This window comes from Kitasatospora sp. NPDC093679 (genome assembly GCF_040683455.1).
Taxonomy (GTDB): Bacteria; Actinomycetota; Actinomycetes; order Streptomycetales; family Streptomycetaceae; genus Kitasatospora; species Kitasatospora arboriphila.
Genome location: NZ_JBFBDW010000003.1, coordinates 226,639 through 315,462, shown reverse-complemented (window position 1 = coordinate 315,462; position 88,824 = coordinate 226,639). Strand labels below are relative to the sequence as shown.

The following is an 88,824-nucleotide window of genomic DNA, read 5'->3' as shown; positions in this document are numbered from 1 at the left end:
CGGCGACACCTGGGGCGCGGGCACCCGCGCGAGTCGGAAGGGCACCGCGTGTGCCGTCCCGCCGCGCGGATCCCCGCGCCCCTCGTCGTCCCCCGGGTCAGCCCCGGTCGCAGGCCTGCGCCCGCAGGGCCCGGGCCAGGTCGTCGCGGCACTCGACCACCAGGCGCCGCAGCGCCGGCGCCGCCCCCTCGTGCTCGGACAGCCAGGCGTCCGCCGCGTCCAGGGTCCCCTGCTCGGTCTGGTACTTCGGGAAGAAGCCGCCGACGATCCGCATCGCGATCTCGATCGACCGCTGCTTCCAGACGTCCTCCAGCATCGCGAAGTACGGCTCGGTGTACGGCGCCGTCAGCTCCCGCTGACCGGCCTGCGCGAAGCCCGCGATCTGGGCCTCCACCAGGGCGTTCGGCAGCTCGTCGGAGTCCACGACGGCCGTCCAGGCGGCGGCCTTGGCGCCGGGCGTGGGCAGCGCGGCGAGGCACTGGGTGAGCTGGCGGCGGCCGCTCGCGGTGTTGTCCCGCTGCAGCTCCTGCTCCATCTCCTCGCCGGTCGCGGCGCCGGCCGCGGCGAGCGCCAACCAGAGCGACCACCGCAGCTCCTGGTCGACGTCCAGACCGTCGATCCGGGCGGTGCCCTCCAGCAGGCCGCGGACCAGCCGCAGCTGCTCGGGGCCGTGCGCCGCCGCGGCGGTGAAGCGCGCCCAGGCCAGCTGGTGGTCGCTGCCCGGCACGGCCGCGCGCAGCTCGCGGACGGCGCACTCGGCGAGCAGCCGGCCGCCCTCCTCGCGCCACTCGGGGTCGGCGTACAGGTCGAGCGCGGTCTGCGCCTGCAGGTGCAGCGACTGCAGCACCCCGATCTCGGACTCCCGGCCGGCGAAGTCCAGCACCAGCGCCAGGTAGTCGCGGGCCGGCATCAGCCCGTCGCGGGTCAGGTTCCACACCGCGGACCAGGCCAGCGCCCGGGCCAGGTCGTCCCGGACGTCACCGAGGGCGGCGCGCAGCGTCTCCAGCGAGCCCTCGTCGAAGCGGACCTTGCAGTACGTCAGGTCGTCGTCGTTGACCAGCACCAGGGCCGGCCGGTGCAGCCCGACGGCGTCGGCGACCACCGTGCGGCCGCCGGTCACGTCGAGTTCGATCCGCGCGGTGCGCACCAGCGCCCCCGTCTCGTCCCGGTCGTAGAGGCCGACGGCGATCCGGTGCGGGCGCAGCACGCCGCCGTCCTGGACGACGGCGAGCTCGGTGATCCGGCCGTCGGCGTCCACGGTGAGCTGCGGGGCCAGGGTGTTCACCCCGGAGGTCTGCAGCCAGGCGGCCGACCAGGCGGTCAGGTCGCGGCCGCTGGTCTCCTCCAGGGCGTCCAGCAGGTCGGTGAGCACGGTGTTGCCGTACGCGTGCCGCTTGAAGTAGGTGCGGGCGCCGGCCAGGAAGGGCTCGCGGCCGACGTACGCCACCAGCTGCTTGAGCACCGAGGCGCCCTTGGCGTAGGTGATGCCGTCGAAGTTGAGCTTGGCGTCCTCAAGGTCCCGGATGTCCGCCGTGATCGGGTGGGTCGTCGGGAACTGGTCCTGCCGGTACGCCCAGGCCTTGCGGCGGTTCGCGAAGGTGATCCACACCGCCCGGTACCGGGTCGCCTCGACCTGCGAGAACGAACCCATGAAGTCCGCGAAGGACTCCTTCAGCCACAGGTCGTCCCACCACTTCATGGTGACCAGGTCGCCGAACCACATGTGGGCCATCTCGTGCAGCACCACGTTGGCCCGGCCCTCGTACGCCGCCTCGGTCACCTTCGAGCGGAAGACGAACTCCTCGCGGAAGGTCACGCAGCCCGGGTTCTCCATCGCGCCGATGTTGTACTCCGGGACGAAGCACTGGTCGTACTTGCCGAAGGGGTACGGGTAGTCGAACTCGTCGTGGAAGAAGTCCAGGCCCTGCTTGGTGACGGTGAAGATCTCGTCCGAGTCGAAGTACGGCGCCAGCGAGCGGCGGCAGGTCGCGGCGAGCGGGATCTCCAGCCGGGTGCCGTCCGGCAGGGTGCGGCCGTAGTGGTCGCGGGCCACGTGGTACGGCCCGGCGACCACCGCCGTGAGGTACGTCGAGATCGGCTTCGTCGGGACGAACCGCCACGTCCGGCTGCCGCTGCCGTCCGCGGTGACCTCCTCGTGCACCGCGTTGGCGTACACGTCCCAGGCCGCCGGCGCGGTCACGGTGAAGGAGAACGGGGCCTTGAGGTCCGGCTGCTCGAAGTTCGCGAACACCCGGCGGGCGTCGGCCGGCTCGAAGTGGGTGTACAGGTAGGTCTCGCCGTCCGCCGGGTCGACGAACCGGTGCAGGCCCTCGCCGGTGCGGCTGTACGCGCAGTCCGCCTCCACGACCAGCTCGTTCTGCGCGGCCAGGCCCGGCAGCGCCACCCGGGCGCCGTCGAACACCTCGGCCGGGTCCAGCGCCCGGCCGTTCAGCACCACCGAGCGGACGGCCGGCGCCAGCAGGTCCACGAAGGTGTCCGAGCCCGGCGCGGAGCAGCGGAACACCAGGGTCGTGGTGGAGCGGAAGACGTCGACCGCCGGGTCGGGCGCGGAGGTGACGTCCAGATGGACGCGGTAGCCCTCCACCTGGATCAACTCGGCCCGCTGCTGGGCTTCTTCGCGGCTCAGGTTCTTGCCCGGCACGGCGGTACTCCTTTGTCCGGATCGCACGCTGTGAGGAAAACTGCACGGCCGCGCCGGTGGGCCCGGCCGGGGGCATCCTTTCACGCGCCGCCCGCGCCGCCCCGGCACAGCACCGGGTGGTGCGCACGGAATCAACCGGGCCGCCGCGCGGTTGGCACCGCGGGACACACCCATGCACCCGAACGCCGACCGAAGGACGCCGTCCGTGACGACTGCCGACTCCCGCAAGATCGCCGACTTCTGGTTCGACCCGATCTGCCCCTGGGCCTGGATGACCTCCCGCTGGATGCTGGAGGTCGAGCAGCTGCGCCCGGTGGACACCCGCTGGCACGTGATGAGCCTGTCCGTGCTCAACGAGGGCCGGGACGAGCTGCCCGAGAAGTACAAGGAACTGCTCGCGAAGGGCTGGGGCCCGGTGCGCGTGCTGATCGCCGCCGCCCAGGCGCACGGCGACAAGGTGCTCGGCCCGCTCTACACCGAGCTCGGCCTGCGCTTCCACAACCAGGGCCTGCCGAACGAGCGGGCCACCATCGAGGCCGCCCTGGAGGCCGCCGGCCTGCCGGTCGAGCTCGCCGACGCCGCCGACACCGACGCCCACGACGACGCCCTGCGCGCCTCGCACCGCGAGGGCATCTCGCTGGTCGGCGAGGACGTCGGCACCCCGGTGATCGCCGTCGACGGACCGGACGGCGACCGGATCGCCTTCTTCGGCCCGGTGGTCACCCCCACCCCGCGCGGCGAGGCCGCCGCCCGCCTGTGGGACGGCACCCTGCTCGTCGCCGCCACCCCGGGCTTCTACGAGATCAAGCGCACCCGCACCGCCGGCCCGTCCTTCGAGTAAGGACCCCGGCGGAAAGCACGACGGAGGGGCGCGGGTTCTCCCGCGCCCCTCCGTCGTACCCGTGCACTAGGCCGTCACGGCCCGCTTCTGCTTCAGCCAGCCGGCCACGGCCAGCACGACCGCCAGACCGCCGGTGAAGTACAGCTGGATCCGGTTGCTCTCGTCCAGCAGCATCAGCGCCAGCACGCCCAGGATGCCGGCCAGCGCCACCCAGGTCAGGTACGGGAAGGCCCACATCCGCACCGACAGCTGCTCCGGCGCCTCACGCTCCAGCCGCCGCCGCATCCGCAGCTGCGCCACCGCGATGAACGCCCAGACCACCAGCACCGAGGCGCCGACCATGTTCAGCAGCCAGGTGAAGACGGTCTCCGGCCACCAGTAGCTCAGCAGCACCGCCAGGAAGCCGAAGCCGGAGGAGGCCAGCACGGCCCGGCGCGGCACCCCGCCGCCGATCTTCGCCAGCGCCTTCGGGCCCTGGCCGCGCTGCACCAGCGAGTACGCCATGCGGGAGGAGCCGTAGATGTTGGCGTTCATCGCGGACAGCAGCGCGATCAGCACGACGACGTTCATGACCTGGCCGGCGCCCGGGATGCCCAGGCTGTTCAGCACCGCCACGTACGGGCCGGGGCTCAGCATCGAGGAGTCGTTCCACGGGACGAGGGTGACGATCACGACCATCGACCCGACGTAGAACAGCGCGATCCGCCACATCGCGGTGCGCACCGCGCCCGCCACGCTGCGCCGGGGGTCCTTGGACTCGGCGGCGGCGATGGTCACGGTCTCCAGGCCGCCGTACGCGAAGACGGAGGCCAGCAGGCCGGTGACCAGGCCGGTGGTACCGTTCGGCAGGAAGCCGCCGTGGCCGGTCAGGTTGGCGGCGCCGGGGGAGTCGGTGCCGGGCAGCACACCGGCGATGGCCAGGACGCCGATCACCAGGAACGCGGCGATCGCGGTGACCTTGATCGCGGCGAACCAGAACTCGAACTCGCCGAAGTTCTTCACCGCCGCCAGGTTGCTGGCGCAGAAGAAGGCCATGAAGACGGCCACCCACACCCACAGCGGCACCCCGGGGAACCAGCCCTGCATCACGTGCGAGGCGCCGATCGCCTCCGCCGCGACACCGACGCACAGCAGCGTCCAGAACATCCAGCCGACGGTCAGGCCGGCCCACGGCCCGATCTCCCGTTCCGCGTGCACCGAGAAGGAACCGCTGGAGGGGCGGGCGGCGGACATCTCGCCGAGCATCCGCATCACCAGCATGACGAGGACACCGGAGATGGCGAACGCCAGGATGATCGCCGGGCCGGCGGCCGCGATGCCGGCGCCGGAGCCGACGAAGAGGCCGGCACCGATCACGCCGCCGAGCGCGATCATGGACAGATGGCGAGGCTTGAGGCCCGCGGCCAGCGTGCCCTCGGCGGCGGGCTCGGTGGCCGGCCGCTCCAGGGTGGGCGTGGGGGTGGTCGTCATCGGCGCATCCAGAGTTCGTCGGATATCGGAACGAGTTGTCCACTATTCGGCAGGCCGGATGGACACGCCAAGAAATCCCGGCGAGAGACCGCAATTCGGACACTCCCGTGACGCTGCGTGCCCGACGTCTCACCGTGGCACCGGAGCGCCGGCGCAGTGCCGCAGGCAGGACCCCACAAAACCCGGGCCTGACGCTTTGTCGGGGACGGCGCCGTCGGTTCGCACACCTGCGCGTAGGTTCACAACTGTTCACTGATCATCGAGCAGATGCGGAGCCCTCCCGATGGCCACGGCCGCGCCGATCACCGGCACCCCCGTTCTCGCCGACCTGCTGCCCCGCGCCACCACCCGCCTCGGCGGCCAGGTGCGCGAACTCGCCCTCGTCGCCGGCGGCGCCGCCCTCACCGGCCTCGCCGCCCAGCTGTCCGTCCCGGTGCCCGGCTCGCCCGTCCCCGTCACCGGCCAGACCTTCGCCGCCCTGCTCGTCGGCACCGCCCTCGGCGCCCGCCGCGGCACGGCCTCCCTCGGCCTCTACCTGCTCGCCGGCACGGCCGGCCTGCCCTGGTTCGCCGAGGGCACCTCCGGTTGGACGACGCCCAGCCTCGGCTACGTCCTCGGATTCGTCCTCGCCGCCGGCCTCACCGGCGCGCTCGCCCGCCGCGGCGCCGACCGCAGCCCGCTGCGCACCGCCGGCGCCATGGTCCTCGGCAACCTCGCGATCTACGCCGTCGGCGTGCCCTACCTCGCCGCCGCCCTGCACGTCCCGCTCGCGAAGGCGGCCGACCTCGGCCTCTACCCCTACCTGGTCGGCGACGCCCTCAAGGCCGTCCTCGCCATGGGCGCCCTGCCGCTCGCCTGGAAGCTGCTCGGCCGCACCCGCTGACCGGGGCGCGGGGGCCCGCGCCCGCCCCCTCCCGCGGGCCGGTGCACGCGCATGCCACACTCATGGTCATGCGCGTGTACCTGGGCTCCGACCATGCCGGATACGAACTGAAGAACCACCTCGTCGAGTGGCTGAAGGGGGCCGGCCACGAGCCGGTCGACTGCGGCCCGCACATCTACGACGCCGAGGACGACTACCCGCCGTTCTGCCTGCGCGCCGCCGAGCGCACCGCCGCCGACCCCGAGGCCCTCGGCGTCGTCATCGGCGGCTCCGGCAACGGCGAGGCGATCGCCGCCAACAAGGTCAAGGGCGTCCGCGCCGCGCTCGCCTGGAGCGAGCAGACCGCCGCCCTCGGCCGCGAGCACAACAACGCCAACGTCATCTCCGTCGGCGGCCGCATGCACACCCTCGACGAGGCCACCAAGTTCGTCGAGATCTTCCTCAACACCCCGTACAGCGGCGAGGCCCGGCACACCCGCCGGATCGAGATGCTGAGCGAGTACGAGACCACCGGCGAGCTCCCGCCGATCCCGGCCCACCACCCCCAGGGCTGACCGACCCCTCCGAGACGCCTGGGCCGCACGGGCCGTCAGAACCCGTGCGGCAGCCAGGGCGCCACGTCCGAGGCGAACGCCCGCGACGCCTGCGCCAGCGCCCCCTCCCGCAGCTCGGTGACCAGACCCGCCCGGGCCAGCGCCGCCAGCGTCTCCCCGCCGAGGTAGGCGCACCCCAGCTCCCGGACGTCCAGCACCAGATCGGCCGGCGCCCCGGTGCGGACACAGCTCGTCGCCCGGCCCGGACCGGCACTGCGCAGCCGCCAGCGGCCCGCGTTCCACGGACAGAAACCGTCCGCCACCTCCAGCACCACGTCCAGCGGCTGCGCGTAGCCCCGCGACTCCAGCGCCGCCCCGACGTCCACCAACCGCAGGTGCAGCGCGTCGCTCAGCCGCGGCTCCAGCCGGCGCACGTCCGACACCAGGTGCAGCAGCGGATCGTCCACCGGCAGGTTCCCGGCCTCCACCGTGTCCACCAGGTCCAGGTCCAGCAGGAAGCGCCACAGCCGCGCGTACACCGCCGGCGTCAGCGCCTCGACGTCCCGCACCTTCACCCGGCCCACCGCGTTGTCCGCCGCCGACCAGTCCACCTTCGCCGAGTAACGGGCGTAGCCGAGCAGCCGGCCGCTCCCGGCGTCCTCCGCGAGCACGCACTGCCGTGGTGAGAAGCCGCCCCGCGAGGACGGCACGTCCAGCAGCGGGTGCCGCTCCCAGCCGGGGCTCCGCTCCAGCCGGCCCGGACGCCCCGGCACCAGCGCGGCGTACAGCTCCTCGCAGGCCGGCGAGGCCTCCACCGGGTCGGCCAGCCGCAACCGCAGCGCCGGGTTCTCCGCCACCGGCAGCGACACCCGGTGGCAGGGCACCTTCACCGCCATCCGCCAGGTGGCCCGTCCGAACCCGAACCGGCCGTAGATGCCCGGCTCCGAGGCGGTCAGCGCCGCCAGCGGCTCCCGTGCGGCCCGCACGTCGTCCAGCAGCCTCCGCATCAGCGCCGTCAGCCCGCCCCGGCGGCGGTGGGTGGGCAGCACGCCGACCATGGTGACGCCCGCCACCGGCAGCACCGCCCCGCCGGGCACCGCCATCCGGAAGCTGAACGCACCGCCGCCACCGACCGGCTCCGCACCGTCGCACACCACCAGGGAACGCCCGACCTCGGTCAGCGAGCGGTACAGCTCCCGCTCCTCGGCCGACTCCTCCTCACCGCCGAACGCGACCTCCAGCCGGCGGTACCAGTCGTCCCACTCCTCCGCGGCGAGCGGACGGACCGTCAGCGCGCCGGTGTCACCTGTCGTCATGCCGCCCACCCTCGCACCCGGCGCCGGCCGTGTGCGACCGACTTACCGCCGCGCCGTCACCACCGGCGCCCGGACGACGGAACGCGCCCCCGGAGCGCGGACGACGGCGCACTCCCGCCACCCGGCCGAAACCCGCCGCAGAACACCCGGGCGCCCGCGCAGCCCCGGCGCAGGCGTCGACGCCGACCCGCAACCGTGGATAAGGTCGGACCCCATGGCTGGCAGCACGCAGGGCACCCCGCCCCGGACGACTGCGACGGGCCCCACCGCGCGCGCGGCCAGGGAGCCCGTGACGGCCCGGTTGCGCACGAGGCTCCGCCGGGCCCGACGCACCGTGCGCCGAACCGGCGTCGACTACTTCCGCGGCGCCGCCCCCGACTGGCTCGCCTTCGCGCTCTTCCTCGCCGCCGTCCCACTGCTCGTCGTCCTCAACATCTGGATCCCGGCCTGGGTGCCGCCCACCTCCCTGGTGCTCCCCGTCCTCGCCGGCTCCCTGCTGCTGCGCCCCGGCACCCTCGTCCTGCTCTACGCCGCCGCCGCGGTCGGCCTCTCCACCGAATCGCTCATCCACACCGGCGAACGCGTCGCCAGCGACAACCCCGACGCCTACGTCTACGGCGTCACCCCCGGCGCCGCCCTGGTCGTCGGCGCGGTCGGCGTCGCCGGCCTGCTGCTCGCCCAGTTCCGCAGCCGGGTCGGCGTGCCCTGGCGCGGCGGCGGCACCATGCTCTTCGACCTCCGCGAACGGCTCCGGGTGCAGAGCCAGCTGCCCCGGCTGCCCGAGGGCTGGTCCGCGGACATGGCGCTGCGTCCCGCTGGCGGCCAGTCCTTCTCCGGCGACTTCGTGGTCGCCGCCCGCACCGGCCCCGGCGGCCGCACCCTGGAGGTCGTCCTCGCCGACGTCTCCGGCAAGGGCATGGACGCCGGCAGCCGCGCCCTGCTGCTCTCCGGCGCCTTCGGCGGACTGCTCGGCTCGCTGCCCGCGCACGACTTCCTGCCCGCCGCCAACGGCTACCTGCTGCGCCAGGAGTGGGAGGAGGGCTTCGCCACCGCCGTCCACCTGGTGCTCGACCTCGACACCGGCCAGTACGAACTGCTCTCCGCCGGCCACCTGCCCGGCATGCAGCGGCACGGCGGCACCGGTGCCTGGGAGGCCAAGGAGTCCGAGGAGGGCCCGCTGCTCGGCATCTACGACGGCGCCAAGTTCGAGGGCCTGCGCGGCCGGCTCGACAGCGGGGACGTGCTGATGCTGTGCACCGACGGCATGGTCGAGATCCCCGGCCGCGACCTCGCCGAGGGCATGGACCGGCTGATGGGGGAGGCCGACCGACTCGTCGTCAACGGCTTCCGCGGCGCCGCGGGCCGCCTCATCGAGACCGTCGCCAAGGACGTCAACGACGACCGCGCCGTGCTGCTGGTGTGGCGGCAGTAGCCCCTGTCAACCCCCGGGAGTGATCTTCGGCCAATCCCGACAACCTCTTCACCTGCGGACCGCAGGCCCCGAGCCTGCCGATCGGCCGTTGCGGCGCGTTCCACCCCGCCCCCGCCGACGGTTCGTCAGGAGACATCGGCTATCGTCTCGGTCGGCGGAAATTCGTCTCACATGGCAGGATCTTCGCTCCGGGCTCCCGGCTAGTCCTTTACGCAGGCAGCACGAACGACCACACTGAGTCCGGGTGGGCTGGTCGATGCTCGGGGGACGGGGGGCGAGAGGTGCGGCAGACAGCAGGCGTCACCGGCGCCGCGGACGCCTCCACGGCGGCGGGATCGGTCGACTCGTGCCAGGGACGGTCGGCGCAGGCCGCGGTCCGGTTCCGACACGGGGTTCCAGCACGAACCCCCGCCACAGATTGAGGAAGTGAGTCCGGGTGGCCTTCTCCGTCTCCGCGCTGTTCCTGTTCGGCGTCATCGTCGTCATCTTCATCCGCAACAAGCAGCTGAAGACCAGCCACGCCATCATCGCGGCACTCTTCGGCTTCATGGTGAGCCAGTCCACGGCGGCCCGGCCGATCCAGGACTTCCTCAACCAGCTGGCGAAGACCATCTCCTCCGTCGCGAGCTGACCCCTCCCGCGGGCCGGACTCCGCCCCGGCGGGCGAACGCCGCTCCAGTGGTCCGTTCCGATGGGCCGAAGTCCCCTTCGCGGGACGGACTCCGCCCTCGCGGGCCGGGTTCCGACTCCGGTCCGGCCGTGTCGTCCGAGCCGGTCGTGCCCGTCCGCCCCAAGGTGTCGCCCGACCCGGGCCGACCGCCGTCGTGAGCCGTCCGGCCGTCCGGACCTACCGCCCGGCCCTGGCCCGCCGCCAGCGGGCCAGCACCCCCGGCCGCGCGGCGGGCACAGTGTTCCCCACGGCCCCGGCGGGCCGGGCGCCGCCGGCGTCCACGGGGGCGGAGCGAACTGCCGCGGGGGCCTCCCCGACGGGCCGGCCCTCCGGCACCATCAGCACGAACAGCCGTGCCCAGCACAGCCGTTCGCCGCGCGGCCAGCCGAGCGCACGCAGCGCCGCCGAGGCCGACCCGGACACCGCGCCGTTGACCCGGACCTCGGCGACGTCCTCGCCCGCCCGACCGCCCAGGAACAGCTTCACACCCGTCACGGCCGGCTCCGCACCGTCCGGAGCCAGCTCCGGGGCCAGCACCCCGGCGAGCTCCGGCAGCAACCGGTGGCCGGCGAGCCACTCCGACAGCCGCTCGCTGTCGAAGCCGAAGACGGCGGCCGGCCCCTGCACGGCCCGCCAGCCCGGCAACCGCGCCGCGCGGACGTGGTCGCCGTGCACCCCGTGGCCCTCCTGCAGCTCGACCACCGCGGCCGCGGTGGTGGTCGCCCACATCCGCACCGCGCTCTCCAGTCGCTCCTCCTCCGTCCGGCCGAGGCCCGCCGTGCAGTCCCACACCACCAGGCCGTCCGCCCGCCCCACGTCGAAGGCGAAACCGAGGTCGACGTGCCCCGCGCCGCCGCCCTCGCCCGGGTGCTCCCGCACCGCCACGGCCGTCGTCCCGGGCCCGCGGACCACACTGCCCTCGACCGTGAACCGCTGACCGAACCGGGCCATCTCCCGGACGACGCTGCGCTGGATCACATCCAGCCGGGACTGCGCGCGCACCCGGGGCTCCTCGCTCGAAAAGGGGTCGAACACCGCTCGGGAGCGAGGCTATCGGCCCCCCGGGTGACCAGCGTCACCGGGCGGGCCATGATCCGTGCCGGGCCGCGAGCGGGCAGCCACGGGGGGTGTCCGATTTGCCTGACTGCTGATGATCCGGACACGTACGGTCACTGCAGCGACTGCGCTCCGCCCACCGGCAGCGGGCGGAGAGTGACCCCCGCGAGGCCCCCGGGGGGCCGCCGGGGACGGGGAGCTTGCCTCCGGAGGGGCCCATCGGTTTTCCTCGGAGCCTGCCCGGCCACACCGGCCGGGCGGGCCACCGGGCGGAACGCCGAGTCCTGCCGCCGTCCGGGGTCACGCACCCTTCCGTGCACGGCAGGAGCGGGGGACCCAAGGTAAGTGCCGCACCCGGTGATCCGGGACGGCTTGGGGTGAAGTCGCGTCATTTCCGCGACCGGGCGAACTCCCCGCCCGAACCCGACAGCTCACCTCGCAGGCGTCGGAGAGGAACACCCCCATGTCCGTTCTGGGCACCCGTCTGTCCCGCGTCGCCGTCGCCACCGGTGTGGCCGCCGCCGCCATCGCCATCCCCGTCACCGCCGCCTCCGCCGCGAGCGCCCACGGCGCCGCCCCGGCCGTCGCTCCGGCCGCCGCCGCCCCGGCCGCCGCGCACGCCGAGGCCCCCGCCGCTGCTCCGGCCGCCGCCCCGGCCGCCGACGCCAGCTACAAGGTCGTCCGTGGCGACACCCTGTCCAAGATCGCCAACGCGCAGCACGTCGACGGCGGCTGGAAGAAGCTCTACCAGGACAACCGCCAGGTCATCGGCGGCAACCCGAACCTGATCTTCCCGGGCCAGAAGCTGACCGTCGGCGGCCACGCCGTTCAGGCCGCCGCCCCGCAGGCCGCCGCCCCGCAGGCCGAGACGAAGAAGTCCGACGCCGCCGCCTCGCGTTCCGAGAAGCGCACCCCGGTCCAGGCCGCGCCGAAGCCGGCCGCCCCGAAGACCGAGGCCGCCAAGCCCGCCGCGCCGAAGACCGAGGCCGCCAAGCCCGCCGCCCCGAAGACCGAGGCCGCCAAGCCCGCCGCCGCCTCCGGCTACGTCGCGCCGGTCGCCGCCTCCCTGGGCACCCCCTACCACAAGGCCGGCTCCAACTGGTCCAGCGGCTACCACACCGGTGTCGACTTCGCCGTCAGCACCGGCACCTCGATCCACGCGATCGCCGCCGGCACCGTCGTCGAGGCCGGCTGGGGCGGCGCCTACGGCAACAACGTCGTCATCAAGCACGCCGACGGCAAGTACTCGCAGTACGCCCACTTCTCGGCCCTGAAGGTCTCGGTCGGCCAGACCGTCACCGCCGGCCAGATCATCGGCCTCTCCGGCGCGACCGGCAACGTCACCGGCCCGCACCTGCACTTCGAGGTCCGCACCACCCCGTCGTACGGCTCCGACATCGACCCGGTGGCGTACCTCGCCGCCCACGGTGTCCGCGTCTGACGCACACCGCTGACGCACACCGCTGACGCGAACCCTGCCGAGGCAGCGCCGCCGAGGCACACCGCGCCGCATCCGAAGGCCCGGCCCGGGGATCCCGTGATCCCGGGCCGGGCCTCGGCCGTTCCCAACCCCCCGTGCCGCACGGGCACTTCACCGCTCCCGCGCCGTGTCGGCGCGGCTCCCCGGTACGGCGGGCAACACGCCCCCGACCGGCCGAACGTTCCCGAACAGCCGACCGGGGCGAAGCGCGCCGCCGTCCTGCTCGCCGTCGCCACCGCCGTCACCCGCCACCACCTGGGCTGACCGGCCAAACCCCATCGACGACGACCCCGGAGACCGGCGCCACGAACGCCACCCGGGTCGTCCTCGCGACGTCCGGTTCCGCGGACCCGGTGCGAAGAGCGTCTTCGCGGCTGTGCGTACGACCCGCCCCTGACACGTGCCCGTCGGCAGGTTGCCGCGGAGTGCGGCAACCGTTGCACCACCTTGCGCACCTCGTGCGCCGAGACCTCTCCTGTGGATCCATGCACGTTCGCCGAACGGGAGGTCGGGTCCTCTTCGTGCGGTCACTGCCCGTGGCGCCGAATGAGCTGCGCGCCGGGGAGCAGTCCGCGCGGTGCGGCAGCCGCGTCGCCTTCGAGCCATGGAACCGAGCCCGCGGCGCGGTGCTCCGGGAGTGCCGCGGACGACAAAGGCCCCAGCTTCGCGATCATGTCGCTGAGCTGGGGCCTTGACGTTGGAGCGGGCGACGGGAATCGAACCCGCGTGGCCAGTTTGGAAGACGACGGCACCGAATCTGGGCTGAGCTGGCGCCTCGCTGACCTGCGGGGAGCCGGGCGTCTCGCCGGTTTTCCCCGCGACTCCCCGCCGTCTCCTGGCCGAACGGGCACGCAAGGGGCACGGAGCAGGCACAGCGGCTCGCAACAGCTTGAACGACCAATGCTCGGTGTCTCACGAGCCCGACGCCATTCGAGGGCCTCAGAAGCCCGCAGAACGGCCATTGAGCGCTCCTCGGCCCACCTGACCGTCACCCGGCATCAGGAAGAGCGGCAGATCCAGTGTGAAGACGGTGCGGCCCAGTGCCGCCGTCGTCGACATCCGCACCCGCTGCCGAACAACCGACCCCCACGGATAGGACCGCTGACGTGCCTCGTCGGGCATAGCGTTCCCCGGCACGTTTGTCTCTGGTTCGGTCACCTGGACCGGGGAGAACGTGTATCAATACCGAGTCGACGCAGTACATCGGCCCCTTGGGAAGAGCAAAGGCAGACACGCAACCAGCCCTTGTCGGCTTCAGTTTCGGAACCGACCTCGTGGCCACTCGGTCACCCGATAACCTCTCGGCAGCGTTCAGCGTCGAGGAGGGGGCGGGCCGTGGCGGAGCAAGCATTCGGGATCGACAAGATCCAGCTGGTCAAACTGCTGCGGCGGGTGGCCGAGGGCGAAGCGCAGCTGCCGGAGTTCCAACGCGGCTGGGTGTGGCCGGACCACAACATCATCGGCCTGCTCGCCTCGATCTCCCGTGGATACCCGGTCGGTACCCTCATGTTGCTGCAAACTGGCGGTGACGTCCGTTTCAAGTGCCGCCCGGTTGAGGGCGCCACCCCGCCCCCGGGCACTGAACCGGACACCCTGATTCTCGACGGCCAGCAGCGGATGACCTCGCTCTTCCAGTCGCTCATGCTTGGCAAGCCGGTCGAGACACAGAACCAGCGCAAGCAGCGGATCTCTGGCTGGTTCTACGTCGACATGGTCAAAGCCCTCGACCCCCAGTTGGACCGTGAGGATGCCATCCGCCTGCTGCCGGCGGACCGGGTGGTCCGCAGCTTCCGGGGCGATCCCGTCGAGGACTGCTCGACCCCGGAGAAGGAGTATGCGTCCCGGCTCTTCCCGCTCTCTCAGCTCTTCACCAACCGCGACTGGAGCTATGGCTACGAGGACTACTGGAAGGCACGGGGCGAGGACGGCCGTAAGTGGTGGCGGGACTTCGAGGAGGCGTTCGTCCGCCCCTTCGAGCTCTACCAGGTGCCGGTGATCGAGCTCGGGAAGCAGACCGAGCGCCAGGCTGTCTGCCAGGTCTTCGAGAAGGTCAACACCGGCGGTGTCACCCTCACTGTCTTCGAGCTGCTCACCGCCACCTACGCCGCCGACGAGTTCGACCTGCGCGACCACTGGGACAACGTGGTCCGGGCCGCGTGGAAAGCACCGGAATACCGCGTCCTCAAAGAGGTTTCCAACACCGACTTCCTCCAGACCGTCACCCTGATGGCGACGGCCGCCCGGCGAGCCGAGGCGGCTACCGTCGGGGTCGACGAAGAACGTCTGCCCCGGATCGGCTGCAAGCGCAAGGACATGCTGGAACTAGGTCTGGACGAGTACCGCCGCTTCGCGCCACTGGTCGTCCGGGGCTTCAAGGACGCCGCCAAGTTCCTCCGCCAGCAGTACCTCTTCGACACCAAGTTCCTGCCCTACGGTACTCAGTTGATCCCGCTCGCCGCGATCCTCAGTGTGCTCGGCGAGCATGCCGAACCGGCTGGTGCACAGCAGAAGCTGGCCCGTTGGTACTGGTGTGGTGTGTTCGGCGAGCTGTACGGCGGCTCGACAGAGACCAGGTTCAGCCACGACCTCCCCGAGACCGTGGGATGGGTACGCGGCACGGGGGCCGAACCTCGGACCATCCGTGACGCGCGGTTCAGCGAGAGCCGCCTGCTGACATTGCGTACCCGTAACAGCGCCGCCTACAAGGGGATCTACGCGCTGCTGATGAAGGAAGGCGCCGTCGACTGGCGGACTGGTGAGAAGACCGAGATCACCGAGTACTTCGCGGAGGCCGTGGACATCCATCACATCTTCCCGCAAGCGTGGTGCGAACGGGAGAACATCCCCCGGGGAAGCTACAACTCAATTGTCAACAAGACCCCGCTGACCGGACGCACTAACCGCATCATCGGCGGGGCAGCGCCCTCCTCCTACCTCCCCAGGCTCGCCAAGAACGCCGAGGTGGAGGCGGACACTTTGGCCAACCACATTCGCACCCACCTGGCTGATCCTGCGCTGCTCGCCAAGGATGACTTCGCGGGCTTTTTCGAAGCCCGACAGCGGGCCCTGGTCGAGGCGATTGAGAAGGCCACGGGCAAGGCGGTCGTCACCGAGGACGGGTACGCCACTACCGATCCGGTGGACGAAGGCGACGAAGACTGACCACCAGCCAAGCGCCCTGGCAGCATCCCGCTCGAGTCCGGCCAGCTACTCGCTGGGCTCCTTGCCGTCAGCCGCGGCCGACGCGCGCACAGAGCCGGCGCCGCTGACGCCAGCGCCGACAACACTTCAGAAGCCCTGCGATTCGGCGAAGTGGCCTCGTGAGCCTTGGGTGGGCGCTGGGGGGCAATCTTTTACGTTACGTGGACTGTCTAGGACGGTGTTTCTTGGCCCCGGGTGACGGCTCGAAGCCGACCCAGTTGAGCAGGAGCATCCTCAGCGCGGTGATCCGGATGCCCGTGAGCATCATGCTGGCCATGATGTACGACCAGGGAAGGTGAATATGCCGGCTTTAGGAGAACGGGCGTTGCACTCACTCTCTGACCTGCACGCTCGCCGTGCTGCGCGATTGGCGGCGTCTCTTCCGCTGCCACCCGGGAGTCCCCGGGACTCCCTGCCCAACATGGCACGGCTGTGGTATGGCCGTCAGCCCATGAAGAGCTTCGGGCAAGGGCAGACCTCTAGCGGATCGTCCGGCCAGCCCGATCACTTCCACCAGACGTGTCCCCAATCGCAACCCCACACGCCTCGGCACACGCGCTGCCCATCCTCCTCACGACAGCTGAGTGCCATCGCTCATTAATAGGGGGCTGACCGCAGTCTGGACAGCGCGGACGGTTCCCGTCGGATGCCTGATGCGCACCGTATCGCGGGACCCGCCGACCTCGATCGGTTTCAGCAGCTGGCCCAGATACCTACCCGAGGCCCGCCCCCAGAACCAGAGACTTCGCCTGGCGCATCACCCGTCCGCTGCAGGACCCTAAGCCTCAATGACTTTTTGACTGAATAGCTCCCGCAAGACTCAATGACTCTGTATGCTCCCTCCATGGATAGCGTCGAAGCGAGTTTTGCACGCACTCCCTACTTGATTCCGGGCGACACGGCCACAGTCAGTAGATTTATGAGCGTTCGCCAGAAGGCTGAAACATCGCGCGATAAATCATTGGCCGTCCAAGCAAGAATCGCAGCAGAGAGCGAGGAGCTATTCGAGCCGTACACTCGCGCTATTCGCTCAAGGATCGTTTCCGAAAGCAACAGGATCGAGGGCTATGATTGGTCTTATTCGGAGGTAAATGAGGTCGTTGTCACCTATCGAGAACTTCTAGATGCGCCCCTCGGATCCCTCATGCGGGCCGTTCGTCAAGACCCGCGAGTATACCAAGCTCTTGGCCTGTATAAAGCCCATGAGATTGCAGATGAATGGGCCAAATCGTCAAGCCGGCCTCGCGAATTTGAAATTCGCGCCCTTCACGACCTGATTACGTCCGGCGAAGAGTATGCTGGGAGGTACAAGCAGGCAGAAAACAGCATTGGCGGCACCAGCCTTCGAACGGCTTCGCCCTGGGATGTTCCTCTGAAAATGCAGGAGTTGTGCGATTGGTGGCAGGAAAGCGCGGTTGATCCCGCCCTGGAGTCAACTATCGTGCATGCGTGGCTAACCCACATCCACCCCTTTGATGATGGAAATGGGCGCATGGCCAGGATTCTGGCCAATATGGCGCTCGCCAGGAACGGATTCCCTCCACTCTTGGTTCAGTCACAGGTGGATAGAGGTCAGTACTATGACGCCTTGGCAGCCAGCGATGAGGGTGACATCCTGCCGCTCTATGATCTTTTCGTTGCCATCCTGAATCGCACCGTTCGCCTAATGGCAAAGCCCGACTATGTTCGCGACATCATCCAGGATCGTCTACTCACAAGCTCAAAGGCAAGGCATGAGCTTTGGCTGACGCAACTTAATGAATTCATTTCACATCTCGATGGAGAGCTTGAAAGGGCTGGATGGTCCACTCTTCCGCAAGGGAAGCCGGACCTAACCTCATTCGCCCTACTGGAAGAGAGGAATGCGGACGGGAACTCCTGGTGCCTTAAGGTGATTGACCCTTCTGGCATTTCGCAGTGGCTCATTTGGTACGGATTCAACAGCGACAAGATGTGTGATCTTTCGGGTGGTGCTACTCAATTCCCATCACTCTTCTTTTCTGTTCGCGAGACAAGCCCGGAGCGAATCCACCCTTACCGGCACGTGGAATATGGGGGGACGTTTCCTGATGAAATTGTCCTGCGCCCCTTGGAGAGGAAGCCCGTATTCTGGCGATCTCGATATGAGCTCGACGAGCTTGAGATGACTCAAGCCGCCAGGCTAGTTGCAGAGGCACTAATCTCGTAGGGCGGCGTAGTGGTTTTGGCCGGTGTCCTGTCCGGTCTGGGGGCGAGCATGATCGGGGGGCCGTAAGCTTGCCCGCGATCTCGGGCAGGTCTTGGACCTGGCCGCAATGTGGCCGAGTGGCCCCCCGTTCTTGCTCGACGCGGGTCCCAGTCCGGGCAGGTGGGTAAAACCGCGGAGCCGCCCGCCCCGGCCCCGACGGGCCTGGTTCTGAGTCCTGCCTTCTGTGCCGTCCTCCGCCCGTGCGGGGGTGGAAGTTTGGACCTGTCCGTCTCTGCCCCGGCCTTAGCTCTTCGCCCCTTGTGGGCGCGGCCGGCCGACGGCGAGTGCCCCAGCCGGGGCGAAGACAGGAGGCGGGGCGCGCGCCGGAGGACGGCCGGCGCCGCCGCGCCGCAGGCGCGGCACCCCGAACATTGTGAGGCTACGTCCAGTAGTTCCAGGAGGCCGGGAATCTCGCCGGTGATCTCCGATCCCGCCGTGATGTGCCTTCCCCGTGGGCTCCGCCCGCCCCGCCCGCCGAGCGAAGCGAGGCGCCTTGAACCCGTAGAGAAGGTTTTTACGCATCCCCTCCTGCCTACCGACCAATGGCCGAAGGCGGTCTTGGCTCCTGCTGGCTGGCATGTTGAGCTGGAGCGTTGAGTGATCGTTGCCTCGGGGGTGGGGATGGACGGCGAGTTCACTGTTCGGCGCTGGCGCCGGTATGGGCATGACCGGCTGTACGTGAACCGGCAGGGCGCTGAGCAGACCGTTGGCTGGTACGACTTCGCCACCGGAAGGATCGAGGTCCCAGACGAACGGGACCGCGCTGCCGTGGTGCGGGTGCTGACCCCACGTCTGGCCGGTCTGACGCCGGAGGTCAAGACACCCCCGCAGGCCATGCCGGAACCACCGTCGGCCGCGGAGGGCGGCAGCCTGGACCTGGCGCTCAACAAGCCCGGGGATGCCTTACGGCGGAAGATCGCCGAAGAGGAGCCGTCCTGGTGGAAGCGCCGCTTTGCCTATTGGCTCAGTCGGGAGACGACGTCGGCGCATTCGTGGGCGGTCGGCCTGCGAGGTGAACGGCTCGTCGGTGGCCGACTCGACCGGCTCCGTCGGGACGGCTGGAAGGTGCTGCACTCGGTTCAGCCGCCGAGCGGAGGCGCCGACATTGATCACCTGGTCATCGGCCTGCCTGGTGTGTTCGTCGTCAACACCAAGCATCATCGCGGCGCCGCGGTATGGCAGGGCGACCATGCCGTCACAGTGAACCGGGCCTCGACGCAGTACGTCCCGATCAGCCAGCGTGAAGGCGCTCGGGTCAGCCGGCTCTTATCGGGACGGTGCGGCTTCCAGGTGCCCGTGCAACCCGTGATCGCCGTGCTCGGGGCAGCCTCGATTACGGTGACATCCGAGCTGGCGCCCGTGCTCCTCCTGGATGGGAAGGAGGCGGATCGCCGGCTCTCGGGCCGCACACCTCGGATGTCCGCCGAGCAGGTGGAGAGAGTCTTCACTGTCGCCCGAGACAGTCGGACCTGGGCACGGTGAAGCTCAGCTCGCGGCGGCCACCAGGGTGCGACCGTCGTGGGCGCGGACGTGGGGGGCCTCGTCTTCAAGCGCGTCGATGATCCGGACCGCGTACACCTCGCCCATGGACGCGCGCACCTCGTCCGGGGTTAGCCAGTCGACCGCGGTCGACTCCTCGGAGAGTTGCTCTTGCCCACCCTCGGGCCGGCACCGGAAGACCAGGGCGACCACACCCCGGGTCATGTTCTTGTAGACCCCGGTGAGCCGTTCCACGTGGACCCTGATCCCGGTCTCCTCGAAGACCTCGCGGCAGACACCTTCCTCGACGGTCTCGCCGAGTTCGAGCACGCCGCCCGGCGGCTCCCACGTTCCGTTGTCGGCGCGCCGGATGGCGAGGATTCGGCCGTCCGCGCGGACGACAACGCCAGCGACCGACACGGAGTGGAGCGGCGTTGACGGTTGAACTGGGGGGCTGCTACTCATGTACAGGAGAATAGGAGCACCCTAAGGACTATGGCGAGCGGCGAAGCGGCCTCGACGGCCAAGGCGAAGTATTTGCAGATCGCGGATGACCTTGCCGCGCAGATCCGTTCGGGAGTCCTGGCTCCGGGGGCAGCCGTCCCCAGCGAATCCGAGCTGATGGAGCGCTACGGCGTGGCGTCCGGCACCGTTCGGAAGGCCGTCGCCGAGCTGCGGACGACCCAGCTTATCGAGACCCACCACGGGCGAGGGTCCTTCGTCCGTTCTCGGCCACCGGTGCAGCGCAAGTCGTCCGACCGCTTCCGCCGGGCTCACCGCCTGGCAGGCAAGGCCGCCTATCTGGCTGAGGCCGAGCAGTCCGGCGGCACCCCGTCGGTGAATGTCCTCTTCGTGGGGCCTGTGGAGGCGCCGGGGGAGATCGCTGAGCGTCTGGAGGTCCCGGCTGGCACGAAGGTGCTTGCTCGGAAGCGGCGCTACTTCCGCGACGGTACGCCCACTGAGGAAGCCACCTCCTATCTGCCGTGGGACGTGGTGAAGGACATCCCGGAGATGTTCGCCGAGAACCCCGGGGGCGGCGGGATCTATGCCCGCCTGGAGGAGCACGGACATGCCCTCGCCGAGTTCACTGAGACCGTCCGAGCCCGGCTCGCTACCAAGGCGGAGACCTCGGCACTGGCGCTGAGCCCCGGCTCGCCGGTGATCCATCTGGTGCGGAACGCCACAACGGCGGCCGGCCGTGTGGTCGAGGTCTGCGACACCGTGATGGCAGCTGACCAGTTCGTTCTCGACTACAGGTTCGCCGCGCGCGACTGACGGACGATCAACTTCCGCAACCCGCTGCAGGATTCTTCCCGTAGCGGGTTGACTCATGTACAGGAGTCGTGCACTCTTCTATTCATCAACTCATGTACATGAGTGCATGAGATTACCTCTTCTAGAGGAGAGTTGCCGCATGGCTACGTTCAAGATCGACACTTCGACGGCCGTGGTCTTCGTGGTCGTCCCGCCGGCGCCGAAGGTCGTAAACAAGCAGACCAGGGAGATCGCGATCGACCGGGAGACCGGTGCGCGGATGCTGACGGTGGGCCTGACCATCGCGGATGACGGTGAGGCGAACCTGTACACCGTGTCGGTGCCGGAGACCGGGATCAGCGAGGGGCTGACGGTGGGCACGATGGTCGCGGTGACCGGGCTCAAGGCGCGGGACTGGGAGAACGAGTTCAACGGTCAGAAGCGGCACGGCATCTCCTTTCGCGCGACGGCGATCACCTCGCTCGTCCCGGCGCCGGCCCGGGGCTGATCACGATGTCCGAGCTGCTGACGCTCGCCGAGCTGGGCGCCCCCGCGGCGGCCCTCGCCGGTGGAGCGGCGTACGCCCGGGTCAAGGCGCCGGCCGTGTTCTGGTCGGCGGTGGGTCTGCCGGTCGCGGCGGTGCGGTTCTCCGCCACCTACGGCAGCACGATGGACGCCTGCGGGCTGACGGTGGAGCCGTCCCGGCTGCGGGTCCTGCTGATGCGGGCGACCACCCGGCGGGAGATCCGGCCGGTGCCGCCGCGGATCCTGATGGTCCGGCCGACCTCGACCGGCCTGCGGGTGCGGCTGCGGCTGGCCCCGGGTCAGGAACCGGCGGACGTGCAGGCGTCGGCCGAACGCCTCCGTCACGCCTGGGGCGTGCACTCCGTCCACGTGGCGGTGCTCAAGCCTGGTGTGGTGGAACTACGGATGACCGGCTTCGACGTGCTCCGCACCGTGCGGATGCCGCGCCGGCTGCCGTCCGGTGACCTGGTGGTGCCGGTGGCGCTGCGGGAGGACGGGACGGCGTTCGTCCGGGACTACCGGGCCGTGCCGCACGGCCTGAACCTCGGCGCAACCCTGTCCGGCAAGTCGGTTTACATGCGGAACCTGATCGCCGGTCTCGCCCGGCGCCCGGTCGCCCTGGCGGGGATCGACTGCAAGCGTGGTGTCGAACAGGCGCCATTCGCCCCGCGCCTGTCGGCGCTTGCCACCGACCCGGAGCAGGCATCCCTGCTGCTGGATGCGCTGGTCGCCGAGATGGAAGACCGGTACGAGCTGATCCGCCGCCAGCAGGGCATCCCCGGCTCGGTGCCGGCCGAGGACATCACCTCGGACATCTGGGGTCTGCCGGCCGAGCTGCGGCCGGTGCCGCTGGTCCTGCTGGTGGACGAAGTTGCCGAGCTGTTCCTCGTCGCCACTCGCAAGGAGGAGGAACGGCGCGACCACATGGTCACCCAGCTGATCCGCCTCGCTCAGATCGGCCGCGCGGCGGGGATGTTCCTGGAGGTGTGCGGGCAGCGGTTCGGTTCCGAGTTGGGCAAGGGCGCCACCATGCTCCGTGCCCAGCTCACCGGCCGGGTCGTGCACCGGGTCAACGACCGGCAGACCGCCGACATGGGACTCGGCGACATCTCACCCGATGCCGTCCTCGCCTCGACGCAGATCGCCCCCGAGACCCCGGGCCTGGCCGTGGCCGGCGACACCTCCGGCGGCTGGTCCCGCATCCGCACCCCCGACCTGTCGTTGGCCGACGCGGCCCGGATCTGCCGCGAGCACGCCCACCTGGTCCCCGACCTGCCCGCCCTTGCCGCCTTCCGCCCCGCGATCCCGGCCCCGCAGACCGTGGTGGTCCCGCCGAAGCCCGCGGCGCCGCCCCGGCTCGTCCCGAAGCCCGCCACCGACTAACCCCCCCTGCCCACCGGTCGGCGCGACCGCCCCGCGCCAGGTCCCTACCCCCGCCATGCCCGACGCCGGAAGGAACGGTCATGCCCGCCAGGAAGACCAGCACCAAGCAGGCCCCGCCCCCGTGCACCGGCTGCGCCGGTGAGGGCTGGGTGCGCGAGACCCACACCGTCGGCCGCGGCAAGAAGTCCCGCCCCGCCGGAGAGGTCGAGGTCCTGTGCCCCACCTGCCTCGGCAGCGGCACCACCGCCCAGTAACCGTCCCGCCAAGAACGGAGAACCCGCCGATGTTCCGGACACCCGACCCCTACGAGGACCACGAAGCCGCCGACGCCGAAGCCAACTCCGCCGACGGATGGAGCCCGTCCGTGCGCGCCGGTGCCGGTGACCCGGTGCACGGCGGCTGCTTCCAGCCGCACCTGAACTCCCGCGGCGACTACGTCGACTGCGACGGCCGCCCGCTCTGACACCCAAGGAAGGAACGGACCATGCGCCTGCCGCGCCCGGACGCCGTCCTCATCCAGGCCGCCATCGCCGGTGCCCTGTCCTTCGCCCACCTCCACGACATCGCCGAAGCCGCCGGCCAGCACGACTGGAAGGCCTGGGCCTACCCGGTCTCCGTCGACCTGCTCCTCGTCGCCGCCTGGCGCCGGATGCGCACCCTGCGCGCCGCCAGCCGCCCGGCGGGCTCGGCCTGGACCTGGTTCGGCATCGCCCTGGCAGCCTCCCTCGGCGCGAACGTCGCCACCGCCGGACTCCTCGACCTGGTCCACGTCCCCGCCTGGCTGCGCATCCTCGTCGCCGGTTGGCCCGCCCTCGCCTTCTTCGGCGGCACCCTCCTCGCCCACAGCCCCAACGGCCACGCCGAACCGGACGCCCCGGCTGTCGACGCCGATCCCGAACTCCCGCTCTACGAAGCCGAACCGGCGCCGCCCGCCGCACCGGCCGAACCCGAACCCGAAGCCGTCACGGCCCCGGAACCGCTGCACGCGCTGCCGGCCGCCCCGGCACCCGCTCCGCCGCTCGCGGTTCCGGCCGCCCTGGTTGACCACGCCCGGAAGGTCGCCGACGACCACCGCGCGCGAACCGGAGAGCCGATCGACACCGACACCCTCCGCGCCCGCCTCGGCGTCCCGTCGCACTTCGCCGACGCCATCGCCGCCCAACTCGCCTGACAGGAGAGAACGTCATGCCCCGCCCGATCCGCCCGCGCAACGTGATCCGCATCGGTCCGGTGCAGGTCGCCACCTACTACGACGGCCGCGGCCGCGAACGGCACACCGCCGCCTGCACCGCCCCGCGCTGCGGCTTCTCCGCCGACTACGACTCCCGCGCCGCCGCCGAGATCGCCGCCCGCACCCACCACTGCCCCGTCCGCTGACAGGAGACACCCGCCATGAACGTCACCCTGCCCCTGGTCGTCGTCCTCGGCGCCCTCGCCTGGACCGCCGTCAAGCTCCTCGGCATCCGCCTGTGGGTCGCCGCCCTGATCGCCCTCTTCGGCTTCTACGTCGCCGGCACGTTCCTCGCCCCGGCCATCGACCAGACCACCCGCTCCGGCGTCACCGCCGTCACCGGCAAGTAGCGGGCCCGCCATGACCGCCGCGCTCCTGCTGTCCGCCTCGCTCGCCCTCAGTCCGGAGGGCGCCGCCCTCGTCGCCGAGATCGAGACCTACCTCGCCACCCTCCCCGCCGCCGCCCGGCCGGCCGTCCCGTACGTCTGCCCGCTCGGCTCCACCCTCCGCCCCTGGAACGCGGGCTTCCCGGCCCCGGCCGCGACGCTCCTCGACCGGCTCACCCGCCGCCCGGCCCGCCCGGTGCCGGTGACCGTGGCCGATCACCTGGCGCTCGCCAGCCGCTACATGACCGCATTCGGCTGGACGCAGGGCCGCCTGTGGGACTCCGCCGGCCGGGTCTGCCTGCTCGGTGCTCAGGCTGCCGTCCTCGCCCACGGCTACGGCACCCCGACCACCGTGCTCCGCGGCCGGGTCCAGCTGATGGAAGTCCTGCACGCCACCGGCCGGCCGCACGCCTCGCCGGACCGGTTCAACGACGCGCCCGGCACCCGCCAGGCCGATGTGCACCACCTGCTCGACCGGGCGTCTGCCCGCGCACTGTCCCTCGGCATCTGACCGGGCCTCGGGGCGGCAAAGCCGCCAAGCATCCCGCCCCGCGGTTCCGCACCCCTTCGAGAGGAACTGCCCCGATGGACCTCGCCCCGATCCTCGCCGCCGCCGGCGTCCCGCTGCTCGGCTGGACGACCCACGGCGCTTGGCTCGCCCGCCGCCTGGCCACCGCCCGCCGCGACCCGCTGACCGGTCTGCTCACCCGGGACGGCTTCACTACCCGCGCCGAACGCCTCATCCGCAGCCACCCAGACCGGACCACGGTGCTGCTGGTCGACCTGGACGACTTCAAGACGGTCAACGACACCCACGGCCACGCCGCCGGAGACGCCGTCCTCACCGCCACCGCCCACCGGCTCAACGCCTGGTGCGGACCCAACGGCCTGGCCGCTCGCCTCGGCGGGGACGAATTCGCCGCCGTCGCCCTCGACTCCGCCGACCGACTCCCGCAGCTGCACACCGCACTCCGCCAACCGGTCGACATCGGCGGCCTGGTCCTCGACGTCAGTGCGTCCGTCGGGGCCTCCCGCCCCGCGGCCCTGCTCCTGACCGAGGCGCTGTCCGCGGCCGACCGCGACATGTACGCCCACAAGCCCGGCGGCCGGACCTCCCGCCGCCGCTAGCAAGACCGGTCCCCGGGACGGCAAAGCCGCCAAGCATCCCGTCCCGGGGACCGCACCCCTCCATGAACCCAAGGCCCACGAAGGAGACCTTCATCATGCCCCAGCACAGCCACGCCAACGCCCCGCTCTGCCCCGCCTGCGACGGCTTCGCCAAGGCGGCCATCGCCACCGGCACCCGCCGCCCGGACGGCACCCGCGTGACGATCACCGCCGACTGCCGCACCTGCCAGGGCACGGGCCACCTCCCCGCCCGCAGCCTCACCGCCGCCGCCAGGGCCTGAGTCGTGGGCGCGCTCCTCGACTGGCGCGACTCCCGCCACTGGGACAGCAAGCCGGCCCCCTGCGGCGTCTGCGAGCGGCCGACCAACCTGCGCTCGGATCGCGGCAAGCCCGTCCACAAGGTCTGCGCCGAGTCCTGGACCGACCAGCACACCAAGCCCGCCCCCGACCCGTCCTGACCCGCCCGGCCCCGAAGCCACCCACCCGACTTCGGGGCCCGGCCCTCACCGGAGGTGAACCTTGACCGCCACCGCCTTACCCCCGGTCGCCGATCTCCTCGACCTCGCCCGACTCGGCACCATGCCCGCCCTGATGCGCCAGCTCTCCGGGCTCGCCGGCTGCACCACCCCGATCCGCCTTACCGGCTGGCGCACCGAGACCAACACCGCCGGTGAGGTGCTGCACCACCTGGAATCGTCCGACCTGCCCGCCGGGAGCCTGCTGCTGCGCTGCGGCAACCGCCGCACCACCCGGTGCGCGTCTTGCGCCGAGACCTACCGCCGCGACACCTTCCACCTGATCACCGCCGGACTGACCGGCGGCAAGGGCACCCCTCAGACCGTGGCCGCGCACCCGCGGGTGTTCGCCACCTTTACCGCCCCCAGCTTCGGCCCGGTCCACAACCGGCCCACCGCCGGCCGCTGCCGCTGCGGCACCGAGCATCCGGCGGGCGACCCGGCCCTTGGTTCACCCCTCGACCCGGACCGCTACGACTACCAGGCCGCGGTGCTGTGGAACGCGCACGCCGGGAAGCTCTGGGCCCGCTTCTCCATCCACTTGCGCCGCGAGGTCGCCAAGCGCGCCGGCCTCACCCAACGCGAATTCCGCGACTTCGCCCGGATCTCCTTCGGGAAGGTCGCCGAGTACCAAAAGCGCGGCGCGATCCACTTCCACGCCGTGATCCGCCTCGACGGCCCCGACGGCGGCGACACCCCACCCCCGGACTGGGCCACCCCCGAGCTGCTGACCGACGCGATCCGGGCCGCCGCCCGCCGCACCGACATCCCCGGCCCGCTCCTCGACGGCCGCGAGCACCGCTTCGCCTTCGGCACCCAGCTCGACATCCGCACCATCCGCAGCGCCGACTTCACCGGCCCGGTCCAGATCACCGAACGCGCCGTCGCCGCCTACATCGCCAAATACGCCACCAAGGGCGCCGAGACCGCCACCGGCACCCTTGACCGGCCCGTGCGCCTGATCGCCGAGATCACCCACCTCGACATCCCCGACCACGCCCGCCGCCTCATCCGCACCTGCTGGACCCTCGGCAACCGCCCCGAACTCGCCGACCTCCGCCTCCGCGCCTGGGCCCACATGCTCGGCTTCCGCGGCCACTTCTCCACCAAAACCCGCCGCTACTCCACCACCCTCGGCGCGCTCCGCGACGCCCGCGCCGCCTGGCGCCGCGCCCAAGCCCTCGAACACCTCCACGGCCCCAACACCCCGGATGCCCCGGACAGCGAGGAGACCACCCTCGTCCTCTCCCACTGGGCCTTCGCCGGCACCGGCCTCACCCGCGGCGAAGCCTGGCTCGCCCAAGCACTGCAACCCGCCCCCGGAACGGAAGGAGAACCGACCCATGGCTGACCGGCTGCTGAGCGTCGAGGAGGTGGCCGACGTCCTCGGGACCACGGTGCGCTTCCCGCGGCGCCTGATCGAGGAGCGGCGCATCGAGTACGTGAAGGTCGGCCGGCACGTCCGGATCCGGGCATCGGTTCTGGCGGCCTTTATCGAAGCGGGCACCGTCCGCCTTGCCGTCCGTCGCGCCCGGCTGGGGGTGGCTGCCTGATGGCCGGCCGCCGTGCCTTCGGCCGGGTCCGCAAGCTGCCCTCCGGGCGCTGGCAGGCTCGCTACATCGGACCGGATGGCATCCTCCGTGCTGCCCCGGAGACCTTCGACACCAAGCGGAAGGCCGATGACTGGCTCGCCGCCACACAGACCGAGCTGCGGGCGGGGGAGTGGTCCGACCCTGATGCCGGGAAGATCGCCTTCGGTGCGTTCGCCCAAGCCTGGATCGCCGAGCGGGGCCTCGGGGTGCGCACGGTTCAGCTGTACGAGACGCTGCTCCGCCTTCATCTGGCGCCGACTTTCGGACTGACTCCCGTCGCCGACATCACCCCGGCCGCCATCCGGGCCTGGCGCGCCGCCCGGCTGTCCGCCGGCGTCGGGGCCTCGACGGTGGCCAAGTCGTACGCCCTGCTGCGGGCCGTGCTGAACACCGCCGTCGCCGACCGGTTGATCCGGCGCAACCCGTGCCAGATCAAGGGAGGCAGTAAGGAGGAGACCCCGGAGCGGCCGATCGCCACGGTTGCCGAGGTCTATGCCGTGGCCGGGCAGATCGGTGAGCGGTACCGGGTGCTCGTGCTGCTCGCCGCCTTCTGCGGGCTGCGGTGGGGCGAGCTACTGGGGCTGAGCCGGCGGGACGTCGACCCGGGTCTCGGCACGCTCCGGGTCCGTCAGTCCGTGGCCGAGCTGCCGAACGGGGAGCGGATCACCAAGCTGCCCAAGACTGCAGCCGGCGTCCGGACGGTGGCGATCCCCGAGGTGATCCTCGCCGAGGTGAGGCGACACCTGGACCTTTTCGCCGAGCAGGGGAGCGACGGGAAGGTGTTCGTCGGGCCCACGGGCGTCATGCCGCGGCGCAACCACTTCAACCGGCTCTGGCGGAGGGCGTGCGCCGGGGCAGGTGTCACCGGTCTTCGCTTCCACGATCTCCGGCACACGGGAAACACCCTCGCCGCCTCGACCGGGGCCAGTACCCGGGAGCTCATGGCGAGGATGGGCCACAGCACCGCGCGGGCCGCGTTGATCTACCAGCACGCCACCGCGGAGCGCGAGCGCTCGATCGCCCGGGCGGTCAGCGAACTCGTGAGCAAGGCCCGTCCGAGGGCACGAAAGGGCACGACCGATCCGAAGGGGCACACGAGGGGCACGAAGCCCTGAAATACCCTCAGACGACGAAGGCCCCAGCTCCGCGATCATGTCGCTGAGCTGGGGCCTTAACATTGGAGCGGGCGACGGGAATCGAACCCGCGTGGCCAGTTTGGAAGACTGGGGCTCTACCATTGAGCTACGCCCGCGTACGTGCGTTGACGGCACGTCGCCCCTCGGCCGGTGCGGGCCTCGGGGACGGGGGTCAGCCTACCTGGTCGGGTCGGCCGAATGCACACCGCTTTCGCTCCGGTGCCTGCTGATATTACGGCGAGGGGGCCCGGACCGGCGTGTACTCTCTCTTTCGGCACTACGGGGTGTGGCGCAGTTTGGTAGCGCGTCCGCTTTGGGAGCGGAAGGCCGTCGGTTCGAATCCGGTCACCCCGACGCTTTCGGCAGGGTCTCGTCAGGCGGGCGGGGCCCTGTTGCTTTCGTGGTACCGGTAGGATGGGCCGATGGCGGTGGTACCTGTGGCATGCACACAGGCGGCAGCCGCCCGAGGGCGAGGAGTCACGCTCACCGTCCACCCCCGTACGGGAGATGCAGCCCCAATCGCCCATCGCCCGTCTCGCCCGACCGACCGGCCGTTCCGGCCGCGGACGTCTGGCGGAGACAACCTGACCGCAAGCCCATAGGAGACCAAACCGTGAAGAGCGCCGTCGAGACTCTGAACCCGACCCGGGTTCGACTCACCGTCGAGGTGCCCTTCGAGGAGCTCAAGCCCAGCCTCGACGCGGCGTACAAGAAGATCAACCAGCAGGTCACGGTTCCGGGCTTCCGCAAGGGCAAGATCCCGGCTCGCGTCATCGACCAGCGCTTCGGCCGTGCCGCGGTGCTGGAGGAGGCCGTCAACGACGCCCTGCCGCGCTTCTACACGCAGGCCGTCGACGAGGGCAAGATCGAGGTCCTCGGCCAGCCCGAGATCACCGACATCGAGGGCGTGGAGCGGATCGCCGACGGCGGCGACCTGAAGTTCACCGCCGAGGTGGACGTCCGCCCGGAGATCGCCCTTCCGGACTTCTCGGAGATCTCGGTCACCGTCGACGCCGTCTCGGTCGCCGACGAGGACGTCGAGAAGTCGCTGGAGCAGCTCCGCGAGCGCTTCTCCTCCGTGAAGGACGTCGAGCGCGCCGCCGCGGCCGGCGACGTCGTGGTCGTGGACCTCGAGGCCAAGGTCGACGGCGAGGTGCCGGAGGACGGCACCGCCGCCGGCGTCAGCTACGAGATCGGCTCCGGCCGCCTGCTGGACGGCATCGACGACGCCGTGATCGGCCTGTCCGCCGGTGAGTCCAAGACCTTCACCACCGAGCTCAAGGGCGGCACCCAGGCCGGCAAGAGCTCCGAGGTCACCGTCACCGTGACCGCCGTCCAGGAGAAGGAGCTCCCCGAGCTCGACGACGAGTTCGCCCAGCTGGCGAGCGAGTTCGACACCCTGGACGAGCTGAAGGACGACTCCCGCAAGCGCCTCGAGCGCATGAAGGAGTTCGACCAGGCCACCCAGGCCCAGGAGAAGGTCCTGGACGAGCTGCTGACCCGGGTCGAGATGGAGTACCCGGAGAAGCTCCTCAAGGACGAGGTCGAGACCCGCAAGCACAACCTCGAGCACCACCAGCTCGAGCCGATGGGCATGAACCTCGAGACCTACCTCGCGACCCAGGACAAGTCCGTCGAGGACTACGAGAAGGAGACCGAGGAGCAGGCGAAGAAGGGCATCAAGACCCAGTTCGTCCTGGACGAGATCGTCGCGAAGGAGGAGCTCAACGTCAGCCAGGAGGAGCTGACCGAGCACCTCATCCGTCGCGCCGCCGGCTCGGGCCTCACCCCGGACCAGTTCGCCCAGCAGATCGTCCAGGGCGGCCAGGTTCCGCTGCTGGTCGGCGAGGTCGCCCGCGGCAAGGCGCTGGCCCTGGTCGTCGAGGCCGCCACCGTCACCGACAGCAACGGTGAGACCGTCTCCTTCGAGGACGACGAGGACGAGACCGAGGCCACCGACGCGGTCGAGACCGTCGAGGTCGAGGACGAGGCCACCGAGGCCTGATCCTCACACCCGTACGACCCCGGCCCGGACACCCCAGGTGTCCGGGCCGGGGTCGTGTCGTGAGGGTTCCCGCCCGCCGCCCGCCCCGTCCGGTGTCCACCCGCCCGGTCGCCGCCCGCCTCCCGCCCGGTCCGCACCCGCCCTCCCGCCCGGTCGCCACCCTCCCACCCACCCGGTCCCCCGTATTTCCGCGCGCACCCTGCGCTCACAGCGAACAGTTCTGCGTGGGGGATTCTGAGCCGCGGCCTGCGCGTTAGGGTCGGTGGACAGCGACACACACGCAGATCGACTGAGCAGGTGGCTAAGTGACGTTCCCGCAGATGCAGATGGATGGCCTGACGGCGCCGCGCGCCGCCGCCGGTGACGTGCTCGGCGGCCTGGGCGACCAGGTCTACAACCGGCTGCTCAACGAGCGCATCATCTTCCTCGGCCAGCAGGTCGACGACGACATCGCCAACAAGATCACCGCGCAGCTCCTCCTCCTGGCGGCCGACCCGGAGAAGGACATCTTCCTGTACATCAACTCCCCGGGCGGTTCGATCTCGGCGGGCATGGCGATCTACGACACCATGCAGTACATCAAGAACGACGTGGTGACCATCGCGATGGGCATGGCGGCCTCGATGGGCCAGTTCCTGCTCACCGCGGGCGCCAAGGGCAAGCGCTTCTCGCTGCCCAACGCCAACATCCTGATGCACCAGCCCTCCGCCGGTCTGGGCGGTTCCGCCTCCGACATCCGGATCCAGGCCGAGCAGCTGCTGCGCACCAAGAAGCGCATGTCCGAGCTGATCGCCTTCCACAGCGGCCAGAGCTTCGACCAGATCACCGCTGACTCCGACCGCGACCGCTGGTTCACCCCGGAGGAGGCCAAGGCGTACGGCCTCATCGACGAGATCATGCACAGCGCCGCGGACGTCCCCGGTGGCGGCGGCACCGGCGCAGGCTTCACCGCCTGACGGCCGGCCCCAGACTTCCAGACCGCACGCTTCGGAGGACCGAACACCCCATGAACACTCCCTACACGCCGCGCGGCGAGTTCCAGGGCCCCCGCGCCGAGGGCCGCTACATCGTGCCGCGCTTCGTCGAGCGCACCTCCCAGGGCATCCGCGAGTACGACCCGTACGCCAAGCTGTTCGAGGAGCGCATCATCTTCCTCGGCTCGCAGGTGGACGACGTCTCGGCCAACGACATCATGGCCCAGCTGCTGTGCCTGGAGTCGATGGACCCGGACCGCGAGATCCAGATGTACATCAACTCGCCCGGCGGCTCGTTCACGGCCCTCACGGCCATCTACGACACCATGCAGTACGTGAAGCCGGACATCACCACCGTCTGCATGGGCCAGGCGGCCTCCGCCGCGGCCGTGCTGCTGGCGGCCGGCACCCCGGGCAAGCGGATGGCGCTGCCGAACGCCCGCATCCTGATCCACCAGCCGTACACCGAGACCGGCCGCGGCCAGGTGTCCGACCTGGAGATCCAGGCCAAGGAGATCTTCCGGATGCGCGAGCAGCTGGAGGAGATGCTGGCCAAGCACTCCAACAAGCCGGTCGAGACGGTGCGCGACGACATCGAGCGCGACAAGATCCTGACCGCCGAGGAGGCGCTGGAGTACGGGCTGATCGACCAGATCATCTCGACCCGCAAGTCCTCGCTGACGGGCTGAGCCCTTCGCGGCTTCGGGGGCGGGGCCGTGCGCGGCTGTCGGTTCCTCACGAACCACCGGTGCAGGAGCGCCGGACGGTACGGGGGCGCGCGACAGTGACGTACGCCCCGCCCCGATCCGTTCCGGTCGAGGCGCTCGGACGGGCACAATGCAGTATGGGCGCATGCCCGTGAGACGGCTTCTGTTCGGTATCAATTCGCCCAGGGCGTAGGGCAGAGCTGTCGAAGTCGGCGGAATCACCGGCTCGGCAGAGTACCGTCGGATAGCGAGACCGACCGCCGACGGCGCAGCCGGTCCACAGCACCAGGCCCCGGAGAGCTGCGGGGCCCCTGGCGAAGGGGAAGCACCTCGTGGCACGCATCGGAGACGGTGGCGACCTGCTCAAGTGCTCGTTCTGCGGCAAGTCGCAGAAGCAGGTGAAGAAGCTGATCGCCGGGCCTGGCGTCTACATCTGCGACGAGTGCATCGACCTCTGCAACGAGATCATCGAGGAGGAGCTCGCGGAGTCCTCGGAGGTCCGTTTCGAGGAGCTGCCGAAGCCCCGCGAGATCTACGAGTTCCTCGACCAGTACGTGGTCGGCCAGGACCTCGCGAAGAAGGCGCTGTCCGTCGCGGTCTACAACCACTACAAGCGCGTCCAGGCCGGTGAGAACGGCCGCGCCGGCAACGGCCGCGAGGACGCCATCGAGCTGGCGAAGTCGAACATCCTGCTGCTCGGCCCGACCGGTTCCGGCAAGACGCTGCTGGCGCAGACGCTGGCCCGGATGCTGAACGTGCCGTTCGCCATCGCGGACGCCACCGCGCTGACCGAGGCCGGCTACGTCGGCGAGGACGTCGAGAACATCCTGCTCAAGCTGATCCAGGCGGCGGACTACGACGTCAAGAAGGCCGAGACCGGGATCATCTACATCGACGAGATCGACAAGGTCGCCCGCAAGAGCGAGAACCCGTCGATCACCCGCGACGTCTCCGGCGAGGGCGTGCAGCAGGCGCTGCTGAAGATCCTGGAGGGCACCACCGCCTCGGTGCCGCCGCAGGGCGGGCGCAAGCACCCGCACCAGGAGTTCATCCAGATCGACACCACCAACGTGCTGTTCATCGTGGGCGGTGCCTTCGCGGGCCTGGAGCGGATCATCGAGGGCCGGGCCGGCGCCAAGGGCATCGGCTTCGGCGCGACCATCCGCTCCAAGCGGGAGTCGGACGCGAGCGACCACTTCCGCCAGGTCATGCCGGAGGACCTGGTGAAGTTCGGCATGATCCCCGAGTTCATCGGCCGTCTGCCCGTGATCACCAGCGTGCACAACCTGGACCGTGAGGCGCTGCTGCAGATCCTCACCGAGCCGAAGAACGCGCTGGTCAAGCAGTACCGCAAGCTCTTCGAGCTGGACGGCGTGGAGCTGGAGTTCACCCGGGACGCGCTGGAGGCCATCGCCGACCAGGCGATCCTGCGCGGCACCGGCGCCCGCGGCCTGCGCGCGATCATGGAGGAGGTGCTGATGTCCGTGATGTACGAGGTCCCCTCCCGCCAGGACGTCGCCCGCGTGGTCGTGACCGGGGACGTCGTCTCCAAGCACGCCATCCCCACCCTCGTGCCGCGCGACATGATCAAGCGCGAGCGCCGGGAGAAGAGCGCCTGACGTTCGGCCCCACGACACACGGCGAAGGCCCTGCACCCGGAAGCGGTGCAGGGCCTTCGCCGTGCCGGTCTTCGCCGTCCCCGGCCCCGGCGGGGCCGGGCGGGTGCTACTTCGGCACCTCGGCGATCTGCCGCAGCTCGCGGGCGGCGGCCGCGGCGACGTCCAGGTCCACCTCGGAGTCCTGGTCGACCTCGCCGGTGAGCACGGCGACGAAGGTGGAGCCGTCCGCCCAGGCGCACAGGCTGTCGTCCTCGGTCGGGGCGTGCATGACCTCGCAGCTCAGCCGGCCGCCGAGCGGGCCCGGGTCGAAGTCCCGGCGGCCGCTGAAGGTGGTGCCCTGGCTGCTCGCGCCCTTCTCGAAGTTGGTGTAGAAGTCGTCGACCTGGCTGCGGGGGGAGAGGACGGTGCCGTAGCCGCCGAAGACCGCGACCACCTTCTTCCGGTCGGTGTACACGGTGCTGACCGGGGTCGGCGACCAGGCGTTGTCGCCCTTGCCGAGCGAGTCGTCGAGCCCGGACTCCAGCTTCTGCGCGAGCGGGTTGGAGTCCTCCCGCGGCAGGCCCTGGAAGGTGCCCGGCAGCGAGATCCGGTAGTTGTCGGTCTTTGAGGTCACGTCATAGACGAAGTAGCCGGCCAGGCCGCCGCCGAGCAGGATGGCACCGCCGACGCAGCCGAGCACCACCCACAGCGTCTTGCGGGACTTCGGCGGCTGCGGGACGACGCCGCCGCCCCACGGCTGCTGGGCCGGCACCCCGTAGCCGCCCGGCTGTCCGTACGGCGGTGCGGGCTGCTGCGGGTAGCCGTAGCCGGGCTGCGGCGGCGGGCCGAAACCGGGCTGGGCGGGCGGGGGAGGGGCCCCGTACGGCTGGGGGGACGGCGGCGGGCCGCCGTACGGATTCTGCTCGGACACCGGAGGTCCTTTCGACGGGTCGGCCCTGGCTGCTCCCCGACCGGCCGGTCCTGCCGGCCGGTCGGGACCGGCTGCTGCCGGCCGGTGCTCCCGGTCGGCCGCCTCGCCGGATGCTTCGGCTACTTCTTCACTTCGACGGCGCCGCGGACGGCGGCGGCCTTCACCGCGGCCTCGGCGGGCGTGATCGGCGCCTTGCCGGTGAAGCTCAGGTCGGCGAAGACCACCTCGGCAGCCGTCCAGCGGTCCGCCCAGAAGCAGACGGTGTTGCCGGCGGCGGTCTTGGTGGCGTTGGTGGTCAGCACCCCGCACTTGAGCTTGGCGCCGGGCGCGCCCGCGCTGCCCGCCGGGTACTCGGTCGGCCGGGTCTTCCAGGTGCTGGTGACGGTCGTGCCGGCGAAGGTCTTCGGCTTGACCGCCTCGGCCTCCAGCGCGAGCAGCACGAGCTCGGGGGTCGCCACCGAGCCGTAGCAGCCGATGACCTGCACCATGTCCGTCTGTCCCTTGGTGTAGTTGCCGGCCACGGCGGTGCCGTCCGAGCAGGCCGGCTTCTGGCCGTCCGGGCCGGGCGTGGCCGGGGCGGAGGTGGCCTTCTGCTGGGTGTGGCCGTCCGGCAGGGACATCGGCAGGTCGAGCTTGTACGCGGCGGAGGCGACCGTGCCGCCGCCGCCCGTGCTGCCGGTACCGCCCGTACCGCCGGTGCCGCCGCCGCCGGACAGGCCCCAGATCGCGAGGCCGCCGCCGATCAGCACCACGGCGCCGATCACCAGGCCGATCACCAGGCCGGTGTTGCTCTTCGGCGGGGGCGGCGGGTAGCCGCCCGGTGCGCCGTAGGGCTGCGGCTGGCCGGGCACGGGGGCCTGCGGGTAGCCGGGCTGGGCGCCGTACGGCGGGGCCGGAGGCTGCTGCGGGTAGCCGTAGGACGGCGGCTGCGGCGCGCCGTACGCCGGCTGCTGCGGGGCGCCCCCGTACTGCGGCGGCTGGCCGTACGGCTGCTGCGGCTGCCCCTGCGGATACTGCTGACCCTGGCCGTACATCGAAAATCGATCTCCCCCGCCACGGCGCTCCGCGGCCTGAACTTGGCGTACTCCCCGTCAGTGCCCGCACGGTCGCCCGCGCGAGTATCCGGGCACGCTACCGCACGGCCGTCCGAACCCGCCGGGGTGGTCCGGGCGGCGGGCGGCGACGGCCGTCCCCCCTCGTCCTCCCCCTACCCAGGGGACGGCCGGGCCACCCTCGGAGGCCCCGGGCGGCCGGTCCGTGTCGGTCCGCGCCCCGCCCGTACGCGGCGCGGACCGGCGCGGAATCCGCCATTCGGTATATCTCCGGCCGTTCTTGATAGTCCGTTCGGCGGTATTTCATCGTGCGCGTCCGGCATTCGGTCGATGATTCCCGTCGACCGTTTGAACCGCGCATTCTCTCCGTTTGTGCGTGCGCGCGTTCCACCGGTGTTCGGAGTTGGGATGTGTACGGTGTGCAGACGTCCCCATGCGGGTTTGCGACTGACGGGAGGGCACGTCATGGCGGCGACCACGGAGTTGGCCGACGAACTGCCGCAGTGCGAGGTCGAGACGGCGAAGGCCCGGGCGGCGTCCTTGCTGCTGGCATTCCGGCACGGGAACCAGCTGTCCTTCGACGCGCAATTGGACCGGCTCCTCGCCGACCACGTGGAGCGCGAGGTGACCACCCTGCTGGTGTGGATCGCGGCCGAGGCGGTCCGCAAGGCGTACGCGCCCGAGGCCGCCGACCGGGTGCTGCGCTCGCTCGCCCGCCGCGCCCCCGCCGACACCTCCGGCGTGCTGCTCGACGAGGACGCCGCCGACCCCGCCCGGCTGGTCGAGGCCGTCGACGCCGGGGACGTCGCGGCCGTCCGCGCACTGGTCGCCGCCACCCCGGACAGCACCTACCTGCTCGGCGGCCTGCTGCAGGCCGTCGCCATGATGCTGCCGCTGCTGCCGGAGGGCGAGGGCGCCGAGATCGCGGCCGAGCTGCGCCGCCGGCACGGCGGCCGGGCCGTGCAGGTGCCGGAGGCCCGGCACGGCTGATCCGGCCACCGCCGGTCCGTCCCCGTCAAGGGCGGGCAGAGCCGCACGCCCACAGGCTGGTGCCGCGTCAGGCGACCTTCGCCCCGTCGCGACGCCCGGCACGCACTCTCGCCGCACCGGACGGAAGTCCGAGTACGGTCCAGTACGAGGACTTCCGGCCGGCACGCCGACAGCACGCACCGGACGCCGCTCCTTGACGGGCAAAGGTTGCCTGACGCGGCACCAGTTGTGGCATGCACGCTACTAGGCAGAATGTCAGCAAGGCCCCTACCGTCGAGTACCGCAACGCATCCGCAACTCGACCGAGGAGCCGGTATGCAACGACGCCCCCACCCGCGCAGATTCGCCGCCGCCACCCTCGCAGCGGCCCTGCTGGCCGTATTCGCCCCCACCGCGTCCCCCACCGCCGCGGCAGCCGCCGGAGAAACCCCGGTCGCCGCCGGCGACTACTGCGCAGGGAAATGCCTCGACATCCTGCCGCCCGGCGAGAACGGCAACGCCACCCTCGCAGAGATCCTGCTCAACAAGGTCTTCGGCTCCCGCCCCGCCCACACCGACGACCAGCTCGGCCCCTACGCCAACCTCGCCGGCGCCTACCCGCAACTGACCGAGGCCCAGCTGCGCAGCTTCTTCAACGACGCCTCCTTCGGCGTCCCCGCCGAGCAGGTCGCCTCCACCACCCGCCCGCGCAGCGACGTCGCCATCGTCCGCGACAAGGCCACCGGCGTCCCGCACATCACCGGCACCACCCGCTACGGCACCGAGTTCGGCGCCGGCTACGCCGCGGCCCAGGACCGGCTCTGGGTGATGGACCTCTTCCGACACGTCGGCCGCGGCCAGCTCTCCGGCTTCGCCGGCGGCGCCGCCGCCAACCGGCAGCTGGAACAGAGCTTCTGGCAGGCCGCCCCCTACACCGAGGACGAGCTCCAGCAGCAGATCGACGCCATCGCGAACGAGGGCGACCGCGCCCGGCAGGCCCTCGCCGACGCCGGCGCCTACCTCGACGGCATCAACCAGTACGTCCGCGAGTCCTACGACGGCCGCTACTTCCCCGGCGAGTACGACCTCACCGGCCACATCGACGCGATGACCAACGCCGGCGGCATCGAACCCTTCAAGCTCACCGACCTGGTCGCGCTCGCCTCCGTGGTCGGCGCCCTGTTCGGCTCCGGCGGCGGCGGGGAACTCGCCTCCGCCCAGGTCAAGCTCGCCGCCGAGGCCCGCTACGGCACCGCCGAGGGCGACCGCCTCTGGTCCTCGCTCCGCGAGGCCGACGACCCCGAGGCCGTGCTCACCCTGCACGACGGCCGGCGCTTCCCGTACGCCCTGCCGCCCGACTCCCCGCAGGGCGCCGCGCTGCCCGACCCGGGATCGGTCGTCCCCGAGAAGACGGTCCACGACGCCACCGGCACCGGCACCCAGGGCGCCACCACCGCCCCCGGCCTGCTGCCCGGCAACCTGCTCACCGCCAAGCACGGCATGTCCAACGCCCTGCTGGTCTCCGGCGCCCACACCGACGACGGCCACCCCGTCGCCGTGTTCGGCCCGCAGACCGGCTACTTCGCCCCCCAGCTGCTCATGCTGGAGGAGATCCAGGGCCCCGGCATCAGCGCCCGCGGCGCCGCCTTCGCCGGGCTGAGCTTCTACGTGCAGCTCGGCCGCGGCCAGGACTACGCCTGGAGCGCCACCTCCGCCGGACAGGACATCACCGACACCTACGCCGTCCCGCTCTGCACCACCGACGGCAGTCCGGTCGGGCTGACGGCCGACCACTACCGGTGGCACGGCCAGTGCCTGCCGATGGAACGGCTGGAGCGGAAGAACTCCTGGAAGCCCACCACCGCGGACCCCACCGCGGCCGGCTCCTACACCCTGGTGATGAACCGTACGAACTACGGCCTGGTCACCGCCCGCGGCACGGTCGGCGGCGCACCCGTCGCCTTCACCTCGCTGCGCTCCACCTACCGCCACGAGGCCGACTCCATCATCGGCTTCCAGATGCTCAACGACCCCGGTGCGGTGCACGACGCGGCGGGCTTCCAGCAGGCCGCGCAGAACATCAACTACACCTTCAACTGGTTCTACGCGGACTCCCGGGACATCGCGTACTACAACTCCGGCAACAACCCGGTGCGCGCCCCGGGCGTCGACGCCGGCCTGCCCGTCCGCGCCGAGCCCGCCTACGAGTGGCGCGACTTCGACCCCGCCGCGAACACCGCCCGGTACACGCCGCCCGCCGAGCACCCGAACTCCGTCGACCAGGACTACTACGTCTCCTGGAACAACAAGCAGGCCGCCGGCTTCGCCGCCGCGGGCTTCGGCAACGGCTCCGTGCACCGCGGCAACCTGCTCGACGACCGGGTGAAGGCGCTGCTCGCCGGCGGCGGGAAGGCGAGCCGGGTCTCGCTCACCAAGGCCATGGAGTCCGCCGCCCTCGCCGACCTGCGCGCCGAGGACGTGCTGCCCGAACTGCTCCGGGTCGTCCGCAGCGCCCCCGTCACCGACCCGTCCCTCGCCGCCGCCGTGCAGAAGCTGGAGACCTGGCGGGCGGCCGGCGGGCAGCGCCGGGAGACCTCCCCGGGCAGCCACGCCTACGCCGACGCCGAGGCGATCCGCACCCTGGACGCCTGGTGGCCGCTGCTCGCCGACGCGGTCTTCCGCCCCGGCCTCGGCGACGCCCTGTTCGGCGCCCTGACCGGAGCCGTCCAGATCAACGAGTCGCCCTCCGGCGGGCAGAGCGGGCCCACCAGCGGCACCGCCAGCGCCAACGAGTCCATCCCGCACAAGGGCTCGGCCTTCCAGTACGGCTGGTGGAGCTACGTCGACAAGGACCTGCGGGGCGTCCTCGGCGACCCGGTGGCCGGGCCGCTGGCCCGCCCGTTCTGCGGCGGTGGCGACCTCGCGGCCTGCCGCACCGTCCTGCTCGACAGCCTGAGGAAGGCCGTGGCGCAGACCCCGGCCCAGGTCTACCCGGCCGACGCGGACTGCCCGGCCGGCGACCAGTGGTGCGCCGACTCGATCGTCCAGCGCCCGCTCGGCGGCGTCACCGACCCCAAGTCCACCTGGCAGAACCGCCCGACCTACCAGCAGGTCGTCCAGTTCCCGGCGCACCGCTGAGCACCCCGACGCACGGCTCCCCGGCCCCGCCCCACCGGGCCGGGGAGCCTGCGCCGGGCGGGCCCCGGACGCTACGTAGACTGGGCCCGTGAGCGACAAGGCCGAGCAGAACCCGTACACCACCCGCCCCTCCGACGCCGGGGCCTCCGGTCCCGAGGCCGAGCTGCGGGCCGTGGAGACCGAGCTCTCCGGCCGCTGGCCGGAGAACAAGCTGGAGCCCTCGCTCGACCGCATCGCGGCGCTGATGGACATCCTCGGCCAGCCGCAGCGCTCCTACCCCTCGATCCACATCACCGGCACCAACGGCAAGACCTCCACCGCCCGGATGATCGAGCAGCTGCTCGGCACCTTCGAGCTGCGCACCGGCCGCTACACCAGCCCGCACGTGGAGTCGGTCACCGAGCGGATCAGCCTGGACGGCGCCCCGATCAGCACCGAGAAGTTCGTCGAGACCTACCGCGACATCGAGCCCTACGTGCGGATGGTCGACGGGACGCAGCCGGTCGCGATGTCCTTCTTCGAGGTGCTGACCGGCATGGCGTACGCCGCATTCGCCGACGCCCCGGTGGACGTCGCTGTGGTCGAGGTCGGCATGGGCGGCTCCTGGGACGCCACCAACGTCATCGACGCCGCCGTCGCCGTGATCACCCCGATCGGCCTGGACCACACCGACAAGCTCGGCGGCACGACCGGCGAGATCGCGGTGGAGAAGTCCGGCATCATCAAGCCCGGCGCGCTCGCCGTCGTCGCCCAGCAGCAGCTGGACGCCGCGCAGACCATCCTCAAGCGGGCCGTCGAGGTGGACGCCACCGTCGCCCGGGAGGGCATGGAGTTCGGCGTGATCCGCCGCGAGGTCGCGATCGGCGGCCAGCTCGTCACCCTGCGCGGCCTCGGCGGCGCGGAGTATGAGGACGTGTTCATCCCGCTGCACGGTGCCCACCAGGCGCACAACGCCGCCCTCGCGCTGGCCGCCGTCGAGGCGTTCTTCGGCGTCGGCGCGGCCGCCGGCGGCCAGCTGGACACCGAGAAGGTCCGCCGGGCGTTCTCCGGCGTCTCCTCGCCGGGCCGTCTGGAGATCGTCCGCCGCAGCCCCACCGTCATCCTGGACGCCGCGCACAACCCGCACGGCGCCGAGGCCACCGTCGCCGCGATCGGCGAGGCCTTCGGCTTCACCAAGCTGGTCGGCGTGATCGGCACCAGCGGCGACAAGGACGTCTCCGGCCTGCTGGAGGTCTTCGAGCCGGTCCTCGCCGAGGTCGTCATCACCCAGAACTCCACCCACCGGGCGATGCCCGTCGACGAGCTGGCCGCGCTCGCCGTGGAGATCTTCGGTGAGGATCGTGTGCAGGTCGAACCCCGGCTGGACGACGCCATCGACGCGGCCGTCACGCTCGCCGAGGAGGAGGACCTCGGCGGCGCCGGCGTCCTGGTCACCGGCTCGGTCATCACGGTGGGCGAGGCGCGCCTGCTGTTCGGAAGGAAGTAGCACCCGATGCGGACCCTCTGCTCCTCGACCCTCATCGGCGAGGCCCTGCTCATCATGTTCGCCGGCCTGGTCGCCATGCCGCTGTCGGACGTGCCGACCGGCACGATCTGGGCCGTCAGCGGCACCGCCATGGTGCTGTGCGTGCTGCTCTGCGGCATGATCGAGCGCCCCGGCGCGGTGGCGGTCGGCTGGGTGCTGCAGATCGGCCTGATCGCCAGCGGCCTGGTGCTGCCGACCATGTTCGGGCTCGGCGCCGTCTTCGCCGCCCTGTGGTGGTGCTCGGTGCACTACGGCCGCAAGATCGACGTGATCAGGGCGGCCCGCGCCGCCGAGGCCCCGCAGACCGCCTGAACCCCCGCTGAGCGGCCCGTTCGCGTCGGCGGGCCGCACCCGCAGGGTAGTGTCTGCGGTGGCCGAACCCACCGTGCCGAACCCGATCCCCTGGAGCTGCACCGTGTCCCAGCGCACTCTCGTCCTGCTCAAGCCCGACGCCGTCAAGCGCGGCCTGGCCGGCGAGATCATCAGCCGCATCGAGCGCAAGGCGAACTGGCGGCTCGCCGCCCTCGAACTGCGCACCTTCGACCGGGCGACGCTGGAGCTGCACTACGCCGAGCACGTCGGCCGCCCGTTCTACGAGCCGCTGCTGGAGTTCATGACCTCCGGCCCGTCGATCGCGCTGATCGTCGAGGGCGAGAACGTCATCCCCGGCATCCGCGCGCTGGCCGGCGCCACCGACCCGCTGCAGGCCGGCCCGGGCACCATCCGCGGCGACTACGCCACGATCACCCGTGAGAACCTGATCCACGCCTCGGACTCGGAGGTCTCCGCCGAGCGCGAGATCAAGATCTTCTTCCCCGCCCACGCCTGACCCCGTCTCGCCTGACGAAGGCCTGACACAGCCTGACGTACGCCCAGGTCGGGCCGGGTGCAACCGCCCCGGTCCGACCGGGTGCAACCGCCGGAACCCGCCCCGAAAAGGCGGAACCCCGAGCGCCGACACGGCGTCCCAATCCCGGGAAGAGCACATCGGCCGCCGGAGAATGGCCAGCATGCCGTACCTCGCCGTACGCGGTGAACGGGCCTGGCTACGATGGACGCAACTCATGGGCCCGGTACGGCTGCTCAGCTGATGTCAGCCCTGTCGTGGGCGCGCGCGATCGGCCCACTCCCCGCACATGCACACCGAGCTCGGGAAGGCACTGCACACCCCATGGCCAACAATCTGTCGTTCATCGGCCGTGACATGGCGATCGACCTCGGCACTGCCAACACGCTGGTGTACGTCAGGGGCAAGGGGATCGTCCTCAACGAGCCGTCGGTCGTCGCCGTGAACACCAACACCGGCGGCATCCTCGCGGTCGGCGCCGAGGCGAAGAAGATGATCGGGCGCACGCCCGGCAACATCGTCGCCATCCGCCCGCTCAAGGACGGCGTGATCGCCGACTTCGAGATCACCGAGCGGATGCTCCGCTACTTCATCCTCAAGATCCACCGCCGCCGCTACCTGGCCCGCCCGCGCGTCGTGGTCTGCGTGCCCTCCGGCATCACCGGGGTCGAGCGCCGCGCCGTCATCGAGGCCAGCGCCCAGGCCGGCGCACGCCAGGTGCACATCATCGAGGAGCCGATGGCCGCGGCGATCGGCGCCGGCCTGCCGGTGCACGAGCCCACCGGCAACATGGTCGTCGACATCGGCGGCGGCACCACCGAGGTCGCCGTCATCTCCCTCGGAGGGATCGTCACCGCGCAGTCCCTGCGGGTCGCCGGCGACGAGCTGGACAACGCCATCGTCCAGCACATCAAGAAGGAGTACAGCCTCCTCCTCGGCGAGCGCAGCGCCGAGCAGATCAAGATGTCGATCGGCTCCGCCTTCGCGCTCGAGGGCGAGAAGGACGAGCACGCCGAGATCCGCGGCCGCGACCTCGTCAGCGGCCTGCCCAAGACCGTCGTCATCTCCGCCGCCGAGGTCCGCGAGGCCATCGACGAGCCGGTGAACTCCATCATCGACTCGGTCAAGACCACCCTCGACCAGTGCCCGCCCGAGCTCGCCGGCGACGTCATGGACCGCGGCATCGTGCTCACCGGCGGCGGCGCGCTGCTGCGCGGCCTCGACGAGCGGCTCCGCCGGGAGACCGGCATGCCCATCCACATCGCGGAGAACCCGCTGGACTCGGTCGCCCTCGGCGCCGGCAAGTGCGTCGAGGAGTTCGAGGCGCTCCAGCAGGTCCTGGACGCCCAGCCGCGCCGCTGACCCTCCCCGCGGGGGCAGCACGGCGCACACGGCGTCACATCTCCAACTGAACAACCGGTACCAGGGAACGAAGGGGCGCTCCAGCACCGTGAGGGACACACGAGAGAGCCGACTACTGCTCATCCTGCTGGTCGCGGTCGCCTTCGCCCTGATCACCGTCGACATCAAGGGCGGCGAGGACTCCCCGCTCGGCGGGGCCCGCCGGGCGGCCGCCGGCCTGCTCGGCCCGGTCGAGCGCGGCGCCTCCGGCCTCGTCGACCCGGTGGCCGGCACCATCCGCGCCGTCCGCGACGCCTCCACCCACCAGCAGCGCCTCGACCAGATCACCCGGGAGAACACCGAGCTGCGCCAGCGGCTCGCCTCCTCCGACACCGCGGCCGGCCGCACCAAGCAGCTCGACGACCTGCTGCGGACGGCCGGCAACGGCGGATACACCATCAAGGCCGCCCAGGTCATCGCGATCGGCGCCGCCCAGGGCTTTTCCTGGACGATCACCATCGACGCCGGCAGCGACGACGGCCTCACCCGCGACATGACCGTCATCAACGGCCAGGGCCTGGTCGGCCGGGTCACCACCGTCGCCCCGACTACCGCCACCGTGCTGCTCGCCTCCGACCCCGGCTTCACCGCCGGCACCCGGCTGGAGGGCAGCGACGAGATCGGCTTCGCCGCCGGCCAGGGCAGCAGCCCGATGCGGGTCCAGCTGCTCAACGGCCGCGCCCAGGTCAAGGCCGGCGACCGGGTCGTCACCTTCGGCTCGCAGAGCGGCCGCCCGTTCGTCCCCGGCGTTCCCGTCGGCCGGGTGGTCGAGGTCCAGGCCACCCCGGGCGAGCTCACCAAGACCGTCCTGGTCGAGCCCTACGTCCAGTTCACCCGCCTCGACCTGATCGGCGTCGTCGTCGTCCCGCCGCGCAGCGACCCGCGCGACGGCGTCCTGCCGCCCAAGCCGACCGCCGCCGCGGCGAACCCGCCGGCCGCCGCACCCTCGAAGCCGACCGCCGCCTCCACACCCGCAGGGGGGAACTGACCGTGCGTCCGAACCGCATCCTGCTCTCCGCCGTCCTGCTGATGCTCGGCCTGGTCGTCCAGGTCAGCGTGCTCGGCCGGCTCCAGTTGCCCGGGGCCACCCCCGACCTGCTGATGCTCGTCGTCGTCGGCCTCGCCCTGGTGTACGGCCCGACCGGCGGCTGCCTGGCCGGCTTCGCCGCCGGCCTGCTCGCCGACCTCGCGCCGCCCTCCGACCACGCCATCGGCCGCTACGCCCTGGTGCTCTGCCTGGTCGGCTACGCCGCAGGCCTGCTCCGCCCCGAGGCCGGCCGGCAGCGCTCCGCGATCAGCGCCCTGATGGTCGTCGCCGTCGCGGCCGTCGTCTCCACCGGCCTGTACGCCTCCGTCGGCGCCCTGGTCGGCGACACCGCCGCCCGCCACGTCGGCCTCGCCGGCCTGGTGTTCAGCGCCCTGCTGTACGACGTGCTGCTCGCGCCGTTCGTGGTGCCCGCCGTCATGCTGCTCGCCCGCCGCTTCGACGGCGGCCGCTCCGGCGCCGAGACCGAGGACCCGGGCGGCTCCGGCCTCGGCAGCCTCGCCCGCTACAAGACCACCCGGGAGTCCTCGCCGATGCCGACGAGCCCGCGCAAGAAGCGGTCGCTCGGCCTCGCCCGCCGTCCCTGACGCCCCGCAGAACCCCCAGGAGGAGTCCCCCCAGTGAGCAACATCCCGGAGACCGGACGCACCCAACGGGTGACGATCCGTCTGGTGGTGCTGCAGATCCTGGTGCTGTCGCTGCTCGCCACCCTCGGCGGGCGGCTGTGGTACCTGCAGATCCGGACCGGCAGCCAGTACGCCGCCCAGGCGCAAGGGAACCACATCCGGGAGGTCGTGGAGCCCGCCGTCCGCGGCGAGATCCTCGACGCCTCCGGGCGGGTGCTCGTCGGCAACGAGACCAAGCTCGTCGTCTCCGTCAGCCGCACCTCCCTGCTCCAGCAGAAGGACCGCGGCAAGGCCGTGCTGACCCGCCTCGCCGGCGTCCTCGGGCTGCAGCCCAAGGACGTCCAGGACAAGGTGCGGCTCTGCGACGCCAAGACGCCCAAGCCCTGCTGGAACGGCTCGCCCTACCAGCCGATCCCGGTCACCCAGCAGGCCACCACCCAGCAGGCCATGCAGATCATGGAACGCCGCGAGGACTTCCCCGGCGTCACCGCCCAGCCCACCGCCGTCCGCCGCTACACCGGCGTCGAGGGCGCCAGTGCCGCCCAGGTGCTCGGCTACCTCTCCCCGGTGACGGACGACGAGGTCACCAAGACCGCCGACAAGACCGGCCGCGAACGCCGCCTGCCGAGCGACCAGATCGGCCGCGCCGGCCTGGAGTCCGTCTACGACGACGACCTGCGCGGCACCACCGGCGTCGACAAGCTGGAGGTCGACAACCTCGGCAAGGTCATCGGCAGCGCCGGCACCGTGCCCGCGCAGTCCGGCAACAACCTCGTCACCAGCATCGACGCCCGGGTCCAGAAGGTCGTCGAGGACCAGCTGGCGCAGGCCATGACCGACGCCCGCAAGGTCTACGACAAGGAGACCCACAAGAACTACGAGGCGGACTCCGGCGCCGCCGTCGTCATGGACGTGCACACCGGTCGGATCATCGCCATGGCCAGCGCCCCCACCTTCGACCCCAACCTGTGGGTCGGCGGCATCACCGCCAAGGACTACCAGGCGCTGACCGACAAGGGCTCCAACTACCCGCTGATCAACCGGGCCATCCAGGGCCTGTCCGCCCCCGGCTCCACCTTCAAGGTCATCTCCACCACCGCCGCCGTCCAGGCCGGCTACTCCCTCGACGGCCACTACCCGTGCCCGCCGAGCATGACCATCGGCGGCCGCGAGTTCAAGAACTTCGAGGGCGAGAGCTTCGGCGACATCTCGCTGGAGAAGGCCCTGGAGATCTCCTGCGACACCGTCTTCTACTATCTGTCCTACGACCAGTGGCTGAAGGACGGCGGCATCAAGCCGAAGAACCCCGCCGACTGGTTCACCAAGACCGCCCACCAGTACGGCCTCGGCGCCAAGACCGGCGTCGACCTCCCCAGCGAGGTCGCCGGCCGGGTGCCGGACCGCCAGTGGAAGCAGTCCTTCTACGACGCCAACAAGGACGCCTGGTGCGCCCAGGCGGCCAAGGGCGGCCACGAGTACGCCGACGAGATCGCCCGCGAGAACTGCCAGGACGGCAACGTCATGCGCGCCGGTGACGCCGTCAACTTCGCCATCGGCCAGGGCGACACCCTCGTCACCCCGCTCCAGATGGCCCGGATCTACTCCGCGCTGGCCAACGGCGGCACCCTCTACCGCCCCACCATCGGCAAGGCGGTCATGAGCCCGGACGGCAAGCTCGTCCGCGACATCGCCCCCCACGAGGACGGCAAGATCCCCGCCCAGGGCAAGCTGCTCGACTACATCGACCAGGCCACCGCGGGCGTCGTCACCAGCGGCACCGCCGCCTGGAAGTTCGTCGGCGCCGGCTGGCCCCAGGGCAAGATCGAACTGCACGCCAAGACCGGCACCGCGGAGGTCGCCGGCAAGCAGACCACCTCGTGGCTGACCACCTACAGCGGCGACTACGCGGTCGTGATGACGATAAGCCAGGGCGGCACCGGCTCCGGCGGTTCCGGTGACTCGGTACGCCGCATCTACCAGGCGCTCTACGGCGTCGACGACAAGGGCGCCATCGACAACGGCAAGGCCCTGCTGCCCAAGCCGCAGAGCGAACTGCCCAAGTTCAACCCCGACGGCACCGCCATCATCAAGCAGGCCTCCTACGACGCCCCCGGCGACCGCGCCTTCCTCGACCCGGTGCCCGCCACCGGCACCGGCGCCCCCGCGGTCCTCGCGCTCGCCGCCCTGGAGCCCGCCCGCGCCACCGGAAGGAGCCGCGGATGACCTCCTACGGCTCGTACCGCACCGTCCGGCTCGCCCCGCAGCGCGGCTCCATCGCCAGGGCCCTGGCCAAGGACTCGCCGCTGCGCCGGATGGACTGGATCATGATCCTCTCCGCGCTGGCGCTCTCCCTCGGCAGCTCGCTGCTCGTCTGGTCCGCCACCCGCGGCCGCGACAACCTCACCCACGGCGACCCGCAGTACTTCCTGTACCGGCACCTCACCAACACCCTGGTCGGCGTGGTGCTCTGCGCGGTCACCGTCGGGATAGGGACACGCCGGCTGCGCACCGCGGTGCCGTTCGTCTACCTCGGCGTCCTGCTGCTGCTCGCCGCCACCCTCACCCCGCTCGGCTCCACCATCAACGGCCAGCACTCCTGGATCCAGTTCGGCGGCGGATTCTCGCTGCAGCCCGCCGAGTTCGCCAAGCTCTCCATCGTGATGGGCATGGCCGTGGTGCTCTCCGCCCGGGTCGACGCCGGCGAACGGGAGTTCCCCTCCTCACGCAGCGTCATCCAGGCACTGGTGATCGCCGCGGTGCCGATGGGCGTCATCATGCTGATGCCCGACCTCGGCTCGGTCATGGTGATGGGCATCGTCATCATGGGCGTCCTGCTCGCCTCCGGCGCCGCCCGCCGCTGGGTGTTCGGCCTCATCGGCGCCGGCACCGTCGGCGCGCTGGCCATCTGGAAGCTCGGCGTGCTGAGCAAGTACCAGATCGACCGCTTCGCCGCCTTCGCCAACCCCTCGCTCGACCCGGCCGGCGTCGGCTACAACACCGCCCAGGCCCGGATCGCCATCGGCTCCGGCGGCCTCACCGGCATGGGCCTGTTCCACGGCTTCCAGACCACCGGCCAGTTCGTCCCCGAGCAGCAGACCGACTTCGTGTTCAGCGTGGCCGGCGAGGAACTCGGCTTCGTGGGCGGCCTCGGCCTGATCGCCCTGCTCGGCGTCATCCTCTGGCGGGCCTGCAAGATCGCCCGCCAGGCCACCGACCTGTACGGCACCGTCCTCGCCGCCGGCGTGATCACCTGGCTCGCCTTCCAGGCCTTCGAGAACATCGGGATGAACCTCGGCATCATGCCGGTCGCCGGCATCCCGCTGCCGTTCGTCTCCTACGGCGGCTCCTCGATGTTCGCGGTCTGGGTCGCCGTCGGACTGCTCCAGTCCGTCCGCTCCCAGCGGCCGATAGGGATCTGACCGGGCGGCCGCCGCCGCCCACCGGACCGGCGCCCCGACGGCCACCGCCGTCGCGGGCGCCGACCCGTTCCACGGCCGCGGAGCCGGTGCGTTCCGGCCGGGAAGGAGGGGCGGCCGGGTCCGGTAACCTTGAGGGTCGTCCCCGTCCACGACCCAAAGGGCTCACCGCATGCCAGTCGAATCGGTCTTCCCACGCCTGGAGGCCCTCCTCCCGCACGTCCAGAAGCCGATCCAGTACGTCGGCGGCGAGCTCAACTCGACCGTCAAGGACTGGGACGCCTGCGACGTGCGCTGGGCCCTGATGTACCCCGACGCCTACGAGGTCGGCCTGCCCAACCAGGGCGTCATGATCCTCTACGAGGTGCTCAACGAGCGCGAGGGCGTGCTCGCCGAGCGCACCTACAGCGTCTGGCCCGACCTGGAGGCGCTGATGCGGGAGCACGGCGTCCCGCAGTTCACCGTCGACGCGCACCGCCCGGTGAAGGACTTCGACCTCTTCGGTCTCTCCTTCTCCACCGAGCTCGGCTACACCAACATGCTGACCGCGCTCGACCTCGCCGGCATCCCGCTGGAGTCCAAGGACCGCGGCCTCGACGACCCGATCGTGCTCGCCGGCGGCCACGCCGCCTTCAACCCCGAGCCGATCGCCGACTTCCTCGACTGCGCCGTCGTCGGCGACGGCGAGCAGGCCGTCCTCGACATGACCGAGATCGTCCGCGCCTGGAAGGCCGAGGGCCGCCCCGGCGGCCGCGACGAGGTGCTGCTGCGGCTCGCGAAGACCGGCGGCGTGTACGTGCCGCGCTTCTACGACGTCGAGTACCTGCCGGACGGCCGGATCGGCCGCGTCGTGCCGAACCGCCCCGGCGTGCCGTGGCGGGTCTCCAAGCACACCGTCATGGACCTCGACGAGTGGCCCTACCCCAAGCAGCCGCTCGTCCCGCTCGCCGAGACCGTCCACGAGCGGATGTCGGTGGAGATCTTCCGCGGCTGCACCCGCGGCTGCCGCTTCTGCCAGGCCGGCATGATCACGCGCCCCGTGCGGGAGCGAAGCATCACCGGCATCGGCGAGATGGTCGACCGCGGCCTCAAGGCGACCGGCTTCGAGGAGGTCGGCCTGCTCTCGCTGTCCAGCGCCGACCACTCCGAGATCGCCGACGTCACCAAGGGCCTCGCCGACCGCTACGCCGAGGACAAGATCGGCCTGTCGCTGCCGTCCACCCGGGTCGACGCGTTCAACATCGACCTGGCCAACGAGCTCTCCCGCAACGGCCGCCGCTCCGGTCTGACCTTCGCCCCCGAGGGCGGCAGCGAGCGCATCCGCAAGGTGATCAACAAGATGGTGTCCGAGGAGGACCTCATCAACACGGTCGCCACCGCGTACGGCAACGGCTGGCGCCAGGTGAAGCTGTACTTCATGTGCGGCCTGCCCACCGAGACCGACGAGGACGTCCTGCAGATCGGCGAGATGGCGAAGAACGTCATCGCCAAGGGCCGCGAGGTCACCGGCGGCAACGACATCCGCTGCACCGTCTCCATCGGCGGCTTCGTGCCCAAGCCGCACACCCCCTTCCAGTGGGCCCCGCAGCTGTCCGCCGAGGACACCGACGCCCGCCTCGCCAAGCTGCGCGACTCCATCCGGCACGACCGCAAGTTCGGCAAGAACATCGGCTTCCGCTACCACGACGGCAAGCCCGGCATCGTCGAGGGCCTGCTCTCCCGCGGCGACCGCCGGATCGGCGCCGTCATCCGCGCCGTCTACGACGACGGCGGCCGCTTCGACGGCTGGCGCGAGCACTTCTCCTACGACCGCTGGATGGCCTGCGCCGAGAAGGGCCTCGCCGGCACCGGCGTCGACGTCGACTGGTACACCACCCGCGAGCGCGGCTACGAGGAGGTGCTGCCCTGGGACCACCTGGACAGCGGCCTCGACAAGGACTGGCTCTGGGAGGACTGGCAGGACGCCCTCGAAGAGGTCGAGGTCGAGGACTGCCGCTGGACCCCGTGCTTCGACTGCGGCGTGTGTCCGCAGATGGACACGCACATCCAGGTCGGCCCGACGGGCAAGAAGCTGCTGCCGCTGACCGTGGTCAAGTCGTAGGACCGCAGCGCAACCCGACGGCCCTCCCCGGCGTACCTGCCGGGGAGGGCCGTCGTACGCGTCGTACGGAAGGGGGGGCGGATGGCCGAGGAACGGGCCGCCGAGGGGTGCCTGGTGGCGTTCGTGCGGGTGCCGGCACGGATCTTCGCGCTGCTGGTGGTGGTGCCGCTGCGCTTCCTGTGGGAGCTGCTGCTGGCTGCCGTGTTGCGACCGTGTGGCCGGGCGCTCGGGTGGCTCGTGGTGCAGGTCTGCCGACTCCTGTACTGGACGGTCGGCTGGCCGCTCGTTCGGCTGTACCGGTACGTCCTCGTGCCGTGCGGGCACGCCCTGGCCCGGATCGGCCGCACCCTGCTGCGGGCCCCGCTGGCCTGGCTGGGACGGCAGGTGCTGGCCCCCGCCGGGCGGGTGCTGTGGACCGTGCTGGCCCGGCTGGGCCACTACCTGGTGGTGGTCCCGCTCGCGGCGCTGTGGCGGTACGTGCTGGAGCCGTGCGCCCGTGCACTGCTGTGGTTGCTCACCGCCGTCGCGCGGGGGGCGGGGTGGGTGCTGCGCGTCCTGGTGGCGGTGCCGCTGGTGCGGCTGTGGCGGGTGCTGCTGTACCCGGTGCTCCGCGAGCTGGGGAGGGCGATCGCCCGGGCCTGGCGGATCGGCGGGCGGATCTGGCGCTTCCTGGTGGTGCGGCCCTGGCGCTGGGTGCGGCGAGAGGTGTGGTGGCCCGCGAAGGCCGAGATCGGGCGGGTGCTGCGGGAGGTCCGGCGGGCCCTGGTGGGGTGACCCGGTCCGGGCGGCGGGCCCGGGCGCGTACCCTTGTCCTGACAAGCGACCGGCCGGTACGGCCGGACGGGACACCGATCTAAGGACTGAGCAGCCCTGGCACGCCGCACGCCCGACGGTCCGCCGCCCGCGCCGACGGTGCAGCGCATCCGTCTCCGCTACACCAAGCGCGGCCGTCTGCGCTTCACCAGCCACCGGGACTTCCAGCGGGCGTTCGAGCGTGCGCTCCGCCGCTCGGCCGTTCCCATGGCGTACTCCGCCGGCTTCACCCCGCACCCCAAGGTCTCCTACGCCAACGCCGCCCCGACGGGCGTCGCCAGCGAGGCGGAGTACCTGGAGATCGGCCTCGCCGAGGCCCGTGACCCGGAGGAGCTCCGGGCCCGGCTCGACGGGTCGTTGCCGCTCGGCCTGGACGTCGTCGACGCCGTCGAGGTCCGCACCGCCAACTTCGTCGAGCGCCTGGAGGCCTCCGAGTGGCAGCTGCGGCTGGCCGGCGTCGAGCCGGAGGAGGCGGCCCGCGCGGTCGCCGCTTTCCTGGCCGAGGAGGCCGTCGAGGTGCAGCGCACGACCAAGAACGGCGTGCGGGTGTTCGACGCCCGCGGGGCCGTCGCGTCGCTGCAGGTGCTCCCGTCGCAGGTGGGCGATGGTAACGACACTGGCACAGAGCGTGCCGACGATGTTCGTCCGGGCTCACCCTGTGCGATACTGCGGCTGGTAGTACGACATGCCACACCCGCCGTACGACCCGACGACGTTTTGTCCGGTCTCCGTGCGACGGCCGACCTGGCGCCGCCGGTCCCCGCTGAGGTGACCAGGCTGGCGCAGGGGCCGCTCGACGAGGAGACCGGCACGGTGACCGACCCGCTGGCGCTCGATCGCGCCGCGGCCCCGGCAGGCCGATAGCGGCCGCAGGGCCGCGCGCCTCTGCCGACCGCCGAGTGGGCAGGGAGCCAGGGCTCACCACCGGGCCGTGGCTCCCCGGTCCCCGCGGCTTCCCAGGGGAGCGAGCGTCGTCGCCCGCAGCCGGGCCCCCGCGGCCCGACCTGGACAACGAGAAGACTGGTCAGACCAGAAGACTTTCGGCATCCCGCACCGTGCGGGACGCCGAGCGAGACTACGAGCTCCTGTGCGGCCTCGCGTCCGCACGGCAGCACCGTGGAAGCCGGCACGCCATCACCGTGGCCGCCGTGAACCAGGTGCCGAGCCGTGCCCGGATGCGGAGCCCGGGGGCCTGACGGGAGATCCACCCGCATGCTCGAGAACACCGAACCGCAGTCCGCTGCGGAACCGGCCGACACCCCTGCCGACGGCGGTGCCGCGGCCCCGCCGCGCCGTCGTCGCCGTGCGGTCTCCCGCCCGGCCGGCGCCCCGCAGGGCGCCGCCGCCGAGGCGGCCGAGACCGTGCTGCCCGCCGAGCCGCAGCAGGACGGGGCCGCGGCCGCCGAGGCCCCGGCCGCCCCGGTTGAGGCGCCCGCCGCCGAGAAGCCGGCCCGGCCCCGCCGCACCCGCAAGCGCGCCGAGGCCCCGGCCGGCGCCCCCGAGGCCACCGCGATCGTGGTGACCGAACCCGCCGCCGGCGCCGAGGAGCCCGCGGCCGAGCAGGCCGCCGCCCCGGCCGCCGAGGCGCCCGCCGCGGAGAAGCCCGCCCGGGCCCGCCGCACCCGCAAGCGCGCCGAGGCCCCCGTCGGCCCGCCGGTCGCCGAGGAGCCCGCGGCCGAGCAGGCCGCCGCTCCGGTCGCCGAGGAGCCGGCCGCCGCGGAGGAGCCCGCCGCCGAGGAGGCCGCGCCCGCCCGCCGCACCCGCCGTCGCCGCGTGGTCGAGCAGGCCCCGGTCGTCGCCGAGGAGCCGACCGCCGAGGAGCCCGCCGCGTCGACCGAGCCGGTCGAGGAGGAGGCCGAGGCCGCCGAGGAGCCCGCCGAGGCCGAGGCGCCCGCCGCCGAGGCCCCGGCCGCCGAGCCCGAGCCCGAGCCGTCGCACCGCGTCCGCCGCCGGGCGGTCCGCCCGTCCACCGCGCTCTTCCAGGCCCCGGTCTTCCAGGAGCCCGCTCCGTACGTCGCGCCGACCGCGCCCGCCGCTGCGGCCGCACCGGCCGCCGCCGCGGAGGAGGGCGGCAGCGAGGACGAGGAGTACGAGTACAGCGGCGTCGGCCGCCGCCGCCGGGTCCGCACCCCCGTCCGGGTGCAGACCCCGGCCCGTGCGCAGGCGCCCGCCCGTGCGCAGACCCCCGCCCGCGCCGAGGTCGCCCCCGCCGAGCAGGAGGCCCCCGAGGCCGCCGGCACGGGCCCCGAGCAGGAGGGCGAGTGGGAGGAGGACGGCCGTCCGTCGCGCCGCCGCCGCCGGGGCGGCCGTCGCCGCCGCCGCGGTGAGGCCGAGGAGCCGGAGGCCGCCGAGCTGTCGCAGGCCGAGGAGGACGCCTCCGCCGAGGAGGACACCTCCGGTGAGGCCGAGCCGGAGGAGGACGAGGACGAGGACGAGCTCGCCGCCGGACTGTCCTCCTCGCGCCGCCGTCGTCGCCGCCGTCGCCGCAGTGGCGAGGGTGCCGCGGAGCCGGCCGAGACCACCGAGGACGGCGTCCGCACGGTGGTGAAGGTGCGCGAGCCGCGCCGCCGCTCCACCGAGCCGTCGTTCGACCCGGACGAGGTGCAGTCCATCAAGGGCTCCACCCGCCTGGAGGCCAAGAAGCAGCGCCGCCGCGAGGGCCGCGAGCTGGGCCGCCGCCGGGTGCCGATCATCACCGAGGCCGAGTTCCTGGCCCGCCGCGAGTCGGTCGAGCGCGTCATGGTGGTGCGCCAGAACGGCGAGCGCACCCAGATCGGCGTGCTCGAGGACGGCGTGCTGGTCGAGCACTACGTCAACAAGGAGCAGGCCACCAGCTACGTCGGCAACGTGTACCTGGGCAAGGTCCAGAACGTGCTGCCGTCGATGGAGGCCGCCTTCGTCGACATCGGCAAGGGCCGCAACGCGGTCCTCTACGCCGGCGAGGTCAACTTCGGCGCGCTGGGCGGCCACGGCGGCCCGCGCCGGATCGAGTCGGTCCTGAAGTCCGGCCAGTCCGTGCTGGTGCAGGTCTCCAAGGACCCGATCGGCCACAAGGGCGCCCGCCTGACCAGCCAGATCTCGCTGCCCGGCCGCTACCTGGTGTACGTGCCCGAGGGCTCGATGACCGGCATCAGCCGCAAGCTGCCCGAGAACGAGCGGGCCCGCCTCAAGCAGATCCTCAAGAAGATCGTCCCGGACGACGCGGGCGTCATCGTGCGCACCGCCGCCGAGGGCGCCAGCGAGGAGGAGCTGACCCGGGACGTCCAGCGGCTGCAGCAGCAGTGGGAGGACATCCAGAAGAAGGCCGCCACCGGCAACGCGCCGGTGCTGCTCTACGGCGAGCCGGACATGACCGTCCGGGTCGTCCGCGACATCTTCAACGAGGACTTCACCAAGGTCATCGTCAGCGGCGGCGACGCGTGGAACACCATCCACGACTACGTCTCCAACGTGGCCCCGGACCTCGCCGAGCGCCTCCAGCGCTGGACCTCCGACGTGGACGTCTTCGCCACCTACCGGATCGACGAGCAGCTGATGAAGGCGCTGGACCGCAAGGTCTGGCTGCCGAGCGGCGGTTCGCTGGTGATCGACCGGACCGAGGCGATGGTCGTCGTCGACGTCAACACCGGCAAGTTCGTCGGTCAGGGCGGCAACCTCGAGGAGACCGTCACCCGCAACAACATCGAGGCGGCCGAGGAGATCGTCCGCCAGCTGCGGCTGCGCGACCTCGGCGGCATCATCGTGATCGACTTCATCGACATGGTGCTGGAGTCCAACCGCGACCTGGTGCTGCGCCGCCTGCTGGAGTGCCTGGGCCGGGACCGGACCAAGCACCAGGTGGCCGAGGTGACCTCGCTGGGCCTGGTGCAGATGACCCGCAAGCGGGTCGGCCAGGGCCTGCTGGAGTCCTTCTCCGAGGCGTGCGTGCACTGCAACGGCCGCGGCGTCATCGTCCACATGGACCAGCCGCACACCCACGGCGGCGGCGGTGCCGCCCCGGCGGCCGGCGAGGCGGGCGGCGGCAAGCGCCGTCGGCGCGGCAAGGGCGGCGCCCAGGCCGAGCCGCAGGCCGAGGCCGCGGTCGCGACGGAGGCCCCGGAGGAGGCGCCCGAGGCGCTGGAGCTCCCCGAGGCCCCTGAGGCCGCCGAGGACATCGAGGTCGTCGACGTGCGCGCCGAGGAGCCGGCGCAGGCCGCGCAGGCCCAGGCCGCTCCCGCGGAGACCGCCGAGGTGCCGGCCGAGGCCGTGGCCGAGGCCGCCGAGCCGGTCGCCGCCCCCGCGGGCCGCACCCGTCGCCGTGCGGTGCGCAAGGCGACGGCCCCCGCGGGTTCGCCGGCCGAGGCCGAGATCGTGGTGCTGCAGGCCCGGGCCGAGGCCGCCATGGAGGCCGCCCTGACCGCCGCCGAGCAGCAGGCCGTCGAGCCCGCCGCGGAGCCGGCCGCCGTCGAGGCGGTCGTGGAGGCGGCCGAGGCCGTCGCCGAGGCCGCGGAGGCCGTCGAGGCCGCCGTGGTCACCGCGGAGGCCGCCGAGGCTGCCGGGGCGCCGGTCGAGGAGGAGGCTGCGGAGGCCGCGCCGAAGAAGCGCGCGACCCGCAAGACCGCCGCCAAGAAGACCGTGGCCGCGAAGAAGACCACCGCGGCCAAGAAGACCACCGCCCGCAAGACCGCCACCAAGCGGACGAGTGCGGCGGCCAAGAAGGCAGCGGCCGCCGAAGGTGACGGCGCCGCCGAGTGACGCCCCGCGCCCGGGGCGGCCGACGTGCCGCCCCGGGCCCGGTAGGGCCCGGTTTGCCCCCGCGCGGGCCGGTCCGTATTCTTGACCCTCGGCGTGTTACGCCATGCTCCCGAGCACATCACCTCCCGGATCCGTCCGCGGTTCCGGGGGAGGCCCCTGTGTCCGTACCCAGGGGCTGGCATCGGTGAGTTCCGACCGAGTACAGAAAGCAGGTACCGCATGTACGCGATCGTTCGCGCAGGCGGCCGCCAGCACAAGGTCGCCGTCGGCGACGTGCTGGAGATCGACCGCATCGAGGCCAAGCCGGGTGACTCGGTCGAGCTGTCGACCGTCCTGGTCGTCGACGGTGACGCCGTCACCTCCGACCCGTGGGTGCTCGGTGGCGTCAAGGCGCACGCCGAGGTCGTCGAGGAGACCAAGGGCGACAAGATCGTCATCCTCCGCTACAAGAACAAGACGGGTTACCGCCGTCGTCAGGGTCACCGCCAGAAGTACACCGCGGTGCGCATCACGAGCATCGACTCCGTCAGCAAGTAAGGGGATAGCGAGATGGCACACAAGAAGGGCGCAAGCTCTACCCGCAACGGCCGTGACTCGAACGCCCAGCGCCTCGGCGTCAAGCGCTTCGGCGGCCAGGTCGTCTCGGCCGGCGAGATCCTCGTCCGCCAGCGCGGCACCCACTTCCACCCGGGTGCCGGTGTCGGTCGCGGTGGCGACGACACCCTGTTCGCGCTGACCGCCGGTGCCGTGCAGTTCGGCAACCGTCGCGGCCGCAAGGTCGTCAACATCGTGGCCGTCGAGGCCTGAGTCTGACCCCACGTCAGGACTTGTCGTGAAGGGTGGGCCGGAATGTTCCGGTCCACCCTTCATGCTTTACCGCAGGACCCCATCTTTTCCGTCGTACTGGAGGCACACCCATGACCACCTTCGTGGACCGCGTCGAGCTGCACGTCGCCGCGGGTAACGGAGGCCACGGCTGCGCCTCCGTGCACCGGGAGAAGTTCAAGCCGCTCGGCGGGCCCGACGGCGGCAACGGCGGCGAGGGCGGCAGCGTCGTCCTCACCGTCGACAGCCAGATCACCACCCTGCTCGAGTACCACCACTCGCCCAAGCGCAAGGCCACCAACGGCAAGCCCGGCGCCGGTGGCAACCGCACCGGCGCCGACGGCCAGGACCTCGTCCTCGCGGTGCCGGACGGCACCGTGGTGCTCGACAAGAAGGGCAACGTGCTCGCCGACCTGGTCGGCCACGGCACCAGCTTCGTCGCCGCCGCAGGCGGCCGCGGCGGCCTCGGCAACGCCGCCCTCGCCTCCGCCCGCCGCAAGGCCCCCGGCTTCGCCCTGCTCGGCGAGCCCGGCGAGGCCCGCGACATCGTGATGGAGCTCAAGTCCGTCGCCGACGTCGCCCTGGTGGGGTACCCGAGCGCCGGCAAGTCCTCGCTGATCTCGGTGCTCTCCGCCGCCAAGCCGAAGATCGCGGACTACCCGTTCACCACGCTGATCCCCAACCTCGGCGTGGTCACCGCCGGCTCGACGGTCTACACGATCGCCGACGTCCCCGGCCTGATCCCCGGCGCCAGCCAGGGCAAGGGCCTGGGCCTGGAGTTCCTGCGCCACGTCGAGCGCTGCGAGGTGCTGGTGCACGTCCTCGACTGCGCCACCCTGGAGCCCGGCCGCGACCCGCTCACCGACCTGGAGACCATCGAGGAGGAGCTCGCCCAGTACGGCGGCCTGGAGGACCGGCCGCGCCTGGTCGCGCTCAACAAGGTGGACGTGCCGGACGGCCAGGACATCGCCGACCTCACCCGCGCCTCGCTGGAGGAGCGCGGCTACCGCGTCTTCGAGGTCTCCGCGCTCGCCCACAAGGGCCTGCGCGAGCTGAGCTTCGCCCTGGCGCAGATCGTCGCCGAGGCGCGCGCCGCCAAGCCGGTCGAGGAGTCCACCCGGATCGTGCTGCGGCCGAAGGCCGTGGACGACGCGGGCTTCACCATCACCGAGGAGGACGGCGTCTACCGCATCCGCGGCGTCAAGCCGGAGCGGTGGGTCCGCCAGACCGACTTCAGCAACGACGAGGCCGTCGGCTACCTCGCCGACCGCCTGGCCCGCCTCGGCGTCGAGCAGGAGCTCTGGAAGGTCGGCGCGCAGGAGGGCGACACCGTCGTCATCGGCCCCGAGGACGACGCGGTCGTCTTCGACTGGGAGCCGACCATGGCCGCCGGCGCGGAGATGCTCGGCCGCCGCGGCGAGGACCACCGCTTCGAGACCCAGCGGCCCGCCGTCGACCGCCGCCGCGAGCGCCAGCGCGGCCGGGACGCCGCCGAGGAGGAGTACCGCGCGTTCGAGGCGCTCTCCTCCGGTCGCCAGGCCATCGAGGGCGACGACGAGGACTACTGAGTCCCGGCGTCCACCAGCTGAAAACCCCGACGGGCCCGCTGCGCGGATCGCGTAGATTGCGACCGAGCAGCGGGCTCGATCCAGCACGACCGGAGGACACTGATGACGGGTCAGACACTGCGGCAGGACGTCCTCGCCGCGCGGCGGATCGTCGTGAAGGTCGGCTCGTCCTCACTGACCACCGCGGCCGGCGGCCTGGACGCCGACCGGGTCGACGCGCTCGTCGACGCGCTCGCCAAGGTCCGCTCCCGCCCGGACGCCCCCGACGTCGTCCTGGTCTCCTCCGGCGCCATCGCGGCCGGCCTCGCCCCGCTCGGCCTCGCCAAGCGCCCCTCCGACCTGGCCCGCCAGCAGGCCGCCGCCAGCGTCGGCCAGGGCCTGCTGGTCGCGCGCTACACCGCCTCCTTCGCCCGGTACGGCATCCGGGTCGGCCAGGTGCTGCTGACCGCCGAGGACGCCAGCCGGCGCTCGCACTACCGCAACGCCTACCGCACCCTCGACCAGCTGCTCGCGATGGGCGCGATGCCGGTCGTCAACGAGAACGACACCGTCGCCACCGCCGAAATCAGGTTCGGTGACAACGACCGGCTGGCCGCGCTGGTCGCCCACCTCGTCCGCGCCGACCTGCTGGTGCTGCTCTCCGACGTGGACGCGCTGTACGACGGCAACCCGGCCAGGCCGGGCACCACCCGGATCGACACCGTGCGCGGCCCGCACGACCTCGACGGCGTCGAGATCGGCAGCGTCGGCAAGGCCGGCGTCGGCACCGGCGGCATGGTCACCAAGGTCGAGGCCGCCCGGATCGCCACCGGCGCCGGCATCCCCGTCGTGCTGACCGCCGCCAGCCACGCCGCCGAGGCCCTGGCCGGCCGGCCCGTCGGCACGCTCTTCCTGCGCACCGGCAGCCGCTCCGCCGACCGGCTCCTGTGGCTCGAACACGCCTCCACCCCGCGCGGCGCGCTCCACCTCGACGCCGGTGCCGTCGACGCCGTCGTCCTCGGCGGGAAGTCCCTGCTCCCGGCCGGTGTGACCAAGGTCGACGGCGACTTCACCGCGGGTGATCCCGTCGACCTTCTTGGCGAAAACGGCCACATCGTCGCCCGCGGACTGGTCAACTTTGATGCGAGGGAGCTGCCCCGTCTGCTCGGCCGGTCCACGCGGGAGCTGGCCCAGGAGCTCGGTGCCGCGTACGAGCGCGAGGTCGTCCACCGCGACGACCTGGTCGTCCTGCGCGGCTGACGGGGCCACCGGGGCCGGTGCAGCGGGCGGCGCCCGGGCAGGGGACGTCGCCGAACAGGAGGCCGCCGATGGCAAGCAGGCGCCCGGGAACACTGCCCGGGGAGACGTCCGCGCGGCGGCTCACCAGCATCGCGGGCGGCCGCGCCGACGGCGACCCGCCCGGTGAACCCCCGCAGTCCGTCCGGGAGTTGCACCCGCACGGCGAGGGCGAGGGCGAGACGGAGGAGCACGGCAGGCTCTGGCACGTCGTGCTGTCGGTGGCCGGCCGGGCCACCCCGATCGCCGAACTGCGCTCCGCCCTGGAACGGCTCGCGCACGACCACGCCTTCTTCCTGACCGCCCGCTACGCCGCCGACCACGCCGAGATCCGATACTGGGAGCAGGCCCGCGACCTGCACGACGCCGCGGCCATCGCGCTGCGGCTGTGGGGGGAGCACAAGGCGTCCGCGAACTTACCGCCGTGGGAGATCGTGGGCCTGGAGGTCGTCGACCGCACCACCTACCACCAGCGGGTGGCCGAGGGCTTCGGCGACCCGCCGCCGCACCTCGGCGGTGTACACCCGTACTGACCTGCCGCGCCGCGGCCCGCGTCTCAGCCGACGAAATGCGGGCCGAGGCGGTGGCGGCGAGTCGCTACCCTTCAGGCATGACCAGCGACCACGCCACCACCGACAGCCCCGTCCTCGCCGTCGCGCGCCGAGCCCGTGAGGCGGCCGCCGCGCTCGCCCCGCTCCCGCGCAGCGCCAAGGACGCCGCGCTGCTGGCGATCGCGGACGCGCTGGTCGCCCGGAGCGCCGAGATCACCGCCGCCAACGCCGAGGACGTCGCCCGCGCCCGCGAGGCCGGCACCCCGGAGTCCACCGTCGACCGGCTCAGCCTCGACGAGCAGCGGATCGCCGCGATCGCCTCGGACGTCCGCGACGTGGTCGGCCTGCCCGACCCGGTCGGCGAGGTGGTGCGCGGCTACACCCTGCCCAACGGCCTCGACGTCCGGCAGGTCCGGGTGCCGCTCGGCGTGGTCGGCATCATCTACGAGGCCCGCCCCAACGTCACCGTCGACGCCGCCGCGCTCTGCCTGAAGTCCGGCAACGCCGTCCTGCTGCGCGGTTCCGCCTCCGCCTACCGCTCCAACACGGCCCTGGTCGAGGTGCTCCGCGACGCGGTCGCCTCGGCGGGCCTGCCCGCCGACGTGATCCAGCTGGTGCCCGGTGAGAGCCGGGACTCGGTGCAGGAGCTGATGCGCGCCCGCGGCCTGGTCGACGTGCTGATCCCGCGCGGCGGCGCCTCGCTGATCCGCACCGTGGTCGAGGGCTCGACCGTGCCGGTGATCGAGACCGGCACCGGCAACTGCCACGTCTACGTCGACGCCCAGGCCGACCTGGCGATGGCGGTCGGCATCCTGCTGAACTCCAAGGCCCAGCGGGTCAGCGTCTGCAACTCCGCCGAGACCCTGCTCGTCCACCAGGACATCGCCGACGCCTTTCTGCCGCTCGCCCTGGAGGCGCTGGCCGGCGCCGGCGTCACCGTGCACGGCGACGACGCCGTGCTGAAGGCCGCCGAGGGCACCGCCGTCACCGCCGTCCCGGCCACCGACGAGGACTGGGAGGCCGAGTACCTCTCGTACGACATCGCGGCCGCCGTGGTGCCCTCGCTGGACGCCGCCGTGGCGCACGTCCGCCGCTGGTCCTCCGGCCACACCGAGGCGATCGTCACCACCTCGCAGGCCGCCGCCCGGCGCTTCACGCAGTTGGTCGACTCCACGACCGTGGCGGTCAACGCGTCGACCCGGTTCACCGACGGGGGTGAGTTCGGCTTCGGCGCGGAGATCGGCATCTCCACCCAGAAGCTGCACGCCCGCGGCCCGATGGGCCTGCCCGAGCTGACCTCCACCAAGTACATCGTCACTGGTGACGGCCACGTCCGCGGTGAGGCGCAGCAGACCGTCGGCTCCTGAGCCGACCGGCGCGCGCTCCGGGCGGTCGGGCCAACTGGCAGGAGCCCCAGACAAACCGCCCGCCCGGTAATACGCTGATTCCCGTGGCTGAGGATGTGGGGGGCTCGCCGTACCCCGACGGCGCCGACCACGGTGGTGCGGACGACGAGTTCGCCACCGTGGTGTTCGACGAGGCCTTCGTCCGGTCCGCGGCCGTGCACGAGCCGAGTGCCCTGGAGCGGCAGCTGGCCGCCGCCGAGGCCCGGGTCGAGCCGGAGACCGCGGGCCCGGCCCGGCCCTGGGACCTGATCGCACCGGAGATGGCCGGCACCGGCGACGTACTGCCGCTGGAGCTGCGCCCGCACCCGCGCGGTCTGGACGACGACCGGCTGTACCCCGATCCGTGGTCCGGCACCGACCGGGCCCGCCGCCGGGCCCGCTGGGCCCGGACGGTCGGCTGGGAGCCGCTGGGCCACGACGGGCGGCACGTCGCCCAGCAGCGCTGGCACCGGCCGGTCGCCTGGGTGCTGGCGGTGGTCATGGGGGTCGGCGTGGTGGCGGTCGCGGTGGCCGCGATCTACCGCGGGGCCAACGGGGCCGGCGAGTCGCCGCGGCGTCCGGAGACGGGTTCGAGCAGCACGCCCGGTTCGCCGCCGGCCGTGCCGCTGCCCAGCGCCGTGGCGCTGCTGAGCGGCTGAGCGGGCCGGTGGCGGCGCCGCGACGGGACGCGGGGCGGAGGCCGCCCGCCGGTCGAACCCCGGCCCGCCCGGTTCTACCCTGGTGCTATGGGTGACCCGCGCGAGCCTCCGGAGGGTGCGCCCGAGGGCGGTTCCGGCAGCGATGACGAGTTCCGGTCCGTCGTCTTCGACGAATCGTTCGTCCGGGCTGCCCGGATCCAGGAGCTGTCGGCCCAGGAGCGGCTCGGCGGGACGTACCGGGCCACCCGGCCGCGGGTCGGCCTCGGGCCCTTCGGCACGCTGCCGCGGCAGGCGGTGGCGCTACTGCTGGTCGTCTTCCTGGCCTTCGCGGCGGCGGTGTACTTCGGCGTCAGTTCGCCGCACCGGCAGGCCGCGCCGCCGTCCGGCAACCAGCTGACCACCTCGCTGGTGGCGCTGAGCCCGACCGGGCCGGTGGCCGCGGTCGCCGATCCGGAGCACCCGTTCGCGGCGCTGCCCGCCGCCTACGGGGAGGGGACGACCGGGCTGGCGCTGCCGGCCGGCGCCGCCACCGCGCACTTCACCCGGTCGGACGTCAACCGGGCGCTCTCCGTGGTGCAGCGCTACCTCGTCGCGTCCGCGCTGGCCCCGGCGACCCTCGTCCAGGGGGAGACGGCCGAGGTGCGGGCCCTCGTCACGCCGGGCGAGCAGGCGCAGTACGACGACAGCGTGAACACCCCGCAGGACGACCAGCACCACGCCGCCACCGGCTGGCTGGTCCGGTTCGACCCGGGGAAGGTCGCGCTGGCCGTCGACGGCGTGCGGACCTCCGGCGTCGTCCGGGTGGGTGAGGCCGACAGCGGGACGCTGGAGGTCACCACCGACCACACCTTCGTCTACGCCGTCCGGGCGGCCGGCACCTCGGACGGGCCGGTGAGCCTGGTCAGCGTCCGCCGGGAGCTGCGGTTCGCCTTCGACCGGCTGGACCTGAGCTCGGACCGGCTGCGACTGGTCGACGCGGTGGTGCAGGCCGGTCCGGCCTCGTGCGGCGCCCCGATGAGCAACTACCTGCAGCCGCTGCTGGCCGGCAGCACGGCGACCGCACCGCAGGCCGTCGACCCGGGCGACCGCAGCCGGCCGGCCTGGCAGGTGTGCGGGGCGCTCGGACCGCTGACCGGCAAGCCGGCCGCCGGGCGGTGAGCCCGCCCGTCCGGCCCGGGCGCCCCGCCCGGTGTCACTGCGGCACCGCCGCCGGTGTCAGTCCCGGCCGTCGCCGTCCGCGGCGCCCCCGTCCGAGCCGTCGGGGCCCGCGGAACCGCCGGAGCGGGCGCCCGCGAAGGTGTCCCGCAGCTTTCCGCCGACCGTGCCGACCCCGCCGGCCACGTCCCGCAGCAGGCCCATCAGCGGGTCCTTGCTCTCCTTGACGGACTGCGAGTAGGAGTCCGCGGCGGCCTTCCACTGGGCACCCACCGAGGTCTGCGGGTCGTCGCCGCGGCGCGGGTAGGCGCCGGCCAGGATCGAGCGGTACTCGTCGCTCTCCGCCCACTTCTTCAGCTTGGCGACCCGGACCACCGCGAACGGATGGGTCTGCGGCAGCACCTGCAGCAGCTTGAGCACGCCGTCGCGCAGGTCGCCCGCGCGCTCGTACTCCTCGGCCTGCTCCAGGAAGGCGTCGACGTTCATCTCCGCCAGGTTGTGGCCGCCGGCCAGCTTCATCAGGCCGCGCATCGAGGCCTGCAGGTCCTGCCCGGCCAGCAGGCCGGCCCGGTCGCAGGAGAGCTCCGCCTTGCGGAACCACTCCTTGAGCGCGGTGATCACGCCCATGATGGCGAGGTTGCCCAGCGGCAGCCAGGCGATCCGGGCGGCGATGTTGGTGAGGATCAGCAGCATCGTCCGGTACACCGCGTGGCCGGACATCGCGTGGCCGACCTCGTGGCCGACGACGGCCCGCAGCTCCTCCTCGTCCAGCAGCTCCACCAGGCCGCTGGTCAGCACGATGATCGGCGTCTCCATGCCGATGCACATGGCGTTGACCGCCGGGTCCTGCGTGACGTACAGGTCCGGTACCTTCTCCAGGTCGAGCACGTAGGCGGCGTCCCGGACCATGGCGTGCAGCTCCGGGAACTGACGCTCCGAGGTCTTCACCGCGGTGGCCAGGAACATCAGCCGGACGCTGCGCTCGGACACCAGGCCGGCGAGCTTCTTGAGGACGTCGTCGAAGCCGCTCAGCTTGCGCAGCGCCACCAGCGCCGACCGGTCGGCGGGGTGCTCCCAGGCCCGGGTGGAGATCTCCGGGAAGCGCTGCCGGCGCCGGCTGGGCGTGTTGCCGCCGTCCTTGGAAAAGTCGGTCATGTGTGAGTACCTCCTGGTCGTCGCCGGCACCGGCCCCCCGGCCGGCCCCCGCTGCTGTTGGCTCCAACGTCCGTGTGCGCGTACTCGTCCCCGGCGGTCCACCGTACGCCCGGGGGCGGTGCTCGGTGTCCGGAACGCCCCGGCTTACGCTGGTCGTCCGGAGCGAGGTCCGGACCGAGAGGAGCACCCCCGATGTCCCCTGCCACCCTGGCGCACCTGGCCGGACCGATCTCCAACGAGAACGGCCCCGGCCTGTTCCTGCGGATCATCGTGATCGGCTCCATCGTGGGCGTGGGCCTGCTGGCCTGGATCCTGGTCCGCGCGGGCCGCGACTGACCCGCCCGGCGGGCCGCCGCGGCCGTCCCGGCCGGGCCCCCACCTACGAGGGGTCAGACGCGGTGGGCCGCCGCGCGGTTGCGCAGGGCCCACCCGTACGATGAGGCCGCAGGCCGTACGGCCCGCACCCTCGTCCGCCCCCGAGCCGAGAAGGTCCTGCCGACCATGAGCACTGCTGCACTGCCCGCCCTGACCCAGCTCGCCGAGGGCGGCAACCACGAGAGCCTGAACCCCTACCTGACCGGCGGGTCCGCGCTGTTCATCCTGCTGCTGCTGCTCTTCCTGACCACCCGCTTCAACCGCGACCGCTGAGCCGGCCGCACACCGCGGGGGAGCGCCTGCACAGAAGCTGCGCGCTCCCTCCCGCGGACCTCTCCGGGCGGCTTGCCGCCCCGTGACGGGCGTCGCGTAAGGTGTGGCGGCATGGGACAGCAGGCCGGGAGCACCGGTGCGCCGAGGGCGCGTAAGCGCCTCGGCGTGATGGGTGGCACCTTCGACCCGATCCATCACGGTCACCTGGTCGCCGCCAGCGAGGTGGCGAGCGCCTTCCACCTCGACGAGGTCGTGTTCGTGCCGACCGGGCAGCCGTGGCAGAAGTCCGACCGGGACGTCACGCCGGCCGAGGACCGCTACCTGATGACGGTCATCGCGACCGCGGAGAACCCGCAGTTCTCGGTCAGCCGGATCGACATCGACCGCGAGGGCCCCACCTACACCGTCGACACCCTGCGCGACCTGCACGCCCTGCATCCGGACGCCGAGCTGTTCTTCATCACCGGCGCCGACGCGCTCGCGCAGATCATCTCCTGGCGCGACTCCGACGAACTCTTCGAGCTCGCCCACTTCATCGGCTGCACCCGCCCCGGGCACACGCTCTCGGACGCCGGCCTCCCGGTCGGCGGGGTCTCCCTGGTCGAGGTGCCGGCGCTGGCCATCTCCTCCACGGACTGCCGCAACCGGGTCGCCAAGGGCGAGCCGGTCTGGTACCTCGTCCCGGACGGCGTGGTGCGTTACATCCACAAGCGGGCGCTCTACGCGCCGGCCCGGCCTTGATCCCGGGAGGGGCGGCGTGACCGGAACCGCAGGCGGAGGGCCGCAGGGCTACCAGCAGGACCCGTACGGCCAGGGCTACGACCCCTACGACCCGCAGGGCTGGCCCCAGGAGCAGCAGCCGCAGCAGGGCCACCAGCAGGGCCAGCAGTACGGCTACGACCCGTACGCCGGCTACCAGGAGCAGCAGCCGCAGGCCTACCAGCAGGACCCGTACGGCCAGGGCGCCTCCCCCCAGCCCGGGCAGTACCAGCAGCAGGGCCAGTACCAGCAGGGCGCGTACCAGCAGGGCCAGCAGGGCCCGCAGGGTTACTACCAGCACCAGCACCAGCAGCAGCCGCAGGGCTGGGACCCGTACGCCGGCCAGGGCGGGCAGCAGGGCTGGGTGCAGGACCCGTACCAGCAGGGCGCCGCCCCGCAGCAGGCACCCGTGCCGCCGCAGCAGCCCGGCCAGCAGCCGAACCAGCAACCCTTCGTGCAGCAGCCCGCGCGCCGCCCCCCGGTGCAGCAGCCGCCGCTCCAGCAGGTCTCCCCGGCGGCCACCGGCGCCGCCACCGCGGGGACCGCCGGTGCCGCCGGCGCGACCGCCCGCGCCGCCGCGCCCGCCCGGCCCGCGCAGCCGTCCGAGCAGGTCGGCGGCAGCCGCCAGAACCGGCGTCCCGCCGCGGCCGGCGACAACTACGCCACCGGCGAGTTCACCTTCGTCGACGAGGAGGCGGAGGAGTCCGAGGACGTCATCGACTGGCTGAAGTTCGCCGAGTCCCGCAGCGAGGTCCGCGCCGAGCGCCGCCGCCGGCTGCGCAACCGGCTGATCGGGCTGGCCGTGGCCGCCGCCGTCGTCGCCGGCGGCGTCGGCGGCTGGACGTGGTGGACCGGCCGGGACACCGGCGGATCCGCCGCGGCCGCCGCGGGCGGGCGCCAGGTCAACGTCGTCCACCTGCGCGACCTGCAGGGCAAGGTCAGCACCGCGCTGCTGGTCAACGACGCCTCCGGACACAAGGGCACCGTGCTGCTCATCCCGGACACCCTGCGGCTGCCCAACGACTCCACCGTCACCACGGTCGGCAAGGGCCTGGACGACATAGGCTCGTCCGGCACCCGGGAGGGACTGGCCACCGTGCTCGGCGCCCCGGTCGCCGGCACCTGGCGGCTGGACACCCCGTACCTGACCCTGCTGGTCGCCCAGCTCGGCGGCATCAAGGTCGACACCAACGCCGAGGTCAAGGCCGCCGACGGCAAGGTGCTCGCCTCCGCCGGCAAGGGCGTCAGCCTCAACGGCCAGGCCGCCGTCGCCTACGCCACGCTCCAGGCGCCCGGCGAGGACCGCGGCGCCCAGCTGGCCAGGTTCGGGCAGGTCATGCAGGCCGTGCTGCAGGCCATGCCCACCGACCTGGACGAGGCCACCGACGACGTGCACCGGATGAACGCGGTGCTCGACCCCTCGCTGCCGGAGAAGGCCCTGTCCGGCGTCCTCGCGCAGCTCGCCCAGCAGGGCAAGGACGGGCACCTCGCCACCCAGCTGCTCCAGGCCAAGCCGGACGGCACGCTGGACGAGGCCACCGCCGGACGGCAGGTCAAGGACGTGCTCGGCGGCACCATCAAGAACGCCGTCGCCACCGGCAGCACCCCCCGGGTGTCGGTGCTCAACGCCTCCGGCCTGGACAGGGCCGCCGAGTCCGCGTCGGTGCAGATCACCAACACCGGCATGGAGGTCGTGCCGAGCAGCGGCAAGGCCGGAACCGCCCAGGCCGCCAGTGAGATCCGCTACACCGACGACGCCCGCGCCGAGGCCGCGAAGACCCTGGCCGGTGCGCTCGGGCTCAAGCCGGAGGCGGTCAAGAAGGTTGCCGACCCGCAGAACGCCGACCTCGTCGTGGTCCTCGGCAAGGACTACAAGCCCCTGCCCGACCCGAAGTCGGACCAGAAGACGGCCGACCCGAAGGCGAGCGGGGCGAAGACGACCGAGAAGCCCGCGCAGTAGTCCGGCCGGGCCCGCGCAGCGGTCCGGCCCGCGCCCCCCGTCGGTGCCCGCCCCGGGCCCCCGGTCAATTCGATCGGGGGCCCGGGGCGTTCGTGAGATCCTGGAGGGGAAAACGCGTAGCCGAGCCGGAAGAACACCGTGACTGCCACTGACCGGAGCCAGGACCTGATCAACGTCGCCGCACAGGCGGCGGCTGACAAGCTGGCGCACGACATCATCGCCTTCGACGTCAGCGACGTGCTGTCGATCACCGATGCCTTCCTGATCGCCTCCGCGGCCAACGACCGCCAGGTCCGCGCCATCGCCGAGGAGATCGAGGACAAGCTCCGCGAGGAGCTCGACGTCAAGCCCGTGCGCCGCGAGGGCGAGCGCGAGGGCCGCTGGATCCTCCTCGACTACCTGGACATCGTCGTGCACGTCCAGCACTCCGAGGAGCGCTCCTTCTACTCCCTCGACCGGCTCTGGAAGGACTGCCCCGAGCTGCCGCTGCCGGCCGACGCCCTGGCCACCCGCAACCGGCCGGAGGGCGCCCGCACCGACGCCGCGGGCAACGCGGTCGCCGAGGACGAGAGCTGAGCCGCGCCGCGCGGGGGCCGCGCATCGTCTTCTGGCGCCACGGCCAGACGTCCTGGAACCTCGAGTCGCGGTTCCAGGGCAGCACCGACATCCCGCTCACCGACCAGGGCATCTTCCAGGCCCAGCGGGCCGCCCGGCTGCTCGCCGGCCTGAAGCCCGACCTGCTGGTCTCCTCCGACCTGCAGCGGGCCGCCCGCACCGCGGCCGAGCTGGCCAAGCTGACCGGCCTGGAGGTGCACCAGGACGAGGGCCTGCGGGAGACGTACGCCGGTGAGTGGCAGGGCCTGACCAACACCGAGATCCGGGCCCGCTACCCGGAGGAGTACGAGGCGTGGGCGCAGGGCCACCCGGTGCGCCGCGGCGGCGGCGAGCTGGCGGCCGAGGTCGCCGACCGCGCCGTCCCGGTGGTGCTGGCCGCGGTCGAGAAGCTGCCCGAGGACGGCACGCTCGTCGTGGTGTCGCACGGCGGCACCATCCGCACCATGATCGGGCGGCTGCTCGGCCTGGAGCCGGTGCTCTGGGAGCGGTTCGGCGGCCTGTCGAACTGCTGCTGGTCGGTGCTGGGCCAGGGCGTGCGCGGCTGGCGGCTGCTGGAGCACAACGCCGGCACCCTGCCGCAGCCGGTCATCGGCGACGAGACGTGAGCCCGCACCGGCAGGCGATTTCGCAGTTCGGGGCCTGACCGGCTAGAGTCTTCCTCGTTCGCAGCGAGGACGCCGACCGAGAGGGAGGCGGACGACACGGACTGCGGGGCTATAGCTCAGTTGGTAGAGCGCTTGCATGGCATGCAAGAGGTCTGGGGTTCAATTCCCCATAGCTCCACTCCGCACCAGCGGCCCGAGGCCGTTCGTGTCGCGGGGCTATAGCTCAGTTGGTAGAGCGCTTGCATGGCATGCAAGAGGTCTGGGGTTCAATTCCCCATAGCTCCACAGCAGTATGAGAGGCCGCCACCCCCGACGGGGATGGCGGCCTCCGACGTTTCCGGCCCCTTGTCCCCGGTTCTCCCCGGCGGGCCGCCCGCTCAGGCGGCGCCGCGGGTGCGCTCCGGCTCGGTCGTGCCGTGGGTGCACTCCGGCCGGGCCCCGGCGGGCTCGGCCGCCATCCGCTCCAGCCGCCGCCGGTCCTCCGGCCCCTCCGGGGTGTAGACGACCAGGTAGACCTCCGGCCGGTCCGGGAGGGTCAGGTACGACGCCCGGACGTTCAGCACACCGACCCCGGCGTGCCGGAAGACCTTGCGGGTGGTCCGCGGCGGAGCCACCTCCTGCCGGTCCCACAGCTCCCGGAAGCGGTCGCTGGCCGCCGACAGGTCCCGCACGTACGCCTCCCAGACGGGCTCGCCCAGGTGCCGCCCGTACGCCGCCCGCAGCACCCCGACCATCCGGGGCAGCTCCTCGTCCCGGTTGAGGAAGGGGTTGCAGCAGTCCGGCACGGTGAACGCGCACCACATGTTGTTCCGCGGCCCGCCGGGCCGGGCCGGCCGGGTGGCCCGCGGGAAGAGCGCCTCGTACGCGGCGTTGTGGCGCAGCACGTCGAAACGGGTGTTGCAGACCGCCGCGGGCAGCGGGCCCAACTGGTCGAGGATGGCCTGGGTCGCGCCGTCGAACTCCGGATCGTCGGGCTCCGCCGGCGACGGCGGCCGCACCCCGGCGAGCCGGAACAGGTGGTCGCGCTCGGCCGCGTCCAGCCGCAGCGTGCGGGCCACCGAGGCCAGCACCTGCTCGGAGGCGTTGATCGGGCGGCCCTGCTCCAGCCACGTGTACCAGGTGACCCCGAGGCCGGCGAGCTGCGCCACCTCCTCCCGGCGCAGGCCCGGCGTGCGGCGCCGCAGGCCGGGCGGCAGGCCGACGTCCTCGGGCCGCACCCGGGCGCGGCAGGCACGGAGGAACTTGGCGAGCTCCTCGCGCCGGAGGTCCTTGCGGGGTACGGCGACGGTGTCCGGTTCCAGCACGGTCATGCCCCCATCGTGGCCGAGCACGGCCGCCGCCGACAGGTGCTGTCGGTACCAGGATCAGCAGGCTCTAACCACCGGTACCGGGCGCCACCGACGATCCCGGTATGACGGACGTACGGACTCCTGACCCCGCGAGCCCTCCGCTCGCCGGCCCCGCTCCCGCGGGTGCCGCCCCCGCGGGTGTTTCGCCTTCTGGTGTTTCACCCGGGGGTGCCGCCCCGGTGCCCGCTGCCGCCGCGCGTGGCGGCTCCCGGCCCGGCCCGGTCCTCGGACTGGTGCTCTCCGGCCAGTTCATGGCCCTGCTCGACGTCTCGGTGGTCAACGTGGCCGCGCCGAGCGTCCGCTCCGACCTGCACGCCTCCGGCGCCGCCCTGCAACTGGTCATCGCCGGCTACACCATCGCCTACGCGGTGCTGCTGATCACCGGTGCCCGGCTCGGCGCCCGCTACGGCTACAGCCGGATGTTCCGGCACGGACTGGCGGGCTTCACCGCGGCCTCGCTGGCCTGCGGGCTGGCCCCCGGCACCGGCTGGCTGATCGGCTTCCGGGTCGCCCAGGGCGTCGCCGCGGCCGTGATGGTGCCGCAGGTGATGAGCGTGATCCAGCGGCTGTTCACCGGCGCCGCCCGGGTGCGGGCGCTCGGCCTGTACTCGGCGGTGCTGGCCGGCGGCCTCGCGATCGGGCAGGTGGTGGGCGGGCTGCTCGTCAGCGCCGACCTGTTCGGCACCGGATGGCGACCGGTCTTCCTGGTCAACGTCCCGCTCGGCCTGGTGCTGCTCGCGGCCTCCCACCGGCTGCTGCCGGCCCTCCCCGGCGACGCCGGACGCGGCTTCGACCTGCCCGGCCTGCTGACCCTGGCGGCCGCCCTGGGCCTGCTGGTGGTGCCGCTGGTGCTCGGACACGAACTCGGCTGGCCCGGCTGGGGCTGGGCGATGCTCGCCGGCAGTGCCGCGCTGTTCGCCGTCTTCGCCGTGGTGGAGCGGCGGGTGGCGGCGCGCGGCGGGCAGCCGCTGATCGCCGGACGGGTGCTCGGGGCGCCCGGGCTGCTGCCCGCGGCCGGGTCGATCTTCCTGATCATGGCCGGGTTCGCCGGGTTCATGTTCGCCTTCGCGCTGCACCAGCAGGCCGGACTCGGCAACAGCGCGCTGCGGGCGGGCCTGCTCTCGGTACCGGTGTCCGTGGGCTTCGGAGCGGCGAGCCTGCTCTGGCAGCGGACGCCGCGCCGCCTGCACCGGCTGCTGCCCGTGCTCGGCCTGGCCGTGGTCGCCCCCGGCTACGTGCTGGTCGGGCTGCTGCTGGGCGGGGGCGGACCGGTCGGCCCCGTCGTGCAGACGGTGCTCGCCGTCACCGGGGTGGCAGCGGGCTGCGCCTACAGCCCGCTGTTCGCCCGGGCGCTCGGGCGGGTGGACCCGGCGGACGCCGCGGACGCCAGCGGCGTGATGGTGACGGTGCTGCAGCTCGGCCAGGTGATCGGGGTGACGCTGCTCGGGACGGTCTTCCTCGGCACGGTCTCCTACCCGGCGTCCTCGGCGGCCTCCGGCCGTGCCCTGCTGGTCACGACCGCGGTCATCGGCGGTGCGCTGGTCGTGGCGGCCGGTCTCGCCGGCGTCACCGGGCGGGCCGGGCCGGCCGGGAGCGCCGGACGGGCCGGGAGCGCCGCCGTGGAGGGGAGTGCCGTGCCGCGCGAGCGGGATGTGCCGGGCGGGCCGGTGGAGTGACCGGGCCCGGTCCGTCCTGCCCCTGCCGGCCGTGGGACGGCCGGTGCGGACAGGACGGTCCGGGACGGCGGTCCGGTACCGGCACCGGGGCTGGTACCGGTGGTGCCGGTACCGGTGCCGGGGGCCGGTGCCGGTCAGGCGGTGACCGGGAGGCGGCTCAGCAGCTCGCGGCCGTCCGCGCGGACGGCGGTGGCGAAGGTCAGCTTCAGGTCGCGTTCCTCGCCCGCGACCGAGAGGTGCGTGGTGAGCAGGAGGCCGAAGGCCGCCTTGGCAGCGGGCGAGGCGGTGACCGCCTCGCGGGGGAGCGCCATCACCAGCTTGTCGGGCTTGCCGCTGAGCTGGTCCACGCCGAAGAAGAGCAGCCGTCGGTCGGTCAGCGCCAGGTACACCGGACGAGGGGCGGCGATCGCGGTCACCGTACCGGCCGTCAGTACACCCACCACGGCGGTGGTGGCCAGGCGGCGGGCCGCGGAGACCGTGCCGACCTTGGTCAGGGTGGCGAACTCGACCTGCTCGTCGGCTATCAGCAGCGGTCCGGCAGCCTTGAGCAGTTGGTTCCGGCGGCGGTTGTTCATGGTGCTCCTCGGTGCGCGACCGGCCTGATGGCCGGTCATCGACGGGCAGCCTATGGACGCCGATGCACAAGCGGAGTCTTTAATTCCGTAAATTCTTCGTCAAGTGCCAGGCGACTTGCCCGAATCCGTACGGATTCGCACCGTCGGTCCCGCGTCCGTACCCTTCGCCCGCCGCCTACGATCGCCGCCCATGAGCACCGAACCGCTCTTCGACCCGGCCGCCGCGCTTCCCGAGGCCGGCGCCGTCCGGTCCGCCGCCGAGCGGGGTGACTGGTCAGCCGTCCGCGCCGTGTTCGCCGACTGCCGGGAGGAGTACGGCCCGCTCGTCCTCTCCGGCCAGGTCGTCGCCGTGCCCGGCGTCGAGCACCTGTTGCGCCAGGTGCTCGCCCACCACCCCGGCGATCCCCTGGCCACCGCCCTGCTCGCCGACCGGCTGATCCACGTCGGCTGGCAGGCCCGCAGCACCCGGCGCGCGCAGGACGTCACCCCCGAGGGCTGGCGCGAGTTCCGCGCCCGGCTCAACGAGGCCGAGCAGTTGCTGATCGGCGCCGTCGCCCGCAACCGCGGCGACGCGCTCGCCTGGATGCTGAGGATGACGATCTCCCGCGGGATCTCCCTGGGCGCCAGCGAGACCCGCCGCCGGTACCGCGCCCTGACCCGGGTCTCGCCGCACCACTACGCGGGGCAGCGCAGCCTGCTCCAGCAGCTGCTGCCCAAGTGGGGCGGCAGCTGGGAGGACGCGCACGCCTTCGCCCGCGACTGCTTCCGCGCCGCACCGCCCGGCAGCCTCAACGGCGCCCTGCTGGCCATGTACCACGCGGAACGGGCCGGCTCCCTGGAACGGGCCGAACGGAACGCGTACGCCGCCCGCGCCGACGTCCGCCACGAACTCGCCGAGGCCGCCCACGGCTCCGTGCTGCACCCCGACTGCCGGATCCGGTTCGGCCGGATCACCGCCCACAGCTCCTTCGCCCTGCTCGCCTCCCTCGGCGGCGACCGGGCCGCCGCCCGGACGCACTTCCAGGCCATGGGCCCGTACGGCAGCACCGAACCGTGGGAGTGGTTCGACAACACCCCGGAACGCACCTTCCGGGAACACCGCGACCGCGCCCTGGGAGGCTGAGCCGTGATCCACCGCTTCGAGGTCGACGGCGTACCGGCCCTGCACGCCCCGCGGCCCGGCCGCACCACCGCCGGCCTGGTCTTCCGGGTCGGCAGCGCCGACGAGACCCTCGCCCGCGCCGGCATCACCCACCTCGTCGAACACCTCGCCCTGCACCGCAGCGGCGTCCAGGTGCACCGCTTCAACGGCGCCACCGGGCAGCTGCACACGCACTTCCTCCTGGAGGGCGACGACCAGGAGATCCGGTCCTTCCTGCGATGCGTCTGCGAATCGCTGACCGCCCTGCCGATGGACCGCCTGGAGACCGAGAAGGCGATCCTGCGCACCGAGGAGGCCGGCCGAGGCGCCGGCGCCGCCGAGGCGACCGGCCTGTGGCGCTACGGAGCCCAGGGCCACGGCCTGGTCAGCTACCCCGAGTGGGGCGTGCCCGGCCTCGACCCGCAGACCGTCCAGCACTGGGCCGACACCTGGTTCACCCGCGAGAACGCCGTCCTCTGGGTCGCCGGCGAACGGGTGCCGGACGGCCTGCGGCTGCCGCTGCGCCCCGGCCGCCGGATGCCCGCGCCGCAGCCGACCTCCGCCCTGCCCGAGACCCCGGCGTACTTCGCCGCGGGGCAGGGACAGGTCCTGTTCGACACCGTGCTGCCCCGGACCGCCGCCGCCGACCTGTACACCGCCTGCCTGGACCGCGAGTTGTTCCAGGACCTCCGGCAGGACGGCGGCCTCTCCTACACCGCCGGCGCCGACCACGCGCACCGCGGCGACGGCGTCCTCACCGTCACCGCCCTCGCCGACGCCCTGCCCGAGCAGCAGGACGCCGTGCTCGGCGGCTTCGTCGACGTGCTCGCCAGGCTCGCCGTCGCGGGCGTCGACCCGGACACCCTCGACGCCCTGCGACGCCGCGCCGACGCCGCGCACACCGCCCCCGACACGGACGCGGCCCGCCTGCCCGGCTGCGCCGCCGACCTGCTGCTCGACCTGCCCGTCCGCAGCCTCGACGAGATCCGCGCCGAACTCGCCGCCGTCACCGCCGAGGACGTCCGGACGGTCGCTCAGCAGGCCCTCGGCAACGGCCTCCTGCGCGTGCCCGCGGGACGGCGTGCGGACTGGGCCGGTTACCAGGCCGCACCGCTCCACTCCGTCGCCGCCGTCGAGGGCAACCGCCACCGCTCCCGCGAGGCCGGCGGGCCCGACCTGGTGATCGGCCGGGCCGGTGTCAGCCTCGTCCGCGAGGGCGAGGCCGCGACCGTCCGGTACGACGCCTGCGCCGCCTACCTCGCCTGGCCCGACGGCGGACGGCGGCTCATCGGCACCGACGGCATCTGCGTCGAGGTCGAACCCGGCTGCTTCGCCGTCGACGCCCACACCCTCGCCGGGATCGACGCCGCGGTGCCGTACCACGCGTACGTCCGGATGCCACCGCGGGCGGCGCCCGCCCGGCCCTCCCGCTCCGGTCCTGCCGGGGGTCCTGGTGCCGGTGCCGGGGCGGGCACGGCCGTCCGCTCGTCGCCGGCGCAGCTCGCCGTGAACATGGTGCTCACGCTCGTCGCCGGTCTGTTCCTGCTGTTCGCCCTCGGCGGGGCCCTCGGCGCGGACGACGAGTCGCGTGGCGACCCGGTCTACTGGGGCGTGCTGGTGGTGGCCGCGGGCATCGCGGCGGCGCTGCTGCGCAGTGTGTGGCGGCGCAGTCGGCCGCGGCGGGCCTGAGACTGGATCGCGGGGCGGGCGGCTCCGGCACCACGGGGGCGGGCCGGCTGGGCTGCGGGGCGGGTAGGCAGCATTGCGAGTCGGCAGCACTGCGGGGCTGCACGGGCCGTTGGGGCTGCACGGGCCGTTGGGGCTGCACGGGCCGTTGGGGTTACCCGGGGCGTCGGGGGTGCCGGCCGGAGCGGCCGGGTGCGGGTTGCCGGGCGGGCGAGGGCGGCAGGGCGGGCGCGACCTGTCGGGTCGCGAACCGTCGGGGCGGGGCGCCCGAAACGGATTAGGGGAGCACCCCGGTGACCGTGTAAAGTGGTGCGTGTCGCCGGGGGAGAACGCCGGGGGCCGCAGCAAGGGGCTATAGCTCAGTTGGTAGAGCGCTTGCATGGCATGCAAGAGGTCTGGGGTTCAATTCCCCATAGCTCCACAGCAAGTGAAAGGCCGTTCCCTCAAGGAGCGGCCTTTCGCCGTTCCCGGTAGGTGCGACCGTCTTCACCCGTGGACCCTCCCGGCCCGCTACGGTCGAAGCATGGCCGACCTGGTGCGCAAACGGAACGAAGAGCTCGCCCGGATACTCCACCAGCTCGGGTGGAGCCCCGAGCGGCTCGCTCGCGAGGTGAGCGCCGTCCTGCCCGCCGGCCTGGCGATCAGTGCCACCGCGCCCTACAAGTGGCGCGACCGCGGCATGGTGCCGCGTGCTCCGCACGACCAGACCGTCTGCGAGGTGCTCGGCCGCGCCGTGGGCATCGCCGTCACCTACGAACAGCTCTGGGGCCGCATGGGCAGCGGCCGCGGCGCCAAGATCCTCTCGCCGCGGCTGCTCACCGACCCGTGGACGGCCGACACCGCGCAGACCGCCCTCCGGGAGGCCGGCGCCGACGCCGCGCCCGTCCGGCTGACCGACCTCTTCCGCGGCGACGAACTCGAACAGGCCGCCCGGCACTGGGCCTCCCCGCCGCCCGAGGTCACCGGCGGAGCCGGCGCGCTGCGCATCGCCCCCGAACAGCTCGCCGACCTGCGGCTCTCCTACGAGAGCAAACGGCGCCTGGAACGCGCCTACGGCGGCGGACTCATCCTCGACCTCGCCAAGGCCGAACTCGCCATGGTCGGCAAACTGCTGGAACTCGGCGCCTACGACGAGAAGCTCGGCCGGGAGCTCTACGGTGCCGCCGGACGGCTAGCCAGGCTGGTCGGCTGGGCCAACTACGACATGGGCAACGACGCCGCGGCCCAGCGTGCCTTCGTCGCCGCACTGCGAGCCGCGCATGTCTCCGGCGACCCGCGGCTGGGCGTCGGCGTGGTCGGCTGCCTCGCCGTGCAGGCGACGTACAACTCCGGCGGGCGCGGACTCGATGCTGTGGCCATGCTCTCCACCGCGCTGCGCGCCGCCGACGAGGTGCTGACCCCCCGTGAACGGGCGCTGCAGCTCGGCCGGATCGCCCGTGCCCACGGCCGGAAGGGCGAGCAGATCAGCGCCGAGGCCGTCGCCGAGCGGGCCTTCCAGGCGCTCGACGGTGTCGACGACCACGCCCACGAGCGTGCCGACCTCGCCGGGATGGTGGGGGAGATGCACCTCTTCCTGGGGGACTTCGAGCGTGCGCAGCGGATGCTCGGCGAGGCGGTCGCCGCGCTGCCGGCCGAGCGGGCCCGAACCAGGGCCCTGCTGATGGTCCGGCTCGCGGAGGCGTACCGGCGCACCGGGGAGCGGGAGGAGGCCGCCCGGATCGCCGACGAGGCGCGGCTGCTCGCCGCCGGCATGCAGTCCGCGCGGGTGGCGCGCGCCCTGCGTGCCTTCGACGCGGCCGCGCGGGAGGAGGTGCCGCTCGCGGGATGAGGGAGGGCGAGGGGCGACGGGAGGGCGCGGGACGGCGGGGAGGTCTCCGCGACAGCACGTGCGGGCTCCGGCCCGGGTGGGTCGCGGCCCCGGGGGCCCGGGTGGGACGTCCGCCGGCCCGGCGTGGCCCCGCGTGCGGTGTTCCCCGGCCGGGGCCGTCCCGGTGGGCGGCCCGCGGGTGGAATGCACGGCGGGGCGTACGGGCCGTTGCGGTACCCTGACCCCATGCGAACCGTGCGCCTGCTCCTTAGCCGGCCGCGCTGACCAGGACCGGCCCGGGGCCGGAGTCGGCGTGGCGACCCCTCCTGCGAGGGGTTTTTTGCTTTCCGAGTACGTGCTGTTCCGAGTGTGTGCCGCTGGTTCGCCACTGATGACGACGGAGCCCGAAGGACCATGAGCGAGACGACGACCCCTGCTTCCGGCGCGGCCGAGGCCGCTTCCGAGCCCTTCCGCTACGGTGCCGCGCTGGCGGCCGAGATCGAGTCCCGCTGGCAGGACCTGTGGGAGAAGGAAGGGACGTTCAACGCCCCCAACCCGGTCGGCCCGCTGGCCGAGGGCGCGGGCGGCGACGTCGCCGCGAAGCCGCACAGCTTCATCATGGACATGTTCCCGTACCCGTCCGGTGCCGGCCTGCACGTCGGCCACCCGCTGGGGTACATCGCCACCGACGTGTACGCCCGCTACCAGCGGATGACCGGCCACAACGTGCTGCACACCCTGGGCTACGACGCGTTCGGCCTGCCCGCCGAGCAGCACGCCGTCGCCACCGGCCAGCACCCCCGGATCACCACCGAGGCGGCCATCGCCAACATGCGGCGCCAGCTGCGCCGACTGGGCCTGGGCCACGACTCGCGGCGCTCCATCGCCACCATCGACCCGGACTACTACCGCTGGACACAGTGGATCTTCCTGCAGATCTTCAACTCCTGGTACGACGAGGCGGCCGGCAAGGCCCGCTCGATCGCCGAGCTGGTCGCGCAGTTCGAGTCCGGTGAGCGCGAGGTGCCGGGCGGCCGCGCCTGGACCGAGCTGTCCGCCGTCGAGCGCGACGAGGTGCTGGGCGAGTACCGGCTGGCCTACGCCAAGGAGGTGCCGGTCAACTGGTGCCCCGGCCTGGGCACCGTGCTGGCCAACGAGGAGGTCACCGCGGACGGCCGCTCCGAGCGCGGCAACTTCCCGGTGTTCAAGTCGAAGCTGCGCCAGTGGATGATGCGGATCACCGCGTACTCCGACCGCCTGATCGCCGACCTGGACATGCTGGACTGGCCCGAGGCGATCAAGCTGCAGCAGCGCAACTGGATCGGCCGCTCCGAGGGCGCCCGGGTCGACTTCGCCGCGCCCGGCGGCGAGGCGATCACCGTCTTCACCACCCGCCCGGACACCCTGTTCGGTGCCACCTACATGGTGCTGGCACCCGAGCACGGCCTGGTCGACGCGATCGTCCCGGCCGCGTGGCCCGAGGGCGTGCCGGCGGACTGGACCGGCGGTGCCGCCACCCCGGCCGACGCCGTCGCGGCCTACCGCGCCGAGGCCGCCGCCAAGTCGGACGTCGAGCGCCAGGTCGACGCCAAGATCAAGACCGGTGTCTTCACCGGCGCCTACGCGACCAACCCGGTCAGCGGCGAGCAGGTCCCGGTCTTCATCGCCGACTACGTGCTGATGGGCTACGGCACCGGCGCGATCATGGCCGTCCCGGCCCACGACCACCGCGACTTCGCCTTCGCCCGCGCCTTCGGCCTGCCGATGCGCTGCGTGGTCGAGCCCACCGACGGTCGCAGCGAGGACCCGCACACCTGGGACGACGCCTTCGACACCTACGACTCGGTGATCGTCAACTCGGCCCACGACGACCTGTCGCTGAACGGCCTGAGCGTCGTCGACGCCAAGGCCGCCGTCACCGGCTGGCTGGTAGGCCGCGGCATCGGCGAGGGCACCGTCAACTACCGTCTGCGCGACTGGCTGTTCAGCCGCCAGCGGTACTGGGGCGAGCCCTTCCCGATCGTCTACGACGAGGACGGCGCCATGCACGCGCTGCCCGAGTCGATGCTGCCGGTCGAGGTGCCCGAGGTCGAGGACTACTCGCCGCACACCTACGACCCGGACGACGCCGCCTCCACCCCGAAGACCCCGCTGTCCCGCAACGAGGCGTGGGTCGAGGTCGAGCTGGACCTGGGCGACGGTCCGAAGAAGTACCGCCGCGAGACCAACACCATGCCCAACTGGGCCGGTTCCTGCTGGTACGAGCTGCGCTACGTCGACCCGGCCGACGCCGAGAAGGTCGTCGACCCGGCCAACGAGGCGTACTGGATGGGCCCCACCGCCGACAAGCCGGCCGGCGGCGTCGACCTGTACGTCGGCGGCGCCGAGCACGCGGTGCTGCACCTGCTGTACGCCCGCTTCTGGCACAAGGTGCTGTTCGACCTGGGCCACGTGTCCTCCGTCGAGCCGTTCCACAAGCTGTTCAACCAGGGCATGATCACCGCCGACGTCTACCGCGACGCACGCGGCTTCCCGGTGCCCGCCGCCGAGGTAGAGGAGCGCGACGGCGCGTACTTCTGGCAGGGCGAGCCGGTCAAGCGCGAGGCCGGCAAGATGGGCAAGTCCCTGAAGAACGCCGTCGCCCCCGACGAGATCGCCGACGAGTACGGCGCGGACACCCTGCGCCTGTACGAGATGTCGATGGGCCCGCTGGACGTCTCCCGCCCGTGGGACACCCGCGCCGTCGTCGGCTCGTACCGCTTCCTGCAGCGTCTGTGGCGCAACGTCGTCTCCGAGACCACCGGCGAGCTGGTCGTCACGGAGGAGGAGCCGGACGAGGCGACCCTGCGCGCCCTGCACAAGGCGATCGACGGCATCCGTGCGGACATGGCCGGCCTGCGCTTCAACACGGCCGTGGCCAAGGCGATCGAGCTGAACAACTTCCTGGTCAAGCGGGGCTCCACGCCGCGCAGCGTGGCCGAGCAGATCGTGCTGATGGTCGCCCCGCTGGCGCCCCACATCGCCGAGGAGCTGTGGCAGCGCCTGGGTCACCGCGAGTCGCTGGCCTTCGCCGACTACCCCGTCGCCGACCCGGCCTACGTCGTCGACGAGACGGTCACCTGCGTCATCCAGATCAAGGGCAAGGTCAAGGCCCGCCTGGAGGTCGCGCCGACCATCACCGACGCCGAGCTGGAGACGCTGGCGCTGGCCGACCCGGCCGTGGTGGCCGCGCTGGGCGACGCCCCGGTGCGCAAGGTCATCGCGCGTGCGCCGAAGCTGGTGAACATCGTCACCGGCTGACGCCGACCGCTCGTTCCCGGGCCGGGCTCCCCACCAGGGGCGCCCGGCCCGGGCGTTCTCCGGCAGGCCTCACTCCCCGGCGGCCGGCCGGGAGGGCGGGACGGCCTCGTGCAGGCGGTCGGCGAGGGCCGCGACGTGCGCCACCAGTTCCGGCGGCTCGTGGACGGTGAACCGGTGCCCCAGCAGCGCCAGGTGGAGTGCCAGCCCGTCCAGCGAGTTGGAGCCCGCCCGCAGGGTGCAGCTCCGCCCATCGATCGGCTCGACCACCGCCGAGGTCGGCGTGGTCCTCGTGACGACCTCGGCGGCCGGCGCGTGGACCGTGCAACGGGCCTGGTAGCGGTACTGGCCGACGGCGACCTCCCAGGACGCCCAGCGCCGGACGTCCTGCTCCGGAGGTTCCCTCGGGACGAACCGAGGCCCGTGCGGCGGGCGCAGCGTGATCCGGTCGACGCGGAAGTTCCGCCAGTCCGCCCGGGCGGTGTCCCAGGCAACCAGGTACCAGCGGGTGCCGGAGTGCACCAGCCGGTGCGGTTCGGCGTCCCGACGGCCCTCCTCGCCGTCGTGCGTCCGGTAGTCGAAGCGCAGCCGCTCGTGCGCCCGGCAAGCGGCGGCGATCGCGGTGAGCACCTCGGCCTGCACCACCGGGCCGTTCCCCGGCACGGCCACCGTCGCGTCGGCCAGCGCATCCACGCGGTGCCGCAGTCTGGAGGGCATCACCTGCAGCAGCTTCGCCAAGGCACGCACCGAGGACTCCTCGATGCCGGAGACCGTGCCGCCCGCCGCCGTCCGCAGCCCCACCGCCACCGCGACCGCCTCGTCGTCGTCCAGCAGCAGCGGAGGCATCTCCGCCCCCGCCCCGAGCCGGTAGCCGCCGGCGGTGCCCGGCGTCGAGTCCACGGGATAGCCCAGGCCCCGCAGCTTGTCCACGTCCCGCCGTACCGTGCGCACGTCGACACCGAGCCGGCCGGCCAGGTCGGCCCCCGACCAGTCCCGGCGGACCTGGAGCAGGGACAGCAGACGCAGCAGGCGGGCGGAAGTCTCCAGCATGCGGCCATCCTGGCAGTCGATGCGGACAGCTACTGTCCTCGGCGGTGTGTTCGCTAGGGGGAGCGGCCCCGGAAGAGCCCCGACCCGGGCCCTGAGCTCTCCCTGATCTCTCAGGTGCGCACGGCCTCCGGGGTCCGACCGGACCCTTCCGACGGCTACCGTGGATATTCCAGGGCGGCCGCGCGGGCCGCGTCCGGCGAGCGGTGTCGGTGGGCACCGCGGAAGGTGGGGTAGGGATGGACGCGATCGGCGTGGTGATCGCCCTGGTGATGCTGTTCCTGGTGACCGCCGGAGTCATGGCCGTCGTCGGCACGGTCAAGGCGGCCAAGGCGGTCGCCGCCAAGGTGGAGAAGCACGAGGCCCATGCGCGGCGTGCCGTGGAGAACGCCGCCCTGAGGGCGAAGACCTTCACCAAGCCGGGCTCCCAGGGCCAGCTCGCCTCCGTGCGTCTCTCGGTGCGCACCTCCCTGGACGCCACCCGGCAGGTCCTTGAGTCCGGCCTCGCCGCGGACGGCCAGCTCGCCGAGTCCCTCCAACTGCTCGACCGCCTCGACGCGCATGCCGCGGAGCTCGACCAGGAGATGCGCATCCTCGAACGCGAGCCGGACGGCGCCCGGCTGGCCGCCAAGCTCCCCGAGCTGCGCGAGCGGGCCGGCCGGATCACCCACTCCGCCGAAACCATGCGCTGGGCGGCCCAGGACCGCATGCGCCGCTTCGCCGACGACGACCTGGCCCGACTCAGCCGCGAGTGCGAGAACGAAGCCGGGGCACTGCGGCACTGGGACCGGGTGGCCGGTCCCGAGGACACGGGCGCGGCCGGTGCGGGTCCGGACGGTGTCGCCTCAGCCAACGGGACTGCGGCGGCCCGGTCCGAGGACGCCCAGCGGAAGGGCCTCACCGCCGGGAACCGCCTGCGGGCAGAGGACGTGCTCGGTCTCGGCGACCCCCTCAACCGGCTCGCCGACCGGCTGCGCAAGCCGAACACCGGTGGAGCATAAGGCTCCTGCCGGTTCCGGCCCGGTAGGGTCGCCCGTTCGGGGCAGGCCCGCTGCTGCTGCGGGGCGTCTCTGCCGGCGGCCTGCGCTGTCATCTGCGCCGGTCGCGGAGTAACCTCCGGCACATGCCCGGCCACCTCGCCCTCGTCACCGATTCCACGGCCTACCTGCCCCAGGACGTCGTCGACCGCCATCGGATCGAGGTCGTCCCGCTCTCCGTCGTCGTGGGCGACGAGGTCCTCACCGAAGGCGTCGAGATCTCGCCCAAGGACGTCGCCGAGGCGCTTCGCGCCAAGCGCAGAGTCACCACCTCCCGTCCCAGCCCGGAGAGCTTCGCCGCCGCCTACCGGGCAGCCGCCGAGGCGGGTGCCACGGGTGTCGTCTCCGTTCACATCTCCTCCGAACTCTCGGGTACGTACGAGGCCGCCAAACTCGCCGCGGCCGGGGCGGAGATCCCGGTCGAGGTCGTCGACAGCCGACTGGTCGGCATGGCCCTCGGCCACTGCGTTCTGACGGCCGCACAGGCTGCCGAGGCAGGCCTCGGGCCCGCGGAGGCCGCCGCCGAAGCCGTCCGCCGGTCGTCGCTGAGCAGCGGCTTCTTCTACGTCGACACGCTCGAGCACCTGCGCCGTGGCGGCCGCATCGGTGCCGCCCGCGCACTGCTCGGCTCGGCCCTCGCGGTGAAGCCGCTGCTCCACCTCTCCGGCGGCCGGATCGAACCGCTGGAGAAGGTGCGGACGGCATCACGGGCGATCGCCAGGCTGGAGGAGATCGCCGTGGAACGCGCCGGCGACGCCGAGGTCGACATCGCCGTCCACCACCTCGCGGCCGAGGAGCGTGCGGAGCCGCTGGCCGAGCGCCTGCGCGAACGGGTGCCCGGACTGCGCGACCTCTACGTGGGTGAGGTCGGCGCCGTCATCGGTGCCCACGTCGGCCCCGGCCTGCTGGCCGTCGTGGTGTCGCCCCGCTGACGGAGCGGCAGCTCCGGTGGTGAGGTGAGGCAGCTCCGGTGGTGAGGTGAGGCGGCCCTCGCTGCCGCCCCGCCCTTACCGCCGTCCCGTCCTCGCTGCCCCGGCCACCCCGCCGTCCCTGCTGCCGTTCCCGCCGGCGGTACGGCTGTGTCCCTCGTGGCTCCGCTGCGTGGCGGCTCCGACCCGGCTGACGAACGAAGCCGCCCGGCAGGTTCCCGGCCTCCTCCTTTTCATCCTTGTGAGGGAAGGGAGTTATCCACACCCCTGAGTTGTCCACAGACCGGCGGCGAGGTGTGCATCGCGGACCGCGGGCATTCGTACCGTCCTCGCATGAAGCACACGACCCGCGGCGCAGCACGGCGCCGAGAGACGGCCGAAACCGTCCGGCGGCGACTCGCCGCCCTGTTCTCCGCAGCCCTGCGCGGCAGCAAACCGACTCGTGCCCCGGCCGGCACACATGGCGGAGCCGCGGGAGGCGGTCCCGGAGACAGTGCCGACTCCGCCCCGTCCAGGTCCCCGGCCGGGTCGGCGGCACCGGCCGGGCGGACCGCACAAGGTGGACCTTCCGCACCGGGTGGGCATGCGGCACCGGGCGCCGCGCGTACTGCAGGTGCTGCGAGCAACGCGTCACCGCCCGAGGCGGCGGCGGCCGGTCTCCGGGGTGACCGGCCGCCGCGCGGGCACCGGTTCACCGTCCGCAGGTTCGGCTCCGACGCGCCCTCGGGCCCCGGACGATCGCCCCGCCGCCGGTCCGTGCGGGACGGGCCGCCCCTCTCTGCCCCGAACGCAGGGCTGCCGCCACCGGAGACCTCCTCGCCCTTCGGCGCCGCGGCCGGCCCGTCCACCGTCCCACCCGACCTCCCGAAGTCGCCCTCGGCCCGGCGGCTCGCCTTCTCCCTGCCGGCCGGGCTGATGCTGGACCGCAGGGCCGCGCTGGGCCTCGCGGCACTGCTCCTGCTCGCAGTCGGCTACGCCGTCCAGCACTTCTGGCTGAGTCGCCCCGAGCCGGTCGCCGTCCCCACCGTGAGCGGCAGCGCTGCGTCCGCCACGGGAGGCCCGCACCCCACAGCGGCCGGGACGACGGCCCAGTCCGGAGCGCCGGCGCCCACCGTGGTGGTGGACGTGGCGGGCAAGGTCCAGCATCCGGGCCTTCGAACCCTGCCGACCGGCTCCCGCGTCGCCGACGCCCTTCGGGCAGCAGGAGGAGCCCTCCCCGGCACCGAGACCGACTCCCTCAACCTCGCCCGGGTGCTCAGCGACGGCGAGCAGATCCTGGTCGGCGTACCTACCGGTCAGGGGGAGCCCGGCGCCACCACGGGCGGCCTGGTCAGCCTCAACCGGGCGACCGCCGAGCAGCTGGACACCCTGCCCGGTGTCGGGCCGACGCTCGTCCAGCGGATCCTGCAGTACCGCCAGACGCACGGTCCGTTCCGCTCGGTCGACCAGCTCCGTCAGGTGCCTGGCATCGGCCAGCGCAAGTTCGACGACATCAAGGGCTTGTTGACGCTCTGACAGCAGCTCTTCCCGGATCGGAACAGGCCGGTTCGTGCCGTCCCTACCGGCCGTAGCGGGTCCTCGCACCGCTCATCCCTGCACCGAGAAGACCGCCCGCTCTGAAAGGAGGCACGGCGATCACTGCCACCCTCGCCCCGACGGCCGCCCCGCCGGACCGGGCACACTCACTCGCCACCGGTCCCCGCGAGCCGGCGGGTCCGAGTCGGCGGCCGGCAGATCTGCGGCTGCTGCTGCCCGCGCTCACCGCCTGGGCTGTGACCTCCGCCGTACTCGCGGTGGATCCGGTCCACCACTCGCCGCTCGTCGTCACAGCGGTGGTCGCTGCCGGAGCAGCCCTGTTCCTGCTCCGGCAGCGAGCCGCAGACGGCACCCGCCGAATCGCTCCGTCGACCGCAGCCGTCCTGCTGTCAGCAGCGGCGGCCACGCTGACCACCGTCCTGCACACCGCCGACCTCCACCGCGGCCCGATCCCCGATCTCGTGCGACCGTCCCTGACCGTGCAAGCCGCCGCCCCGTCGGAGCCGTCAACCGAGGCGCAGGCCGGAGTCTCGTCGGGCGGCGCCACCACGCCGGCCGGCGCAGCCGCACCCGGGGCCGCGGCCTCGCCGAAGGCGGCTGCCACAGCAGCCGTCACCGCGGTAGGCCCGGGCCCGCCGACCATCCCCGGCTCGCCGGAGCCCAGCGCCCACACCGCCGAGGCCAAGGGAACTTCCCCTGTCGAGCTGTCGGTGGACCTCACCGTCGCCGGCGACCCGACGCCACGAACGGGGCGGGTGCACGGCACCACGCCGGGGCAGGCCGTACTGACCTTCGACGCAGTGGTGGACCGCGTACGGTTCCCCATGGACCCCGGCCGCTCCGCCGTAGCCGTGCACACACCGGTCACCGTGCTCGTCCGGGCACAGGACATCGCCGCTTGGCGCGGGCTCGTTCCCTCGACCAGGGTTGCGGCCGGAGTCCGCGCGACCGCCCCCGGCGAGCGCGATCACGACTCGGCGGCTCGCCTGGTGGCGCTGGGCTCGCCGCGTCTGTTGGCCCCACCCGGCCGGTCCCAGCAGTTCGCGGCGGAGCTGCGCTCGGGCCTCCGTGAGGCAACCGACCACCTGTCGCCCGACATCCGGGGCCTCCTGCCGGGGCTGGTGGTGGGCGACACCTCGCGCCTTCCCGACGACCTGCGCGAGGCGTTCCGTGCCACCGACCTCGGCCACCTGACCGCGGTCAGCGGGGGAAATCTGGCGATCCTCCTCACCGTCCTGCTCGGAGCGTCCCGCAAGGAGGACGAGGGCAGCCGCGGCGGTCTGGCCGGTCTGCTCGGCCTGTCCATCCGGACTACCGCGCTCGTGGGCACGGGACTGACCCTCGCCTTCGTGACCATCTGCCGTCCAGAGCCGAGCGTTCTCAGGGCGGCCGCCACCGGTCTCCTCGGACTGCTCGCCCTCGCCACCGGCCGTCCCCGCCAAGGCGTGCCGGCCCTCGCCGGGGCGGTCCTGCTCCTGGTGCTCCTCGATCCCCACCTCGCCCGCTCCTACGGCTTCCTGCTCTCCACCCTGGCCACTGCGGGTCTCCTCACGCTCGGGCCGCGTTGGACGGAAGCGTTGTGCCGCAGGGGCTGGCCGACGGTCCTCGCCACCGCGACCGGCGCCACCGCAGCCGCCCAAGCCCTGTGCGCCCCGATCACCATCCTGCTCGCCCCGCGGGTCAGCCTGGTGGCCGTCCCCTGCAACCTGCTCGCCGAGGCCGCAGTGGCCCCGGCCACCCTGCTCGGCTTCGCGGCGCTCGCAGCCGAGCCGTTCGCCCCGGGCGCGGCCCGCGTGCTCGTGGACCTCGCGGCCGTCCCCACCGGGTGGCTGGCTGTGGTCGCCCGACAGGGCGCCGCAGTGCCCGGCGCGCTGCTGGACTGGCCCGACGGCCTGACGGGGGCACTGCTCCTGGCAGCCACCACGGTGGCGCTGTGCTGGGGTGTACCCCCGTTGCTGTCGGCCCGCCGCACCGCCTCCCGCAGGGTCCGGACCGCCCTGGCGGCCGGAGTCGTCCTGGCCCTCGCGGCCGTTCTGCTGCGACCGCCGACCGTCACCCGGATCGCCACCGGCTGGCCGCCGGCCGGGTGGCGCCTGGCCATGTGCGACGTCGGTCAGGGCGACATGGCCGTGCTCCCGCTCGCCTCCGACACCGCCGTGGTCGTGGACACCGGGCCGGACCCGGCAGCCGCCGACAACTGCCTCCGAGACCTCGGGATCTCCCGGATCGCCTTGCTGATCCTCACTCACTTCCACGCCGACCACGTCGAGGGGGTGCCCGGCGTGCTGCACGGGCGCACGGTCGCCGCGCTCCAGGTGACCCTGCTGGGCACGCCACCCGGTGAGCAGGCCCGCGTGCTGGGATGGGCCTCCGCAGCGGGCATCCCCCTCCTGCAGGCCCGCCGTGGGGAGCACCGCGCTGCGGGACGGGACCTCGCCTGGGACGTCCTGTGGCCCGACGACTCCCTCGGACCTTCCACCCCGGGAGCCAACAACGCCAGCATCGCACTCCTCGCCACCGTGGGACCGCCCGGGGACCAGCTGCGGCTGGCCCTGCTCGGCGACCTCGAACCACCGGCCCAGGCGGCACTGATGCAGCGCGGTCCACCGGGCCGGGTCGACGTCCTCAAGGTGGCCCACCACGGCTCCGCCAACCAGGACTGGGACCTCACCGGTGCCTTGCACCCGACGCTGGCACTCATCTCCTGCGGCCACGACAACCCGTACGGGCACCCCGCCCCGCGCACCGTCGACCGGCTGAGCGCACTGGGTGCCACGGTGCTGCGGACCGACCGGGCCGGAGACATCGCAGTCCTCGGCGGCCACCGGCACCTCCGGATGGCCACCCACCCGCACCACCATCGGAGCTGAGCCGGCATGACCCACCGCACCACCCGGATGGCCGTTCCCCGGGCAACCATTCCCCGCAGGACCGTTCCCCGTTCGACTGTTCCCCGGGAGCCGTCACCGGACGGCTCCCGGGGACTCACGCCCGCGACGTCACCGGACTTCGTCGTGCTCCGTGGCCGCTCCACCGGCCCCGGCCGCTCCACCGGTTCCGCCCGCCCTGCCGGCCCCGTCGGCGTTGGTGTCGAAGCGTTCGGTGCCCACCACGCGGAGCAGTTCCAGGCATCCGGCCGCCGTGGTGCCGGGTGCCGGGGTGAACAGCAGCAGCCGCTGGTCCTCGGTCGGCGTCAGCAGCGCCTCGCAGTCCAGACTGATCGGGCCTATCGCCGGGTGCACCACACACATCCGACTGGTCCGGCGCACAGCCACCTCGTGCAGCTCCCACAGCCGGGCGAA

General features: G+C 72.6%; 77 protein-coding genes, 5 tRNA genes and 1 riboswitch (1 of these 83 only partly in view). Of the genes, 69 read left to right on the top strand and 13 right to left on the bottom strand.

The window, feature by feature from the left end; genetic code table 11:
- Positions 1-97: 97 nt before the first annotated feature.
- On the bottom strand, positions 98-2,662 hold the full coding sequence (gene pepN / locus AB0O09_RS04895; protein WP_363540182.1) for an aminopeptidase N: 2,565 nt from the start codon (positions 2,660-2,662) through the stop codon (positions 98-100).
- Between the two features lie 205 nt (positions 2,663-2,867).
- Here pepN and AB0O09_RS04890 point away from each other — a divergent pair, with 205 nt between their 5' ends.
- Positions 2,868-3,503, top strand: a complete 636-nt coding sequence (locus tag AB0O09_RS04890) for a DsbA family protein (protein WP_030270486.1) — start codon at positions 2,868-2,870, stop codon at positions 3,501-3,503.
- 66 nt (positions 3,504-3,569) lie between these two features.
- Here the strand turns inward: AB0O09_RS04890 and AB0O09_RS04885 are convergent, their stop codons facing one another.
- A complete protein-coding gene (locus AB0O09_RS04885; protein WP_363540214.1) occupies positions 3,570-4,877 on the bottom strand; it encodes an amino acid permease in 1,308 nt (435 codons plus the stop codon).
- 379 nt (positions 4,878-5,256) lie between these two features.
- Here AB0O09_RS04885 and AB0O09_RS04880 point away from each other — a divergent pair, with 379 nt between their 5' ends.
- Both AB0O09_RS04880 and AB0O09_RS04875 read left to right on the top strand, forming a co-directional pair.
- Entirely contained in the window at positions 5,257-5,856 is a 600-nt protein-coding gene (locus AB0O09_RS04880) for a biotin transporter BioY (RefSeq protein ID WP_363540180.1), read from the top strand.
- A gap of 68 nt (positions 5,857-5,924) precedes the next feature.
- The gene (locus AB0O09_RS04875) at positions 5,925-6,410 is read left to right on the top strand and encodes a ribose-5-phosphate isomerase (RefSeq protein WP_030270489.1); all 486 of its coding nucleotides are present in this window, start codon (positions 5,925-5,927) and stop codon (positions 6,408-6,410) included.
- A gap of 35 nt (positions 6,411-6,445) precedes the next feature.
- Here AB0O09_RS04875 and AB0O09_RS04870 read toward each other — a convergent pair whose 3' ends face one another.
- Positions 6,446-7,705 (bottom strand): GNAT family N-acetyltransferase, encoded by a 1,260-nt coding sequence (locus AB0O09_RS04870; protein ID WP_363540178.1) that lies wholly within the window; start codon positions 7,703-7,705, stop codon positions 6,446-6,448.
- A 301-nt stretch (positions 7,706-8,006) separates the two neighbouring features.
- On the opposite strand from AB0O09_RS04870, the gene AB0O09_RS04865 reads away from it, so the two are divergent.
- On the top strand, positions 8,007-9,137 hold the full coding sequence (locus AB0O09_RS04865) for a PP2C family protein-serine/threonine phosphatase (protein ID WP_363540212.1): 1,131 nt from the start codon (positions 8,007-8,009) through the stop codon (positions 9,135-9,137).
- Positions 9,138-9,573: 436 nt separating this feature from the next.
- On the top strand, positions 9,574-9,768 hold the full coding sequence (locus AB0O09_RS04860) for a hypothetical protein (RefSeq protein WP_030270493.1): 195 nt from the start codon (positions 9,574-9,576) through the stop codon (positions 9,766-9,768).
- A gap of 216 nt (positions 9,769-9,984) precedes the next feature.
- On the opposite strand, the gene AB0O09_RS04855 is transcribed toward AB0O09_RS04860, so the two are convergent.
- Complete coding sequence (locus AB0O09_RS04855) at positions 9,985-10,809, bottom strand: DUF6348 family protein (protein ID WP_363540176.1); 825 nt, start codon at positions 10,807-10,809, stop codon at positions 9,985-9,987.
- A gap of 349 nt (positions 10,810-11,158) precedes the next feature.
- Positions 11,159-11,321: riboswitch (cyclic di-AMP (ydaO/yuaA leader) on the top strand.
- 5 nt (positions 11,322-11,326) lie between these two features.
- Here AB0O09_RS04855 and AB0O09_RS04850 point away from each other — a divergent pair.
- The 4 genes from AB0O09_RS04850 to AB0O09_RS04835 all read left to right on the top strand — a co-directional run bounded on the left by AB0O09_RS04850 (position 11,327) and on the right by AB0O09_RS04835 (position 19,253).
- The gene (locus tag AB0O09_RS04850; protein WP_363540174.1) at positions 11,327-12,304 is read left to right on the top strand and encodes a peptidoglycan DD-metalloendopeptidase family protein; all 978 of its coding nucleotides are present in this window, start codon (positions 11,327-11,329) and stop codon (positions 12,302-12,304) included.
- Positions 12,305-13,678: 1,374 nt separating this feature from the next.
- Positions 13,679-15,505 carry a DUF262 domain-containing protein gene (locus AB0O09_RS04845; protein WP_363540172.1) on the top strand — a complete coding sequence of 609 codons (1,827 nt, stop codon included), beginning with the start codon at positions 13,679-13,681 and terminating at the stop codon, positions 15,503-15,505.
- Between the two features lie 883 nt (positions 15,506-16,388).
- Positions 16,389-17,732 carry a Fic family protein gene (locus AB0O09_RS04840; RefSeq protein WP_363540170.1) on the top strand — a complete coding sequence of 448 codons (1,344 nt, stop codon included), beginning with the start codon at positions 16,389-16,391 and terminating at the stop codon, positions 17,730-17,732.
- A gap of 636 nt (positions 17,733-18,368) precedes the next feature.
- The gene (locus tag AB0O09_RS04835) at positions 18,369-19,253 is read left to right on the top strand and encodes a nuclease-related domain-containing protein (RefSeq protein ID WP_363540168.1); all 885 of its coding nucleotides are present in this window, start codon (positions 18,369-18,371) and stop codon (positions 19,251-19,253) included.
- A gap of 3 nt (positions 19,254-19,256) precedes the next feature.
- Here AB0O09_RS04835 and AB0O09_RS04830 read toward each other — a convergent pair whose 3' ends face one another.
- Positions 19,257-19,727, bottom strand: a complete 471-nt coding sequence (locus AB0O09_RS04830; RefSeq protein ID WP_363540210.1) for an NUDIX domain-containing protein — start codon at positions 19,725-19,727, stop codon at positions 19,257-19,259.
- Positions 19,728-19,745: 18 nt separating this feature from the next.
- Here AB0O09_RS04830 and AB0O09_RS04825 point away from each other — a divergent pair, with 18 nt between their 5' ends.
- The 15 genes from AB0O09_RS04825 (at position 19,746) to AB0O09_RS04755 (ending at position 28,379) form a co-directional block, all read left to right on the top strand.
- Positions 19,746-20,525, top strand: a complete 780-nt coding sequence (locus AB0O09_RS04825; protein ID WP_363540166.1) for a GntR family transcriptional regulator — start codon at positions 19,746-19,748, stop codon at positions 20,523-20,525.
- Between the two features lie 139 nt (positions 20,526-20,664).
- Positions 20,665-21,012: a hypothetical protein gene (locus AB0O09_RS04820; protein ID WP_363540164.1), complete on the top strand. Its 348-nt coding sequence runs from the start codon at positions 20,665-20,667 to the stop codon at positions 21,010-21,012.
- 5 nt (positions 21,013-21,017) lie between these two features.
- Positions 21,018-22,412, top strand: coding sequence for an FtsK/SpoIIIE domain-containing protein (locus AB0O09_RS04815; protein ID WP_363540162.1), 1,395 nt, complete (start codon positions 21,018-21,020; stop codon positions 22,410-22,412).
- Positions 22,413-22,492: 80 nt separating this feature from the next.
- A complete protein-coding gene (locus AB0O09_RS04810) occupies positions 22,493-22,666 on the top strand; it encodes a hypothetical protein (RefSeq protein ID WP_363540160.1) in 174 nt (57 codons plus the stop codon).
- 29 nt (positions 22,667-22,695) lie between these two features.
- On the top strand, positions 22,696-22,875 hold the full coding sequence (locus AB0O09_RS04805) for a hypothetical protein (protein WP_363540158.1): 180 nt from the start codon (positions 22,696-22,698) through the stop codon (positions 22,873-22,875).
- Positions 22,876-22,896: 21 nt separating this feature from the next.
- Complete coding sequence (locus AB0O09_RS04800; protein WP_363540156.1) at positions 22,897-23,583, top strand: DUF2637 domain-containing protein; 687 nt, start codon at positions 22,897-22,899, stop codon at positions 23,581-23,583.
- A 14-nt stretch (positions 23,584-23,597) separates the two neighbouring features.
- Positions 23,598-23,789: a mobile element transfer protein gene (locus AB0O09_RS04795; protein ID WP_344625934.1), complete on the top strand. Its 192-nt coding sequence runs from the start codon at positions 23,598-23,600 to the stop codon at positions 23,787-23,789.
- Positions 23,790-23,804: 15 nt separating this feature from the next.
- Entirely contained in the window at positions 23,805-23,993 is a 189-nt protein-coding gene (locus AB0O09_RS04790) for a hypothetical protein (protein WP_363540154.1), read from the top strand.
- Between the two features lie 10 nt (positions 23,994-24,003).
- Positions 24,004-24,540, top strand: coding sequence for a hypothetical protein (locus tag AB0O09_RS04785; protein WP_363540152.1), 537 nt, complete (start codon positions 24,004-24,006; stop codon positions 24,538-24,540).
- A 74-nt stretch (positions 24,541-24,614) separates the two neighbouring features.
- Positions 24,615-25,157 carry a GGDEF domain-containing protein gene (locus AB0O09_RS04780; RefSeq protein WP_363540150.1) on the top strand — a complete coding sequence of 181 codons (543 nt, stop codon included), beginning with the start codon at positions 24,615-24,617 and terminating at the stop codon, positions 25,155-25,157.
- A gap of 95 nt (positions 25,158-25,252) precedes the next feature.
- Entirely contained in the window at positions 25,253-25,438 is a 186-nt protein-coding gene (locus AB0O09_RS04775) for a hypothetical protein (RefSeq protein ID WP_363540148.1), read from the top strand.
- 3 nt (positions 25,439-25,441) lie between these two features.
- Positions 25,442-25,615 carry a hypothetical protein gene (locus AB0O09_RS04770; RefSeq protein ID WP_363540146.1) on the top strand — a complete coding sequence of 58 codons (174 nt, stop codon included), beginning with the start codon at positions 25,442-25,444 and terminating at the stop codon, positions 25,613-25,615.
- A gap of 121 nt (positions 25,616-25,736) precedes the next feature.
- Positions 25,737-27,023 carry a replication initiator gene (locus AB0O09_RS04765; protein WP_363540208.1) on the top strand — a complete coding sequence of 429 codons (1,287 nt, stop codon included), beginning with the start codon at positions 25,737-25,739 and terminating at the stop codon, positions 27,021-27,023.
- Complete coding sequence (locus AB0O09_RS04760) at positions 27,016-27,225, top strand: excisionase family DNA-binding protein (protein WP_363540144.1); 210 nt, start codon at positions 27,016-27,018, stop codon at positions 27,223-27,225. Before AB0O09_RS04765 ends, AB0O09_RS04760 begins: the two co-directional genes overlap by 8 nt.
- A complete protein-coding gene (locus AB0O09_RS04755) occupies positions 27,225-28,379 on the top strand; it encodes a site-specific integrase (protein WP_363540142.1) in 1,155 nt (384 codons plus the stop codon). The genes AB0O09_RS04760 and AB0O09_RS04755 overlap by 1 nt, the downstream gene beginning before the upstream one ends.
- Positions 28,380-28,442: 63 nt before the next feature.
- On the opposite strand, the gene AB0O09_RS04750 is transcribed toward AB0O09_RS04755, so the two are convergent.
- A tRNA-Gly gene (locus AB0O09_RS04750) sits at positions 28,443-28,516 on the bottom strand.
- Positions 28,517-28,680: 164 nt separating this feature from the next.
- Here AB0O09_RS04750 and AB0O09_RS04745 point away from each other — a divergent pair.
- The 5 genes from AB0O09_RS04745 to clpX all read left to right on the top strand — a co-directional run bounded on the left by AB0O09_RS04745 (position 28,681) and on the right by clpX (position 33,705).
- Positions 28,681-28,754 (top strand) — tRNA-Pro (locus tag AB0O09_RS04745).
- 259 nt (positions 28,755-29,013) lie between these two features.
- Positions 29,014-30,405: a trigger factor gene (tig, locus tag AB0O09_RS04740; RefSeq protein WP_344627357.1), complete on the top strand. Its 1,392-nt coding sequence runs from the start codon at positions 29,014-29,016 to the stop codon at positions 30,403-30,405.
- 326 nt (positions 30,406-30,731) lie between these two features.
- Positions 30,732-31,361, top strand: coding sequence for an ATP-dependent Clp protease proteolytic subunit (locus AB0O09_RS04735; RefSeq protein WP_052390707.1), 630 nt, complete (start codon positions 30,732-30,734; stop codon positions 31,359-31,361).
- A gap of 50 nt (positions 31,362-31,411) precedes the next feature.
- The gene (locus AB0O09_RS04730; protein ID WP_030270507.1) at positions 31,412-32,068 is read left to right on the top strand and encodes an ATP-dependent Clp protease proteolytic subunit; all 657 of its coding nucleotides are present in this window, start codon (positions 31,412-31,414) and stop codon (positions 32,066-32,068) included.
- 350 nt (positions 32,069-32,418) lie between these two features.
- Positions 32,419-33,705, top strand: coding sequence for an ATP-dependent Clp protease ATP-binding subunit ClpX (gene clpX / locus AB0O09_RS04725; protein WP_263105397.1), 1,287 nt, complete (start codon positions 32,419-32,421; stop codon positions 33,703-33,705).
- Positions 33,706-33,811: 106 nt separating this feature from the next.
- Here clpX and AB0O09_RS04720 read toward each other — a convergent pair whose 3' ends face one another.
- Positions 33,812-34,615 (bottom strand): hypothetical protein, encoded by an 804-nt coding sequence (locus AB0O09_RS04720; RefSeq protein ID WP_363540140.1) that lies wholly within the window; start codon positions 34,613-34,615, stop codon positions 33,812-33,814.
- A gap of 119 nt (positions 34,616-34,734) precedes the next feature.
- Positions 34,735-35,649, bottom strand: a complete 915-nt coding sequence (locus AB0O09_RS04715; protein WP_363540138.1) for a hypothetical protein — start codon at positions 35,647-35,649, stop codon at positions 34,735-34,737.
- 483 nt (positions 35,650-36,132) lie between these two features.
- Between AB0O09_RS04715 and AB0O09_RS04710 the strand changes: the two genes are divergently transcribed.
- The 22 genes from AB0O09_RS04710 (at position 36,133) to AB0O09_RS04605 (ending at position 63,703) form a co-directional block, all read left to right on the top strand.
- Positions 36,133-36,657 carry a hypothetical protein gene (locus AB0O09_RS04710; RefSeq protein ID WP_363540136.1) on the top strand — a complete coding sequence of 175 codons (525 nt, stop codon included), beginning with the start codon at positions 36,133-36,135 and terminating at the stop codon, positions 36,655-36,657.
- A 315-nt stretch (positions 36,658-36,972) separates the two neighbouring features.
- Complete coding sequence (locus AB0O09_RS04705) at positions 36,973-39,774, top strand: penicillin acylase family protein (protein WP_363540134.1); 2,802 nt, start codon at positions 36,973-36,975, stop codon at positions 39,772-39,774.
- Positions 39,775-39,862: 88 nt separating this feature from the next.
- Positions 39,863-41,260, top strand: coding sequence for a folylpolyglutamate synthase/dihydrofolate synthase family protein (locus AB0O09_RS04700; RefSeq protein ID WP_363540132.1), 1,398 nt, complete (start codon positions 39,863-39,865; stop codon positions 41,258-41,260).
- A gap of 6 nt (positions 41,261-41,266) precedes the next feature.
- Positions 41,267-41,611: a DUF4233 domain-containing protein gene (locus tag AB0O09_RS04695; protein ID WP_363540130.1), complete on the top strand. Its 345-nt coding sequence runs from the start codon at positions 41,267-41,269 to the stop codon at positions 41,609-41,611.
- A 103-nt stretch (positions 41,612-41,714) separates the two neighbouring features.
- Positions 41,715-42,128: a nucleoside-diphosphate kinase gene (gene ndk, locus AB0O09_RS04690; protein WP_363540128.1), complete on the top strand. Its 414-nt coding sequence runs from the start codon at positions 41,715-41,717 to the stop codon at positions 42,126-42,128.
- Positions 42,129-42,482: 354 nt separating this feature from the next.
- The gene (locus AB0O09_RS04685; protein ID WP_030270516.1) at positions 42,483-43,508 is read left to right on the top strand and encodes a rod shape-determining protein; all 1,026 of its coding nucleotides are present in this window, start codon (positions 42,483-42,485) and stop codon (positions 43,506-43,508) included.
- A gap of 88 nt (positions 43,509-43,596) precedes the next feature.
- Positions 43,597-44,535, top strand: coding sequence for a rod shape-determining protein MreC (mreC, locus tag AB0O09_RS04680; protein WP_363540126.1), 939 nt, complete (start codon positions 43,597-43,599; stop codon positions 44,533-44,535).
- A 2-nt stretch (positions 44,536-44,537) separates the two neighbouring features.
- Positions 44,538-45,179 (top strand): rod shape-determining protein MreD, encoded by a 642-nt coding sequence (mreD, locus tag AB0O09_RS04675; protein ID WP_363540124.1) that lies wholly within the window; start codon positions 44,538-44,540, stop codon positions 45,177-45,179.
- A gap of 33 nt (positions 45,180-45,212) precedes the next feature.
- Positions 45,213-47,441 carry a penicillin-binding protein 2 gene (mrdA, locus tag AB0O09_RS04670; RefSeq protein WP_363540122.1) on the top strand — a complete coding sequence of 743 codons (2,229 nt, stop codon included), beginning with the start codon at positions 45,213-45,215 and terminating at the stop codon, positions 47,439-47,441.
- Complete coding sequence (locus AB0O09_RS04665) at positions 47,438-48,637, top strand: FtsW/RodA/SpoVE family cell cycle protein (RefSeq protein ID WP_363540120.1); 1,200 nt, start codon at positions 47,438-47,440, stop codon at positions 48,635-48,637. Before mrdA ends, AB0O09_RS04665 begins: the two co-directional genes overlap by 4 nt.
- A 169-nt stretch (positions 48,638-48,806) precedes the next feature.
- Positions 48,807-50,735, top strand: coding sequence for a TIGR03960 family B12-binding radical SAM protein (locus tag AB0O09_RS04660; protein WP_363540118.1), 1,929 nt, complete (start codon positions 48,807-48,809; stop codon positions 50,733-50,735).
- An 81-nt stretch (positions 50,736-50,816) separates the two neighbouring features.
- Positions 50,817-51,509 carry a hypothetical protein gene (locus AB0O09_RS04655; protein WP_363540116.1) on the top strand — a complete coding sequence of 231 codons (693 nt, stop codon included), beginning with the start codon at positions 50,817-50,819 and terminating at the stop codon, positions 51,507-51,509.
- Between the two features lie 138 nt (positions 51,510-51,647).
- The gene (locus AB0O09_RS04650; RefSeq protein ID WP_363540115.1) at positions 51,648-52,412 is read left to right on the top strand and encodes a TIGR03936 family radical SAM-associated protein; all 765 of its coding nucleotides are present in this window, start codon (positions 51,648-51,650) and stop codon (positions 52,410-52,412) included.
- A 348-nt stretch (positions 52,413-52,760) separates the two neighbouring features.
- A complete protein-coding gene (locus tag AB0O09_RS04645; RefSeq protein ID WP_363540113.1) occupies positions 52,761-56,282 on the top strand; it encodes an Rne/Rng family ribonuclease in 3,522 nt (1,173 codons plus the stop codon).
- Positions 56,283-56,501: 219 nt separating this feature from the next.
- Positions 56,502-56,819 carry a 50S ribosomal protein L21 gene (rplU, locus tag AB0O09_RS04640; protein ID WP_030270532.1) on the top strand — a complete coding sequence of 106 codons (318 nt, stop codon included), beginning with the start codon at positions 56,502-56,504 and terminating at the stop codon, positions 56,817-56,819.
- Between the two features lie 12 nt (positions 56,820-56,831).
- Positions 56,832-57,089 carry a 50S ribosomal protein L27 gene (gene rpmA, locus AB0O09_RS04635; RefSeq protein ID WP_030058248.1) on the top strand — a complete coding sequence of 86 codons (258 nt, stop codon included), beginning with the start codon at positions 56,832-56,834 and terminating at the stop codon, positions 57,087-57,089.
- 110 nt (positions 57,090-57,199) lie between these two features.
- A complete protein-coding gene (gene obgE, locus AB0O09_RS04630; protein WP_363540111.1) occupies positions 57,200-58,675 on the top strand; it encodes a GTPase ObgE in 1,476 nt (491 codons plus the stop codon).
- Positions 58,676-58,777: 102 nt separating this feature from the next.
- Positions 58,778-59,914: a glutamate 5-kinase gene (proB, locus tag AB0O09_RS04625; RefSeq protein ID WP_344625684.1), complete on the top strand. Its 1,137-nt coding sequence runs from the start codon at positions 58,778-58,780 to the stop codon at positions 59,912-59,914.
- Between the two features lie 68 nt (positions 59,915-59,982).
- Complete coding sequence (locus AB0O09_RS04620; RefSeq protein WP_363540109.1) at positions 59,983-60,483, top strand: hypothetical protein; 501 nt, start codon at positions 59,983-59,985, stop codon at positions 60,481-60,483.
- Between the two features lie 77 nt (positions 60,484-60,560).
- Positions 60,561-61,868: a glutamate-5-semialdehyde dehydrogenase gene (locus AB0O09_RS04615; RefSeq protein WP_363540107.1), complete on the top strand. Its 1,308-nt coding sequence runs from the start codon at positions 60,561-60,563 to the stop codon at positions 61,866-61,868.
- Positions 61,869-61,951: 83 nt separating this feature from the next.
- Entirely contained in the window at positions 61,952-62,545 is a 594-nt protein-coding gene (locus tag AB0O09_RS04610) for a hypothetical protein (protein WP_363540105.1), read from the top strand.
- Between the two features lie 87 nt (positions 62,546-62,632).
- Complete coding sequence (locus tag AB0O09_RS04605) at positions 62,633-63,703, top strand: hypothetical protein (RefSeq protein WP_363540103.1); 1,071 nt, start codon at positions 62,633-62,635, stop codon at positions 63,701-63,703.
- A gap of 57 nt (positions 63,704-63,760) precedes the next feature.
- Here AB0O09_RS04605 and AB0O09_RS04600 read toward each other — a convergent pair whose 3' ends face one another.
- On the bottom strand, positions 63,761-64,855 hold the full coding sequence (locus AB0O09_RS04600; protein ID WP_363540101.1) for a M48 family metallopeptidase: 1,095 nt from the start codon (positions 64,853-64,855) through the stop codon (positions 63,761-63,763).
- A gap of 192 nt (positions 64,856-65,047) precedes the next feature.
- Here AB0O09_RS04600 and AB0O09_RS04595 point away from each other — a divergent pair, with 192 nt between their 5' ends.
- The 8 genes from AB0O09_RS04595 to AB0O09_RS04560 all read left to right on the top strand — a co-directional run bounded on the left by AB0O09_RS04595 (position 65,048) and on the right by AB0O09_RS04560 (position 69,727).
- Positions 65,048-65,191: a hypothetical protein gene (locus AB0O09_RS04595; RefSeq protein ID WP_363540099.1), complete on the top strand. Its 144-nt coding sequence runs from the start codon at positions 65,048-65,050 to the stop codon at positions 65,189-65,191.
- A gap of 165 nt (positions 65,192-65,356) precedes the next feature.
- A complete protein-coding gene (locus tag AB0O09_RS04590) occupies positions 65,357-65,503 on the top strand; it encodes a hypothetical protein (RefSeq protein WP_199922936.1) in 147 nt (48 codons plus the stop codon).
- Between the two features lie 111 nt (positions 65,504-65,614).
- A complete protein-coding gene (gene nadD / locus AB0O09_RS04585; RefSeq protein WP_363540097.1) occupies positions 65,615-66,244 on the top strand; it encodes a nicotinate-nucleotide adenylyltransferase in 630 nt (209 codons plus the stop codon).
- Positions 66,245-66,260: 16 nt separating this feature from the next.
- Entirely contained in the window at positions 66,261-68,222 is a 1,962-nt protein-coding gene (locus AB0O09_RS04580) for an LCP family protein (protein ID WP_363540095.1), read from the top strand.
- A gap of 138 nt (positions 68,223-68,360) precedes the next feature.
- Entirely contained in the window at positions 68,361-68,798 is a 438-nt protein-coding gene (gene rsfS, locus AB0O09_RS04575; RefSeq protein WP_344625675.1) for a ribosome silencing factor, read from the top strand.
- Positions 68,795-69,442, top strand: coding sequence for a histidine phosphatase family protein (locus tag AB0O09_RS04570; protein ID WP_363540206.1), 648 nt, complete (start codon positions 68,795-68,797; stop codon positions 69,440-69,442). Before rsfS ends, AB0O09_RS04570 begins: the two co-directional genes overlap by 4 nt.
- A 105-nt stretch (positions 69,443-69,547) precedes the next feature.
- Positions 69,548-69,620 (top strand) — tRNA-Ala (locus AB0O09_RS04565).
- Positions 69,621-69,654: 34 nt separating this feature from the next.
- Positions 69,655-69,727: transfer RNA gene (locus tag AB0O09_RS04560), tRNA-Ala, on the top strand.
- 92 nt (positions 69,728-69,819) lie between these two features.
- On the opposite strand, the gene AB0O09_RS04555 is transcribed toward AB0O09_RS04560, so the two are convergent.
- On the bottom strand, positions 69,820-70,752 hold the full coding sequence (locus tag AB0O09_RS04555) for a helix-turn-helix transcriptional regulator (protein WP_363540093.1): 933 nt from the start codon (positions 70,750-70,752) through the stop codon (positions 69,820-69,822).
- A 218-nt stretch (positions 70,753-70,970) separates the two neighbouring features.
- On the opposite strand from AB0O09_RS04555, the gene AB0O09_RS04550 reads away from it, so the two are divergent.
- Positions 70,971-72,467: an MFS transporter gene (locus AB0O09_RS04550; RefSeq protein WP_363540091.1), complete on the top strand. Its 1,497-nt coding sequence runs from the start codon at positions 70,971-70,973 to the stop codon at positions 72,465-72,467.
- A gap of 134 nt (positions 72,468-72,601) precedes the next feature.
- Here AB0O09_RS04550 and AB0O09_RS04545 read toward each other — a convergent pair whose 3' ends face one another.
- Positions 72,602-73,042 carry a hypothetical protein gene (locus AB0O09_RS04545; RefSeq protein ID WP_359982945.1) on the bottom strand — a complete coding sequence of 147 codons (441 nt, stop codon included), beginning with the start codon at positions 73,040-73,042 and terminating at the stop codon, positions 72,602-72,604.
- Between the two features lie 190 nt (positions 73,043-73,232).
- On the opposite strand from AB0O09_RS04545, the gene AB0O09_RS04540 reads away from it, so the two are divergent.
- The 5 genes from AB0O09_RS04540 to leuS all read left to right on the top strand — a co-directional run bounded on the left by AB0O09_RS04540 (position 73,233) and on the right by leuS (position 80,976).
- Complete coding sequence (locus AB0O09_RS04540) at positions 73,233-74,165, top strand: hypothetical protein (protein WP_363540089.1); 933 nt, start codon at positions 73,233-73,235, stop codon at positions 74,163-74,165.
- Positions 74,166-74,168: 3 nt separating this feature from the next.
- Positions 74,169-75,872: an insulinase family protein gene (locus tag AB0O09_RS04535; protein WP_363540088.1), complete on the top strand. Its 1,704-nt coding sequence runs from the start codon at positions 74,169-74,171 to the stop codon at positions 75,870-75,872.
- A 345-nt stretch (positions 75,873-76,217) separates the two neighbouring features.
- Positions 76,218-76,290 (top strand) — tRNA-Ala (locus tag AB0O09_RS04530).
- A 102-nt stretch (positions 76,291-76,392) separates the two neighbouring features.
- Positions 76,393-77,697 (top strand): hypothetical protein, encoded by a 1,305-nt coding sequence (locus AB0O09_RS04525; protein WP_363540086.1) that lies wholly within the window; start codon positions 76,393-76,395, stop codon positions 77,695-77,697.
- A 393-nt stretch (positions 77,698-78,090) separates the two neighbouring features.
- Positions 78,091-80,976, top strand: a complete 2,886-nt coding sequence (gene leuS / locus AB0O09_RS04520; protein ID WP_363540084.1) for a leucine--tRNA ligase — start codon at positions 78,091-78,093, stop codon at positions 80,974-80,976.
- A gap of 69 nt (positions 80,977-81,045) precedes the next feature.
- On the opposite strand, the gene AB0O09_RS04515 is transcribed toward leuS, so the two are convergent.
- Positions 81,046-82,023: a transcriptional regulator gene (locus tag AB0O09_RS04515; RefSeq protein WP_363540082.1), complete on the bottom strand. Its 978-nt coding sequence runs from the start codon at positions 82,021-82,023 to the stop codon at positions 81,046-81,048.
- A 236-nt stretch (positions 82,024-82,259) separates the two neighbouring features.
- On the opposite strand from AB0O09_RS04515, the gene AB0O09_RS04510 reads away from it, so the two are divergent.
- From AB0O09_RS04510 to AB0O09_RS04495, 4 genes are all read left to right on the top strand, one after another.
- Positions 82,260-83,021 carry a hypothetical protein gene (locus AB0O09_RS04510; protein WP_363540080.1) on the top strand — a complete coding sequence of 254 codons (762 nt, stop codon included), beginning with the start codon at positions 82,260-82,262 and terminating at the stop codon, positions 83,019-83,021.
- A 122-nt stretch (positions 83,022-83,143) separates the two neighbouring features.
- Positions 83,144-83,989, top strand: a complete 846-nt coding sequence (locus tag AB0O09_RS04505) for a DegV family protein (protein ID WP_363540078.1) — start codon at positions 83,144-83,146, stop codon at positions 83,987-83,989.
- Between the two features lie 912 nt (positions 83,990-84,901).
- Positions 84,902-85,501: a ComEA family DNA-binding protein gene (locus AB0O09_RS04500; RefSeq protein WP_363540076.1), complete on the top strand. Its 600-nt coding sequence runs from the start codon at positions 84,902-84,904 to the stop codon at positions 85,499-85,501.
- 257 nt (positions 85,502-85,758) lie between these two features.
- Positions 85,759-88,392: a ComEC/Rec2 family competence protein gene (locus AB0O09_RS04495; protein WP_363540074.1), complete on the top strand. Its 2,634-nt coding sequence runs from the start codon at positions 85,759-85,761 to the stop codon at positions 88,390-88,392.
- 129 nt (positions 88,393-88,521) lie between these two features.
- Here AB0O09_RS04495 and AB0O09_RS04490 read toward each other — a convergent pair whose 3' ends face one another.
- Positions 88,522-88,824 carry the 3' end of a helix-turn-helix transcriptional regulator gene (locus tag AB0O09_RS04490; RefSeq protein WP_363540072.1) on the bottom strand. 627 nt of this gene lie beyond the right edge of the window, so the window shows 303 of its 930 coding nt (coding positions 628-930); the start codon falls outside the window, past its right edge; it ends in the stop codon at positions 88,522-88,524.

Coding starts and splice junctions, on each gene's coding strand:
- AB0O09_RS04885 (WP_363540214.1), bottom strand. CDS start 4,877: ATGATCGCGCTCGGCGGCGTGATCGGTGCCGGCCTCTTCGTCGGCTCC.
- AB0O09_RS04880 (WP_363540180.1), top strand. CDS start 5,257: ATGGCCACGGCCGCGCCGATCACCGGCACCCCCGTTCTCGCCGACCTG.
- AB0O09_RS04875 (WP_030270489.1), top strand. CDS start 5,925: ATGCGCGTGTACCTGGGCTCCGACCATGCCGGATACGAACTGAAGAAC.
- AB0O09_RS04870 (WP_363540178.1), bottom strand. CDS start 7,705: ATGACGACAGGTGACACCGGCGCGCTGACGGTCCGTCCGCTCGCCGCG.
- AB0O09_RS04850 (WP_363540174.1), top strand. CDS start 11,327: ATGTCCGTTCTGGGCACCCGTCTGTCCCGCGTCGCCGTCGCCACCGGT.
- AB0O09_RS04840 (WP_363540170.1), top strand. CDS start 16,389: ATGGATAGCGTCGAAGCGAGTTTTGCACGCACTCCCTACTTGATTCCG.
- AB0O09_RS04825 (WP_363540166.1), top strand. CDS start 19,746: ATGGCGAGCGGCGAAGCGGCCTCGACGGCCAAGGCGAAGTATTTGCAG.
- AB0O09_RS04820 (WP_363540164.1), top strand. CDS start 20,665: ATGGCTACGTTCAAGATCGACACTTCGACGGCCGTGGTCTTCGTGGTC.
- AB0O09_RS04815 (WP_363540162.1), top strand. CDS start 21,018: ATGTCCGAGCTGCTGACGCTCGCCGAGCTGGGCGCCCCCGCGGCGGCC.
- AB0O09_RS04810 (WP_363540160.1), top strand. CDS start 22,493: ATGCCCGCCAGGAAGACCAGCACCAAGCAGGCCCCGCCCCCGTGCACC.
- AB0O09_RS04805 (WP_363540158.1), top strand. CDS start 22,696: ATGTTCCGGACACCCGACCCCTACGAGGACCACGAAGCCGCCGACGCC.
- AB0O09_RS04800 (WP_363540156.1), top strand. CDS start 22,897: ATGCGCCTGCCGCGCCCGGACGCCGTCCTCATCCAGGCCGCCATCGCC.
- AB0O09_RS04795 (WP_344625934.1), top strand. CDS start 23,598: ATGCCCCGCCCGATCCGCCCGCGCAACGTGATCCGCATCGGTCCGGTG.
- AB0O09_RS04790 (WP_363540154.1), top strand. CDS start 23,805: ATGAACGTCACCCTGCCCCTGGTCGTCGTCCTCGGCGCCCTCGCCTGG.
- AB0O09_RS04785 (WP_363540152.1), top strand. CDS start 24,004: ATGACCGCCGCGCTCCTGCTGTCCGCCTCGCTCGCCCTCAGTCCGGAG.
- AB0O09_RS04780 (WP_363540150.1), top strand. CDS start 24,615: ATGGACCTCGCCCCGATCCTCGCCGCCGCCGGCGTCCCGCTGCTCGGC.
- AB0O09_RS04775 (WP_363540148.1), top strand. CDS start 25,253: ATGCCCCAGCACAGCCACGCCAACGCCCCGCTCTGCCCCGCCTGCGAC.
- AB0O09_RS04765 (WP_363540208.1), top strand. CDS start 25,737: ATGCCCGCCCTGATGCGCCAGCTCTCCGGGCTCGCCGGCTGCACCACC.
- AB0O09_RS04760 (WP_363540144.1), top strand. CDS start 27,016: ATGGCTGACCGGCTGCTGAGCGTCGAGGAGGTGGCCGACGTCCTCGGG.
- AB0O09_RS04755 (WP_363540142.1), top strand. CDS start 27,225: ATGGCCGGCCGCCGTGCCTTCGGCCGGGTCCGCAAGCTGCCCTCCGGG.
- AB0O09_RS04735 (WP_052390707.1), top strand. CDS start 30,732: ATGGATGGCCTGACGGCGCCGCGCGCCGCCGCCGGTGACGTGCTCGGC.
- AB0O09_RS04730 (WP_030270507.1), top strand. CDS start 31,412: ATGAACACTCCCTACACGCCGCGCGGCGAGTTCCAGGGCCCCCGCGCC.
- AB0O09_RS04715 (WP_363540138.1), bottom strand. CDS start 35,649: ATGTACGGCCAGGGTCAGCAGTATCCGCAGGGGCAGCCGCAGCAGCCG.
- AB0O09_RS04710 (WP_363540136.1), top strand. CDS start 36,133: ATGGCGGCGACCACGGAGTTGGCCGACGAACTGCCGCAGTGCGAGGTC.
- AB0O09_RS04705 (WP_363540134.1), top strand. CDS start 36,973: ATGCAACGACGCCCCCACCCGCGCAGATTCGCCGCCGCCACCCTCGCA.
- AB0O09_RS04695 (WP_363540130.1), top strand. CDS start 41,267: ATGCGGACCCTCTGCTCCTCGACCCTCATCGGCGAGGCCCTGCTCATC.
- AB0O09_RS04665 (WP_363540120.1), top strand. CDS start 47,438: ATGACCTCCTACGGCTCGTACCGCACCGTCCGGCTCGCCCCGCAGCGC.
- AB0O09_RS04660 (WP_363540118.1), top strand. CDS start 48,807: ATGCCAGTCGAATCGGTCTTCCCACGCCTGGAGGCCCTCCTCCCGCAC.
- AB0O09_RS04655 (WP_363540116.1), top strand. CDS start 50,817: ATGGCCGAGGAACGGGCCGCCGAGGGGTGCCTGGTGGCGTTCGTGCGG.
- AB0O09_RS04645 (WP_363540113.1), top strand. CDS start 52,761: ATGCTCGAGAACACCGAACCGCAGTCCGCTGCGGAACCGGCCGACACC.
- rplU (WP_030270532.1), top strand. CDS start 56,502: ATGTACGCGATCGTTCGCGCAGGCGGCCGCCAGCACAAGGTCGCCGTC.
- rpmA (WP_030058248.1), top strand. CDS start 56,832: ATGGCACACAAGAAGGGCGCAAGCTCTACCCGCAACGGCCGTGACTCG.
- obgE (WP_363540111.1), top strand. CDS start 57,200: ATGACCACCTTCGTGGACCGCGTCGAGCTGCACGTCGCCGCGGGTAAC.
- proB (WP_344625684.1), top strand. CDS start 58,778: ATGACGGGTCAGACACTGCGGCAGGACGTCCTCGCCGCGCGGCGGATC.
- AB0O09_RS04620 (WP_363540109.1), top strand. CDS start 59,983: ATGGCAAGCAGGCGCCCGGGAACACTGCCCGGGGAGACGTCCGCGCGG.
- AB0O09_RS04615 (WP_363540107.1), top strand. CDS start 60,561: ATGACCAGCGACCACGCCACCACCGACAGCCCCGTCCTCGCCGTCGCG.
- AB0O09_RS04605 (WP_363540103.1), top strand. CDS start 62,633: ATGGGTGACCCGCGCGAGCCTCCGGAGGGTGCGCCCGAGGGCGGTTCC.
- AB0O09_RS04600 (WP_363540101.1), bottom strand. CDS start 64,855: ATGACCGACTTTTCCAAGGACGGCGGCAACACGCCCAGCCGGCGCCGG.
- AB0O09_RS04595 (WP_363540099.1), top strand. CDS start 65,048: ATGTCCCCTGCCACCCTGGCGCACCTGGCCGGACCGATCTCCAACGAG.
- AB0O09_RS04590 (WP_199922936.1), top strand. CDS start 65,357: ATGAGCACTGCTGCACTGCCCGCCCTGACCCAGCTCGCCGAGGGCGGC.
- nadD (WP_363540097.1), top strand. CDS start 65,615: ATGGGACAGCAGGCCGGGAGCACCGGTGCGCCGAGGGCGCGTAAGCGC.
- AB0O09_RS04555 (WP_363540093.1), bottom strand. CDS start 70,752: ATGACCGTGCTGGAACCGGACACCGTCGCCGTACCCCGCAAGGACCTC.
- AB0O09_RS04545 (WP_359982945.1), bottom strand. CDS start 73,042: ATGAACAACCGCCGCCGGAACCAACTGCTCAAGGCTGCCGGACCGCTG.
- AB0O09_RS04540 (WP_363540089.1), top strand. CDS start 73,233: ATGAGCACCGAACCGCTCTTCGACCCGGCCGCCGCGCTTCCCGAGGCC.
- AB0O09_RS04525 (WP_363540086.1), top strand. CDS start 76,393: ATGGCCGACCTGGTGCGCAAACGGAACGAAGAGCTCGCCCGGATACTC.
- leuS (WP_363540084.1), top strand. CDS start 78,091: ATGAGCGAGACGACGACCCCTGCTTCCGGCGCGGCCGAGGCCGCTTCC.
- AB0O09_RS04515 (WP_363540082.1), bottom strand. CDS start 82,023: ATGCTGGAGACTTCCGCCCGCCTGCTGCGTCTGCTGTCCCTGCTCCAG.
- AB0O09_RS04510 (WP_363540080.1), top strand. CDS start 82,260: ATGGACGCGATCGGCGTGGTGATCGCCCTGGTGATGCTGTTCCTGGTG.
- AB0O09_RS04505 (WP_363540078.1), top strand. CDS start 83,144: ATGCCCGGCCACCTCGCCCTCGTCACCGATTCCACGGCCTACCTGCCC.
- AB0O09_RS04500 (WP_363540076.1), top strand. CDS start 84,902: ATGCTGGACCGCAGGGCCGCGCTGGGCCTCGCGGCACTGCTCCTGCTC.